90 protein-coding genes and 5 pseudogenes (1 of these 95 running past the window's edge) are annotated in these 115,343 nt (G+C 66.0%); 60 read left to right on the forward strand and 35 right to left on the reverse strand.

What is annotated here, in order from left to right:
• The 3 genes and pseudogenes from HWX25_RS23085 to HWX25_RS23095 all read left to right on the forward strand — a co-directional run.
• Positions 1-158 (forward strand): annotated as a pseudogene (locus HWX25_RS23085) (3-hydroxybutyrate dehydrogenase); the annotation flags it as partial.
• 129 nt (positions 159-287) lie between these two features.
• On the forward strand, positions 288-1,505 hold the full coding sequence (locus HWX25_RS23090) for a patatin-like phospholipase family protein (RefSeq protein ID WP_175910705.1): 1,218 nt from the start codon (positions 288-290) through the stop codon (positions 1,503-1,505).
• Positions 1,506-1,565: 60 nt separating this feature from the next.
• Positions 1,566-2,030 (forward strand): hypothetical protein, encoded by a 465-nt coding sequence (locus HWX25_RS23095; RefSeq protein ID WP_059818524.1) that lies wholly within the window; start codon positions 1,566-1,568, stop codon positions 2,028-2,030.
• A gap of 61 nt (positions 2,031-2,091) precedes the next feature.
• Here HWX25_RS23095 and HWX25_RS23100 read toward each other — a convergent pair whose 3' ends face one another.
• Positions 2,092-2,976 (reverse strand): LysR family transcriptional regulator, encoded by an 885-nt coding sequence (locus HWX25_RS23100; protein WP_175910707.1) that lies wholly within the window; start codon positions 2,974-2,976, stop codon positions 2,092-2,094.
• Positions 2,977-3,094: 118 nt separating this feature from the next.
• Between HWX25_RS23100 and argC the strand changes: the two genes are divergently transcribed.
• Positions 3,095-4,051, forward strand: a complete 957-nt coding sequence (gene argC, locus HWX25_RS23105) for an N-acetyl-gamma-glutamyl-phosphate reductase (RefSeq protein ID WP_175910709.1) — start codon at positions 3,095-3,097, stop codon at positions 4,049-4,051.
• 151 nt (positions 4,052-4,202) lie between these two features.
• Here the strand turns inward: argC and HWX25_RS23110 are convergent, their stop codons facing one another.
• Positions 4,203-5,126, reverse strand: a complete 924-nt coding sequence (locus tag HWX25_RS23110) for a LysR substrate-binding domain-containing protein (RefSeq protein ID WP_059689202.1) — start codon at positions 5,124-5,126, stop codon at positions 4,203-4,205.
• A 117-nt stretch (positions 5,127-5,243) separates the two neighbouring features.
• On the opposite strand from HWX25_RS23110, the gene HWX25_RS23115 reads away from it, so the two are divergent.
• A complete protein-coding gene (locus HWX25_RS23115) occupies positions 5,244-6,329 on the forward strand; it encodes a tartrate dehydrogenase (protein ID WP_175910711.1) in 1,086 nt (361 codons plus the stop codon).
• A gap of 514 nt (positions 6,330-6,843) precedes the next feature.
• Here HWX25_RS23115 and HWX25_RS23120 read toward each other — a convergent pair.
• Positions 6,844-7,323, reverse strand: a complete 480-nt coding sequence (locus HWX25_RS23120) for a nuclear transport factor 2 family protein (protein WP_012365039.1) — start codon at positions 7,321-7,323, stop codon at positions 6,844-6,846.
• Between the two features lie 55 nt (positions 7,324-7,378).
• Complete coding sequence (locus HWX25_RS23125; protein WP_175910713.1) at positions 7,379-7,993, reverse strand: TetR/AcrR family transcriptional regulator; 615 nt, start codon at positions 7,991-7,993, stop codon at positions 7,379-7,381.
• Positions 7,994-8,184: 191 nt separating this feature from the next.
• On the opposite strand from HWX25_RS23125, the gene HWX25_RS23130 reads away from it, so the two are divergent.
• Entirely contained in the window at positions 8,185-8,823 is a 639-nt protein-coding gene (locus HWX25_RS23130) for a GNAT family N-acetyltransferase (RefSeq protein ID WP_059698211.1), read from the forward strand.
• Entirely contained in the window at positions 8,820-9,221 is a 402-nt protein-coding gene (locus tag HWX25_RS23135; protein WP_059818519.1) for a hypothetical protein, read from the forward strand. Before HWX25_RS23130 ends, HWX25_RS23135 begins: the two co-directional genes overlap by 4 nt.
• A 529-nt stretch (positions 9,222-9,750) precedes the next feature.
• Here HWX25_RS23135 and tdh read toward each other — a convergent pair.
• On the reverse strand, positions 9,751-10,779 hold the full coding sequence (gene tdh / locus HWX25_RS23140; protein ID WP_059529060.1) for an L-threonine 3-dehydrogenase: 1,029 nt from the start codon (positions 10,777-10,779) through the stop codon (positions 9,751-9,753).
• Between the two features lie 13 nt (positions 10,780-10,792).
• Positions 10,793-11,992 carry a glycine C-acetyltransferase gene (locus HWX25_RS23145; protein ID WP_175910715.1) on the reverse strand — a complete coding sequence of 400 codons (1,200 nt, stop codon included), beginning with the start codon at positions 11,990-11,992 and terminating at the stop codon, positions 10,793-10,795.
• A 161-nt stretch (positions 11,993-12,153) separates the two neighbouring features.
• On the opposite strand from HWX25_RS23145, the gene HWX25_RS23150 reads away from it, so the two are divergent.
• From HWX25_RS23150 to HWX25_RS23160, 3 genes are all read left to right on the forward strand, one after another.
• The gene (locus tag HWX25_RS23150) at positions 12,154-12,765 is read left to right on the forward strand and encodes an XRE family transcriptional regulator (protein ID WP_059529054.1); all 612 of its coding nucleotides are present in this window, start codon (positions 12,154-12,156) and stop codon (positions 12,763-12,765) included.
• A 129-nt stretch (positions 12,766-12,894) separates the two neighbouring features.
• On the forward strand, positions 12,895-13,272 hold the full coding sequence (locus HWX25_RS23155) for a DUF2471 family protein (protein WP_175910717.1): 378 nt from the start codon (positions 12,895-12,897) through the stop codon (positions 13,270-13,272).
• A gap of 102 nt (positions 13,273-13,374) precedes the next feature.
• Positions 13,375-14,388, forward strand: coding sequence for a tyrosine-type recombinase/integrase (locus tag HWX25_RS23160; protein ID WP_175910719.1), 1,014 nt, complete (start codon positions 13,375-13,377; stop codon positions 14,386-14,388).
• 139 nt (positions 14,389-14,527) lie between these two features.
• Here HWX25_RS23160 and HWX25_RS23165 read toward each other — a convergent pair whose 3' ends face one another.
• The gene (locus HWX25_RS23165) at positions 14,528-15,709 is read right to left on the reverse strand and encodes a DNA-binding protein (protein WP_175910721.1); all 1,182 of its coding nucleotides are present in this window, start codon (positions 15,707-15,709) and stop codon (positions 14,528-14,530) included.
• 1,822 nt (positions 15,710-17,531) lie between these two features.
• On the opposite strand from HWX25_RS23165, the gene HWX25_RS23170 reads away from it, so the two are divergent.
• Positions 17,532-18,896, forward strand: a complete 1,365-nt coding sequence (locus HWX25_RS23170; protein WP_059467393.1) for a replication initiation protein — start codon at positions 17,532-17,534, stop codon at positions 18,894-18,896.
• Positions 18,897-18,986: 90 nt separating this feature from the next.
• Here HWX25_RS23170 and HWX25_RS23175 read toward each other — a convergent pair whose 3' ends face one another.
• Both HWX25_RS23175 and parA read right to left on the reverse strand, forming a co-directional pair.
• Positions 18,987-20,048 carry a ParB/RepB/Spo0J family partition protein gene (locus HWX25_RS23175; RefSeq protein ID WP_175910723.1) on the reverse strand — a complete coding sequence of 354 codons (1,062 nt, stop codon included), beginning with the start codon at positions 20,046-20,048 and terminating at the stop codon, positions 18,987-18,989.
• Between the two features lie 23 nt (positions 20,049-20,071).
• The gene (parA, locus tag HWX25_RS23180; protein WP_175910725.1) at positions 20,072-20,734 is read right to left on the reverse strand and encodes a ParA family partition ATPase; all 663 of its coding nucleotides are present in this window, start codon (positions 20,732-20,734) and stop codon (positions 20,072-20,074) included.
• A gap of 903 nt (positions 20,735-21,637) precedes the next feature.
• Between parA and arsC the strand changes: the two genes are divergently transcribed.
• Positions 21,638-21,994, forward strand: coding sequence for an arsenate reductase (glutaredoxin) (gene arsC, locus HWX25_RS23185; protein ID WP_175910727.1), 357 nt, complete (start codon positions 21,638-21,640; stop codon positions 21,992-21,994).
• A gap of 300 nt (positions 21,995-22,294) precedes the next feature.
• On the opposite strand, the gene HWX25_RS23190 is transcribed toward arsC, so the two are convergent.
• Both HWX25_RS23190 and HWX25_RS23195 read right to left on the reverse strand, forming a co-directional pair.
• Positions 22,295-22,534 (reverse strand): zf-HC2 domain-containing protein, encoded by a 240-nt coding sequence (locus HWX25_RS23190; protein ID WP_059818512.1) that lies wholly within the window; start codon positions 22,532-22,534, stop codon positions 22,295-22,297.
• Entirely contained in the window at positions 22,515-23,111 is a 597-nt protein-coding gene (locus HWX25_RS23195; protein WP_059818511.1) for an RNA polymerase factor sigma-70, read from the reverse strand. The genes HWX25_RS23190 and HWX25_RS23195 overlap by 20 nt, the downstream gene beginning before the upstream one ends.
• A gap of 373 nt (positions 23,112-23,484) precedes the next feature.
• On the opposite strand from HWX25_RS23195, the gene HWX25_RS23200 reads away from it, so the two are divergent.
• Positions 23,485-24,039: an NAD(P)H-dependent oxidoreductase gene (locus HWX25_RS23200; protein ID WP_175910729.1), complete on the forward strand. Its 555-nt coding sequence runs from the start codon at positions 23,485-23,487 to the stop codon at positions 24,037-24,039.
• 45 nt (positions 24,040-24,084) lie between these two features.
• Here the strand turns inward: HWX25_RS23200 and HWX25_RS23205 are convergent, their stop codons facing one another.
• Positions 24,085-26,328: a hybrid sensor histidine kinase/response regulator gene (locus tag HWX25_RS23205; protein WP_175910731.1), complete on the reverse strand. Its 2,244-nt coding sequence runs from the start codon at positions 26,326-26,328 to the stop codon at positions 24,085-24,087.
• A gap of 442 nt (positions 26,329-26,770) precedes the next feature.
• On the opposite strand from HWX25_RS23205, the gene HWX25_RS23210 reads away from it, so the two are divergent.
• The 3 genes from HWX25_RS23210 to HWX25_RS23220 are packed head-to-tail and all read left to right on the forward strand — an operon-like array spanning position 26,771 to position 28,705.
• Positions 26,771-27,139: a response regulator gene (locus tag HWX25_RS23210; protein WP_040138947.1), complete on the forward strand. Its 369-nt coding sequence runs from the start codon at positions 26,771-26,773 to the stop codon at positions 27,137-27,139.
• Complete coding sequence (locus tag HWX25_RS23215; protein WP_059689214.1) at positions 27,132-27,758, forward strand: chemotaxis protein CheC; 627 nt, start codon at positions 27,132-27,134, stop codon at positions 27,756-27,758. The genes HWX25_RS23210 and HWX25_RS23215 overlap by 8 nt, the downstream gene beginning before the upstream one ends.
• A complete protein-coding gene (locus tag HWX25_RS23220) occupies positions 27,755-28,705 on the forward strand; it encodes a diguanylate cyclase (protein ID WP_059689215.1) in 951 nt (316 codons plus the stop codon). Before HWX25_RS23215 ends, HWX25_RS23220 begins: the two co-directional genes overlap by 4 nt.
• Positions 28,706-28,743: 38 nt before the next feature.
• Here HWX25_RS23220 and HWX25_RS23225 read toward each other — a convergent pair whose 3' ends face one another.
• Positions 28,744-29,628, reverse strand: a complete 885-nt coding sequence (locus tag HWX25_RS23225) for an alpha/beta fold hydrolase (protein ID WP_175910733.1) — start codon at positions 29,626-29,628, stop codon at positions 28,744-28,746.
• A 207-nt stretch (positions 29,629-29,835) separates the two neighbouring features.
• Here HWX25_RS23225 and HWX25_RS23230 point away from each other — a divergent pair, with 207 nt between their 5' ends.
• The 13 genes and pseudogenes from HWX25_RS23230 (at position 29,836) to HWX25_RS23290 (ending at position 50,877) form a co-directional block, all read left to right on the forward strand.
• Positions 29,836-30,168, forward strand: a complete 333-nt coding sequence (locus HWX25_RS23230; protein WP_059529016.1) for a hypothetical protein — start codon at positions 29,836-29,838, stop codon at positions 30,166-30,168.
• A 257-nt stretch (positions 30,169-30,425) separates the two neighbouring features.
• The gene (gene hpnD, locus HWX25_RS23235; protein ID WP_175910735.1) at positions 30,426-31,274 is read left to right on the forward strand and encodes a presqualene diphosphate synthase HpnD; all 849 of its coding nucleotides are present in this window, start codon (positions 30,426-30,428) and stop codon (positions 31,272-31,274) included.
• 4 nt (positions 31,275-31,278) lie between these two features.
• Positions 31,279-32,532 (forward strand): hydroxysqualene dehydroxylase HpnE, encoded by a 1,254-nt coding sequence (gene hpnE, locus HWX25_RS23240; protein WP_175910737.1) that lies wholly within the window; start codon positions 31,279-31,281, stop codon positions 32,530-32,532.
• Between the two features lie 11 nt (positions 32,533-32,543).
• Positions 32,544-34,517: a squalene--hopene cyclase gene (gene shc / locus HWX25_RS23245; protein WP_175910739.1), complete on the forward strand. Its 1,974-nt coding sequence runs from the start codon at positions 32,544-32,546 to the stop codon at positions 34,515-34,517.
• A 3-nt stretch (positions 34,518-34,520) separates the two neighbouring features.
• Positions 34,521-35,228, forward strand: a complete 708-nt coding sequence (locus HWX25_RS23250) for a phosphorylase (protein WP_175910741.1) — start codon at positions 34,521-34,523, stop codon at positions 35,226-35,228.
• A 377-nt stretch (positions 35,229-35,605) separates the two neighbouring features.
• The gene (gene tssF / locus HWX25_RS23255) at positions 35,606-37,483 is read left to right on the forward strand and encodes a type VI secretion system baseplate subunit TssF (RefSeq protein ID WP_175910743.1); all 1,878 of its coding nucleotides are present in this window, start codon (positions 35,606-35,608) and stop codon (positions 37,481-37,483) included.
• 70 nt (positions 37,484-37,553) lie between these two features.
• Positions 37,554-42,705, forward strand: a pseudogene (gene tssI, locus HWX25_RS33915) (type VI secretion system tip protein TssI/VgrG); the annotation flags it as partial.
• Positions 42,706-43,541: 836 nt separating this feature from the next.
• Complete coding sequence (locus HWX25_RS23265; protein ID WP_059689219.1) at positions 43,542-44,354, forward strand: hypothetical protein; 813 nt, start codon at positions 43,542-43,544, stop codon at positions 44,352-44,354.
• 501 nt (positions 44,355-44,855) lie between these two features.
• On the forward strand, positions 44,856-45,056 hold the full coding sequence (locus HWX25_RS23270; protein WP_175910745.1) for a hypothetical protein: 201 nt from the start codon (positions 44,856-44,858) through the stop codon (positions 45,054-45,056).
• Between the two features lie 222 nt (positions 45,057-45,278).
• Entirely contained in the window at positions 45,279-45,533 is a 255-nt protein-coding gene (locus HWX25_RS23275) for a PAAR domain-containing protein (protein ID WP_082725247.1), read from the forward strand.
• 48 nt (positions 45,534-45,581) lie between these two features.
• Complete coding sequence (gene icmH / locus HWX25_RS23280) at positions 45,582-46,505, forward strand: type IVB secretion system protein IcmH/DotU (RefSeq protein ID WP_175910747.1); 924 nt, start codon at positions 45,582-45,584, stop codon at positions 46,503-46,505.
• A 28-nt stretch (positions 46,506-46,533) separates the two neighbouring features.
• On the forward strand, positions 46,534-50,529 hold the full coding sequence (gene tssM, locus HWX25_RS23285) for a type VI secretion system membrane subunit TssM (RefSeq protein WP_175910749.1): 3,996 nt from the start codon (positions 46,534-46,536) through the stop codon (positions 50,527-50,529).
• A gap of 3 nt (positions 50,530-50,532) precedes the next feature.
• Positions 50,533-50,877: a hypothetical protein gene (locus tag HWX25_RS23290; protein ID WP_175910751.1), complete on the forward strand. Its 345-nt coding sequence runs from the start codon at positions 50,533-50,535 to the stop codon at positions 50,875-50,877.
• Positions 50,878-51,209: 332 nt separating this feature from the next.
• On the opposite strand, the gene HWX25_RS23295 is transcribed toward HWX25_RS23290, so the two are convergent.
• Entirely contained in the window at positions 51,210-52,136 is a 927-nt protein-coding gene (locus tag HWX25_RS23295; RefSeq protein WP_175910753.1) for a VacJ family lipoprotein, read from the reverse strand.
• A pseudogene (locus HWX25_RS23300) lies at positions 52,132-54,763 on the reverse strand (MMPL family transporter); the annotation flags it as partial. The gene HWX25_RS23295 and the pseudogene HWX25_RS23300, both read right to left, overlap by 5 nt.
• Positions 54,764-55,090: 327 nt before the next feature.
• Between HWX25_RS23300 and HWX25_RS23305 the strand changes: the two are divergent.
• Entirely contained in the window at positions 55,091-55,687 is a 597-nt protein-coding gene (locus HWX25_RS23305; protein WP_175910757.1) for an ABC transporter substrate-binding protein, read from the forward strand.
• Positions 55,688-55,795: 108 nt separating this feature from the next.
• On the opposite strand, the gene HWX25_RS23310 is transcribed toward HWX25_RS23305, so the two are convergent.
• The 8 genes from HWX25_RS23310 to glcD all read right to left on the reverse strand — a co-directional run bounded on the left by HWX25_RS23310 (position 55,796) and on the right by glcD (position 66,564).
• On the reverse strand, positions 55,796-56,440 hold the full coding sequence (locus HWX25_RS23310) for a response regulator transcription factor (protein ID WP_059528999.1): 645 nt from the start codon (positions 56,438-56,440) through the stop codon (positions 55,796-55,798).
• 31 nt (positions 56,441-56,471) lie between these two features.
• Complete coding sequence (locus HWX25_RS23315; protein ID WP_059698177.1) at positions 56,472-57,851, reverse strand: cache domain-containing protein; 1,380 nt, start codon at positions 57,849-57,851, stop codon at positions 56,472-56,474.
• Positions 57,852-57,981: 130 nt separating this feature from the next.
• Entirely contained in the window at positions 57,982-59,544 is a 1,563-nt protein-coding gene (locus tag HWX25_RS23320) for a sensor domain-containing diguanylate cyclase (protein WP_175910759.1), read from the reverse strand.
• 548 nt (positions 59,545-60,092) lie between these two features.
• Positions 60,093-62,267, reverse strand: a complete 2,175-nt coding sequence (locus tag HWX25_RS23325; protein ID WP_175910761.1) for a malate synthase G — start codon at positions 62,265-62,267, stop codon at positions 60,093-60,095.
• A gap of 42 nt (positions 62,268-62,309) precedes the next feature.
• Positions 62,310-62,714, reverse strand: a complete 405-nt coding sequence (locus HWX25_RS23330) for a heme-binding protein (RefSeq protein ID WP_175910763.1) — start codon at positions 62,712-62,714, stop codon at positions 62,310-62,312.
• Between the two features lie 22 nt (positions 62,715-62,736).
• Complete coding sequence (glcF, locus tag HWX25_RS23335) at positions 62,737-63,957, reverse strand: glycolate oxidase subunit GlcF (protein ID WP_175910765.1); 1,221 nt, start codon at positions 63,955-63,957, stop codon at positions 62,737-62,739.
• A gap of 25 nt (positions 63,958-63,982) precedes the next feature.
• On the reverse strand, positions 63,983-65,065 hold the full coding sequence (glcE, locus tag HWX25_RS23340; RefSeq protein WP_175910767.1) for a glycolate oxidase subunit GlcE: 1,083 nt from the start codon (positions 65,063-65,065) through the stop codon (positions 63,983-63,985).
• A complete protein-coding gene (glcD, locus tag HWX25_RS23345; RefSeq protein WP_175910769.1) occupies positions 65,065-66,564 on the reverse strand; it encodes a glycolate oxidase subunit GlcD in 1,500 nt (499 codons plus the stop codon). Before glcD ends, glcE begins: the two co-directional genes overlap by 1 nt.
• Before the next feature lie 233 nt (positions 66,565-66,797).
• Here glcD and glcC point away from each other — a divergent pair, with 233 nt between their 5' ends.
• Together glcC and HWX25_RS23355 are read left to right on the forward strand one after the other, a co-directional pair.
• Entirely contained in the window at positions 66,798-67,568 is a 771-nt protein-coding gene (gene glcC / locus HWX25_RS23350) for a transcriptional regulator GlcC (RefSeq protein WP_059604673.1), read from the forward strand.
• A 196-nt stretch (positions 67,569-67,764) separates the two neighbouring features.
• Complete coding sequence (locus HWX25_RS23355) at positions 67,765-69,246, forward strand: nitronate monooxygenase (RefSeq protein WP_175910771.1); 1,482 nt, start codon at positions 67,765-67,767, stop codon at positions 69,244-69,246.
• A 166-nt stretch (positions 69,247-69,412) separates the two neighbouring features.
• On the opposite strand, the gene HWX25_RS23360 is transcribed toward HWX25_RS23355, so the two are convergent.
• The 5 genes from HWX25_RS23360 to ugpC form a co-directional block, all read right to left on the reverse strand.
• Entirely contained in the window at positions 69,413-70,264 is an 852-nt protein-coding gene (locus HWX25_RS23360; RefSeq protein WP_039318652.1) for a carbohydrate ABC transporter permease, read from the reverse strand.
• Between the two features lie 26 nt (positions 70,265-70,290).
• A complete protein-coding gene (locus tag HWX25_RS23365) occupies positions 70,291-71,250 on the reverse strand; it encodes a sugar ABC transporter permease (protein WP_059689227.1) in 960 nt (319 codons plus the stop codon).
• 54 nt (positions 71,251-71,304) lie between these two features.
• Positions 71,305-72,564: an extracellular solute-binding protein gene (locus tag HWX25_RS23370; protein WP_175910773.1), complete on the reverse strand. Its 1,260-nt coding sequence runs from the start codon at positions 72,562-72,564 to the stop codon at positions 71,305-71,307.
• 63 nt (positions 72,565-72,627) lie between these two features.
• Complete coding sequence (locus HWX25_RS23375; protein ID WP_175910775.1) at positions 72,628-74,619, reverse strand: beta-galactosidase; 1,992 nt, start codon at positions 74,617-74,619, stop codon at positions 72,628-72,630.
• 8 nt (positions 74,620-74,627) lie between these two features.
• Entirely contained in the window at positions 74,628-75,776 is a 1,149-nt protein-coding gene (gene ugpC / locus HWX25_RS23380; RefSeq protein ID WP_175910778.1) for a sn-glycerol-3-phosphate ABC transporter ATP-binding protein UgpC, read from the reverse strand.
• Positions 75,777-75,966: 190 nt separating this feature from the next.
• On the opposite strand from ugpC, the gene HWX25_RS23385 reads away from it, so the two are divergent.
• Positions 75,967-77,001 carry a LacI family DNA-binding transcriptional regulator gene (locus HWX25_RS23385; RefSeq protein ID WP_059818491.1) on the forward strand — a complete coding sequence of 345 codons (1,035 nt, stop codon included), beginning with the start codon at positions 75,967-75,969 and terminating at the stop codon, positions 76,999-77,001.
• Between the two features lie 115 nt (positions 77,002-77,116).
• Here the strand turns inward: HWX25_RS23385 and HWX25_RS23390 are convergent, their stop codons facing one another.
• Positions 77,117-77,758 carry a GntR family transcriptional regulator gene (locus HWX25_RS23390; protein ID WP_175910780.1) on the reverse strand — a complete coding sequence of 214 codons (642 nt, stop codon included), beginning with the start codon at positions 77,756-77,758 and terminating at the stop codon, positions 77,117-77,119.
• A 94-nt stretch (positions 77,759-77,852) separates the two neighbouring features.
• Between HWX25_RS23390 and HWX25_RS23395 the strand changes: the two genes are divergently transcribed.
• The 4 genes and pseudogenes from HWX25_RS23395 to HWX25_RS23410 all read left to right on the forward strand — a co-directional run bounded on the left by HWX25_RS23395 (position 77,853) and on the right by HWX25_RS23410 (position 80,470).
• Positions 77,853-78,329: an OsmC family protein gene (locus tag HWX25_RS23395; RefSeq protein WP_175910782.1), complete on the forward strand. Its 477-nt coding sequence runs from the start codon at positions 77,853-77,855 to the stop codon at positions 78,327-78,329.
• Positions 78,326-78,646 (forward strand): annotated as a pseudogene (locus HWX25_RS23400) (glutathione S-transferase N-terminal domain-containing protein); the annotation flags it as partial. The gene HWX25_RS23395 and the pseudogene HWX25_RS23400, both read left to right, overlap by 4 nt.
• A pseudogene (locus HWX25_RS33505) lies at positions 78,645-78,938 on the forward strand (recombinase family protein); the annotation flags it as partial. The pseudogenes HWX25_RS23400 and HWX25_RS33505, both read left to right, overlap by 2 nt.
• A gap of 341 nt (positions 78,939-79,279) precedes the next feature.
• Entirely contained in the window at positions 79,280-80,470 is a 1,191-nt protein-coding gene (locus HWX25_RS23410; RefSeq protein WP_175910784.1) for a DUF6402 family protein, read from the forward strand.
• A gap of 1,168 nt (positions 80,471-81,638) precedes the next feature.
• Here HWX25_RS23410 and HWX25_RS23415 read toward each other — a convergent pair.
• Positions 81,639-82,589 (reverse strand): LysR family transcriptional regulator, encoded by a 951-nt coding sequence (locus HWX25_RS23415; RefSeq protein ID WP_175910787.1) that lies wholly within the window; start codon positions 82,587-82,589, stop codon positions 81,639-81,641.
• Positions 82,590-82,703: 114 nt separating this feature from the next.
• Between HWX25_RS23415 and HWX25_RS23420 the strand changes: the two genes are divergently transcribed.
• The 15 genes from HWX25_RS23420 to HWX25_RS23490 all read left to right on the forward strand — a co-directional run bounded on the left by HWX25_RS23420 (position 82,704) and on the right by HWX25_RS23490 (position 101,390).
• The gene (locus HWX25_RS23420; protein ID WP_059528963.1) at positions 82,704-84,455 is read left to right on the forward strand and encodes an IlvD/Edd family dehydratase; all 1,752 of its coding nucleotides are present in this window, start codon (positions 82,704-82,706) and stop codon (positions 84,453-84,455) included.
• A gap of 101 nt (positions 84,456-84,556) precedes the next feature.
• Positions 84,557-85,486 carry a dihydrodipicolinate synthase family protein gene (locus HWX25_RS23425; protein WP_059528961.1) on the forward strand — a complete coding sequence of 310 codons (930 nt, stop codon included), beginning with the start codon at positions 84,557-84,559 and terminating at the stop codon, positions 85,484-85,486.
• Between the two features lie 24 nt (positions 85,487-85,510).
• Positions 85,511-86,440 carry a Gfo/Idh/MocA family oxidoreductase gene (locus HWX25_RS23430; RefSeq protein ID WP_059689236.1) on the forward strand — a complete coding sequence of 310 codons (930 nt, stop codon included), beginning with the start codon at positions 85,511-85,513 and terminating at the stop codon, positions 86,438-86,440.
• An 81-nt stretch (positions 86,441-86,521) separates the two neighbouring features.
• Entirely contained in the window at positions 86,522-87,526 is a 1,005-nt protein-coding gene (locus HWX25_RS23435) for an arabinose ABC transporter substrate-binding protein (protein ID WP_059689237.1), read from the forward strand.
• Between the two features lie 20 nt (positions 87,527-87,546).
• The gene (gene araG, locus HWX25_RS23440; protein WP_175910834.1) at positions 87,547-89,088 is read left to right on the forward strand and encodes an L-arabinose ABC transporter ATP-binding protein AraG; all 1,542 of its coding nucleotides are present in this window, start codon (positions 87,547-87,549) and stop codon (positions 89,086-89,088) included.
• A 25-nt stretch (positions 89,089-89,113) separates the two neighbouring features.
• A complete protein-coding gene (araH, locus tag HWX25_RS23445; protein WP_044847378.1) occupies positions 89,114-90,133 on the forward strand; it encodes an L-arabinose ABC transporter permease AraH in 1,020 nt (339 codons plus the stop codon).
• A gap of 51 nt (positions 90,134-90,184) precedes the next feature.
• Positions 90,185-91,084 carry an SMP-30/gluconolactonase/LRE family protein gene (locus HWX25_RS23450; RefSeq protein ID WP_175910789.1) on the forward strand — a complete coding sequence of 300 codons (900 nt, stop codon included), beginning with the start codon at positions 90,185-90,187 and terminating at the stop codon, positions 91,082-91,084.
• A gap of 171 nt (positions 91,085-91,255) precedes the next feature.
• A complete protein-coding gene (locus HWX25_RS23455; protein WP_175910791.1) occupies positions 91,256-91,759 on the forward strand; it encodes a MarR family winged helix-turn-helix transcriptional regulator in 504 nt (167 codons plus the stop codon).
• A 230-nt stretch (positions 91,760-91,989) separates the two neighbouring features.
• On the forward strand, positions 91,990-92,820 hold the full coding sequence (locus HWX25_RS23460) for a p-hydroxycinnamoyl CoA hydratase/lyase (protein ID WP_059448873.1): 831 nt from the start codon (positions 91,990-91,992) through the stop codon (positions 92,818-92,820).
• 47 nt (positions 92,821-92,867) lie between these two features.
• Positions 92,868-94,316, forward strand: a complete 1,449-nt coding sequence (locus tag HWX25_RS23465; protein WP_175910793.1) for an aldehyde dehydrogenase — start codon at positions 92,868-92,870, stop codon at positions 94,314-94,316.
• Positions 94,313-96,220 carry a feruloyl-CoA synthase gene (locus HWX25_RS23470; RefSeq protein WP_175910795.1) on the forward strand — a complete coding sequence of 636 codons (1,908 nt, stop codon included), beginning with the start codon at positions 94,313-94,315 and terminating at the stop codon, positions 96,218-96,220. Before HWX25_RS23465 ends, HWX25_RS23470 begins: the two co-directional genes overlap by 4 nt.
• 152 nt (positions 96,221-96,372) lie before the next feature.
• The gene (gene mhpT / locus HWX25_RS23475; protein ID WP_059528943.1) at positions 96,373-97,578 is read left to right on the forward strand and encodes a 3-(3-hydroxy-phenyl)propionate transporter MhpT; all 1,206 of its coding nucleotides are present in this window, start codon (positions 96,373-96,375) and stop codon (positions 97,576-97,578) included.
• Between the two features lie 65 nt (positions 97,579-97,643).
• Entirely contained in the window at positions 97,644-98,792 is a 1,149-nt protein-coding gene (locus HWX25_RS23480) for a porin (RefSeq protein ID WP_175910797.1), read from the forward strand.
• A 28-nt stretch (positions 98,793-98,820) separates the two neighbouring features.
• On the forward strand, positions 98,821-100,545 hold the full coding sequence (locus tag HWX25_RS23485; RefSeq protein ID WP_175910799.1) for a tannase/feruloyl esterase family alpha/beta hydrolase: 1,725 nt from the start codon (positions 98,821-98,823) through the stop codon (positions 100,543-100,545).
• 227 nt (positions 100,546-100,772) lie between these two features.
• The gene (locus HWX25_RS23490; protein WP_175910801.1) at positions 100,773-101,390 is read left to right on the forward strand and encodes a 3'-5' exonuclease; all 618 of its coding nucleotides are present in this window, start codon (positions 100,773-100,775) and stop codon (positions 101,388-101,390) included.
• Between the two features lie 92 nt (positions 101,391-101,482).
• Here HWX25_RS23490 and HWX25_RS23495 read toward each other — a convergent pair whose 3' ends face one another.
• Positions 101,483-102,196: a GntR family transcriptional regulator gene (locus tag HWX25_RS23495; protein WP_175910803.1), complete on the reverse strand. Its 714-nt coding sequence runs from the start codon at positions 102,194-102,196 to the stop codon at positions 101,483-101,485.
• Positions 102,197-102,368: 172 nt separating this feature from the next.
• Here HWX25_RS23495 and HWX25_RS23500 point away from each other — a divergent pair, with 172 nt between their 5' ends.
• From HWX25_RS23500 to HWX25_RS23520, 5 genes are all read left to right on the forward strand, one after another.
• On the forward strand, positions 102,369-103,667 hold the full coding sequence (locus HWX25_RS23500; RefSeq protein ID WP_059818478.1) for an MFS transporter: 1,299 nt from the start codon (positions 102,369-102,371) through the stop codon (positions 103,665-103,667).
• Positions 103,668-103,718: 51 nt separating this feature from the next.
• On the forward strand, positions 103,719-104,447 hold the full coding sequence (locus HWX25_RS23505) for an aspartate/glutamate racemase family protein (protein ID WP_059689248.1): 729 nt from the start codon (positions 103,719-103,721) through the stop codon (positions 104,445-104,447).
• A 10-nt stretch (positions 104,448-104,457) separates the two neighbouring features.
• Entirely contained in the window at positions 104,458-105,873 is a 1,416-nt protein-coding gene (gene hydA / locus HWX25_RS23510; protein WP_175910805.1) for a dihydropyrimidinase, read from the forward strand.
• Positions 105,874-105,935: 62 nt separating this feature from the next.
• Positions 105,936-107,132: a serine hydrolase gene (locus tag HWX25_RS23515; protein ID WP_175910807.1), complete on the forward strand. Its 1,197-nt coding sequence runs from the start codon at positions 105,936-105,938 to the stop codon at positions 107,130-107,132.
• A 71-nt stretch (positions 107,133-107,203) separates the two neighbouring features.
• Positions 107,204-108,421, forward strand: a complete 1,218-nt coding sequence (locus HWX25_RS23520) for a serine hydrolase (protein ID WP_244138790.1) — start codon at positions 107,204-107,206, stop codon at positions 108,419-108,421.
• Positions 108,422-108,478: 57 nt separating this feature from the next.
• Here the strand turns inward: HWX25_RS23520 and HWX25_RS23525 are convergent, their stop codons facing one another.
• From HWX25_RS23525 to HWX25_RS23535, 3 genes are all read right to left on the reverse strand, one after another.
• Positions 108,479-109,837 carry an aspartate aminotransferase family protein gene (locus HWX25_RS23525; RefSeq protein ID WP_175910811.1) on the reverse strand — a complete coding sequence of 453 codons (1,359 nt, stop codon included), beginning with the start codon at positions 109,835-109,837 and terminating at the stop codon, positions 108,479-108,481.
• A 347-nt stretch (positions 109,838-110,184) separates the two neighbouring features.
• Positions 110,185-110,691, reverse strand: a complete 507-nt coding sequence (locus tag HWX25_RS23530) for a GNAT family N-acetyltransferase (RefSeq protein ID WP_175910813.1) — start codon at positions 110,689-110,691, stop codon at positions 110,185-110,187.
• A gap of 478 nt (positions 110,692-111,169) precedes the next feature.
• Positions 111,170-111,775, reverse strand: a complete 606-nt coding sequence (locus HWX25_RS23535; protein ID WP_175910815.1) for a glycine zipper 2TM domain-containing protein — start codon at positions 111,773-111,775, stop codon at positions 111,170-111,172.
• A 430-nt stretch (positions 111,776-112,205) separates the two neighbouring features.
• Here HWX25_RS23535 and HWX25_RS23540 point away from each other — a divergent pair, with 430 nt between their 5' ends.
• The 3 genes from HWX25_RS23540 to HWX25_RS23550 all read left to right on the forward strand — a co-directional run bounded on the left by HWX25_RS23540 (position 112,206) and on the right by HWX25_RS23550 (position 115,210).
• A complete protein-coding gene (locus HWX25_RS23540; RefSeq protein ID WP_059818472.1) occupies positions 112,206-113,405 on the forward strand; it encodes an amidohydrolase family protein in 1,200 nt (399 codons plus the stop codon).
• Positions 113,406-113,481: 76 nt separating this feature from the next.
• Positions 113,482-114,666 carry an amidohydrolase family protein gene (locus tag HWX25_RS23545; RefSeq protein ID WP_175910817.1) on the forward strand — a complete coding sequence of 395 codons (1,185 nt, stop codon included), beginning with the start codon at positions 113,482-113,484 and terminating at the stop codon, positions 114,664-114,666.
• A gap of 106 nt (positions 114,667-114,772) precedes the next feature.
• A complete protein-coding gene (locus tag HWX25_RS23550) occupies positions 114,773-115,210 on the forward strand; it encodes a nuclear transport factor 2 family protein (protein ID WP_244138791.1) in 438 nt (145 codons plus the stop codon).
• Between the two features lie 58 nt (positions 115,211-115,268).
• Here the strand turns inward: HWX25_RS23550 and HWX25_RS23555 are convergent, their stop codons facing one another.
• On the reverse strand, positions 115,269-115,343 hold the 3' end of the coding sequence (locus HWX25_RS23555) for a LysR family transcriptional regulator (protein WP_059818469.1). 792 nt of this gene lie beyond the right edge of the window; 75 of the gene's 867 nt are visible here — the last part of the coding sequence; its start codon lies off the right edge, out of view — the gene reads right to left on this strand; the stop codon is at positions 115,269-115,271.

Genomic DNA, 115,343 nt, shown 5'->3' on the forward strand with positions numbered 1-115,343 from the left:
AGGAAGTGGTGAAGAAGGTGATGCTCGGCAACACGGTCGACGGCGTGTTCACGACGGTGCAGGACGTCGCGCAGACGGTGCTGTTCCTGTCGGCGTTCCCGAGCGCCGCGCTCACGGGCCAGTCGTTCATCGTCAGCCACGGCTGGTTCATGCAGTAACGTCCTCGCCTCCCTGACGGGAGGCGATTCCCGCATCACGTCCATTCTCACGACTCGCGATGGCGTACCGTCGAGCGACGGCACGCCATCCGTCTCCGCCGTCCACGGCGGGATTTCTCGGAGCAACTGATGAAACCGCACGCGCGTACAGAAAAGCAGGCCGTCGATGCGGCGGACCTGCATCACGAAGCCGGCGCGCCGGCCGCTGCGCGGTCGCTGCCTTACGAAACGATCGCGCTCGTCCTGCAGGGCGGCGGCGCGCTCGGCGCGTATCAGGCCGGCGTGTTCGAGGGCCTGCACGAAGCGGGCATTCCGCTCGACTGGATTGCCGGCATCTCGATCGGCGCGCTCAACACCGCGCTGATCGCCGGCAATGCGCCCGAACATCGCGTCGAGCGGCTGCGCGAATTCTGGGAAACGATCTGCCAGCCGGCGTTCTTTCCCGCGATTCCGGCCGCGTTCGAGTTCGCGCTGTTCAACAGCATCGATCAGATCCGCACGTTCTTCACCGCGTCGCAGGCCGCGAGCGCGATGATGCAGGGCCAGCAGGGCTTCTTCGTGCCGCGCTTCCCGCCGCCGCTGCCGGGCGTGTCCGATCATCCGGAAAAGATCAGTTGGTACGACACGTCGCAGCTGCGCGCGACGCTGCTCAAGCTGTGCGATTTCGACCGGATCAACTCGGGCGAGACGCGCGTGTCGGTCGGTGCGGTCAACGTCGGCACCGGCAACTTCGTGTACTTCGACAACTCGCGCATCCGCCTCGAGCCCGAGCACTTCATGGCGTCCGGCGCGCTGCCGCCCGCGTTCCCGCCGGTCGAGATCGACGGCGAGTATTACTGGGACGGCGGCGTCGTGTCGAATACGCCGCTGATGGAAGTGCTGCGCGCGCGTCCGCGGCGCGACACGCTCGCGTTCCAGGTCGACCTGTGGAGCGCACGCGGGCCGCTGCCGCGCACGATGGCCGACGTCGCGGAACGCACGAAGGACGTGCAGTATTCGAGCCGCACGCGTTTCGTCACCGACACGCTGCAGCGCGAACAGCGCTACCGCAACGTGCTGCGCCACGTGCTCGAGCAGGTGCCGGAAGAGCAGCGCAAGAACGACCCGTGGTGCGTCGAGGCCGAAGCGATGTCGAGCGGGAAGAAGTACAACATCCAGCACCTGATCTATCAGCAGAAGGCGTACGAGCACCACTACAAGGACTATCAGTTCGGTCTGTCGACGATGCGCGACCACTGGGGCGCGGGGCTCGACGACATCCGCAAGACGCTCGCGGTCAAGGACGGCCTCGCGCTGCCCACCAACGACGCGGGCTTCGTCACGCACGACATTCACCGCCGCCGGTAATGCCGCGTGCGACGGACCGGCGCGCTGCCTGCGCCGGTCCGTCCTCCTTTCCGATTCGACATGCCGATTTTCATTGCGCTGTTCGCGCTCATCGCCCTGGGATGGGGCGCGGTTCACCTGTTTCACGTCATCGCCGCGCAGTTCGGCCAGCCGGTCGCGATCGCGGCCGCCATGCTCGCCGCCGCGATCCTGATCGCGCTGGTCGCGTGGTGGATCAAACGCCGTCGTGACATTGCACCGAACACGAAGGAACAAGGCTGGACCCATATCGTGCATCGCGCGTGGGGCGAGGTGCGCGTGTCCGCGACGCAGGGGCTGCTGTGGCTGTCGCATGACGGCGCGGACGGCCGCTATACGTTGTCGCAGCTCGACGGCTGCGAAGCCGCGCCGATCGACGGCCGCTGGCATCTGGTCGTGCGTGTGCGCGACGCCGTACGCGGCGAATGGAAGCTGCCGATGATGGACAAGCGCGATGCGCAGCGCTGGGCGCGCGTGCTGATGCTCGCGCGGGACAACCGGCTGTGACGGGCCACGGCCACGTGCCGACGCCTGACGCCCGACGAACCGGAATGCCGCTGGCCGCTTTCTAGCGCGCGCCGAGCGCCCATAACGCGTCGAGCACGTGCTGGGTCGACCGCTCGACCGGGCCGGCCCGATGGGCGATGCCCAGTTCGCGCCACAACGCCGGACGCAGCGGCCGCATGACGATGCGTGCGTCCGGCAACGGGGCGCCCGCCTCGTGCGGCAGCAGCGTCGCGCCGTAGCCGGCGGCGACCAGACTCTTGATCGCATCGTTGTAGTTGAGTTCGATGCGCGGCTCGGGGCGGTGGCCACCGAGCGCGAACCATTCCGTCGTGAGCCGCGACAGGCGGGTGGTCGCATTGTTGAGAATCAGCGGACGCGCGGCCAGATAGGCCGGCGTCACACGCGCCGGCAGCCGCCAATCCGCGGGCAGAAAGGCGAGCACCGGATCGCGCCGCCACGCGCGGATCGACAGCCCCGCGACCGCCGGCTGCGGCAGCGCCACCAGGCCGACGTCGAGCGTGCCATGCGCGATGCGCGCCAGCGTGTCGTGCGACGTGAGCACCGCGATCTGGACATCGATGTCCGGATGCCGCTCGCGCAGCCGGGCCACCGCCTGCGGCAACAGATGAGCGATCGCGCCGGTCGATGCGCCGAGACGCACCCGCCCGGTCAGCCCCTGCACTTGTCGCTCCACGTCGTCGAGGGTCGACTCGACCTCGGCCAGCAGACGGCGCGCCCGCTCCACCAGCACGGCACCGATGGTCGACGGCTGCACGTTGCCGCGCGTGCGCGACAGCAACGGCGCACCGATGCGGCTTTCGAGTTCGGCAACATGAAGGCTGACCGTCGGCGGCGCGAGATGAAGCAGTTGCGCGGCGGCCACGAAGGATCCCTGGTCGGCGATCGCGACCAACGTACGCAGTCGATCCAGACTGATCTCGCGCATTTCCACCTCTCGTTCAGGAAATCTGAATCTCGCAATCAGGAAATTCAACTTTTCCTATTCTAGGCGTTCGATGGACGATATGGCTTTCCCGACGTCCGAAGCGAGGAACGCGACCATCATGAGCCTCTCCACTGTCTACATCGACGGCGACCAAGGTACGACCGGACTGCAGATCCACGAGCGCCTGCGGAATCGCACCGACCTGCGGCTCGTCACGCTGCCGGATGCCGAGCGCAAGGACCCCGCGCGGCGCGCCGAAGCGATCAACGCATCCGACATCGCGATTCTGTGCCTGCCGGACGCCGCCGCGCGCGAAGCGGTCGGCTTCATCCGGAATCCGGCGGTACGCGTGATCGACGCAAGCTCGGCCCATCGCACCGATCCGGAATGGGTCTACGGTTTTCCCGAGATGATCGACGGACATGCGCAGACGATCGCGCACGCGCGGCGCGTCACCAATCCGGGCTGCTATCCGACGGGCGCGATCGGCCTGCTCGGGCCGCTGCAACGAGCCGGCCTGCTTCCGCGCGACTATCCGGTGAGCATCCATGCCGTGTCCGGTTACTCAGGCAGCGGCCGGGCCGCCGTCGACGAATTCGAATCGAACGGTGCCGCGCGCACGAAACCGCTGCAGGTCTACGGCCTCGCGCTCGCGCACAAGCACGTGCCCGAAATCCAGCTGCACGCCGGGCTCGCGCATCGTCCGCTGTTCGTGCCGGCTTACGGCGCCTATCGGCAAGGCATCGTGCTGACCGTGCCGATCGAGCTGCGCCTGCTCCCGGCTGGCGTGACCGGTGAGTCGCTGCATGCGTGTCTCGCGCACCATTACGCCGGCGCGCGCCACGTCGAGGTCACTCCGCTCGCGGATACGCGCACGATCGCGCATCTCGATCCGCAAGCGTTGAACGGTACGAACGACCTGCGGCTCGGCGTGTTCGTGAATGTCGAGCACGGTCAGGTGCTGCTGTCCGCCGTGTTCGACAATCTCGGCAAAGGGGCATCCGGCGCGGCCGTGCAGAATCTCGACCTGATGCTCGGTGCGGCGAGCGCGGCGAGCACACCGAAGGCGGCGTAAATCACGGGCGGGCGTCATCATTGGCAGGTCCGGCGCATCGCGGCCGCCGGTGTGCGCGGCACGCTACCGGATCGCGACGCGATTGCGAGCCAACGACGGGCGTCCGCCAACGCTTTCACATGCCCCCGTAAAAGCTCACCTTTGGCCGATTTCAGGCCGCATCGTCACCCGCTGCAGCGTTCAACCCGGCAAGCGCCTCCGCGAGAAAATCGACGCATACGCGCACTTTCGCCGAAGCCGCGACGCGTTCCGGATACACCGCCCAGATGTTCGCCGGCTGGATTACGTCCGGCAGCACGCGACGAAGTGCGCCGCGTTCGATCAGCGGCCCCGCTTCCCAGATCGAGCGCAGCACGATCCCGCGCCCGGCCAGCGCCCATTGCACGGCCACCTCGCCGTGGTTCGTCGACAGCGCGCCGCCGACCTTCACCGTTGCCGTTTCGCCGCGCAGGTTCAGCCGCCAGACGCCGAACGGATGGTCGCGCTCCTTGATCGCGAGGCAGTCGTGCGATGCGAGATCCGCGAGCGTGCGGGGCGTGCCGCGCCGTGCGAGATAGTCGGGCGATGCGCACAGCACGCGATAGTTCGCGGCAAGGCGGCGCGCGATCAGGTGATCGGCGATCTCGTCGCCGATGCGCACGTCGAGGTCGTAGCCTTCGCCCGCAACGTCGACGAGCCGGTCGAACAAATCGAGCCGCACGTTCAGCTGCGGATAACGCGCGGAGAAGTCGAGCAACGCCGGCGCGACGACATGACGGCCGAAACCGAAGCTGCTCGAGATGCGCAGCGTGCCGCGCGGCACCGTGCGCGTGGTCGACACGTCCTCGACGAGATGATCGACGTCGTCGAGAATCTTCTCGGCACGCGCGAACACGCGTTCGCCGGCCTCCGTGACCGTCACGCGGCGCGTCGAGCGATGCAGCAGCCGCGTGCCGAGCTGCGCCTCGAGCAGCGCGATGCGCTTGCTCACATAGGCGGGCGAGACCGCGAGCTGCTCGGCCGCCGCACTGAAGCTCGTCAGGCGGACGACCAGGCTGAAGACGCGCAGGTCGTCGAGATTCGGCGATTTATTCACGATTCGTGGAAAGTCGATTAACCTTTCGCACGATTTTAATCTGAATGGAAATAAATAAAATGGCGTCGTGTTCCGCTGCGCACGCTGCCGGCGGCCCGACCAGCCAAGGAGGCTTGCATGAGCGACAAGACGTACAAGATTGCCGTCATCCCCGGTGACGGCATCGGCCGTGAAGTGATGCCCGAAGGCCTGCGCGCGCTCGACGCCGTGACGGCGCGCTTCGGCATCCGTTTCCAGTTCGAGCAGATCGACTGGGCGAGCTGCGACTACTACGCGCAGCACGGCAAGATGATGCCGGACGACTGGAAGGCCCGGCTGTCGGGCATGGACGCGATCCTGTTCGGCGCAGTCGGCTGGCCCGCGACGGTGCCCGATCACATTTCGCTGTGGGGTTCGCTGCTGAAATTCCGCCGCGAATTCGACCAGTACATCAACCTGCGGCCCGCGCGCCTGTTCGACGGCGTGCCGTCGCCGCTCGCCGGCCGCAAGGCGGGCGACATCGACTTCATGATCGTGCGCGAGAACACCGAAGGCGAATATTCGTCGGTCGGCGGCACGATGTTCGAAGGCACCGAGCGCGAAGTGGTGATGCAGCAGTCGATCTTCACGCGTCACGGCACGGAGCGCGTGCTGAAGTTCGCATTCGAGCTCGCGCAACGCCGCGCGAAGCGCCTGACCGTCGCGACGAAGAGCAACGGCATCGCGATCAGCATGCCGTGGTGGGACGCGCGCGCGGCCGAGATGGGCGAACGCTATCCCGAGATCGCCGTCGACAAGCAGCACATCGACATCCTGTGCGCGCGCTTCGTGCTGCAGCCCGACCGCTTCGACGTCGTCGTCGCGTCGAACCTGTTCGGCGACATCCTGTCCGACCTCGGGCCGGCCTGCACGGGCACGATCGGCATCGCGCCGTCGGCGAACCTGAACCCGGACCGCACGTTTCCATCGCTGTTCGAACCGGTGCACGGCTCCGCACCGGACATCGCGGGCCAGTACATCGCGAATCCGATCGCGATGATCTGGTCGGCGGCGATGATGCTCGACTTCCTCGGCAATGGCGCGGGTCGCGAACGCGAGGCGCACGATGCGATCGTCGCGGCGATCGAGGACGTGCTGCGCACCGGGCCGCGCACGCGCGATCTCGGCGGCCAGGCGGGGACGCAGGAAGTGGGAGAGGCGATCGCGGTGCGGATCGCCGGCTGACGGGACAATCCGAAGGCGCGCGGCTCGGAAGGGTTCGATCGATGTCGTGCTCAATGGTGAGCAACACGACTGACTGCCGCGCACCTTCGTCGATTCCGACGCGCGCGCCTGGAGGCCTGCGTGTCGATGTCGAACGGTGAGCAACGCGATTCGGCGGCACGCACGGTTACGTGTCGATTCATCGCGGTGGCCAGCGTCACGTCGAAGTCGAGCGGTGAGTTGCATCGCGCATCGATATACACCGATTGAAACTTGAAACTCACCGTCATGCATGTATGCAGCAAGTGCGACGCCGATGTCGCATGCTGCGCTTCGATCAGTGCAACCGCATCGTTTCCTGCGAAGATCGATCGGTGAGATGCAGAGCGTGAAAAATCACACCGTCCCGCACGAAATTCCTCCACTCCCGAAAACGCTCACCTCAACCTGCGGCTCCCGTATTCCCTCACCGTTTCGCACAGGCGTCGCGCTCGATGCATGAACGAGCGCGTTCGCGCGACGCTATCGTGATGCGTCACAGCCCGAGATCGGACAGGCCGGGATGATCGTCCGGACGGCGACCGAGCGGCCAGTGGTACAGGCGATCCGCTTCGCGAATCGGCAGGTCGTTGATGCTCGCGTGGCGATGCGCCATCAAGCCGTTTTCATCGAACTCCCAGTTTTCGTTCCCGTATGAGCGGAACCAGTTACCGGCGTCGTCATGCCATTCGTACGCGAATCGCACCGCGATGCGATTGCCGCCGAACGCCCACAGCTCCTTGATCAGCCGGTAGTCGAGCTCGCGCGTCCATTTCCGCTGCAGCAGTCCGACGATCTCGTCGCGGCCCGTCACGAACTCCGCGCGATTGCGCCACCGGCTCTGCGGCGTATAGGCAAGCGAGACGCGCTGCGGGTCGCGCGTGTTCCACGCATCCTCCGCGGCACGCACTTTCTGGCGCGCCGTATCGAGCGTGAAGGGCGGAACGGGCGGACGAACTTCCGGAGAAGCGGACATGGGATGCTCCTGTTCAAGGTTGGGGCTGCGCATGAACGCAGCCGGTTGGGACGCGTTACTTCGACGCTCGAGACACCGTATCGAGCAAGAGTTCGGCGGTTGCGCGCGCATCGCGCGCCGCGGTCGCATCGCCGCTGACGAGCGCGACGCCGATCGCGCCGTCGATCAACACCAGCCATTGGCGCGCGAGGCGGGCCAGGCCGCGGCGCTCGATGCCGGCGTCGTCGGCATACGCGTCGAGCCGCTCGCGCACGAACGCAAGCAAGCGCGCCTTGTGCATACGCGCGACGACGCGTACCGGATCGTCGCTGTCGGCAATCTCGCCGGACGCGTTCAGGAACGCGCAGCCGTGAAAATCGGGTTGCGAGAACCAGTCGCGCAGCACGTCGAACATGCCGAGCAAGTGCGCACGCGGCGACTTGCCGCGCGCCAGCGTGGCGTCGGCGAACCAGTGCATCCAGCGCTCGTCGCGGCGCTCGAGCGCGGCGACAACCAGCGCCTCCTTCGATTCGAAATGCGAATAAAAGCTCTTTCGCGCGGCACCGGATCGCTTCACGATCGCATCGACGCCCGTGGCGTGGATGCCGCCCGAGTAGATCAGCGCTTCGGCCGCGTCGAGCAGCCGGTCGCGAACGGCCGGTTCGCCGGAGAAGTCATCGTGTGTGTTCATGGGTTTACGGTAGAACGATCGTTCTCCATCGTCAACTGCCACGTGAAAAGGCCCTGTCGTCGGAAGGGCCGAGCGCCGCCTGGTTTCGATGGCGGGCAGCGCATTGCAGGCGGCGTTTACGACATTTTTTCTTGAAGCTGACGCAGGGTGCTCACTACACTTCGGTCAACCTGTCTGGCCGAAAGGACATCATGCAGCGACCGGAATCCGCACGCTCCGAGCGTGCCTATGCGGCTTATGCGAAGCGGCTTGATGGCCGTGTCGTCGTACGGCGTTTCGATCCGCGCAGCGATTCGTACGAGTCTTTGACCGCGTTGCTGCATCGCGCGTACGCGCCTCTCGGCGCCGCGGGCTTCAACTGTCCGGGTGTCGACCAGCCGGCGTCGGCGACGCGCGAACGCATGCTCACCGGCGAGTGTTTCGTCGCGCTCGGGAACGCGCATCTGGTCGCGACGATCACGATGCAGCCGCACGATCCCGATTCGCGGTGCGATCCGTACCGCAGCCGACGCGTCGCGACGCTCGGCCAGCTGGCCGTCGATCCCGTCTGGCAGGATCGTGGCATCGGCCGTGCGCTGCTCGCGTTCGCGCAACGGCGGGCGGCCGCGCGCGGCGCGACGCACCTCGCGCTTGATGCGCCGCATGCGGCTATCCGACTCGTCGACTTCTATCGACGCGAAGGATTTCAGTTGATCGACGTGATGCGGTTTGCAGGGCACAGCTACGACAGCGCGATCCTGTGCAAGGCCGTTGGCTCGTTCGACGGGCGGATACCTGCATCCGACATGACGTCGATCCACGTCGCGCGGCGCGCCGGAGCGGCGTCATGAAACACGAAGCCGACGACGACCGTGCACGGCTCGCACTGACGCATGCCCGCACGCGGGCAGCGCTGCGCATGCGCGGGCTGGTGAAGCTGACTGTCATCACCATCGCGGTCACGCAAATTCTGACGTTCGTGTTCGACGCCCTGCTCGCCGCAGTCGGCTACGCGCCGGAAGCCGCGACGTTGCTGCTGTTCCGTTTCGTCACGTGCGCGCTCGTCAGCTTCTGGCTTCAGGCGGACGCATCCCGCGCGTATCGGCATGCGGCGCAGCACGGGTTCGTGACGGTGTCCGGTGCGCATGGCGAACTGATCGAGATTGCACCGCAATGCCCGAAACGCTGGCTCGTCGTGTTGAGTCTGCAACTCGAACCGCGATGGTTGAACGGTGAGCGGATCAAATAGCGGGCAGCGCACCGATCGATGCAGCCGGGCATGCTGACAGGTGAGTTCGCATGTGGTTGATCGGCTCACGCCTCGAGGCGGTACCGTGACGACGTTGCGTGATGACGTGCTGGCGCGGAAGCACGGCAAGAACGTGGCAAGCGGGCGATACGACAGAGGCTCGCTATTGAGGCACGGCAAATGAAACGGAAGGGCAGGAAGAAAGACACGCGCCGAGCGACGCGATGACGCGGACGGGAGATCGACGCTGACAGGTGAGGTGCACGCGCGATTGCATGTCACCGATGCGGGCTTGCTGCGGAATCGAAGCGCGATCGCGCTCATATCGCCAACTAGAAACGACGTGCAGCCCATTGACTTACTTGCCTGCGCGCCTCGAGAAAGCACGATCGAGCCGCCATTCGGCACGCAAACACAGCTCCCGAATAATCTCACCTCACGCGTTCGTCGAAGCCGCCCTGCCTCGACAAACGCTCATGCCGACACGAACGGGGCAGTCGGCAAACGCGCCGAGCCGCCCCGCCGGCACTCAGACCGTCCAGTCGAGGATCACCTTGCCGCTTTCACCGGACAGCATCGCGGCGAAGCCTTGTTCGTAATCGTCGGCCGCAAAACGATGCGTGATGATCGGCGACAGATCGAGGCCGCTTTGCAACATCGCGACCATCTTGTACCAGGTCTCGAACATCTCGCGCCCGTAGATGCCCTTGATCTCGAGCCCCTTGAAGATCACCTGGTTCCAGTCGATCGCCGTCTGCGCGGGCGGAATGCCGAGCAGCGCGACCTTGCCGCCGTGATTCATCGCCTCGAGCATGCTGGTGAACGCGCTCGGCACGCCCGACATCTCGAGGCCGACATCGAAGCCTTCCGTCATGTGCAGGTCGGCCATCACGTCGCGCAACGACTCGCGTGCGACGTTGACCGCGCGCGTCGCACCCATCTTGCGCGCGAGTTCGAGCCGGTAGTCGTTGATGTCGGTGATCACGACGTTGCGCGCGCCGACGTGCTTGGCGATCGCGACGGCCATGATGCCGATCGGGCCCGCGCCCGTGATCAGCACGTCCTCACCGACGAGATTGAACGACAGCGCCGTGTGCGTCGCGTTGCCGAACGGATCGAAGATCGATGCGAGATCGTCTGAAATCTCGGGCGGAATCTTGAACGCGTTGAACGCGGGAATCGCCAGATACTCGGCGAACGCGCCCTCGCGATTCACGCCGACGCCGACGGTGTTGCGGCACAGATGCCGGCGGCCGGCACGACAGTTGCGACAGAAGCCGCACGTGATGTGGCCTTCGCCGGACACGCGGTCGCCGATCGCGAAGCCGCGCACTTCCTGCCCCATCTCGACGATCTCGCCAACGTATTCGTGGCCGACGTGCATCGGTACGGGAATCGTCTTCTGCGCCCAGTCGTCCCACTTCCAGATATGGATGTCGGTGCCGCAGATCGCCGTGCGGCGAATCTTGATCAGCACGTCGTTGTGTCCGACTTCGGGGCGCTTCACGCGCGTGAGCGTGAGACCCGGACCGCGCTCGAGCTTTGCCAGTGCTTTCATGGTCGCGCCTCCGTCAGACGATGCCGAGCGACTTGCCGACGCGCACGAACGCGGCGACCGTCTGATCGATCTGTTCAGGCGTATGCGCGGCGCTCATCTGCGTGCGGATGCGTGCGCGACCGCGCGGCACGACCGGGAACGAGAAGCCGATCACGTAGACGCCTTCTTCGAGCAACTTGTCGGCCATGTTGGTCGCGAGCTGCGCGTCGTCGAGCATCACCGGGATGATTGGATGCGCACCCGGCACGAGCGTGAAACCCGCGGCGGTCATCTGTTCGCGGAAACGCGCGCCATTCTCGCGCACGCGTGCGCGCAGCTTCGCCCCTTCGTCGCTGCCGAGCAGTTCCAGCACCTTCAGCGACGCCGCGGCAATGCTCGGCGTCAGCGTGTTCGAGAACAGATACGGGCGCGAACGCTGGCGCAGCAATTCGACGACCTCGCGGCGAGCCGCGACATAGCCGCCCGATGCACCGCCCAGCGCCTTGCCGAGCGTGCCGGTGATGATGTCGACGCGACCGTCGACGCCGCAGTACTCGGGCGTGCCGCGGCCGTGCGCGCCGATGAAGCCGACCGCGTGCGAATCGTCGACCATCACGAGCGCGCCGTAACGATCGGCGAGGTCACAGATGCCTTTCAGATCGGCGATGATGCCGTCCATCGAGAACACGCCGTCGGTCGCGATCAGCTTGTGGCGCGCGCCTGCTGCGTCGGCTTCCTTCAGTTTCGCCTCGAGATCGGACAGATCGTTGTTCTTGTAGCGGAAACGCTTCGCCTTGCAGAGGCGGATGCCGTCGATGATGCTCGCGTGGTTTAGCTCGTCGCTGATCACCGCGTCGTTCTCGTCGAGCAGCGTCTCGAACAGACCGCCGTTCGCATCGAAACAGCTCGAATAGAGGATGCTGTCTTCCGTGCCGAGAAACGACGCCAGCGCGCTTTCGAGCTGCTTGTGCACGGTTTGCGTGCCGCAGATGAAGCGCACCGACGCCATGCCGAAGCCATCCTGGTCGAGACCGGCCTGCGCCGCGGCGATCAGGCGCGGATCGTTCGCCAGACCGAGATAGTTGTTCGCGCAGAAATTCAGCACGCCGGCACCGCTGGCGAGCCGCACGGCCGCCGCTTGGGGACTCGCGATCTCGCGCTCGGTCTTGTAAAAACCATCCGCGCGGATCTGGTCGAGCGTCCCGCGCACCTGGGCGAGAAAGGCATCACGCATCGCAAAGCTCCTGACATGGGTTCGCAATCCGCCGCGCGCCGCTCGTGGCGGCAGCGCAACGGCCTGCTACTGTTATAGTCGGTCGTTCGGTTGACCGCATTTATCCGATATTCCGAACTAGAATTCGAAATACCGAACAACTCTAAGCGAACGGAAACCAAATGGCAAGTTCCTCCGCGTCGCGGCGCACGCGTGCCGGCGCCGCACCGCAGCCACCGGGCGTGACGCCGCCGCGCGTCGGCGAGCAAATCCAGCGCCTGCGCAACGAACGCAAGCTGACCCTCGACGACCTGTCGCGCGCAGCTGGCGTATCGAAGTCGATGCTCTCCGAGATCGAGCGTGACAAAGCCAATCCGACGATCGCGGTCGCATGGCGGCTCACGAATGCGCTCGGCATCACGCTCGACGAGCTGTTCTCGCAGCCGAAAGCGCCGGAGACGATCCGCGTGGACGGCCCGCACGACATCCCGACGCTCGCCGGCCACGACGGCCGCTATCAATTGCGCGTATGGGGCCCGATCGACCTGGCCGGCAAGTTCGAGTGGTATGAGCTGACGCTGCCGGGCGGCGGCGCGCTCGTGTCGAACGCGCACGAACCCGGCACGCGCGAGCACCTCACCGTGCTGCAGGGCGCGATGGAAATCGAAGCCGCGGCGGCAAGCCGGCGCCTGAAAGCGGGCGACACCGCGCGCTACCCGGCCGACACACCTCACGCCATCCGCAACCCCGGCAAGGCCGAAGCGCGCGCACTACTGATCGTGATTCATCGCTGACGATGCGAATAGCTGGCCGAAAGGCCTGTTGCGGAAAATACTGTATGTTTGTACAGTATACGGACATTCCGCCATGCATTGGCCGGGCCGGCGCACCGAGGCGCCTGCTCCGGTCGACAGGAGCCTGCGATGACAGAAGAACAAGATTTGGCCGCGCTCAGCTTCAAGGCTGCCGCGCATGACCTCGAGTTGATTGTGCGTCATATAGCCGGGCGCTACATCCATCAGCGCGTCCCGCTGTCGTGGCGTCTGCTGCACGCCATCGAAGCCGAAGCGCTCGCCGATCTCGGCTTTGCCAGCCGGCACGAAGCCGGCATGCGCCAGTTGTTCGAACGGCCGTCGGACATGACCTTTCCCGAAACGGATGATCCGATCGACTTCGGACGATCGAATGCACTACCCGCTGTCTTCTCGTTCGCGGTCCTCGCGTATGAAGCCGCAGCCAGATCGCAGGAAGCGGCACCCCGCGAGCGCATTCATCACTCGTCCAAGGCGTGGGGCGACTGACGCCCGGCCCCGGCCATTCGACACGGCGGCCGGCTCCCGCATCCTGCTGCCCGCGAAGTTGCGGATAGGGCTACCATATACGCAACTAACGGAATAAACGACATGTCCCTTCCCACATCCTCCGACACGCCCGCACGCCCGGAAGAAAAGGATCTGTTCGACCGCGGTGCATCCGACTGGATCATCTCGCCCGAAGCCGCGTTCGATGCATGGCTTGCCATGCAAGACTACCGCCGTTCGTCGGCCGACGTCTACCGCGCACAATGGGGCGCTTTTCTCGCATGGCTACGTGCACATCAAAAAAACCTGGCCACGGTCGATACCGCAACGATCGCGAATTTCGTCAGCGAGCTTCCTATCCGGAAAACTCAGCGAATGCGCTATTTGAGGCTGATCGAACGCGTGCTCGACCACATCCGGCGCACCGAGCTCGCGTCCACCAACCCGGCCCGCTTCATTGCTCAGGATGGCGAAGCGAACTGGCGCCAGGCACGCGACAACGAGCCGACCGGTTTCCTAACACCGGCCGAACGCGCGAAGTTGCTGGCCTACCTGTTTTCGCCGATTGGTGTATCCGGCTCCGCATACTGGAAGGAGCGGCGCGACCGCGCACTCGTCGCCGCATTTCTCGGGGCCGGCGTGAAAACCGGCGAAGCACGCGTGCTCACGATTAGTTGCATCAATACGAGCGGAACGTCGCTGCAGATCCCGTCGACGCATCCCGATTTCGCGCGCGAAACCCATCTGGCCTCGTTCGCGATCGCGTTGCTCGAAGCGTGGCTCGTGGAGCGCAAGCGCCAGGAGATTCCGGGGGAGCTCGTGTTTCCGGCATCGCACGCCGGGCGGCCGATGCACAAGGCAACGATGCTGCGCGCGATCGATGCGATCGTCGAATCTGCGGGGCTCACGTCGTCACGCACCGCACGCGCGAGCCCGCAAACGCTGCGCAACACTTACGCAGCGGAACTGTTCGAACATGACGTGCCGCCCGAGCGGGTCGGCAAATGGCTCGGCTTCATGCGGCCGATTTCGTCGAACCGTCTTCACCGCGCATGGAAAAACTGGCGCGATGATCTCGCGAATGGTGACGCGTCCGAGCAAGACGAAAGGCTCTGATGCCGAGCCGGCTGCTCACGCGACATGACCCGTGAGCAGCCTTGTGCGGCGTAGCCTCACCGTTTCACAGCTCCCGGAAAACCTCACCTCACGCGTCCCGAATCGCCTCACCTGTGCGATCCCTGTGCCGGGCGTCACGTCAGTCGCGCGCAAAGCGTGCGATCGCTTCGAATCGGGAAGGCCAGGGTCCCGACGCATGTTCGCACTCGGGGCACGACACTTCGAATCCGTCATCGCCATGCGACAACTCCGGTTCCCCGTCGCAATGCGGGCACTGGGTCGGCACCGGAATTTCGCGGTCCAGTGACGTGCCGATTGCGGAAAACGCGTCCGCATCGAGCTGACCTGCATCGGCCAGGCGCCGAATCAGTGCGGAAATCTCCGGATTCATCCCGCGGCTCGCGCGCAGCGTATTCGCGTCGCGTGTCGCGCGGTCCAGTTCGTCGCTCTGGGTGCGCAACTGTTCCTCGAGCCGGTCTGCGCGGGCCTTGGCCGAACTCAGTTGCTGAAGAAAATCGAATTCCTTGCGCTGCACGTCACGCAGACCGCTCTGGTAGGTCGACGCCATGCTGCGCAGTGAGTCCAGCTCGACCAGCATCGGTTTGACACGGCGCTCGGCTTCGGCCACCGCATCCTTGATCTGCTGCGCGTAGTGTTCGGTGCGCTGCTGCAATTCGGCTTGCAGCGTGTCGATGCGGTCGCGCAGCGTCGCATTCTGCGTCTGCTCGGTGTCGACGCGGCCGGCCATGACGGCCAGTTCCTTTTCAAGTCGAGCGACTGTGGTGAGCAGTGTCGCCTCGTTTGCCGAACCGTGCGTCGACTGCGAAGCCAGTTGCACCTCGAGTTCGGTCACACGCGCCTGCAGCTGCTCGTTGCGGGTTTCACTGCGCGTCAGTGCGCCCTCGAGGGTTTCCTGGCGAACCGTGGCATCGCGCAGCCGTTGTTCCGCATCGGTCAGTCCGGCGCGAACCTGTTCGCGATCGACATCGAGGCTTTCCCTGGCCGCTTTCAAGGCCTCTTCATATAGCGCGCCGAGCAACGCGCCTGCCTTTTCCTCGACCGCTTTCGGGATCGCCGCACCGTCGAGCCGGATTTTCGATGCAGAACGGATTCGTTCCCAGAAATGATCGATGTCCTTTGGAATGTCGCTGGCGCTGCCGGTCTGGGTCAGGTCGCGAACGTTGGCGGCCGACGGTCGGATACCGAGATCGAAGAACAACCGCTTGCACGCATGCAGCGACAACTCCTGGCGGCGCGCGCCGCTCGCGCGAAGCGATTCCAGTTCTTCTCGGATGACTTCACGCATTTCATCCAGCGTCATGGGAGGATTCACAGGCATTGATATGTTGCGATCATAACGAAATACGTATCTTTTGATACTTGTTTTCGCGGAGTGTCGTGAATTTACGTCGCTGTGCACAGAATCCAGGGCTGTGGGCAAATCCGGACGAGCCAGCTCTTCGATTCCGTGAAACAAAGCGAAGAAAACAAGGCAAGTCCTTGTCCCGAAAGCATTTTTGAGTATGCCCCTAAAAAGCGCATTTGTTTCACATGACTGGCGTCATCGCAGCCGATCGGTGTTCAGGCGTTGGGTCTCTGTGGAAAACTCGACGACCGATGTCTTGAGAGTATTAGAAGTAAACACCCTTGAACCCTTAGTTAAAAACGTTAACGCCACGGCACAGCCTTATGTAGCAAGGCTTTCCGGCCGACAAGGTGAAGTTTTACGGGAACCAAGGTGATCTTCTGCGGGAGCTCAAGTGATGGGGTTCGGGGATCTGCGTGAGCCGATGCAGGAAAGGTCGTGAGCGGATTCGGGATCACAGTGAAACATGAGATTCCCCCAAAGGTGAGGTTTTTCGGGGCCACACAGCCACAGAACCCATGCTGTGCCTACGCGCACAGTTTTCTGCCTGTGCAGACACAGGTGAGAATTTGCGGGACCTTCTTCGCGCCCCTATTCTGCCCATCTTTTGGGCAGTTTTCGGGAAAGGTGAGGTTTCACGGGACTCCACAGGGATTTGCTGTGAGGATTTCCGGGAAACGACCGTCATTTTGCACAGCAAAAGTGCCCTGTGAAGCCAATGAGGCCCGAAAGGTGAGGCTTTTCGGGAGCAAAATTCGGGTTTTCCTGCACGGATCCCGATAAGGTGAGCTTTTTCGGGGCATCGATCACAGGCTGTCGGGCGCCTCACAGGTGAGGCTTTTCAGGAGCGCCATTTGCTCGAAAATTGGCCAAAGGTGAGGATTTCCGGGATCCGGGGTGCAGCGAATTCGCTGAAAAGCCCACCGGGACTGGTGGAAATCTGATTTTCGCTGTGCCACTTTTTGGCACAGGTGAGATTTTTCAGGACGTGGCACACAGGTGCCGCATCCGCCCGAACGCCGTAAAGGTGAGGCTTTTCGGGGGGCGATCGCCGGACACAGCGGAACGCTTGGCGCGCATAAGTATCGGATGTCATTGACATTTTTGATACCGCGGCGGTTACGGTGAGATTTTTCGGGAGCAGCTTCCGCGTTCGTTGGAACGTCGTTTTTATCATTAAGGTGAGGTTTTTCGGGAGCCTTGGACTGCTGATCCCGCGTGGGTCGGGGATTCGTCGATATCGTGGTCACAGAATTTCGAGCCGATAAGGTGAGAATTTTCGGGACCGAACGGATTCTGTGCGCTGTACAATGCGCGCCCGGGCCAGTGAAACGGTTTCGATCGACGTTGCGGAGACGCTTTTCGGTGCCGATTTCCGGATGCGGGGCGCGGTCGCGATTGCCCCATCAGCCGCGCCTGTACATGCATACAGGGCGTTGCGAGCTTGTCTGCTCGATGCCGAGACGGCCAGTGGCGACGCTGTGACGAGGACCCGGAAGCGCAGTCGTAAAATTACGACAAATCGAAGGGTGAGCCGATACGGGAGCAAATTTCGCACGTATCGAGCACAGGCAAAAATCTGTGAATCCGCGCATCCCGCGACACGTCTGGACGAGTCCGAAACGCTTTAAATCCGGACCGGTGAGGGTTTTCGGGAGAGGGTTGGGGTGAGTGCCGTTTTGCACGCGCACTTCACCGGCTATGGTGAGCATGTCGTTCTGGACGCACATCACCACAGGCGCTATCCTTCCGTGAAACTTCTCCTCCGACCAGACGCATGGCCACGAAGCGCGCCAAGAAAACCGATGTGGATGTGGTGAGTGCCAGTTCAGCCGAATTGCGTAAGGCCGTCGAGGCGATCGCAATTCAGCCGAAGAGCGGCAAGATCACGCTCCTGACCCGCAAGCTGTTCAACGTCCTGCTCGCCGTCGCGCAGCAGGCCGACGACTCGGGCGATACCTATCGCGCGCTGCTGTCGGACATCGTCGCCAACTCCGCCTTCGATTCGAACGACACCGCTCTGGTGAAGGAACACCTGCGCCGTATGGTGTCGGTCCAGGTCGAATGGAGCACGGGGACGTCGAGCCAGAAGCCGGGCCGCAAGTGGGGGATCTCGACGCTGATCGCCGATGCCGAAATTCTTGAGGATCCGGCCACCCGCCGCGTGTGGGTCGAATTTTCATTTGCACCGAAGATCAAGAAGAAGCTGCTCGACCCGGTCCAGTACGCGCGTCTGAGCCTGCAGTTCCAGAGCCAGCTGCGTAGCAGCGCTGGTCTTGCGCTCTACGAAATCTGCGTGCGCTACCTGACGAACCCGAGCCACCTGACGATGCGCGAGCCGTGGGAATGGTGGCGGCCGATCCTGTCGGGCACGCCCGATACGGAAGCCGGCGACGAGGCGAAGCGCGAGTACAAGTACTTCAAGCGGGACTACCTGCGTCCGGCGATCGCCGAGGTCAACGCGGTCACCAACATCTTCGTCGAGCTGATCGAGCATCGTGAAGGGCGGCGGGTCGCGGAGATCCAGTTCCGCGTGACCGAGCGCAAGCAGCCGATGCTCGCGCTCGACGAGCATCCGAACGTGTTCGACAGCACGCTGGTCGACCGGATGGTGAAGCTCGGGATTCCGCTCAAGGAAGCGCAGACGCTCTACGCGGACAGCGAAGAAAACCGGATTCGCGCCGCGCTGCAGATGACCGAGCAGCGGATGCGCAGCACGACGCTGCCGCCGGTGCGCAGTGCGCCCGCGTTGTTCAAGGACGCGCTGAAGAAGGGTTATGCGCCGCCGGTCGAGTCCGTTGACGCGCTGCCTTCCGGCACGCCTGCCGCGAAGGCCGTCTCGGCGCAGCCGGACGATCTGAAGGCACGTCTGTTGAGCGAATTCGCGGCGTTCCGCCGCAAGGAAGCGAAGGTGCTGTACGAGGAGCAGGGCGACGCGGAGCGCGAAGTGGCGCGCGAGTCGTTCGAGTCGGAGGTGTTGCCGACGATGGGCTCGCATCTGCGCGACGACTGGCGCAAGCGCGGTCTCGATTCGAAGCTGGCCGAGACGGCCTTTTTCGACTGGCTCGCCCAGAAGACCTGGGGCGAGCCGACCGACGGCGACCTGCTGTCGTTCACCCTGAATCAATCTCGGGCCGCCTGAGGCCCGTTCAGGCCCCTCTGGCGGGGCCGTCGCCGGCGGCCCGCCATCCGGCGTGCCCGGCGCCTCGCCAGGCCCTGCCGGCCGTTTCCATCACTCCGACAACAGCATCCGCTCGAGCTGCTCGAGGATCGCGTCGCGTTTGTCCTTCGGGAGGCCGCGCAGGCGCAGTTCGATACGGTCTTCGCCATACGACTTCAGGTCGCCGACCGACTTGCCGCCGAGCTTGATCTCGAGACGCTGCGCATAGCGCTGGCGACCCGCCGGCTTCGGCGTTTCCTGCGCCGCGACGCGGCCCTTGACGATGTCCGACACCTGGCGCGTGCTGAGATCGTCGGACACGATCTTGTTGATCAGCCGCAGCGTCGCCTCGGTGCCGCGCGCATTGTGATAACGGCCGACCTGATACGCCATGTTCGACCCGAAGCGATCGGGGCGCGCGACCATCTCCTGCATCACACTTTCCGGCAGCTTGCCGATCGACAGCGCAACCGCGACCGTCGACTCGTCGAGGCCGAGATGCTCGGACAGTTCCTTCTGACTCTGGAAATGTTTGTCGTCGAGGAAACGGCGCCATACGACAGCGTTGTCGAACACCGTCTGCGAATCGCGTTGCACGTTCAGATCGTAGCCGAGCTTGTAGCTCTGGATTCCGATCGGCACGTCGATCACGATTGCCTTCACCGACTCCTTGTTCGCTTCCTTCAACGCACGCACACGACGGCCGCCGTCGCTGACGAAATACGAACCCGGATTGTCGTAGTCCGGAATCACGTGGATCGCCTGCTGTTGCCCCTGCTTCGCGAGGTTGACCGCGAGTTCGGCAATCGACGACTTCAGATAGAAGTGCCGCGGGTTGAACGGGCTATGCTTGATCGCCTTCAGCGACAGCTCGATCACCTGGCCGGGCGCATAGCGGTTCTCGAGGCGCCACGCGCGATATTGCGGCGACTCGTCGGTCGACGGATCGAGCAGGACGTCCGGAGCCGGCGGCGGCGCGATGTCCTTCTTGGCGGACTTCGTCAGGGCGGGTGTGGCTGTCTCGGACTTGACGATGCCGTCGATGGCATTCAGCCGATCAAGCGCCGTGCGCTTCTCGCTCGTCGTGATATCCGGGCGCGCCTGGAATCCTTTTGCAAATTGGGAGGGTTTCATGCGACTCCTTTATGCGCATAAAGTCAGGGCAGCATGGCGACGATTTCGTCGGCGCATGCGCGGATTTCCGCGGCGGCCAGCTTCGCGCCACGATCGTTCATCTGCAGCACGGTCTGACCGAGCGCCATCGCCTGCTTGTACGCTTCCCGGGTCGGGATTTGCGTCTTCAGCAACGGGAAGCCGAGTTCCTCGAGCGCGCGCTTCAGCTCGCGGGTCAGCATGCGCTTCTCTTCGGTCTTGTTCAGCAGGAAGACGGCGCGGAGATCTTCGTTCATCACCTGCGCCTGCTGGATCAGCTTGACCAGCCCGACGCTCGACCAATAATCGGCCGGCGACGACGAAGTCGGGATCACGGCGATTGATGCGGCTAGCAGCACGACGCCGGAGACCTTCTCGGTGATCGACGGCGGGCAATCGACGACGATGATGTCGTAGTCGTTGATGAACTTCTTGATTTCGCGATGGATCTGGCCGCCGGCTTCGGCGAGGTTGACGACCGGGAACGGGATCCCGGCGTCGCCGTCACCGGATGCGCTCGACCAGTGAACCAGTGTGTTTTGACCGTCTGCGTCGATGACGAGGACGCGCTTCCCTTTCTCATGGAATGCCGCGCCGAGGTGCATGGCAATCGTGCTTTTGCCGACGCCACCTTTTTGTTGAGTGACTGCAATGATTTCCGCGGCCAATTTTCACTCCTGTTTTTGATCGTTGGAATTCTACAGGACGATATTTATATTTCAATGAAATTGTCGTTCGCCAACTACGCGTTAGCCATTCGGGCGATTGGTTTATGCGCATAAACGGGCTCGGGATGTCGGATGGCTGGCGCCGGTGAAGGAAGCGAGGTCGCTGTGGTGGATGATGAATGGTGATGCTCGTGACGACGGGCGGCTTTGGTTCCACGTTCGGCATACTGATCGGCGCTGCCCTATCCATCGTTGAAGGGGCGCTGCCGCGGTGTCGGTGGAGTTTGTGCGCATAAACTTCGGCAGTGCCGGAGCGCATCGACGACCCTGAGTCCTCGCTCGAGCGTGCTCCCCGATGACAAACGCCGCGCGGCTCAGACCGATGCGACGCGACACATGCATGCCATGTTCAGTGACGAAGCGCGCTGGCCGTCCCCACTGTGTTTATGCGCATAAACCATCGGGAGGCTCGGCCGTTATCGAAGGTCGTACGCCCCAGACTCCATCGTGTATTGCGATGATGATCGTTCGGTGCATCGAAGTGGCCGGGCCGACGGCGATACCCGCGGTCCTTTCCACCAGGGGACGCGCTAGCTTTATGCGCATAAAGCTAGCGACGGATACATGAGGTGGTGGCTCTGCGTCGACGCCGTCAACACGACATGACGATGAGTCTAGTCCCCTGAGCTATTCGCCACCGAAAACGGCGGCGCAAATTGCCCATGCAACGCACTTTATGCGCATAAACGCACCAAGCGGATTACGCACTCGTCGGCGCAAATCACTCTCCTCTGCACGCCACACCGAGACTCCAATCCCCTTCCACCCGTGTACCGACACCCCGCCGAAACACCCGCAACCAGACTGGCTACAATACGGGCCTTTCTCATCCAGGCCCGAACGATGATCACGATCTACCACAACCCCCGCTGCTCGAAGTCCCGCGAGACGCTCGCATTGGTCGAGACGCTGAACACCACCGGCACGCCGGTGAACGTCGTCGAATACCTGAAGACGCCGCTGACGGTCGAGGAACTGGAAGCGCTGCATCGTCAGCTTGGGCGCCCGGCGCGCGACATGCTTCGCGACGGCGAGGAGCCGTACAAGACGCTGGATCTGGCCCGTGCGAACCTGATGGACGCGGAAGCCTACGAAGCGATTGCGGCGCATCCGATTTTGCTGCAGCGTCCGATCGTCGTGTATCGAGGCAAGGCCGCCATCGGCCGCCCGCCCGAGTCGGTGCGGGCGCTGTTCGAATAATTTTAGTTCGGCGGCTTTTTCTTATCGGATCGATCCCGGCGCGAGCGCGCCGGGATCGACCGACAGGATTCGCAGCCGCCAGCGATCCCCGACGCCACGCAGCGGACAGCCCGTACTCGGCGCGCTCGCCCCACAAGCCGCCTCCAGCGTTGCCCCTACGACATCGCCAACGACATCGCCAACGACATCGCCAACGACATCGCCAACGACATCGCCAACGACATCGCCAACGACATCGCCAACGACATCGCCAACGACATCGCCAACTGCGATGCGCAACCACAGACCGACATCGGCAACTTAGCCCTTCGGCGCGTCGCCCGACGACTCGTCCTGATCACCCCTCGCCTCATCCACCATCCCCCGCCCCGCCGCTGCATGTGCCGCCGTCCGCAGCATCGCGATCTGCCCGCGATATGCGCGGCATCCGCTGCAAGCCGGCAGATGCACGTGCACCTGCATGCGCTCATGGAGCGTCAACGATCGGTCGAGCGCATCCGATAGCAGTCGCGTCACGTCTCTACATTTCCCCGGCAGCATCTTCGGTCGTCAGTCCTTTTTCGCTCAGGCAGGTGCGCAGGCGCGTGCGCGCCCGATACAGCAGCACGCTGCAATGATTCGTCGTCAATGTCAGTTCGCTGCAGATATCGGCAATCTCGACGTCGAGAAATTCTCGCATCATGAATACGCGTCCGATGTGTTCCGGCAGGTGGTCGAGGCAGGCCTGGAACAGCGTCCAGAACTGCCGTTGCTGCAGCAGCGTTTCGGGGCGTGCCCACGGTCGCGGCTTCGTGTGCGCGGCCCAGTGCCCGTTTTCCTTGAACAACTCGCGATCGAGCACGGATTCGCCGTCGAGCTCCGCGTCGAGTGCGGACAGACTCACCGTCCGCTGCCGTGCACGCAGAATGTCGATCAGCTTGTTGCGCAGAATGCCGAACACCCAGGTCTTGTGGGCCGACCGTCCCGCGAACTCCCCCGCATGCGTCCACGCAGCGGTCAGCGCTTCCTGCACGGCATCCTCGGCCGCATCGGCATCGCGCAGTTGGAGTCGCGCGAAGCGCAACAGGTCGCGGCGCAGTTGCGCGAGATAGGTGGGGTCGTCGTACGCGGACGGCATGGCGGGTCGGGAGCCTTACGGAGCGGAGGCGATCATGTGCGCGCCGTCGGGCGGGCGCATCGCGGTGCGAGCAGCTTACTGGTCGAGACGCCGCGCTGCAACGGATGTTCCGTCACGAATTCACGAAGCCGGCCGGCGCGCTGCGCTATGCTTGCCGGAGCCCCGCATCGCGCGTCGTGAAATCGCGACGCGGGCAGTCTGTAACATCAGATCATAGCGGCCAAGTTATCCACAATTTCTGTGGAAAACCTTGTGGAAAGTCGGCCGGTCGGCCCCGTGGGACGGCTCGCGGGCTGGCTTGCCTATAAACAGACCTTTGTCGCCTGTTCGGAATCAATCGATCCGATTCCTCACCCACCGGAAGGAGAAAGCCATGTCCTATCGTGTTGCAGTCGTCGTCGGCAGCCTGCGCCGCGGTTCCTGGAACCGCGCGCTCGCGCATGCCGCGATCTCGCTCGCCCCCGCCGATTTCTCGTTCGAATTCGTCGAGATCGGCGAACTGCCGCTGTACAGCCAGGACTACGACGCGGATTTTCCGGAAGTCGCGAAGCGCTTCAAGCAGTCGATCGAAGCCGCCGACGCACTGCTGTTCGTCACGCCTGAATACAACCGCTCGATCCCGGGCGTGCTGAAGAACGCGCTCGACTGGGGCTCGCGCCCGTGGGGTCACAACTCGTGGTCCGGCAAGCCGGGCGCCGTGCTCGGCACGTCGCCGGGCGCGGTCGGCACCGCGCTCGCGCAGCAGCACCTGCGCAACGTGCTCGCGTATCTCGACGTGAAGATGCTCGGGCAGCCGGAAATGTTCATCAAGCATGACCCGGCGCGCATCGACGACGAGGGGCAGATCGTCAGCGAGGACACCCGCAAGTTCCTGCAGGGTTTCGTCGACCGCTACGTCGACTGGGTGCGCGTGCTGAAGGCGGCCTGAGCGCCGTCCCCTTCCCGCCGCCGGCACCGGCCCGCATGCCGCGGGTCAGGCGCCGGCATGCCGCGCATCGCGCGCTTCGCGGATGCCGAGCAGGATCTCGTCGAGCAGCGCGATGTCGAACGGCTTCGACAGCACGCGCACGTTGACGGTACGCGTGCGGTCGAGTTCCTCCGCGTATCCCGTGACCAGGATCACGGGCAGCTTCCCCGGCCGCTTGTCGATCGCTTCGGCGAGATCGATGCCGTTCAGGCGGCCCGGCATGTGGATATCCGAGATCACCAGATCGAAGGCGTCGTTCGCGGCCGCGCCCTCGATCAGGCGCAACGCGTCGTCGGCGGTGGGGGCGTAGGTGACGCGGTGCCCGAGCAGCGTCAGCAGCGCTTCGGTGCCGGCCGCGACTTCGCTGTTGTCTTCGACCAGCAGCACGTGCAGGCCCGCGAGCGCGCCGGTGTCGTGCGCGACGGGCTGCGAGCGCGCGACGATGTCCTCGACGCGTGCGCGCGGCAGGTAGAGGCGCACCGACGTCCCGGCGCCGACCGCGCTGTCGATCGTCGCGAGGCCGCCCGAGCGCTCGCAGAACGCGAACACCTGCGGCAGCCCGAGCCCCGTTCCCATGCCCTGCGCCTTCGTCGTGAACAGCGGCTCGAACGCACGCGCGAGCACGTCGGGCGCCATGCCCGAGCCCGTATCGTCGAGCGAGATCTGAACGAAGTCGCCGATCAGCGGAAAGCCGTCCTCGCGGCGCAGCGTCACGTTGCGCGCACCGACCGTGAAGCGGCCGCCCGCCGTCATCGCATCGCGCGCGTTGACGGCGAGATTGATCACCGCGAGCTCAAGCTCCGCGACATCGACCCGGATCGGCCAAATGCCGGGCTCGATCGCGACGACCAGCGACGACTTTGAACCGAGCGACGTCTTCAGCAGTTCGCGACACGTGCCGAGCCACTGGCCGACGTCGATCGTCTCGTTGTGCAGCGGCTGCTTGCGCGCGACGCCGAGCAACTGGCGCGTGAGCGACTGGCCGTTCTTCAGCGCGCGTTCGATCGCACCGAGTTCCTTGTCGAGATGCTGGACGCCGCGTCGCCGCGCGATCTGCACGTTGCTCGAGATGATCATCAGCAGGTTGTTGAAGTCATGCGCGACGCTGCCGACCAGGTTGCCGAGCGCCTGCATCTTGCGCGACTGCCGGTATGCCGATTCGATCGAGCGCCGCATCGACGCTTCGGCCTGCCAGCGGTCCCACGCTTCCTCTTCCGCCTTCAGCCGCTTCAGCGACAGCCAGATCACCGACCACAGCGCGATCGACGGCGCGAACATCGAGATGAACAGCACGCTCAGGTGTTCGTACCATTCATGCCAGATCGCGGATGTGCGGTACGCGCAGGTCACGTACACGGGGTAGCTGCCGACCTGGCGGTACGCGACGATCTCGCTGCTGGCGCCGTCGTGGCGCACGCGCACGACGCCCGCGCGCGGATCGTTGCGGGCGTTGCCGAACGTGGCCGTGAGATCGGTGTGCGCGAGCGACGGCGGCGGCGGATACGACGCGATCACCGCGCCGTCGGAGCGCGCGAGCGCCATCGTCATCGGCGTGGTCGCGCCGCCGAGCAGGTCGCGGTAGAACGCATTGAAATACGAAGACTTCAGCGCGATCGACACCATTCCGGCGAACGAACCGTCGCTGTGGCGTCGCGCGACGCCCGTGTTGAACACGGGGATGTTCTCGAGCTTGAGCGGACCCATCATCAGCTTCGAGATGTGTTCGATCACCTTGCCGTCGCGGATGCCGGCGAAGTCGTCGCGATACGCGATCGACGCATAGGGCGCCGGATAGTAGAGGCTGTTCGCGAGCAGCATCCCGCTCGCACCGAAGATCGACACCGCGGCCACCTGCGGATAGCCGCCGCCGATCGTGTTCAGCGCTTCGTGGATGTCGGATTCGTGGCGGCGCACGGTGGCGTCGTCCATGTCCTGCACGAGGTCGACGATGCGCGCGTCGAGCGTCTCGCTCAGGTCGAACACCTTGAGCGCATGCTCCTCGGCGACGCGCACGGTGCGCATCGTCACGTCGCTCGCCGCGGCCTCGCGTGCTTTCAGGTCGTTGTACGCCATGACCGACACGTAGATGCACGGCAGCACGATCGCCGCGACCAGCAGCACGATCAGCGTCACGCGCCGGACCGCGAAATCGTGCTCGGGTGCGCCGGACGCATAGCTGCCGTCGTCCTGCCAGTCGTCGGCGGGCGGAGAGACGGGTGTGCGGGAGTCGGCGGGACGTTCGGACGTCATCGAGGAAGGCGGGCCAAGCTGAGATGTTCAATCATAAACGAGTTGCGCTTGCTCGCCGTACCCGCGCGCGGATGTGCAACCTGATGATTCCGACAGGGCGAAATGAAAGTTTGAAAACGCTATGAATCCGGCAGCGCAAACGTACACAAAGAAAAATTTTGCGTGCTTATCTTGAAAATGGTCGCGCCTGTTTTCGGAATGCAGGCCGATCGAACCGATTTTGTTCGAAATGGTGAAAATGGCGAGTTGCACTGCCTTCGGTTTACTCAGAGAATCGCGCCTTGCTTTCCCTATGACAGATATATGCGCCCGCCGGCGTTCGCGGCGCGGTGTGTCGCGTGCCTCGCGCCGCGACGCCCGCGCTTGATTGCACGGCGCCTCAAGAAGCGCGCCGCGCGGTCGTTAACGCGAGAGAGACCATTCCGTATACCGCTTCGCTGCCATGCCTTTGCCGATCGTGATCGCCGACGACTCCTTGCTCGCTCGCAAACTTCTGACAAAGGCACTGCCGGGAGACTGGGACGTCGACGTCGCGTATGCGGCGAATGGTCGCGAGGCTCTGGCGCTCTATCGTGACGGCAAAGCTTCCGTGATGTTTCTGGACCTGACGATGCCCGACATGAACGGCTATCAGGTGCTCGAGACACTGCGCCACGAAGATCTGAACACGTTCGTGATCGTGGTATCCGCCGATATTCAGCCGCAGGCGCAAGCACGCGTGCGCGAGCTGGGCGCGATCGCATTCGTTGCCAAGCCCGTGACGTCGGAGGCGTTGCTGCCCATTCTCAAGGAGTATGGGTTGTATGCCTGAATCGGTGTTCACGGCGGAGCAACGCGACGCGTTGCAGGAGATCGCCAACCTTGCGATGGGCCGCGCCGCCTCACGGCTCGCGTTGCTGCTCGGGCATTTCATCGAGCTGTCGGTACCGCGCGTGCGCGTCGTGAAGGCCGCCGACGCGGGCGACGCGCTGCGCGAGATGACGGGCATCCACGACAACGTGACGGCCGTGCGCCAGGGATTCCGTTCCGACATCAAGGGCGAGGCGATCGTGCTGTGCCGCAGCGCGGGCGTCGCGCGGCTCATGTCGCTGATGGACCGCACGTTCGGCGACGGTGTGTACGCCGGCATGGCCACGCAGGACGAACTCGTGTTCGATGTCGCGAACGTGCTGATGAGCGCGTGCGTCGCGTCGATTCTCGACGAGCTCGGCCGCAAGCCCGTGTTCTTCCCGCCGGGGCTGCTCGGCGCGAACGTGTCGTTCGACGACGTGTTCCAGCCGAACGCGCTCGCATGGAGCGTCGCGCTGCTGCTCGAAGTGAACTTCGGCCTCGAGGATCACGCATTCCGCGCACATTTCGTGATGCTGATGGCCGAGGATTCGATCCGGCTGATGGGCGACGCGCTCGACGCATTGCTGTCCGCGCTATGACCGCTACCCCGACCACCACCGCCGCGTCGCTGAGCGACCTCGTGATCGAACGCGTCGGCTTCGGCCTGTTCGTGCTCGACCGCACGATGAACGTGCTGATGTGGAATCGCTTCATGCAGGACCACAGCGGTATCCCGGCTGCCGACGTGATCGGCCGCAACCTGTTCGACCGCTTTCCGGAACTGCCGCGCGCATGGCTCGAACGCAAGCTCGAGAGCGTGTTCCAGCTCGGCAGTTTCGCATTCAGTTCGTGGGAGCAGCGGCCTTACCTGTTCCGCTTCGAGCACGACCGGCCGATTACCGGCGGCGTCGACTACATGCAGCAGGACTGCACGTTCATGCCGCTCACGCGCGGCCGCGAAGTCGAGGCCGTCTGCGTGACGATCTCGGACGTCACGCACGTGAGCGTGATGCAGCGCGAGCGCGAGGAGGCGGTCGCGAAGCTGCGCGAGCATGCGAATCGCGACGGCCTGACCGGCATCGCGAACCGGCGCTTCTTCGAGGCTCGGCTCGGCGACGAATTCGCGCGCTGGCAGCGCTACGGCGGCGACCTGTCGGTGCTGCTGTTCGACCTCGACCACTTCAAGACGATCAACGACCGGTTCGGGCACGCGGCCGGCGATGCGGTATTGCGCGAGACGGCGCGCCGCGTCGCGTCCATCGTGCGCGCGCAGGATACGTTCGGCCGCTTCGGCGGCGAGGAATTCGCGCTGCTGCTGCCGTGCACGAATCTCGACGAGGCGATGCGGGTGGCCGACAAGGTACGCGACGCGATCGGCAGCACGCCGGTCGACGCGGAAGGCGTCAGCGTGCCGGTGACGGCGAGCGTCGGCGGCGCGTGCGCGACGGCGGGCGCGTCGGGGTTCGACGCGCTCGTCAACGAGGCCGACACCGCGCTCTATCGCGCGAAGCGGCTCGGGCGCGATCGGTCGATCGCCTACGCGTAACCGCCGCGCCGCCGCTTCACGCGCGCGATGCGCGCCGTTCAGCTTTTCGCGATATCCGCGAGCACGCCGGCCAGCACGGCCGGCTGCGACACGAACGGCGAATGGCTGCTGTCGAGCTGGTGCACGTGCGTCGGGTTGCCGGGCACGAACGCGTCGGCTTCGTCGATGAAGCGCTGCTGCAGCGCGGGCAGGATCACGCGATCCGCCAGGCACTTGATGTAGTGACGATCGATCGCGCCCCAGCGCGCGGTGGTCGTCGGGATCGCGGTCGCGAACGGCGCAGCCGGCACGTCGCAGGTCATCAGGTTCGCCACCGCCTCGAAGTCGGCCTGCGGCACGTCGTCGTACAGCGCGCGCTTCGCGAGCTCGCGATACGCGGCATCGCCGCTGCGCGGATCGATCCGCAGCGCGCCCGCGACGCGCGGGCTCGCGAGCATCAGCGGGCCCAGCATTTCACCCTTGTTTTCGGGTGCACGCACATAGTCGAGGCCCGGCACGCCCGACGCGGGCATGAACGCCGAGAGATAGACGATCTTCGCGATCTTCTCCGGCGCGCGCTCCGCCGCAGCCGTGATCGCGAGGCCGCCCATGCTGTGGCCGACGAGCACGACCTTGCCGCGGCCGAGCGCGTATGCGTCGTCGACTGCCTGCATTACCTGCGTCGCGTAATCGTCGAGCGTGGTATTCGCGACCGGCGACGGCTCGGCGCCGAATGCGTCCTCGTCGAGCGGCCGTTCGAGATACGACGCGGGAAAGCGGGCATTGATGCCGTGCGCGGGCAGGTCGCGCGCGATCGACAGGTAGCCGCGCGCGGCCAGCGCGGCCGCGACGTGCGCGTAGCACCACGCACCATGCCACGCGCCGTGCACCAGCACGAAAACGGGGTGGTCGGATTGCGCGGCGGCGGTTACGTTCGTCTCCATGGTGTCCGTGTCTTTTTTCGAGAAAGATGTTCATCTTAGACGAAGCCGCGCGCGTCCAAGCATGAACACGCGGCCCGACCGTGCACGCGCCCGGATCGGCCGTCGCGATCAGGCCCTTTTGTCTCGTTCAGGCCACATTTCGTCCTGATCTGATTTGAATTTGCGCCGAAGCGCGCTAATTTGACGCTTTGTTACCGATTGCGCTCCATGAACGTCGACTACCTCTTCTACCGGCGGCCGGAAAAGCCTGGCCCCTATTCGCTCGACGATCTGGGCGAGATCGCGCCGCCCATCGGTCCGAGCGACGTGGTGCGCGCGGGGATCGCGCGCGTGTTCGAGCAGATCGACTGGCACGAGTCGCCCGACGTGCCGGGCGCGTGGTTCGGCACCGGCGGCCCGTCGTTCCAGTTCACGGCGGAGCCAGACGGGCGTGTAACGAGCTTCATGGGCTCGCGCCTCGAGCGCCGCTCGATGCTGCAGCTGACCCGCGAAATGGGGCTCATCGCGCTCGATCTGCAGCGCGACATCGTCTACGGCTGACGGGCGGCGCGACGCCGTTCCCCGTCGCGGCCGGCCACGCCGGCACAGGGCCCCGAAGCGGCCCGCCGGGCGCGGCGTGTGTCCGCCATCGAACTTCAAAGATTGCTATACTTTCGCCCAATTCCGGCTTCCGGCCGGTAATTTGTGCCTGTCTGCGTCGATCGTTCGCATATCTCGCACGCATTTGACGCCCTGACCAACCCAGCCGGGCATGGCCTCTTCAATCGCCCCGCGTGGGTGTCTCCGTGGAGCTCGTCTTGGCCGTTTCCAATCTCGTCGTGGACGAACAAGAAACCGACGCCGCTGCCGTCACATCGGGCAGTTCTTTCTATCTGGCGATGCGCATCCTGCCGGCAGTGCAGCGCGACGCGATGTTCCAGGTCTACGCGTTCTGCCGCGCGGTCGACGACATCGCCGACAGCGACCTGCCGCGCGCCGAGCGCAACGCGGGCCTCGATCGCTGGCGCGCGGACATCGATGCCTGCTTCGCCGGCCCGCCGCCGCGCCATCTGGTCGCGCTCGAGCGCGAGATCCGCGCATTCGACCTGAAGCGCGAGGACTTCCACGCGATGATCGACGGGATGGCGATGGACGCCGCCGAGGACATCTGCGCGCCGGACGAACCGACGCTCGACCTGTTCTGCGATCGCGTGGCGAGCGCGGCCGGCCGTCTGTCGGTGAGGATTTTCGGGATCCCGGAGGCGGAAGGCATCGAGCTGTCGCACCACCTCGGCCGCGCGCTGCAGCTGACGAACATCCTGCGCGACATCGACGACGACGCGGCGATCAACCGCTGCTATCTGCCGCGCGAGCTGCTCGCGCGCGAAGGCATCGCGATCACCGATCCGGCGACGATCGTGCGCGACCCGGCGCTGCCGCGCGTGTGCGCGACGCTCGTCGAGCGCGCGCTCGAACACTTCCGCGCGGCGGACGCCGTGATGGATCGCTGCACGCGCGCGCAGGTCAAGGCGCCGCGCATCATGTCGGGCGCGTACCGCTGCATTCTGGAAGCCGCGATCGCGCGTGGCTTCGCCGCCCCGCGCGTGCCGCTGCGCAAGCCGAAGGCGCGCATGCTGATGATCGCCGCGCGCTACGCGCTGTTCTGAGCCGATGCCCAGAACCGTCCACGTGATCGGTGCAGGACTCGCGGGCCTGTCGGCCGCCGTCGAGCTGCAACGCCGCGGGCGGCGCATCGTGCTGCACGACGCGCATGCGCATGCGGGCGGGCGCTGCCGCTCGTGGTTCGACGGGACGCTGAACACGACGCTCGACAGCGGGCTGCACCAGGTCTTCGCGGGGCAGTCCGCGACGCAGCGCTACCTGCGCGCGATCGGCGCGGCCGATCAGCTGACGGGCCCCGCGCTGCCTGAATATCCGGTGGTCGACGTCGCGTCGCAGCAGCGCTGGACGCTGCGCTTCGGCAACGGGCGCTGGCCGTCGTGGCTGTTCGACGCGGCATCGCGTGCGCCGGGCACCACGCCGCTCGACTACCTCGCGCTGGCGTCACTCGCGTTCGCGCGCACCGGCCGTTCACTCGCACAGACGATGCGATGCGACGGCGTGCTGTGGGATCGTTGGCTGCGGCCATATTGGCTCGGGGTGCTGAACGTCGAACCGCGCCACGCGAGCGCCGAGCTCGCGCGTGCGGCACTGTGCGGCATGTTTGCCGCGGGCGGCCCCGGTTGGCGCCCGCTCGTCGTGCGCCGCGGGCTCGGCAGCGCATTCGTCGAACCGGCGCTGCGGATGCTGCAGCACGGCGGCGCGCAGATCCAGCTGAACTCGCGGCTCGATGCGTTCGAATTCGGCGCGCACGGCAACGCGGTCGATGCGGTCGCGATCGGCGGCGAGCGCGTCGATCTCGCGCCGGGCGACGCGGTCGTGCTGGCGGTGCCGCCCGAGGTCGCGCAGCCGCTCGTCCCGGATCTCACCGCGCCCGACACGTTCAGTGCGGTCGTGACCGCGTATTTCGCGGTCGATACACCGGCCGGCAGCCCGCTGCAGACGGCCGTCGTCAACGGCATCGTCGACGCGGTGCGCACCGGCGATGGTCCGATCGCGGCGACGATCCGCGACGCGGGTCGCTGGCTCGACATGCCGCGCGATGCGCTCGCGCGGCGCATCTGGGAAGACGTCGCGCGCGTGACCGGCGCGAACCCGGAAACCCTCCCCGCGTGGCAGCTCGTCGTCGAGCCGCGCGCGGGGTTCGCGGCGGTGCCGTCGCAGGAAATGAAACGTCCGGCCGTGCGTACGCGCTGGACCAATCTCGTGCTGGCGGGCGACTGGATTGCCACCGGCTTGCCCGCCACGATCGAGGGCGCGATCCGTTCCGGCCAATTGGCCGCGGACGTGCTCCAGACACAATAAGAGAGGGACCGATGAACGATCTCACCGATATGGCTACCCTGTCCGCCGGCACCGTGCCGGCCGGGCTCGACGCGGCCGTCGCCAGCGCGACCGACGCGCTGCTGGCCGCGCAGAACGCGGACGGACACTGGGTCTACGAACTCGAAGCCGATTCGACGATTCCCGCCGAATACGTGCTGCTCGTCCACTATCTCGGCGAGACGCCGAACCTCGAGCTCGAACAGAAGATCGGCCGCTATCTGCGTCGCATCCAGCAGGCCGACGGCGGCTGGCCGCTGTTCACCGACGGCGCGCCGAACATCAGCGCGAGCGTGAAGGCGTATTTCGCGCTGAAGGTGATCGGCGACGACGAGAACGCCGAGCACATGCAGCGTGCGCGTCGCGCGATTCACGCGATGGGCGGCGCCGAGATGTCGAACGTGTTCACGCGGATCCAGCTCGCGCTGTACGGTGCGATTCCGTGGCGCGCGGTGCCGATGATGCCGGTCGAGATCATGCTGCTGCCGCAGTGGTTCCCGTTCCACCTGTCGAAGGTGTCGTATTGGGCGCGCACCGTGATCGTGCCGCTGCTGGTGCTGAACGCGAAGCGTCCGATCGCGAAGAACCCGCGCGGCGTGCGCATCGACGAGCTGTTCATCGACCCGCCCGTCAACGCCGGTCTCCTGCCGCGTCAGGGCCACCAGAGCCCCGGCTGGTTCGCGTTCTTCCGCGTGGTCGACCACGCGCTGCGCGCAGTCGACGGCCTGTTCCCGAGCTACACGCGCGAACGCGCGATCCGCCAGGCCGTGTCGTTCGTCGACGAGCGCCTGAACGGCGAGGACGGCCTTGGCGCGATCTATCCGGCGATGGCCAACGCGGTGATGATGTACGACGTGCTCGGCTATGCGGAAGATCATCCGAACCGCGCGATCGCGCGCAAGGCGGTCGAGAAGCTGCTCGTCGTGCACGAGGACGAAGCGTATTGCCAGCCGTGCCTGTCGCCGGTGTGGGACACGTCGCTTGTCGCACATGCGCTGCTCGAAACCGGTGACGCGCGTGCCGAGGAAGCGGTGCTGCGCGGCCTCGACTGGCTGCGCCCGCTGCAGATCCTCGACGTGCGCGGCGACTGGATCTCGCGCCGCCCGAACGTGCGGCCGGGCGGCTGGGCGTTCCAGTACGCAAACGCGCACTACCCGGACGTCGACGATACTGCCGTGGTCGTGATGGCGATGGACCGTGCGCAGAAGCTCAAGCAGACGGATACGTATCGCGAATCGATGGCGCGCGCGCGCGAATGGGTCGTCGGCATGCAGAGCAGCGACGGCGGCTGGGGCGCGTTCGAACCGGAAAACACGCAGTACTACCTGAACAACATTCCGTTCTCGGATCACGGCGCGCTGCTCGATCCGCCGACCTCGGACGTATCGGGCCGCTGCCTGTCGATGCTGTCGCAGCTTGGCGAGAGTGCGCTGAACAGCGAGCCGGCCCGTCGCGCGCTCGACTACATGCTGAAGGAGCAGGAGCCGGACGGCAGCTGGTACGGCCGCTGGGGGATGAACTACGTGTACGGCACGTGGACGGCACTGTGCTCGCTGAACGCAGCCGGCCTGACGCCGGACGATCCGCGCATGAAGCGCGGCGCGCAGTGGCTCCTGTCGATTCAGAACAAGGACGGCGGCTGGGGCGAGGACGGCGACAGCTACAAGCTGAATTACCGCGGCTTCGAGCAGGCGCCGAGCACTGCGTCGCAGACGGCGTGGGCGCTGCTCGGCCTGATGGCGGCCGGCGAGGTGAACCACCCGGCCGTTGCACGCGGCGTCGATTACCTGATTGCGCAACAGAACGAAGAAGGCCTGTGGGACGAGACGCGTTTCACCGCGACCGGCTTCCCGCGCGTGTTCTACCTGCGCTATCACGGTTATCGCAAGTTCTTCCCGCTGTGGGCGCTCGCGCGCTATCGCAACCTGAAGCGCGCCAATGCGACGCGCGTGACGGTCGGGATGTAACGCGTGGCACCGGCGCAGCACAACGGCACGTTGCCCGTCATCGCCGTCACAGGGATGGCGTTCGAGGCACGCATCGCGCGCGGCCACGGCGTCGAAGCCGTGTTCGCCGCGCGGGCCGACCGGCTCGAGCGCGCGCTGGCCGAGGCGACCGCGCGCGGTTGCGCGGGCATCGTGAGTTTCGGCACGGCGGGCGGGCTCGCTCCCGATCTCGCGCCCGGCGCACTCGTGATCGCGGACGCGATCGACGGGCCGTTCGGCCGCGTGCAGACCGATCCGGGCTGGAGCGCGCGGCTCGTCGCCGCGCTGCACGACACGCCGGTGTGGGCGCGCGTCACGCGCGGCACGATGGCGGCGGTCGGCGCGCCGGTGGTCAGCGAGCAGGAAAAGACGTCGCTGCATCGCACGAAGGGCGCGCTCGCCGTCGACATGGAGTCGCATATCGCCGCGGCCTTCGCGGCGTCGCGCGGCGTGCCGTTCGCGGTGTGCCGCGCGATCGTCGACCCTGCGTGGCGCACGCTGCCGCGCGCGGCGACGGCCGGCCTGCGCGACGACGGCAGCACGGCCATCTTGCCGATCCTGCGCGAACTGCTGAAGCAGCCGTCGCAGCTCGGCCCGCTGCTGCAGGTTGCGGGCGACGCGCGCGCGGCACGCACGACGCTGATCCAGGCGCGGCACGCATTCGAGCGTGTCGGCGCGATGCGGATCGTCTGAGCGGCGCTCGCCGCTTTCCGCTTCTCCTCCCCCTTACCTTTTCGTTTCGCGTACGCGCAAAAAAAGAGCGCTGCATGATGCAGCGCTCTTGACCATTCCAGACCGACGCAATCGGCACGACGGTATCGAGAATGAGATTCGTGCGCGCTTCCCGGCAATTAGAGCTGTGATGGCACCGCAGCCAGTGGTGGATCGTTTTGTCAATGATAAGGATAGCGACACATATCTCAAAAACAAGCTTGCGGATACGGTATGTAGATCTGGCCTCTCAATTCTGTCTGGTATTTTTTGAGATGGTCTTTGACGCTAGCATTTAGCGCGTTGCTGACAGTGAAGCTGTCGAATGTCTTGTACGGGATCCGGAATTTTCTCTCAACATGAACCCTCATCTTCTTGATGCCTACAATCGGGAATTGCTCTATTTCAAGGAGCTGATGGAGGAGTTCGCCCAGGCGCATCCAAAAATTGCGCGGCGGCTGGGCATGCATGCCGGCGAGATCGCCGACCCCTTTGTCGAGCGGCTGGTGCAGGCAGCGAGTTTCACAACCGCTCGACTGCAATTGAAACTAGATGCTGAATTTCCCCTGCTTACCGGTCGGCTGCTGGAAACTGTCTACCCGAATTACGTCGCCCCGACACCTTCGATTGCGGTAGCTCGCCTCCATCCCGATGAGCGGGAAGGCAATTTGCTTGAGGGGTTTTGTGTGCCTCGAGGCACCGAGTTCGCGAGCCGTGTGCCGGACGGTGAACGCACGTCCTCCACGTTTCGTAGCGGTCTGGACGTGATGTTGTATCCATTGGAGATTGTTTCCGCGAGGTTGACGGGGGTGCCACCGGACATACCATCGATAGAGCGATACGGCGTCGGACATCGGCCGATTCGCGGTGCGCTGCATCTCAGGCTCCGTACAACGGGCGAGGCGCGCTTCGATGAGTTGCGCGGCCTGGATCGATTGCCCGTCTATCTGGCAGGCGACGAACGCGTGGCGTCACGTCTGTTCGAGTTGATCCACGCCGGCGCCGTGTCATCCGTGACGGGGATGCCGAACCGCTTTGCCGATCCCAATCAGGCAATTGGGATCGTCTCGGACCGGGCGATCGAATACACCGGACTGGCTACCGACGAAGCCTTGCTGCCACTGGCCGGATCGAAGTTTCACGGCCATAACCTGTTGCACGAATATGCGGCGTGTCCAGCGCGCTTCTGGTTTTTCACGCTGACCGGTCTGCATGCGGGATTGCGACACGTGACCGATCGTGAAGCCGAAATCGTGGTGTTGCTGGATCGCTTCGACAGTACCCTGGTCGAGCACGTCGACGCATCACGCTTTGCACTCTTCTGTACGCCAGTCATCAACCTGTTTCGTCGCAAGACCGATCCCGCCGAGATTCCACGCATGGGCGGTGAAATTTTGTTGCAGCCCGACAAGCAAAACGGCTCGGACTACGAGGTGTTCGCGGTGGAGGCGTTGCACGGTTTCGTGAGCAAAGGCGTCGCATCGCTCGAGTTTCGGCCGTTGTATCGAGCACTGACGAACGACGAAGCCAATCACGGGCGCTATTTCACGACTCGCCGCGCACATCGCATGGCGGTGGCGTCATATCGCCGCTATGGCGCTCGTGCTCCGTACATCGGTACCGATGTTTTCGTTTCGTTGGTTGGTCAGGATGAGGAGCCTTATGCACCGGCCATGAAATATCTGTCGGTGGACGCTTGGTTGACGAATGGCGACCTGCCGAGCTTGTTGGCACTTGATGGCGCGACGGACCTGACTGTCGGTATCAGTGCGCCGGTAAGCAGCGCCGGATTGATTCGCACGCCGAGCGTCGCTCGTGCGCCGCTTGCACAGCGGGACGCTGCCTGGCGACTGATCGGCCAGTTGAATCTCGGTCACGGCATCCTGGAGGCTCAGAATGGAAGCGCACTGCGCGACATTCTGGCTTTGTTCGCGGCCGCCGACGATGTGCGTTACCGCCGCCAGATCGACAGCCTGATCCAGGTTGATGCGCATCCTGTGACGAGGAAACGGCCCACCCAGAGCCAGTTGCAGTTCGGTCGTGGTATCGAGTGCGTGCTCACTGTGGATGAGGCCGGCTTTGATGGCATGAGCCCGTATCTGTTCGGGGTGGTTCTGGAGCATTACGTAGCTCGTCACGTTTCGACACATTCTTTTATGCAGACCGTGCTGCGCTCGCCGCAGCGCGGCGAGTTGATGCGCTGGCCGGTTCGAACCGGGACGCGTAGCGCAGTCTGACGCACGGAGGAAAGCGGTTCATGCAGTCGGTGACACATAACAACAATCAAGCGTACGAGGGCCAACACGCATGTTGAATTTCAAGACAAACCGGACGTTCTCGGTCAGCGGCCCGGCGTTGCCGGAGCTGGAAGGCATTGCATCGGTGCTGCACCTGAGCGCGATCCGGGGCACCGAACAGCTCTCCACGCTGTACGCGTACGAACTTTGGCTGACGACTCCAGTCGATCCGCTGCTGCCGGGCGACTTGCTGGCCAACCTCGATCTCAAGGCGATGCTCGGCAAGGAACTGACCGTCACGATCCAGCTCGACGGCATGGGCAGTTTCGTTGCCGGGATGGCAGGGCAGACGGGGGCGGCCAATCTGGGGGCCGGCACGCGAGAAATCAGCGGCGTCGTGACGGCAGCAAGCTACGTGGATCAACTGAATCGACAGTCACGTTACCGGGTCGTGCTGGAGCCCTGGTTCGCACTGGCGCGCGAGCGAACCGACTATCGCATCTTCCAGCGCAAGAGCGTGCTGGACATTCTGCGCGAGGTGTTCAGTCCGTACTTGTACTCGTTCGAGACGCGCGTTGGCCGCACCTACAAGCCGCTGCGCTATCAGGTCCAGTACGGCGAGTCGGATTTCGCGTTTGCCCAGCGATTGATGGAGGAACACGGCATCGCGTGGTTCTTCGAACATTCGCAAGGCGTGCATCGCTTGGTGCTGGTCGACGGTCCAGGCGCCTATCGGACCGTGGAAAGCATCGCGTACCAGACGCTCGCCTACTACCCGCCTGGCCAGAAGATCGACCGGGAGCACGTGGATCGCTTCGAAGCGACGGAGCGCCTGCGGTCGGGTGTCTGGACCACCGACGATTTCGATTTCGAGAAGCCGGGTGCGACGCTGACCACGCAGAACAGCTTGCCGCGTGACACGGCACACAACCAGTTCGAACGATACGAGTGGCCGGGCGACTATACGGAAACGGAGGACGGCCACGCATTCGCACGGGTGCGCATGGAGGAGATTCACGCGCAGGGCGAGCGCGCGACGGGCGAGGGCAAGCTGCGCAACGTGGTGTGCGGCACGACGTTTGTACTGGCCGGCCATCCGATGGCGAGCGCCAACCGTGAATATCTGGTGATCGCGTCGGAACTGGACGTGAAGGAGACCGGGGAGACGACGGGATTCTCCGCCTACGCGATTCGCAGCACGTTCACCGTGCAGCCATCGAACACCGTGTTCCGCCCGCCGCGCACCATCGCGAAACCCCGCACGCGCGGCCCGCAGACGGCGATCGTGACCGGTCCGGCTGGCGCGGAGATCTGGACCAACAAGAACGGCGAGGTGACGCTCAAGTTCCATTGGGACCGGTCCGACGTGAGGGACCAGAATTCATCCTGCTGGGTGCGTGTGTCGTATCCGTGGGCCGGCAGCAACTTCGGCGGCATCCATATTCCGCGCGTGGGCACCGAGGTCATCGTCGATTTCGAAAACGGCGATCCGGATCGACCGATCGTGACAGGGCGCGTCTATAACGCGATGACGATGCCCCCGTGGTCGTTGCCGGCGCACGCGACGCAAAGCGGGATCCTGACGCGCTCGACCAAGGGCGGCGGATACGGCAACGCCAATGCGATCCGTTTCGAGGACAAGAAAGGCGCAGAGCAGGTCTGGATCCAGGCCGAGCGCAATCTGGATGCGGTGATCGAGGCCGACGAGACGCACACCGTGGGACATGACCGCACGAAGCGGGTCGGCCATGACGAAACCGACCAGATCGGACGTCACTGGAAGCTGTCGACCGGCGGCTACAAGTTCGAGACGGTGACGCTCGCGTCGGTGAAGAGCGTGGGCATGGGGGCCATGCTCAACGTCGGGATGGCATACAACGTCAACGTGGGCGGGCTGTACCTGCGTAACGTCGGGCTGCACATGGCAAGCACGGTGGGCCGGAGCCGGACCGACCGCGTCGTGCAGGACTGGACGGCCGATGTCGGACACACCTACACGGTGACCGTGCGCGGCAAGGCAGTGGGCGACGCGGTGAGCGCCGATCAGGCGAACCCGATCGAGCCGTCGCCCGACTTCGCGCCGCAACTGCCGGCGCCGGTATCGAGCTCGAACGCCAACCAGCTGCGCATCGCGGACACGGGCGAAAGCAGCCTGTCGGGCGCGAAACAGGCACAACTGACGGGCCCTGGCGGGAGGGTGACGATCGACGAGTCCGGCATTCACCTGAAAGGCACGGCGATTTACCTGCAAGCGCCGACGATCAGCATGACGAACGGCGATGCCGGCGGCCTCGCGCCGGTGACCGAAGCCGATTGCGCGGAATGTGCGAAGAAGACCGTCAGCGCGAACCCGGTCGACCTGGCGACGGGACAGAAGGTGCTGTCGCATACGGACTTTACGTTGCCGGGCCGCGTATCGATTCACTGGAGCCGAAGCTACCGAAGTGCGGACCAGCGCCAGGGCAGTCTGGGCGTGGCGTGGAAGTTGCCGTATGCGACCGAGGTGCGCACGAGTTCGGCGGGATTGGTCTACTTCGATGCGGACGGGCGGCAGTTGCAGTTTCCGGCGCTGAACCCCGGTGAAGAGCACTTCCATCCGATCGAGAAGATCACACTGGCGCGCGGTGAGGACGATGCCTCGGGCCGTACCTATGTGCTGTGCTTCGGCAACGGCGTCGAAGAGCATTATGGCCGTCACCCGGTCGACGAGACGCGCTGGCAGTTGCAGCGCATCACGACACGCGACGGGCAGAGTCTGACGCTCGGCTATACGGCACAGGGCTGGCTGGAAACCGTTCGCAACAATCGGCATGCCGTACGCTGCGAACTGGACGAAGCCGGCCGGATCACGATTGGGGCACACGACCGAATACCACTACAACGGTCTGTGGGCGGTCGAGAAGATCGTGCATCCGGACGGCAGCATCGAGCAGACGCATTTCGACGAGACGGGGAGCATCGCGGGCCATACGGACGCGCTCGGCCGCACGACGCGGATGGTGAACGATGCGCGGGGCAACCCGACGTCGATCATCGACCCGGCCGGTCAGGTCACGCGCATCAGCTACAACGACCCGAACCTGCCGGAACAGATCACCGATCCGGCAGGCCAAATCTGGCAGCGCGGCTACGACGCGCAAGGCCACCTGACGAGCGAAACCGATCCGCTCGGCAACGTGACGCGTTACGCACACGAAAACGGCTTGCCGGTCGCTCGCACGGACGCACTGGGCAACGTGACGAAGATGCAATGGGACGACGCTGGCCAGCTTGTGGCGCGTATCGATTGCTCGGGGCACACGACGACCTACCAGTACGATCAATTCGGCCAGTTGATCGAGACCACGGATGCGTTGGGTCAGGTCAGCCGCCACAGCGGCAGCCTGTCCGCGCGCGTGACGGCGGTGCAGCCGTCCGGCATGGGCTGGTGGAGGGTCGAATACGATGAAGCGGGCCGGGCGGTCGCACATACGGATCCGCTCAAACGCGTGACGCGCGTGGACTGGGATGGATACGGGCAGCGAACGCAAGTCATCGATCCGGCGGACGGCACGCAACGGTTCCGGTATGACGCGATTGACCGTCTGACGAAGCTGACCGATGCGAACCAGGAAGCGACGACGTTCCGTTACGACAGCCGAAACCGGTTGATCGAGCAGACCGGTTTCGACGGCCGTCGGCAGAGCTATCGGTACAACGCGGCGGGGGAACTGGTCGAGCGCATCGATCACGGCCAGGATGGGCAGATCACCACGCAGGTTACTTACGATGTGCTCGGCCGCCCGGTGGAGCGCAGATCGAGCGACGGCAGTCAGGCGAGTTATCGGTACGACGCGCGAGGACTGTTGACGCAGGCGCAGGCGGTTTCGCCGGGGCATGCGCCGGTGCAGGTCACTTACGAATATGACGCGGCCGGGCGCCGCACGGCGGAGGTGCAGGCGCATCACGGCCGGGTGTGGCGGTTGGCGCACGGGCTGGACGAGATTGGCAACCGGTCATGGACCCATGTGCCGGAGGTCGGCTCGCTGGTGTGGCAACGCTACGGCTCGGGGCATGTGCACGGCATTCTGCTGGACGAGCATCCGCTGGCGAGCTTCGAGCGCGATGCGCTGCATCGCGAGATTCAGCGAACGCAGGGGCCGGCGTCGCATCACTTTGGTTACGGCGCGAATGGTCTGCTGGCGGCGCATCGCTGGCAGAACCTCGATGAACGAGGGCGCTCGCTGGAGCGTCCGCGGCCGTGGCGGGCGTGGGCGTATGACGCGGCCGGTCAACTGACGGCACTGGACGATGCGTGGCGGGACAAGAAGGCGTATCGGTACGACGCACTATCCCGGCTGACGCACGTCACGGCGGCAAGCGGAACGGAAGCGTTTCATTACGATCCGGCCGGGAACCTGCTGGGCGCTGCCCCGAGTTTGGACGGGATGCAGGCGTGGAAGGCGAGCGGCGATCGCTTGCTGCGGTTTGCGCCGCAGACGCGTCCGGATCGACCGGTGGACTTTACGTACGACGGGCACGGTAACCGCATCGCACGGACGGTGCCGTTGCCGCCGAAGCCGGAACTGACGGCAGCGGAGCAGCGCAGCCAGCGCGGGACGGAGCACCTGTTGCGCGTGATGGAAGTGCTGACGGGGACGCCGAAGTACGAGGAGCCGACAGAAGCGCCGGACGTGACGCAGTATCGGTACGACGGCAGCCATCAGCTGATCGCGATCGAACACGCGGATGGTGCGAGGAGCGAGTACGAATACGACGCGCTCGGGCGGCGGGTGGCGAAGCATCATACGCAGGCGACTGGCGCACGACAGACGACGCTGTTCATGTGGGACGGCGACTGGATGATGCAGGAGGTGCGGAGCGGGCGCTCGTCGCATGAGGACCAGGCGGTGACGTATGTGCCGCATCCGGATCATGAGGGGCCGCTGACGCGGCTGGCGGACGGTGAGGCATGGCATTACGTGACGGATCACCTGGGGACGCCGCAGGAACTGTACGACGAACAGCGCGAGGTGGTGTGGGCGGCGGATCTAAGCGCGTATGGACGCACGGCCCGGAGACTGGCGCATGCCATTGACAATCCGATACGGTTTCCGGGGCAGTACTTTGATGTGGAGTCGGGGCTGCACTACAACCGCTACCGCTATTTCGACCCGGATGTCGGGCGTTACGTCTCGAAAGACCCGATCGGTCTACTCGGTGGCTACAACCTGTATGCCTATGTGCGGAACTCGCCGACCATGGGAGTGGACCCGTTAGGTCTGCAACAGTGCTTCGCAGGCTTCAATATGCCCGGAGTGGCTGAACGGGCAAGTTTGGGCATGTGGGCGATACAAGAGGGCTACAGCCCGGAACAAGTGTCCGAGATGGTAGCCCCAACGCCCCGGCCGATCATGACGGGAGAGTGCAGAGCATCAGGCACGCTCGCGGCAGGCACTGGCGGTTCCATTGGTGTTGCAGTCAACGAAAAGACAGGGTTGAGTGGACAGCTTAGTGTCCCCATGGCTGCGGCAGGGGCACGCGTATCCGCCTCTTGCGGATTGAAGTTCAGGGATCCAGATGCCAAAGATCTAAAGGCAGCAGCAGGGATTGGTATCTCTGTTGGTGTTTTTTCAATTGAAATTGGGCAAACGTCAACCTGGCCCGAGCTTTACATTGGCCCCGCCATTGGCGCAGGGCCAGAAATCAAGACGCCGGTATCGCCGGCTGTTTCCGTGCCGATATTTTGAGGTGTCTATGTGTGAGCTGATTCAGTTCATCAGAGTACTCATCTTCGTGGTTTGCGCGGTGATGATAGTTGGTGGCGTTATTTTGGCGTTTCACTTTTGTAAGAGACGGGGAGTCGACATGAATACATTCTCTGGCATGTTTGAGATGTATCGCCGCGTCTTCATGTTTGAGAGCAAGGCGTTCTCCATAGCTATTTTGGTTTGTATGTATGGTTCGGCCATTTTGATTCTAACGGTATTTGCGCTTACTGCATGGGGTGTGGGAAACGGGTGCGAATTTCCTCTTTCTAGAAATCAGGCGCGGTAAGTCAATCGATTTAGGTGAAGCAATGTTCGGCATCATTTCCTCGTTTCAATCCACGAAGGCGAGCCTTCGAGCTAAATTCTGCGCGGTGCTGATTGCGGCGCTTGCTCCGTCGCTCTGCGCTGCCGAAGGTTATGTTCCAAGTGAAGGTGAAACTGCTCTTCTAACGCTTATCCGACGGGACGATGTACGTGCTTTCGCAGAGGGGCAAAAGAACTACGCCGCGCAGGCCTTCAATATCGACGTTGCGACAGCACCGGAAATTGCTCGCTTCTACGAAAGTGGAGACGACGCCAAAACCAATCAACGGTTTCTGAGCAGGCGTGTGCTTGTGTCGGGCACGATCGAGGCGGTGTGGGCCGACGGTCCGGATCGCACGGTGCTCGCCTATGCCGACACCGGGGCAACGCAAGTGCGCGCGATTGCCCACGGTGAACAAACATCGCGCATGACCGCATGGCAGGTGGGGGGCAAGGTTGCGCTGGTTTGTACTGGCGCCGGTGGGACCTCCCGTGCCGTCACCTTTGACGATTGCGAGAACGCGGACAACGTTGCCCGGCGCGAATGGGATCGCCTGGATACTTGGTTTGCCGATTTCTATCAAGGCAAATATGTCCCGAACATCATGGTGGTCACGATGGCCGTCAATATCGCGGCGCGCGCCAGCAGATTACCTGCTGATCATAGTTGTGCCACCGATTCCGAGAAATGTCGCGAGGCTGTGATGGCGATCGGTTCCCTGACTAACGATAAAGGTCTTTTGAAGGATATCGTCCAGCAACTCGTGGCGAAGGGGCTTGATTTTGGCTTGCTGGCCCCCGTGCAACTGAAGCCGTAGCCAGCCGAAGAACGGGGCCATCAAGTCGAAAGAGAAACGACTTTAAATCATCAAGGATGTCGGAACGATTTTATAATGAGCCTCTTTTCATTCCTCAGCATATGTATGGCCATTAATTTTACTGTCGCGTGGTCGTTTGTTTTTTTGGAAATGGCTGGCATCAAAATAAACTCACGTGGAGGGATTTCAAGGCATGGATAAAGAACGTCATTGATTCGCTCTTCGGGATGGGATAGCCGCTTGCAAGGAAGGCAGTCAGGGTCCGGGCCTGCTCGCCGTCACTGAATAAAGCGATTCCGCCTCGAGTGGCCAGTCGGGTAGGGCGTGTCCCCACATTTTTGAACTGCGTCTCGTCAGCACACGGCGCCCGTTAACGATTGCTCACCGATTAGATTTCCATGAATAGTTCCACCGCAGCATCGCCTCGCGACCGTCAGGTCGCTGTCGTACGCGGAAGGTGATCGTGCAAGCATCATGGATCCTTGGGGTAACTAGAAAAGCGTGACTGGATCCATCAAGGCTATTAAAGCTCTATCTGCTAAATCAGCTAATACGGTAAATCGTGCGGAAAAATTGAAGGCGTGTGTGGACCTTAAAAAGGCATCGATCAAACGAGAATTGACTGTGCAGGCGGCGTGGCAGGGAATCAAGCAGGGTGGGAAGTGTATGTTGGGTGAGGAGAAAAAATGCGAAAAAGAATAGATGGGATGTGGTTATATGTATTATTTTTTCGCCGCTTGCATTTTTTTATGAGCCGGTGAAGAGATGTTTTGGGGGGTGTTGTTTGTAATTTGCTCCGTTATTTATATGTGTATCTGTTCTGTTTTGGCGGTTTTTTTGAGGAAACCCAGAGGGCGTGAGTAGCGTTATGTTTTTGAAGTGTGAAATTTTGTCCGCGGACAATTTATTTTGAGGTGTTTACGAATGTCAACTTTCGTTGCAACCCTCGGCACGTTGACTACCCATGGCGGCGAAGTCACGTCAGCTAGCGCTGGTGTCGCGATCAATGGTCGTCCCGCGGCATGCGTGGGCGATTCCGTGTCGTGCCCGCTGCATGGCCCGGGCGTCATTACCAACGGTGGCTTTGGCACGATCAACGGCCGTCAAATTGCTCATCATGGCAGCGACACGAATTGCGGCGCGACTCTGGTGGTGTCCGACGACGGCCCTACGGTTTGATCTTCCTTATGTTGAGTGCAATGAATCGATTTTTGAATTCACCCGAGCATGACCCAGGCCATTAACATGCCCAGGATCGTGTCGGCTCGACGCGCACTCGCACCACCGCGACGACCGAACGGCACCTTTCTCTCCGACAAGAATTTGGACCGGCGCACCAACTCGCGCCGCGGTCGCCTATTGGGACCGCTTTCGCCGCCCGAAGACGAGCAGACGAGGCTGGCAGCGGTAATTGGTCACCGTAATGCCTTGCTGGAGGCAAGCAGAGTGTTGCTTCGAGCGTTTGTCGATATGCCAGCGCTAATTAGCATCGGCCAGGACGAACGCTTGCGCGACCTGCTGATGGACGAGATTCGCGTGTTCGAGCGCCTGTGTGTGCGGGCCAGCATTCGCGATGAACACACGATCGGCGCACGATATTGCCTATGTACGGCGCTGGACGAAGCCGCAATGCGCGCACTTGCGGCGCGAGACGACACGTCGGGGAGTGTCGCATGGGCGTCAGGCGCGTTGACTCAACGGATTGGGGAAGACAACCAGGGCGGGTCGAAGATCTACGTGCTGTCGCTACGCTTGCTGAAAGACGACGCTGACCATTGGCCGTTGCTCGAAGTGATCTACCGGATTTTCAGCCTGGGATTTGAAGGTCGGTATCCGCATGGCAGGACGTTCGGCGCGCACGACCGCGTACGAGAGCGAATTTACAATGCGATTGCCGTTCATCTGCCACCTGTTCCCGATGCGCTTTCACCCCACGCGCAATCTATCTCAACGGATCGGCGAACTTCCTGTTTCGAAATTCCCGTGTGGATGTCGGTGGCATTTCTGTCAGTGACGCTCTGCGCACTGTATGCCTTTTGCCGCATTGAGTTGGGCGCGCAAGTGGACGACGTGCAGCGACAGCTCGCCAACATTGCACGCGTAGCGACAAGCAGCGCGATCGACCCACCGAAGGCCAGTCCAGCACGGTAGTGCGAGTTGGGCGCCATGCACCGCACACATGAAGAAGATTCTCTCGTTTCTACGTTCGCGTCATCCATGGGCAATCGCGACGGTGATCGTTGCTGCTGTCGTGATCTGGTTTGCGGGCCCGCTGCTGAGTTTCGGTGGGCTGAAGCCGCTCGAGTCGACCGGCATTCGGTTGACTTTGATCGTATTGGTTTTCTCCGCATGGATCCTGTGGTTGATCGACTGGTCGACGAGCATCGTGATCGTCGCGCTGCTCTGCCTTGCGATCTGGCATGTCTTTCCATTGCTGACGCTGGCTGGTAAGCCGGTGTTCGCATCCGTGACGATCCGCATTCTGGCCGTGGCCGGTGTTGTGCTCGTTTATGCGGCCTCTATGTTGATTCGGTGGTGGAGGCGCATGCATCGGCACCCGAGCCAGCTCAGACGGTTGCTTCGACTCGGCAAGCGGGGCGATCGGCCGTTGGCCGAATCGCGCCTGGCGGAGATCGAAGACATGTGTCGCGCGGCGATCACGCAGTTGAAGGCCCGACGCGGAGGCGCCGGGAGGCTGGCGCGGCTGTTTCGAGGAGCCGCGTATCTCTACGACGTGCCGTGGTATGTCGTGCTGGGCTCGAAGGGGGCAGGCAAGACCACGGCGCTGCTCAATGCGGGTCTGGCTTTTCCGCTCGATGCGCAACTTCAGCATTCGCTCGCACCGGATGACGCTCGGACCTTGCCGGGTTGGCGGTTGACCAACGAAGCGATGCTGATTGATACGCCGGGCCACTACGTACAGCACGGTACGTCGTGCTACTCGCTGACGGCTGAGTCGTCGCATATGTCGATTGACGGGAAACGGCACAAGCGATCGGCCGACGTGAGCACCGTTCGCGAGCAGGCTGATACCGCGGAGTGGAAAGGATTTCTTCGGCTGCTTCGCGGTATCCGGCCCCGGCTTCCGCTGAATGGTGCGCTGTTGACGGTCAATGTCGCTGCCCTGACGCATGCGGATCTCACCGTACGTGCGACCGAGGGCCGTGCATTGCGGGCACGTCTCGATGAGATGCAAGCCGAGTTCGGGACCGGGTTTCCCGTCTGGTTGATTGTCACGAAATCGGACCGGCTTCCGGGCTTCACTGACTATTTCGCTTCGCTCGGGGAGCCGGAGCGTGCGCAGATATGGGGCGTGACGTTGCGGTCCGACGCGGAAGTGTGGGCGGACGATGCGATCAGGACGGAACTGAACCTGCTGGCCACGCGTCTTGCCGATGGAGTGAGTGGCCTGCTTCGCAACGAAACCGATGTGACGCGTCGCCGCCAACTGGCAATGCTGCCAGAGGCGTTTGCGGCCCTCACGAACCCGTTGGCTGACTTGATCGAACAAGTGTTCGCCGGAGCCGCCAACGGTTCCACCGGCGCACCGCATCCGATGTTCCGCGGCGTCTACCTGACGAGCGCGGGACAGACCGGCCGGCAGGTTGCTGCGGAACGTCAAACGCTGTTGCAACGCATGATTGGCGCATTCGGCGTGCAACGGAGTACCCCCAGACGAGACCTTGGCGAAACCAGCTACTTCCTGCGCGATTTGTTTTTCGGGGTCGTATTTCGTGAAGGGCATCTCGCATACCCGAACCGGAATCGGGAGCATCGCGCGCGACTGCAGCGGTGGCTGGGACACTCGCTCGCATGGCTGATCGCGGCGGGGTTGTGTGCGCATCTTTGGAATGGCTTCGTTGCGCAACGGACATCTCTTGCCACGCTAGGGCAAAAGGTACGCACACTGGCCGCTTTGCTGGCACGAAGCGATCTTTCCACTTATCCGGAGCGTGTGCCGACGGCGCTGGAAAGTGCGCATGAACTGTTGCGCGACACGACGCGCCTCGCCACCGATTCTGACGTCGTCCTTCGTGTCGGAGCAGACCGTCTCGAAATGATCGAGTCCGACAGCCGCCATGCGTACGAGGCCCTGTCGGAGCAGGTTGTGTTGCCGCAAATTGCCCACCGGATGGAGCATGTGATTGCAGATGCTGCTGCGAGCGGTGATGCCAAGGCCGCTTACGACGCGTTGCGCGTGTACTTGATGCTTTTCGACAGGGCAAGGTTCCACGCGAATGACGTCAAGATGTGGGTGCTGGAAGATTGGGCGCGGCACGACAGCGCGGCGATGTTCGGAGGGCGTGCCGCAATGATCGACCACGTACAGCGATTGTTTTCCGAGGGACATGTCGTTCAGTCGCCGCTGTCCCGTAACGAGCGATTGATCCAGCAGGCGCGGGCATTTCTCGATGGCAGTAATTCGATTGATCGTCTTTACCAGCGCGCTAAAGCGGCGATGTCCAACGATGCGCCGGACGAGTTTTCGCTACTGCGTGCGGTGGGGCCACGAGCGGGCGTGGTGTTTACTCGAGCCAGCGGAGCGCCGTTATCCAGTGGCGTGCCGGGAATCTTTACGCTGGAGGGTTATCGGGCGGTGTTCAGCAAGCGCTTGCCAGAATTCCTTCAGACGGCAAGCGAAGACGATGCCTGGGTGATGGGGCGCCGGACGCTGGATGATTCCGCCAAAAATGCAGCAGGCGCATTGAACGTGTCGATCCGAAACGGCGACGCGCTGTCGACAGCGATCACGCGTCAGTACCTGACCGAATACGCTCAGCAATGGGACGCATTTCTTGACGACATTCGCGTCGTGAGCGGAACGAGCCTTGCATTTAACTTGACGGTACTGAGAACCCTCGCTGCACCCGATTCGCCGTTGATCCGTCTCGTGCGGGCGGCGGCAAACGAAACGACGCTGACGCAGCCGATGACGAGACCGGACGGGTCCTTGCTGGAAAAAGCGACTGGGGTTGTCAACCAAAAGGCCGAGAAGATGTTGGGGGCGCGTGGTTTGGAGCACGTTGAGCGCGAGTTGGTCGATAGCCATTTCGCGGCATTGCGTGAAGTGGTGATGGGCCATGCTGATGCCCGATCGAACGCGCCGCTGGCCGGGACGTCGGCGGGCAAATCGGGCCTGGAGGGCGTCACTGGTTTGTTGAATGACTACTACAAAACGCTCACGATTTCCGACAATGCGCTACTGAACAACAATATGCCACCGGTAAGCGAGAACGCTGCGAAGCTCAAGATGACGGCTGACACGATGCCCGCGCCTTTCCGGGCAGTCTTGCGGCAACTCGCTGATGATGGCTCGCGCGGGGTGAATCAAGGTATCGGCCAGTTACTGTCACGCCAGATGCAGACGGCAGTCGTGGACACGTGTCGAATGACGATCGAAGGAAACTACCCGTTCTCACCCGACAGCAAGCGCGATGTCGGCATTGACGATTTCACGCGCATGTTCGCGCCAGGCGGTGTGATCGATGACTTCTTCACGAAGACGCTTGCACCGTTCGTCGACACTGCCGCCAAGCCATGGCGCTACCGGACGCTGCCGGGCGCGACCGAACCCGTTCAGGGGCCGGACCTCGAGCCATTCGAGCATGCGAAGGCGATTCGCGACATCTTCTTCACCGATCCCGATCGCAGGCGGCCGAGCTGGAAAACGGATATCCGAGTTCCTGAACTCGACCCGACGATTTTGCGCTTGTCGCTCGATATCGACGGACAGACAACGCTCTATCGACATGGCCCGGTCGCGCCCTTCGCAGTCACATGGCCGGGACCGCGTGGTGGCATCCATGCTCAGATCAGCGCGAGCCCGCGCATCCGGCCGGACACGTCGACGATTGCTGCCGACGGGCCATGGGCGTTGATGCGGTTGCTCCGGAAAGGTCGCGTGGTCGAGGCTGCCACGCCGGGCCGCACGCGAGTCGCGTTCAGATTTGATGGTCGTGAGGCAGCACTCGACATCGCGAGCCCAGGAAGCGTCGCGAACCCGCTGACAAGCGATGTTCTGACGACGTTCCGGTGTCCCGGCTCGATGCCGATGTTTAATCTACAGGACAGTGGCCCCCCGGTGGGGCTGCCGCGCGATGCTACTCCAGTAGTTCAGAAGGAGAAGCGCATCTCGATGTCTTCAACAACAGCGTCGTTGCAAAACCGAGGGTAATTGATGATCCGGTGGAAAATCACTCATGTCAAAACGATTGTTTCCATTGTCGGCGCCTCCTCCGTTGCATTTGTTGTGTTTGGAGGAATATCGGTGGGGTACTCAATGGTCACAATCACTGTTCTTGGTGTAATGGGTGCCTTTTTCGGCGCCATAGCAGTACCGGAGCTGGAGCCAAAGGCTTTTCGGCATCCGACTCTCTGGCAAGTTTCCTGTTCGGTCGCGGGGAGCCTGCTGATGGCTTTGATGTTGAAGTCTGGAGCAGATGGCTATTTACTCGCAGCATTGGGCGGGATATGTATTGGTTATTGGGCGCCGTCCTGGATAAAGCATATCGTCTTGCCATAACGACCAGGAAGCGCTGCGCACAACTTGCGGCCACGCTTCCGTTTTTCCACCGCCGCCCAGTTCCCCCTGCAATCGGATATCCCGCGACGATGCGTCGACATACCCGGCCCCGCCCGACATGACCTTTTAGCGGTCGAGAAGCCGCACTCCACATCGCGAGTACAGGAGGTGTCGCGAGCACGCAGACGTGCGATGTGCTGAAGACATTCCAGTGTCCGAGCGCGATGGCGATTCAATCTGCCGGATAGCGGCCCGCGCGGGCGCTGCCGCTGAGCAGGCTGCCGGTAATTCGTGAGCGCGGGTTGGGGCGAGCGGTTTTGAGGCCGCTGGCGTTACTGCACGGCCGGACCGCTCGCGGGTACCGTCGGCATCGCTGGCGCGATCGTCGCGCCGTCGGCACCCGGATCCTCATACTGCGGCAACCCCGGCGCGGCCGGCGCATTGCCCGGTGTCGTGCCCGATGTGCCGCCCGACTCGCCCGGATCCTCGTAATTCGGCAAGCCCGGCACGGTCGGCGCGGCCGCCGGCACCGCGCCCGATTCGCCCGGCTCGGTGTAGTTCGGCGGCGCGGCCGATGCCGACTGGCCGCGATACGTCAGCGACTTGCGTTGCTGCAGATACGCATCGCGGACGAACGAGTACGGATCGAGCGCCGCCTGTTTCAGCAGATCGGTCGCGCCGAGCAGGTCCGAACGCGCGCTGATGAACTGCGCGATGTACATCGGATTGCGCGCGGCCGGCTCGATGTAGTTGAGCAGGTTGAAGCGGACGTCCACCGCGCGGCCGACGCCATCGCGGATCGTGCTCGGCCCGAACACGGGCAGCACGAGGTACGGGCCGGACGGTACGCCCCAGCGCGCCATCGTCAGCCCGAAATCCTGGTGATGCTTGGGCAGGCCGGCCGGCGTCGCGATGTCGATCAGGCCGCCGACACCGAACACCGAGTTCATCGCCACGCGCATCAGATCCTGCGTGGCATCGGTGATGCGCAACTGCAACAGGTTGTTGGCCATGTTGCCGAGATCGCCGAGGTTCGAGAAGAAGTTGCTGATCGCGGTGCGCACGGGCGTCGGCGTGACCTTCTGGTAACCCTTCGCGATCGGCACGGCGATGTTCGTGTCGACCGTGTCGTTGAACTTGTACATCGCCCGGTTCATCGGCTCGAGCGGGTCGTTGGGGTTGCGGTTCGGGCCCGTCGCGCAGCCGCTCAGCACCGCGCTGGCAGCGACGGTCGCCGCAATGATTCGCACCTTGTTCATTATTTCCTTGCGATTCGTTCTTTGGCGCGTTTGACGCGCGGTTTGCCCATCAGGACGGGCTGAAACACCACGGCGCCGATCAGGGTGCAGGTCAACGCCAGCGCGAGCAGCTTGCCCATGCTCGACGTGCCCGGATGATGCGACAGCCACAGGCTGCCAAAGGCGGTTGCGGTCGTCGCGGCGCTGAACAGCACCGCGTGCGTGAGGCTCGACTGCAGCAGGCCCGTCTGGCCCGCGCGCCACGCCATCACGAAGTACACCTTGAACGCCACGCCGACGCCGAGCATCAGCGGCAGCGCGATGATGTTCGCGAAGTTCAGCGACATGCCGAGCACGACGCACATCTCGAGCGTGACGAGCCCCGACACGAGCAACGGCACCAGCGTGCGCAGCACGTCGCCGAAGCGGCGCAGCGTGATCCACAGCAGGATCGTGATCGACAGGATCGACCACAGCGCCGCGTGCAGGAACGCGTTGATGATCGTGTCGGCCGAATGCAGGATCGAGATCGGGCCGCCGATCGCGCCCGGCTCAGCGGCCTTCACCGCCTTCGCGAAGCGGCGCAGCATCGTGTCGTCGTTCGGGTCGACGCCCTTCGGCACCTTCGGCGAAATCTGCACGAGCGCGTGACCGTCCGGCGCGATCCAGTCGCGCACGAGCTGCGGCGGCAGCGCGTCGCGCGTGATGTCCTGCGGCTGCAGCAGCGTCGCGAGCTGATTGAGCGCGATGCGCAGCGTGTCGGAGAACGCGCGTTCGGCGTGGTCGCGCGTCGCGCTGTCGGCGGCGGCGAGCTTCGCGAGCGATGCCGACAGATGCTGGGCGGCGGCCGCGCCTGGGCCCGGGTGATCTTCCGCTGCGTAGCTCAGGAGGTCCGACACGCGCTTGAGGGCGGCGACGCGCTGCGCGTCGGTCGCGGCCGGCGCGGCCGGTTGCGTCAGCGCGGGCAGCAGGTCGCTCGCGGCCGCGGCGATCGCCGCACGCTTGGCCGGCTGGTCGGCCGGCACGAAGGTCGACAGCGTCGTCGTGCGACCGACTTCCGGCAGTGCATCGAGGCGCTTCGCGGCTGCGTCGGCCTCGGCGAGCGACGGCGCGAGCAGCGTGACGTCGTTGACGGCCGCTTCGGGCGAATCCTTCAGCGCGAGCAGCGTCGCCATCGATTCGCTGTTCGGATCCTTCAGGTGCAGCGGATTGAAGTCGAAGTGCAGGAACGCGAGCAGCGGCAGCGCGCCGATCACGACCGCGAGCGTGCCGATCAGGATCGGCTTGCGATGGCGATCGAGGAAGTCGTCGACCGGCGCGAGCCACGGAAAGCCCGGCGTCTTCGATTCGCCCGGCGGCGCGAACAGGCGCAGCAACGCGGGCAGCAGCGTGAGCGTGGTCAGCAGCGCGACGAACATCCCGACGCCCGCGATCAGGCCAAGCTCGGACACGCCGCGATAGGCCGTGGGAATGAACGAGAAGAAGCTCGCCGCGACCGCCGTGGTGGCCAGCGCGAGCGGCATGCCCATCGAGTGCGCGGCGCCGATCAGCGCGTGGTCGATGCGCGGATCGCGGAAGCGTTCCTCGCGGTATTTCACGCCGTACTGGATCGAGAAGTCGACGCCGAGGCCGACGAACAGCACCATGAACGCGACCGAGATCATGTTCAGCGAACCGACCATCGCGAGGCCGAGCGCCGCGGTCACGACGAGGCCGACGAACAGCGTGACCAGCACCGAGCCGATCATCCGCTTCGAGCGCAGCGCGAGCCACAGGATCACGAGCACGGCGAGGAGCGTGAGCGCGCCGTTGAGCGCGGCGCCGTCTTCCACCGATGCGAATTCGTCGTCGGCGAGCGGTTGTTCGCCGGTCAGGCGCACGATCGCGCCGTAGCGTTGCTCGAGGCCGAGCGCTTTCGCGGTGTCGCGGATCACCTGGGTCGTTTCGGCGCCGGCCTTCAGCGCACCGTAGTTGACGACCGGCTGCACCGTGACGAACGCGCGGGCCGGCTGGCGTGCGGCATCGCTGTCGACCAGCCCGCGCCACGAGAACGCGGCGGGCTTGCCGGCCAGCACGTCGTCGACCGTCGCGGCGCTGTGCGCAAGCAGCTTCGCCATCGCGGGCAGCTTCACCTGGCCGGTCAGGAGCGGCTGGCCAAGCGTGGTGGACAGCGTGGTCGCGAGCCCGGTCAGGCTCGGGTTCTTCGCGAGTTCGTTGACGAGCGGCCGTGCGCTTGCGAGCTGCGTCGTCGTGTCCGTCACTTCCTGCGGCGACAGGAACAGCAGCCCGTTGTGCTCGAAGAACGGGCCGCCGCCGGGTTCGGCGACCTGGCCGACGCGGCCGGCGTCGGCCTGCTTCTGCAGGGCTTCGGTGAGCGTATGCGCGGCGGCGGTCGCGAATTCGGGTGCCGGGGCCTCGACCACCGCGAGGATCGTGCCGTTGCGTTGCGGGAAGGCCTTGTCGACGGCCTGGCCGAGCGCGGCCCACTGGGGTTCCGCGTCGACGAGCTTGCTGATGTCCGTGTTGATCTTGAAGTGCTGCGCGACGTAGACGCCGCTGAAGACGGCGACGACGAGCGACAGCACGACGACCCAGACGGGGCGGCGTACCGACCATGCGACGAGTCGGACGATGAGAGATGTCACCATGTGGCGGTGGGGAGGGGCTGGCAAGGACAAAACAACGAGTATACCGGCGCAACGTGGCGTCGGTCGCGACGATGGAGCGTAAAGGGGCGGGAAGGATATTTGCTCCGCGGCGCAGGAATCGGCGCGCAGCGCCCGGCGATTCGTATGGGGATACTTACATAATTGACCGGCATCGTGCCGTGGCGGGGCCTGTGACAAAAGGGGTTGAAAGGTAACAGTCGGTCACCGCGCGGCAGGCCGGCCGCCGGGCCGCTATACTTCGACCCACCGGCCAATGCCACCGATGCAATCCGCCGGCCGTTTTTTCTCATCGAGTGCGATATCCGTATGAAACGTCATCTGTTTGCTTTCGTCGCGGCGGCCGCCGTGTCGGTTTCCGCTTTCGCGCAGAGCGCGCCCGTCGACATCGTCCGCAATGCGGTCGAAGGCACCGTCAACGCGATGAAGGCCGATCCGGGTGCGCGCGGCGGCGACATGGCGAAAGTCACGCAAGTCGTCGAGCAGCGCTTCCTGCCCGCGACGAACTTCGAACGCACGACCCGCATCGCGGTCGGCGATGCCTGGAAGCAGGCGACGCCGCAACAGCAGCAGGAGCTGTACAAGCAGTTCAAGCTGCTGATGACGCGCACCTATGCCGCGTCGCTCGCGCAGCTCGGCGGCCAGGACGCGAAGTTCTCGTTCAAGGCCGGCGGCGCGTCGGGCGCCGATGCGCTGGTGCAGTCGACGGTCACGACGCCTGGCGACAGCCAGTCGGTCGGCTATCGCCTCGGCAAGGTCGGCAACGACTGGAAAATCTACGACATCGACATGTCGGGCGCGTGGCTGATCCAGGTCTACCAGGGCCAGTTCAAGGGCCAGCTCGCGTCGGGCGGCATCGACGGCCTGATCGCGTATCTGCAGAAGCACAACTCGCGGACGAACTGATCGCCGCCGGTCGGCCGGCATGTTCAGCATGCCGGCATGCATCAAGGGCGCCCTCGGGCGCCCTTTTTCGTTGCGGGTTCGGAATGACGCGGCACCCGTGTCGGGGCGCTACCGCCGCCGATGCTCGACCGCGAACTTGATCAGCTCCGCCTGCCCTTCGATCTCGAGCTTGCGCTTCAGATTGAGCCGGTGCGTTTCCACCGTGCGCACCGACAGCCCCGTCTGCTGCGCGATCTGCTTGCTCGACAGCCCCTCGGCCAGCGCATCGAGGATGTCGCGTTCGCGCGGCGTCAGGCGGTCGAGCGGCGACGCGGCCGCGCTCGCCTGGATCATCCGCGCGGCGAGCCCTTCGCTGAAGAACGTCTGCCCCGTGAGCACCGCGCCGATCGCACGCACGATCTCGCTCGCGGGCGAATCCTTCAGCAGATAGCCGCTCGCGCCGGCGCGCACGGCCTGCGTCACGTATTCGATGTTGTCGTGCATCGACAGCATCAGCACGCGAATCCCCGGAAAGCGCTCGTGGAAGACGCCGGCGAGCGTGATGCCGTTCATCCCGTTCATGCCGACGTCCATCAGCGCGAGATCGGGCTCGAGCGACGCGGCGAGCGCGAGCGCCTCGTCCGCGTTGCCGGCTTCGCCGACCACGGACAGGTCGGCCGCCTCGAGCCGCATCCGCAGGCCGTCGCGCACCAGCGGGTGATCGTCGACGAGCAGCAGTCGGGCGGCGGGCTGGACGGTATCGGGGGCGCTCATGGGCAAAGGTCTCCGGTTATGGGGCGCGTGCTCAGGCGGCGCGCAGCGGCACGCGCGCGGCCACGACGGTGTGGCCCACCTGCGACGTGATCGTCAATGTGCCGCCGAGCGCGTCGAGGCGCTCGCGCATGTTGCGCAGCCCGATGCCGCGGCGCGCATCGGTCTGCGACCGCTCGGCGTCGAAGCCGCAGCCGTTGTCGGCGATGGTCAGCGTGGCGGAATGCGCGCCGACGTCGAGCGTGACGGCCGCGCGCGACGCCTGCGCATGATGCACGATGTTGCTGAGCGCTTCCTGCGCGATCCGGAACAGCGCCGTATTGACCGGCGCAGGCAACGGCCGCGCGCCGCTGTGCGCGACCTGCGTATAGCCGATGTCGATGCCGCTTTCCGCGCCGAGCTCGCGCACGAGCTGCTCGAGCGCGGCCGCGAGGCCGAGATCGTCGAGCATCGCCGGGCGCAGCGCATGCGAGATGCGCCGCACTTCGCGCAGCGTGTCGCCGAGCCGCCCGACGCCGGACGCGAGCGCCTGCTCGGCTTCGGGCATGCGCGTCGCGCCGCGCTCGAAGCGCGCGAGCGCGGATTCGAGCATCAGCTTCGCGGACACCATCATCTGGCTGATCCCGTCATGCAGTTCGCGCGACAGCCGCTCGCGCTCCTGCTCCTGCGATTCGACGACACGCTGCGCGAGCTGCTTGAGCTTCGCGTCGGCGCTGCGCGATTCGCTGACGTTCAGCACCAGCGCGCAGACGGCGATCGCCGCCGCGCCGGTCAGCGCGATTGCGGTGAGCCAGCTCATCGTCCGCTCGATGTTCGCGGACGCGCGCGCGTCGATGCGTTGCAGCGCGGTGTCGACGTCATCGAGATAGATGCCGGTGCCGACCATCCAGCCCCAGCGTTCGAGCGCGACGACGTAGCCGAGCTTCGGCGCGGGCTTGCCCGTCGACGGTCGCTGCCACGTGTAGCGCACGTAGCCGCCGCCGTGCGACGCGGCGCCGATCAACTGCTGGATCGTCAGCGCGCCCTGCGGGTCGCGCATCGACCAGTAGTTGTGGCCGACGCGCTCGGGCTCGCGCGGGTGCATCAGCGCATTGCCGTGCAGGTCGTAGACGAAGAAATAACCGTCGGGGCCGAAATCCATCTTCTGCAGCATCGCGAGCGCCTGCGTGCGCAGCAACGCGTCGTCGCGCGCATTGCGGCCGCTCGCGTCGTACAGCGGCATGATCGCGCTCGTCGCGAGTTCGACGTAATGCTTCAGCTCGATTTCCTTGCTCGACAGGTAGGCGGCCTGGATCGTCGCGTGCTGCGTGCGCGCGAGCGACGTCGCCTGCTGGCGCACGCCGAAGCCGATGCCGGCGATCGCGAGCAGGAATGGCACGATCGCCAGGAGGAAAATCTTTGCCTTGAGTCTCATGGTGGTGTGAAGCGGGCGCGGGCCGGCCGGCGCATGTGTCTGTCGCGCGGCGGCGGCGAGCCGACATTGTCGGCGATTTCGCCCGCGGGCGATCGGAAGGCCCGGCGACGGCCTGCCGGCCTGCCGTGGCTCAGGCGCGCCGCGGCGTGCGATCGACGCTCACGGCCGTCTGCACGACGACCCGGTTGCGCCCGTGTTCCTTCGCGCGGTACAGCGCGTCGTCGGCGAGCTTCAGCGCGGCCTGGATGCTGTCGTCGCGCTCCGGATAGCAGGTCGTCACGCCAATGCTCGCGGTCAGGCAGTCGGACGAGCCCGTGGCGTGCCGGATGCCGAGATCGAGGATGCCGGTGCGGATCGCTTCGGCGATCGTCACGGCGCCGGGCGTATCGACGTCGGGCAGCACGACGACGAACTCCTCGCCGCCGTAGCGGGCCGCATAGTCGGCCGGGCGCCGCAGGCAGCCGGCGATGCAGCGGCCGACCGCGGCGAGCGCGTCGTCGCCGGCCTGGTGGCCTTGCGTGTCGTTGTAGCGCTTGAAGTGATCGACGTCGACGAACAGCAGCGACAACGCATGCTGCGAGCGTGCCGCGCGGCGCCATTCGCGCTCGAGCGTGACGTCGAGCATGCGACGGTTGTCGAGGCCGGTGAGGCCGTCGGTGCGCGCGAGCGCCTGCAGTTCGGTTTCCGCGCGGTGACGCTTGCGCAGTTGCACGTCGAGCAGCAGCGACAAGCCGACGAAGCCGAGCGCGAGCATGGCCATCGCCGAGCCGATCGGGATCGCGCGGTCGTACCACGCGGCGTAGGTGTCGGCTTCCGAGCGCGCGACCATGATGATCAGCGGCAGATTTTCGAGATGCCGGAACACGTACAGGCGGCGCACGCCGTCGATCGACGCGGTATCGGCGAAGCTGCCCTCATTCGCGGTCATGAAGTGACGGAACGTGCTGGCCTTGCTGATGTCGCGGCCGACGATCGCCGGATCGTACGGCTTGCGCGCGACCATCCGGCCGTCGGTGTTGATCAGCGCGACGGAGCCGCGATCGCCGAGCGCCAGGCGCGAGAACAGGTTCTGGAAATATTCGAGCCGGATCGACATCACGGCGACGCCGCCGAACGACCCGTCGGGCCGCGTGATCCGCCGGCTGAGCGCGATGCTCAGCGAGCCGCCGCGCAGCCGCGAATGGTACGGATCGCTGACGTACAGGCCGACGTTCGGGTGGTCGCGGTGCACCGTGAAATACGGTTCGTTGCTGAAGTTGGCCTTGCGCGGCACATCGCTCATGCCGTCGACCGCGATGTCGCCGTTCGCGTCGAGCACGTAGATGCCGCCGAGGTATTTGGCCGTCGTCGCGCGGTCGAACAGCACCTGGCGGCGCAGCGACATCGGCAGCGCGGCGACCGCGGGATCGTTCGAGCCGTCGACGACCGCCTGCAGCGACAGCGAATAGATCTCGATGTTGCGCTCGATGTCCCACGACGCCATCAGCGCGATGTTCTGCTGGGTGGTGCGCGCGCGATCGCGTGCGTCGATGCGGCCTTCGTACAGCACGATGGCGCACAGCAGCAACAGGAGCAGCGCGATCAGCAGCCCTGAATAGAAGATCAGGTGCGGCAGCAGGAACCGGCGAAATTGCGCGGCGATGCGGCCCGTCAAGCCGGATTCGCTGGGCATTGCGTAGTCGGTTTCTGCCATGGTCCGTGGATCGATGGGCATCGCCGCCAGGCGGCGGGCCGATGCGATTGTTCGTATGATTTGCCGGCGGCGATCCGGTGCGCGGTCTCCGATGCGCACGCCGCCCGATCGACCGGAGAACCGGAGCCGATCATCGATGATTGCGGTCGGATAAACCGCAAAAATCGCTCCATTCACCAGGAGGACTGGCCGCGATTCAACGATCCGACTAATCGAGCGGCGCGGATTGTTCCGAGTATAACGCGCGTATTTGTATACGCGGAGAATGTTGCGGACCGTTGATCCGGATCAAATTATCGCCGTGGCCAATACTTGCCAATCGCGCGTGGAGCGTTGCGGTGCAAGGCTTTGCGCCAGGGGCGGCGCGGCGCGCATTCCACGGTCGCCGGTTTAACAATTTTAACGGCCGGTGAAGCAGGAACTTGAAGCGGTGCGAGACGGACCGATTATCGATTTCGATGTCTGCGTGAATTCGCAGATGAAAACGGGCGGCCACGATGGCCGCCCGTTTTGCGAAACCGCATGCGGGAAAGCCCGCATGCAAGGGTTTACGCGCCGTGCTGCTGCGCCTTGTACGCGAGCCGGAACCGATGCAGCAGCGGCTCGGTATAACCGCTCGGCTGCGACGTGCCCTGCAGCGCCAGCGCGCACGCGGCCTGGAATGCCGTCGACTGGTCATAGCCGGGCGCCATCGGGCGATAGTTCGGATCGCCGGCGTTCTGCTGATCGACGACGCGCGCCATCCGCTTGAACACGTCGAGCACGAACGCCTCGGTGATCACGCCGTGGCGCAGCCAGTTCGCGATGTGCTGGCTCGAGATGCGCAGCGTCGCGCGGTCTTCCATCAGGCCGACGTCGTGGATGTCCGGCACCTTCGAGCAGCCGACACCCTGTTCGACCCAGCGCACGACGTAGCCGAGGATGCCCTGCGCGTTGTTCTCGACTTCGCTCAGGATCTCGGCCTCGCTCCACTCGGCGCGTTCGACGACCGGCACGGTCAGCAGGCCTTCGAGCAGCGCGTCGCGTTCGCTCACATACGGCGTCTTCTCGAGTTCCTGCTGGACGGCCTGCACGTCGACAAGGTGGTAGTGCAGCGCGTGCAGCGTCGCGGCGGTCGGCGACGGCACCCACGCGGTGTTCGCGCCGGCGCGCGGATGCGCAATCTTCTGCTCGAGCATCGCGTGCATCAGGTCCGGCATCGCCCACATGCCCTTGCCGATCTGCGCGCGGCCGCGCAGGCCGGCCGACAGGCCCGCGAGCACGTTGTTGCGCTCGTACGACTGGATCCACGCCGACGACTTCATGTCGCCCTTGCGGATCATCGGGCCCGCCTCCATCGCGGTGTGCATCTCGTCGCCGGTGCGATCGAGGAAGCCGGTGTTGATGAACGCGACGCGCGCGGCGGCGGCCGCGATACAGGCGGCGAGGTTCACGCTGGTGCGGCGCTCCTCGTCCATGATGCCCATCTTCAGCGTGTTGCGCGGCAGGCCGTACAGGTCCTCGATGCGCGCGAACAGCGTGTCGGCGAACGCGACTTCGACCGGGCCGTGCATCTTCGGCTTCACGATGTAGATCGAGCCCGTGCGCGAGTTGCGCTTCGCCTTCAGGTCGTGCAGCGAGCACAGCACCGTGACGACGCCGTCGAGGATGCCTTCCGGAATCTCGTTGCCGTCGCGGTCGAGCACCGCGCCGTTGGTCATCAGGTGGCCGACGTTGCGCACGAACAGCAGCGAGCGGCCGTGCAGCGTCAGCGTGCCGCCGGCCGGCGTCGTGTATTCGCGATCGGCGTTCAGGCGGCGCGTGAAGGTCTTGCCGCCCTTCGCGACTTCCTCGACCAGCGTGCCCTGCATCAGGCCGAGCCAGTTGCGATAGAGCTGGACCTTGTCGTCGGCGTCGACCGCCGCGACCGAATCCTCACAGTCGATGATCGTGCTGACCGCGGCTTCGAGCACGACGTCCTTCACGTTCGCGAGATCGGCGCGGCCGATGGGGGTCGACGCGTCGATCTGGATCTCGAGGTGCAGGCCGTTGTGCTTCAGCAGGATCGCGGACGGTGCGCCCGCCGCGCCCTGGTAGCCGACGAACTGCGCCGGCTGCGCGAGGTGCACGACGCCCTTGCCGGTTTCGACGGCGAGCTGGCCGTCCTCCACGCGATAGCGCAGTGCATCGCGGTGCGAGCCGCTCGCGAGCGGCGCCGCGTTGTCGAGCACGTTACGCGCGTAGTCGATCACGCGCTGGCCGCGCGTCGGGTTGTAGGCCGTGGTGCGTTCGGCGCCGCCGTCCTCGGGCAGCGCGTCGGTGCCGTACAGTGCGTCGTAGAGGCTGCCCCAGCGCGCGTTCGCGGCGTTCAGCGCATAGCGCGCGTTCGACAGCGGCACGACGAGCTGCGGGCCGGCCTGCGTCGCGATCTCGCTGTCGACGTTCGCGGTGGCTGCCGCAACGTTCGACGGGACCGGCACGAGGTAGCCGATCTGTTCGAGGAACGCGCGATACGCGGCATGGTCGCGCACCGGGCCGGGGTGCGCGCGATGCCACGCGTCGAGTTCCAACTGCAGGCGGTCGCGTTCCGCGAGCAGTTCGCGGTTGCGCGGTGCGAGATCGTGCACCAGGGCCGAGAAACCGCTCCAGAAGGCGGCCTTGTCGATACCGGTGCCCGGCAGTGCTTCGTTTTCAATGAACTGGCTCAGCGCTGGCGCGACTTGCAGTCCTGCTTGGTCGATCATCGTGATTCCTCCCGGGGAAAAAATCGCGCGCGGCTTGGCTGGTTATGCCGCGACGCTTTGTGTGCCGGCGCGGGCGATCTGCGCGTCCTGTTCGGACTTTACGCCAGACACGCCGATCGCGCCCGCAATGCGGCCGTTCACCGTCACCGGCACGCCGCCTTCGAGCAACCCCGTCAGCGGCACGCTCAGAAACGCCGTGCGGCCACCGTTGATCATATCCTCATACGCCTTGGTCTCGCGACGGCCGAGCGCCGCCGCGCGCGCCTTGTCCTGCGCGATGCAGGCGCTGGCCGCCGATGCACCGTCGAGGCGCGCGAACGCGAGCAGGTGCCCGCCGTCGTCGACGACGGCGATCGACACGGCCCAGCCATGACGCTCGGCCTCCGCGCGGGCGGCGGCGAGCATGCGGTCGACGTCGGCGAGTTCGAGTTCGGGCTTCGTTTTCATGGCGTTCCTCCGGAATCAGCGGTCAGTTGACGAGTCGGTTGTCGACGAGCTCGATCCAGTGGCGCACGCGCGTGCGGCCCGCGCCGTTCAGGTGAGTCTGGCAGCCGATGTTGGCCGTGACAATCAGGTCCGGCCGCGCGGCTTCGAGTGCGTCGAGCTTGTTGTCGCGCAGTCTGGTGGCGAGTTCGGGCTGCGTCAGCGCGTAGGTGCCGGCGGAGCCGCAGCACAGATGGCTGTCGGCGACATTCGTCAGATCGAAGCCGAGCCGCGTCAGGATGCTTTCCACCGCGCCGCCGAGCCGCTGCGCGTGCTGCAGCGTGCACGGGCAATGAACCGCGACGCGGCGCTGCGTCGCATCGGCCAGCGCGTCGAGCGGCTCGGCCGCGACGACTTCCGCGAGATCGCGCGCGAGTGCGCTGACGCGCCGCGCCTTGTCGGCATAGACGGGGTCGGAGCGCAACAGGTCGCCGTATTCCTTCACGAACGCGCCGCAGCCGCTCGCCGTCAGCACGATCGCTTCCGCGCCGGCCTCGATCGCGGGCCACCACGCGTCGATGTTGCGGCGTGCGCGTGCGAGCCCGGCCTCCTGCGCGTTCAGGTGATATTCGGTCGCGCCGCAGCAGCCGGCCTCGCGCGCGGGCGTCACGCCGATGCCGAGCCGGTCGAGCACGCGCGCGGCGGCCGCGTTCGTGTTCGGCGACAGCGAAGGCTGCACGCAGCCTTCCAGCATCAGCACGCGCCGGGCATGGCGCACAGGCGGGCGCGGCGTGGCGGCGGGCACGGCGGCCGGGATCTTGTCCTGCAGCGTGCCGGGCAGCAGCGGGCGCAGCGCGCGGCCGGCCTTCAGCAGCGCGGCGAAGGTCGCCGGCCGCGGCACGACGTGGCGCAGGCCGGCGCGCAGCAGGCGCTCGCGCGCCGGACGCCGCGCGCGCTTCTCGGCTTCCGCGCGGCCGATGTCGAGCAGCGTGTGATAGCGCACGCCGGACGGACAGGTCGTCTCGCAGTTGCGGCAGGTCAGGCAGCGGTCGAGATGCTGCTGCGTGCGCTCGCCGCACGGTTCGCCCTCGAGCATTTGCTTGATCAGGTAGATGCGTCCGCGCGGCCCGTCGAGCTCGTTGCCGAGCACCTGGTAGGTCGGGCAGGTCGCATTGCAGAAGCCGCAGTGCACGCACGCGCGCAGGATCGCTTCCGCTTCGTCGGCCCGGTCGAGGGCCTTGCTGGCTTCGCTGAGATTGGTTTGCATCGGCGGTTCGAAGTCGGGTTGGCGTTCAGACGTCCGCGTACAGGCGGCCGGGATTGAAAATCGCATGCGGATCCAGCTGCGCCTTCAGCTGGCGATGCACGCGCAGCAGCGCGGGCGGCAGCGGCTGGAACGGCTCGGACGTCGTGCCGGGCGTGAAGCAGGTCGCGTGGCCGCCCCACTGCGCGGCGAACCGCTGCACGTCGGCCGGTGCGGCGTCGGTTTTCAGCCAGCGCTGCGCGCCACCCCAGTCGACGAGCAGCGCGCCGGCGAGCGAATCGAGCGGCGCGGCGGCTGGCACCGACACGCGCCACAGCGGGCGCGGATCGTCGAAGAATGGCAGCGACAGGTCGCGCAGCCGTGCCCAGAACCCGTCGTCGCGATCGTCCATGCGCGCGCCGCCGATCGTGTCGCGCGCGGCCTTCACCGAGCCCTCGCCGCCTTCGAGGCGCACCCGCAGCACGCCGTCCGCGTGGCAGGCGCCCGCCAGCGGCAGCCCCGCGCGACGCCATTCGGCGACGCGCTGCACGGCTTCGGCGGCGGCGAGCGGCAACGCGAGATCGCCGGTCGCGCGCGGCTTCGGCAGCACCTTCAGCGACACCTCCGTCACGACGCCGAGACAGCCGAAGCTGCCCGCAAGCAGCCGCGACACGTCATAGCCCGCGACGTTCTTCATCACCTCGCCGCCGAAGCGCAGATGTTTCGCGTGGCCGGTGATCACGCGGCAGCCGAGCACGAAGTCGCGCACCGCGCCCGCCCACGGGCGGCGCGGCCCCGACAGCGCGGCCGCGAACATCCCGCCGACGGTGGCCGAGCCGCCGAACGTCGGCGGCTCGCACGGCAGCATCTGGCCGGCCGCGTCGAGCATCGCGTCGAGTTCGGCGAGCGGCGTGCCCGCGCGCGCAGTGATGACGAGTTCGGTCGGGTCGTACGCGACGATGCCGCGATGCGTGCGCACGTCGAGCGTGCGGCCTTCGACGGCGCGGCCGACGAACGCCTTCGTGCCCGCGCCGCGAATGTGCACTGGCTGGCGATCGTGGATCGCGGCGTCGACCTGCGCGACGAGCGCTGCGCTGTCGTCGATCGATTCGGGTTCGCGTTCGCGTCGCATCAAAAGCGCTCCAGTTCGGGAAACGGCAGCTTGCCGTGATGGACGTGCATCGCGCCGAATTCGGCGCAGCGATGCAGCGTCGGAATGTTCTTGCCGGGATTGAGCAGGCGCCGCGGATCGAACGCGGCCTTCACCGCGTGGAAGAACGTGATTTCGTCGGCGTTGAACTGCACGCACATCTGGTTGATCTTCTCGCGCCCGACGCCGTGTTCGCCGGTGATGCTGCCGCCCACCGCGACGCACAGCTCGAGGATCCTGCCGCCGAGCGCCTCCGCGCGGTCGAGCTCGCCGGGACGGTTCGCGTCGAACAGGATCAGCGGATGCATGTTGCCGTCGCCCGCATGGAACACGTTCGCGACCGGCAGCGCATATTCGGCGGATAGCGAGGCGATCCCTTCGAGCACGCGCGGCAGTTCGCGGCGCGGGATCGTGCCGTCCATGCAGTAATAGTCGGGCGACATGCGGCCGACCGCCGGGAACGCGTTCTTGCGGCCGGCCCAGAAACGCTGACGCTCCGCTTCGTCGCGCGCGACGCGGATTTCCGACGCGCCGGCGTCGCGCAGCAGCGCGGCGACGCGTTCGGTGTCTTCGTCGACGTCGGTTGCCGCGCCGTCGAGTTCGCACAGCAGGATCGCCTGCGCGTCGACCGGATAGCCCGCGTGGATGAAGTCTTCGGCCGCACGGATCGCGAGGTTGTCCATCATCTCGAGCCCGCCGGGAATCACGCCCGCGCCGATGATCCGCGCGACCGCCGCGCCGGCTTCGGCGACGTCGTCGAAGCTCGCCATCAGCACCTTCACGCTCGGCGGCAACGGCAGCAGCTTCACCGTCACCTCGGTGACGATGCCGAGCATCCCCTCCGAGCCGGTGAACAGCGCGAGCAGGTCGAAGCCGGGGGCGTCGAGCGCGTCGGCGCCGAGCGTCAGCGTGTCGCCGTCGATCGTCAGGATCTCGACTTTCAGGATGTTGTGCACCGTCAGCCCGTATTTGAGGCAGTGCACGCCGCCCGCGTTTTCGGCGACGTTGCCGCCGATCGAGCATGCGATCTGCGACGACGGATCGGGCGCGTAGTAGAGGCCGTGCGGGGCCGCGGCCTGCGAGATCGCGAGGTTGCGCACGCCGGGCTGCACGCGCGCGATGCCGGCATCGGCGTCGATCCCGAGAATCCGGTTGAACTTCGACATGACGAGCAGGATGCCCTTTTCGAGCGGCATCGCGCCGCCCGACAGGCCCGTGCCCGCGCCGCGCGCGACGACCGGCACGCCGTGCGCGGCCGCGACGCGCAGCACCGCGCGCACCTGCTCGACCGTGTCGGGCAGCACGACCGCGAGCGGCACCGTGCGGTACGCGGCGAGGCCGTCGCATTCGAACGGCTTCAGCGCCTCGCGTTCGTGCAGCACGTCGAGGCCGGGCGCCGCCGCGTCGAGCGCGGCGACGAGCGTGTCGCGGTCGACGGTCGCCAGCGGGCCGTCGATGCGTTCGTCGTAGGTGAAACTCATCGTGTGTCTCCCGTCTCCACCCTCTTCACCATGCAGGCGGCCGCGGGATGCGCGGCGCGCCGGATGGACCGCATTCTTGGCGGGAGGCCGGCACGTGTCCAGACGTTGCTGGCGTGGTCATACCAGTTTTTCGAGGCGTGCCTTTCGTGAGGACTCGATCAAGACATAAAACCCAATCCACACAAGGGTTTGTGAGAAAATCGACAACATTCGCCAGAAGTGGTCATACCAGTATGGAAAAGCAGGATCGACAAGCACCGGCGCGCAATGTCGCCGACGTCGTCGCGGAGCGGATCGAGCAGTTGATCGTCGATGGCGTGCTGAAGGCCGGGCAAGCGCTGCCGTCCGAGCGGCGGCTCACCGAGAAGCTCGGCGTGTCGCGCACGGCCGTGCGCGAAGGGATGAAGCTGCTGCGCGCGCGCGGGATCATCGACACGACGCACGGCAAGGGGTCGTTCGTCGCGAGCCTGACCCCGCAGCGCGAAGTCTCGCCGATGATGCATCTGCTCGGCTCGCAGCCGCGCACGCTGTACGACCTGTTCGAAGTGCGCGGGATGCTCGAGACCGAAGCCGCGCGGCTCGCCGCGCTGCGCGGCACGCCCGCCGACTTCATCCTGATCAAGCGCCGATACGAGGAAATGACCGCGGCCGACGCGCAGGATCTCGATCCGGCCGCGCGCGCGAAGCTCGACCATGCGTTCCATCTCGCGATCTGCGAGGCGTCGCACAATCCGGTGCTCGTCAACACGCTGCAATCGCTGACCGATCTGCTGCTCAGTTCCGTGTTCGCGTCGGTGAACAATCTCTATCACCGCGAGCCGCTGAAGAAGCAGATCGACCGCCAGCACGCGCGGCTCTACAACGCGGTGACCGGGCGGCTGCCCGACCAGGCGCGCAAGGCCGCGAGCGAGCATATCCGGCAGTGCGTCGATTATCTGCGCGAGATCGAAGCGGAGGAGCAGCGGCTCGTGCGCTCGACGCTGCGCCTCGAAGGGTGGACCTGAGCCGCTTGACCCGGCGTGGCCGTGGGCGCCGTGACGTGTATCAGGAATATCGCGCTGACCCTGCGGCCTGACGGTCGAATATGTCACAACCTGATGCATTCGATGCGTGGCCCGACACGACCCGTTTCGCCCTGGCGCGACACGCGCCTTCGCGGTTGACCGTGACGCGCCGCCAATCCTTGAAGGAGGACGCTGCATGTCGATTCCGATGCATGGCGACGGGGCCGAGGCTCGCGCCGTCCAGATCCTGCATCGCCCCGTCTGCGACCTGCTCGGCTGTGCATGGCCGATCGTGCTTGCGGGCATGGGCGGCGTCGCGCGGGCGGAGCTCGCGAGTGCGGTGAGCGCCGCCGGCGGGTTTGGTTTTCTCGGGATGGTGCGCGAGCCGGTCGCGTTGATCCGGCGCGAGGTCGAACAGGTGCGCGCGGCCACCGAGCGGCCATTCGGCGTCAACCTGATTCCCGCCTCGACACCGCCCGAGTTGCTCGATGCGCAGATCGATGCGTGTATCGAACTGCGTGTGCCGGCCGTTGCGTTGTTCTGGGACGTGATGCCGGCCGTCGTGCGGCGTCTGCGCGATGCGGGCGTGCGGGTGGTTCATCAGGTGGGCTCGCTCGACGATGCGCGCGCGGCCGAGGCGGCCGGGGCGCAGGCGCTGATCGCACAGGGGCGCGAGGCTGGCGGCCACGTGCGTGGTGATCGGCCGTTGGCCGAATTGCTGCCTGAAGTGATTCGCGCGACGCGGTTGCCGGTGCTCGCGGCGGGCGGGATCGTCGACGGCGCCGACGTGGCCGCCGCGATGGCGCTCGGCGCGCAGGGGGCGGTGATGGGTACGGCGTTTATCGCGACGCACGAATCATTCGCGCATGCGTATCACCAGCAGCGGATCGTCGATGCGCGTGAAGGCGACACGTTGTTGACCGACATCTTTCACATCAACTGGCCGCGCGGTGCGCGGGTTCGTGTGCTGCCGTCGAGCGTGACGCGTGGCGAGCGCGGTGATCCGTTCAACGACGAGCGCGTCGTGATCGGTGACGAGGAGGGGCGGCCGATTTATCTGTTCAGTACAGACTCGCCGTTGCGTACGATGACCGGCGATGTCGAGGCGATGGCGTTGTATGCGGGCACGGGGGCCGGGCGAATTCGAGCGATCGAATCGGCCGGCGACGTGCTGCGCCGGATCGTGCGCGACGCGGCGGCGATCGTCGAGAAAGGTGCGGCGGTCTCACCGACGGGCGAGGTGAATGAGGACCGCACGGCATTGCTCGCGGCGCTCGACGAATTGCTGGAGGCGGAGCGCGCGGGTGCACGCGTTGCGTCGGAGACGGCGGCCGAGGTCAATGACGATCCCGAACTCCATCGGCTGATCGCGCATATCCGACAGGACGAGGCGCATTGGTGCAGCGTGCTGGTCGATGCGATACGCACGCTCGGCGCGACACCGACGCGCGCGACCGGCGCGTTCCATGAAAAGGCGATGGCGATCGATGATCTGGCCGAGCGGATGGCGTTTTTGAATCGCGGACAGCGGTGGGTCGTGCGCAAGCTGCAAGCGCTGCTGCCGACGCTCGCCGATCCGGATATTCATCACGCGCTGTCGTTGATGCTGGTCGCGCACGAGAAGAATATCGGCGCGGTGGATGCGCGGTTGAGGGAGAAAGGGGCGGGGAGCGTTTAGGTAGGGCGTATCCGCGCAGGTTCTTTGGGGATTGCCGAGGTGGGTATGGTCTATTTGGCCCTGACGTGAACACAGGCCCCATCAGAACAAAAAAGCCCGCCGAAGCGGGCAATCCTCTCGATGAAGAGGGGGAGATCCGAATTCGCGATCGGCGGTCAGGGCGAATTCAACCTTTGGTTGCCCCGAACGTCAGCCCCGCGACGAAATGTTTCTGCATCGCGAAGAACATCGCGACCGACGGCAACGCGGCGAGAATCGACCCGGCCGAGACGAGGTTCCACGATGTCGTCCATTGTCCCTTCAGCGCTGCCACCCCCGCGGTGATCGGCGCGGCCTCGTCGCCTTGCGTGAGACACAGCGCCCAGAAGTAGTCGTTCCAGACGAACGTGAACACGAGAATCGCAAGCGCCGCCAACGCCGGACGGATCAACGGCAACACGATCCGCCAGAACACCGTCCATTCGCCGGCGCCTTCGATCCGCGCCGCCTCGATCAGCTCGAACGGCAACTGCTTGATGAAATTCCGCAGAAACAGCGTACAGAACCCCGTCTGGAACGCGACGTGAAAGAGAATCAACGCCTCGACCGTATTGAATACCCCGAGCCTGAGCGACAAATCCCGCACGGGAATCATCAACACCTGCACCGGCACGAAATTCCCCGCGACGAACGTCCCGAACAACGCGGCATTCCCGCGAAACCGGTAAGTCGCCAGCGCGAACCCGGCCATCGCGGCAAGCGCGATCGACCCGAGCACCGACGGCACCGTGATCTGCACGCTGTTCCAGAAGTAATGCAGCATCGGCGACGTGGTCAGCGCGTCGCGATAGTTCTCGATCATCGAGAAGTGTCGCGGCCAGCCCCAGTAGTGGCCTTCGACCAGTTCCTCGGTCGAGCGCACCGACGTGACGAACACCGCGATCATCGGCAGCAGCCAGATCACCAGCGCGACGGGCAGCGACAGCTTGTACAGCCGGCGCGATACCGGCTTCCAGTGGGCAACGGGTGTCGGAAACATGATGAAGGCATCCCCGGAAGGTCAGGTCACTGCTCGTTGCGCAGCATGCGGCGCAACTGGAACACGATGTAGACGAGCATGATCGCGAACAGCACGACCGCGATCGCCGCGGAATAGCCGAGCCGGTAGTACTTGATCGCCTGGTCGTACATGTAATACGCGAGCACGGTCGAGCTTTCGAACGGGCCGCCGCCCGTCATGACCGAAATCAGGTCGAAGCTGCGCAGTGCGCCGATCACCGTGACGACGATCGCCATGAACGTGGTCGGCCGCAACTGCGGCAGAACGACGTGCCACAGCAGCGCGAAGCCGCGCGCGCCTTCCATCCGCGCCGCTTCGATCTGTTCCGGGTTCACCGACGTGAGGCCGGTGAGGTACAGGATCATGCAGTACGCGGTCTGCGGCCACAGCGCGGCGAACACGATGCCGAACGTCGCGTAGCGCGCATCGCCGAGCACCGGGATGCCGTGTCCGGCGATCAGCGCGAGCAGCCCGAAGGTCGGATCGTAGAACCACGAGAAGATCAGGCCGACGACCACGCCCGACAACACGAACGGCGCGAAGAACAGCGACTTCACGAGCCGGATGCCGGCGACCGCCTGGTTCAGGTACAGCGCGAGCGCGAGGCCGAGCGGCGGCGCGAGCATGAACAGCGCGAGCCAGATCACGTTGTTGCGCAGCGCGGTGTAGAACGTCGGTGCGTGCAGCAGCTCGGCGTAGTTCGCGAGACCGACGAACGTGCGCTCGGTCATCCCGTCCCAGTTGCAGAGGCTCAGCCACAGCGTCGACAGGATCGGCCAGATCACATAGACGGCAACCATTGCGCACGCGGGCGCGAGAAAGAGCCACGCGGCGCGCTGTTGCCGCCGCACGGCCGGCGACGGGCGACGCGCGCGCAGTGCGGCGGGCGACCTGCCGGCCGGCGGCGCGGCGGCGGCCGGTGCGGCAGGCGTTTCGACGGGTCTGGACGTGATCGGACTGGACACGGCAAGCCTCCTGGACGGACGCGGCGGCACGGGGCCGCCGCAGGGGTCACGCGGTTACTTCTTGTAGATCCGCTTGCGGGTCTGCTCGAGTTGCGCGAGCACGGTATCGAGCTGCGCGGGATTCGCGAGGAACTGCTGCATCCCCTTCATCCCTTCGTCGGCCATTTCCTTCGTCATGTCGCGGTCGTAGAACTGCGCGACGCCGCCCCGGGTATCGGCGAGGATCCGGAAGCCGATCCGCGAGATCGGATCGGCCGGTTCCGGCGACTTGCTGTTGGCCGACAGCGAGCCGAGCCCTTCCGCGAGCTTCGCGCCCATCTCGGGCGTTTCGACGAACGCGAGGAACGTATGCGCGTCGGCCTTGTTCTTCGCCTTGGTCGGGATGTGCAGCGATTCGACCGGGCCGTCCTCGGCGGTCGGCACCTTCGGGTCGATGATCGGGAAGCGGTAATAGCCCATTTCCTGCTTCACGTTCGGCGGAAAGCCCGCGGCGATGAAGGTACCCATCAGCATCATCGCGGCCTTGCCCTGGAACAGGAACGGCTGCGCGCCGTCGAGATCGTAGGACAGCGCGTTGTCGATGAAGTAGCCCGAATCGATTAGCGATTTCCACGTCGTGTAGACCTTCTTCACGCGCGGGTCGGTGTACGGCACGTCGCCGGCCATCAGTTGCTGGTGGAACGCATTGCCGTTCAGGCGCAGGTCGAGATAGTCGAACCAGCCGGCGAGCGTCCACGCGTCGCGGCCGCCGACCGCGACCGGCGTGATGCCGGCTGCCTTCAGCTTCTTGCATGCGTCGAGGAATTGGTCCCAGGTCTTCGGCTCGTCCGCGATGCCGACCTTGCGGAACAGGTCCTTGCGATAGAACAGCCCCCACGAGTAATAGACGGTCGGCGCCGCGTACTGCTTGCCGTTGTACGACGATGCGTCGCGCGTCGACGCGTACATCGCGCCCCAGCCGTTCTTCGCCCAGTCGCCGCTCAGGTCCTCGAACAGCCCGCGCTTCGCGTAGTACGCCATCCGCTCGCCCGCGTGCCAGTTCACGACGTCGGGTGCGACGGTCGTGAGCCATGCGGGGAGCTGCACCTTATACGCTTCCTCGTCGACGAAGGTGGGCTTCACGTCGATGTCGGGATGGGCCTTGTGGAACGCCTCGAGCGTCGACTGCCAGACCGCGCGCTGGCTGGCGCCCTTGAACGCGATGTTGATCGTCAGCGTGCCCGCGTCGGCCGGCGCCGTGGCGCCGAACGAAGCGAACGCGATGGCGGCGGCGGTCGCAAGCCGGGCGGCGACGCGAAGGGGGCGATGTGTCATGTATGTCTCCATTCCTGTGTGTCGTTGTGCTTGACCGGCGCGTCGCGGCGCCGGGGGCGGTTGCTACGAACGGCTTCGGTACACGGCGACGCCTTGCGGCTCGACCTGCGCGGCGCCGACCACGAACGCGGACGGCGGCACCGCATCGATCGTGTGCGGCGTGCTGCCGTAGTTGAATACGTAGGTCAGGCCGCCGCGCCGGCTTACGCGCACGCCGTCGCCGAGCGGCGACGGTGTCAGGCCGGCTTCGGCCGCGACGTCGGCGAACAGGCGCGCGGTGGTCGCATCGTCGAACAGCGCGGCCCAGTAATGCAGCGTGCCGTGCGACACGCAGGCCGGATGACCGTCGGCGAAGCGTGCACGCACGACGCTGCGTGCGTCGTCGTGCAGCTCGACGAGGTCGCGCCAGTGGCGTGCGTCGCCGTTGAGCGGCGAGCCGTCGCGCAGCGTGCCGTCGATCCGCTCGGTCACGTTCGGCCGCAGCGATTCGACGCGCCACACGCGCATCGGCAGGATCGAGGCGAGCGGGCCGGGCGGCAGCGTCCGCGGAATCTGCAGGTCGATGGTCTTCGAACCGGTGCGCGGCCCGAACACCGCATGCGCGCCCGATGCGGCGAGCCGCGCCGCGAAGTCGTCCGGCACGATCGGCAGCGGCGGCACGACGACGAGCCGGTAGCCGTCGAGCGGCGCACGCGCGGAAATGATGTCGACGTCGAGGCCGAGCGAACGCAGCGCCGAGTAGTACTCGAACGCGAAGCGCGGGTAGTGGAAATCGGCGCCTTGCGGCTGCACGTCGAACAGCCACTTCGCTTCGTAGTCGAACACGAGCGCGACGGGCGCACGCACGGCGCCGTTCGCGTCGGCATCGGCGCCGGCGTCGATCACGGCGGCAATCTCGTGCGCGACGCGCTGTGCTTCGCGGCCGCCCTCGTCGAGTCGATCGTCCGGCGTATGCAGGCCCGCATGCATCTGCTCCTGCGCGAACGGCGCCTGCCGCCAGCGGAAGTACGACACGCAGCCGGCGCCGTGCGCGAACGCTTCCCAGCTCCACAGGCGCACCATGCCCGGCAGCGGCGCGGGGTTCCAATGTGCCCAGTTCACGGGCCCCGGCTGCTGCTCCATCACCCAGAACGGCAGCTTCGACATGCCGCGATAGAGGTCGTGATTGAACGACGCGAAATCCGGATGGCCGGTGCGCAGCCAGCGCGCCTTCACGTCGGGCGCGAACCATTGCTCCTCGAGCGCGCCGAGCGGATAGCTGTCCCACGTCGCGACGTCGAGGTCGCGCGCGACCTCGTAGTGATCGAACTCGGTGAAGAGCTGCATGAAATTGTGCGCGACGGGGCGGCCCGGCGAATGGGCGCGGATCACGTCGACCTGCATCCGGTGATAGCGTGCGACTTCGTCCGACGCGAAGCGCCGATAGTCGAGGCGGTGCGACGGATGCGCTTCGGTCACGGTGCCGACCGGCGCGTCGACTTCGTCGAAATGCCGATACTCCATGCTCCAGAACACGGTGCCCCACGCGCGGTTCAGCGCATCGATCGTGCCGTAGCGCGCCTGCAGCCATGCGCGAAAACGCACGAGCGCGGCGGGCGAGTAGCTGACGACCGTCTGATGGCAACCGAGCTCGTTGTCGGTCTGCCAGTAGCGCACGGCGGGGTGGTGGCCGTAGCGTTCGGCGACCGCCGTGCAGATGCGGCGCGACGCGTCGAGATAGGTCGGCGACGAGAAGTCGTAGTGGCGGCGCGAACCGAACGTGCGCGGCCGTCCGTCCGCGCCGATCGCGAGGATGTCGGGGTGACGGTCGACGAGCCACTTCGGCGGCGTCGCGGTGGGCGTGCACATCACGATCTCGAGACCGGCCGCACCGAGCACGTCGACCGCGCGGTCGAGCCAGCCCCAGTCGTATTCGCCCGGCGACGGCTCGATGCGGCTCCACGCGAATTCGGCGATCCGCACCTGCGCGATGCCGAGCGCCTTCATCCGGCGGGCGTCGTCGGCCCACATCGATTCCGGCCAGTGTTCCGGGTAGTAACAGACTCCGAGGCGCATGCCGATCCTTATGCGTAATGGTGGACGGGAAGGTCGGCGCACGCGGGCAGCGCGCGGCCGTCTTCGGTGAAGAGGTGGCAGGCCGCGGCCGGCGCATGCGCGTGCACGCGCTCGCCGCGACGCAACGGCGCATCGCCGGGCACTTTCGCGATCAGCGGCGTGCCGCCTGGCTGGTCGAGATGCACGTAGGTCTGCTCGCCGAGGCGCTCGACGAGCACGACGTCGCGCGCGAGCGTGGTTGCGTCGTGCGCGGCGCCGAGCGTCAGGTGTTCGGGGCGGATGCCGAGCGTGACGGCCGCGCCGACCGCGAGCACGGAACCGTCGCGCGGCAGCGTGAAGGTTTCGCCGGACGGCACGACGGTGACGATCGTGCGCTGCGCGTCGCAGGCGACGACGATGGCCGGCAGGAAGTTCATTCGCGGCGAGCCGATGAAGCCGGCGACGAAGCGGCTGGCCGGATGGTGATAGAGGTCGAGCGGCGCACCGACCTGCGCGATGCTGCCGTGCCGCGCGGTGTCCGCGCCGGCGTGCAGCAGCACGATCTTGTCGGCGAGCGTCATCGCCTCGGTCTGGTCGTGCGTCACGTAGACGACGCTCGCGCGTTCGAACTGCCGGTGCAGCTTCGCGATCTCAATGCGCGTCTGGCCGCGCAAGGCCGCGTCGAGGTTCGACAGCGGTTCGTCGAACAGAAACACGCCGGGCTCGCGCACGATCGCGCGACCGATCGCGACGCGCTGCCGCTGGCCGCCCGACAGCGCCTTCGGCTTGCGCTCGAGCAGCGTGTCGAGCTGCAGGATCCGCGCGGCGTCGCGCACCTTCCGGTCGATCTCGGCCTTCGGCACGCGCGCGAGCTTCAGCCCGAACGCCATGTTCTCGTAGACCGTCATTTGCGGAAACAGCGCGTAGCTCTGGAACACCATCGCGACGCCGCGTTCGGCGGCCGGCACGTCGTCGACGCGGCGGCCGTCGATCGAGAGCTCGCCGTCGCTCAGGTCCTCGAGGCCCGCGATCATCCGCAGCAGGGTCGACTTGCCGCAGCCGGACGGACCGAGGAATACGCAGAACTCGTGCGCGCCGATCTCCAGATCGACGTCGCGAATGACCGGCGCGTGCTCGCCGTAGGCTTTCTGCACGCGCCGCATCGAGATGCTCGCCATTGTCTCCGCTCCATGTTCTAATGCGCTCTCATCGATGCTTAAGCGCTTAACCATCGTGATCAAAAAAAGCGCCGATAGCGATCGTGGCCGAGCCGTGCCCGTTGATCGGGCGGCAGGGTGTGCGGCGATAGTGCGCCGCTTCGGTGAGCGAAGCAAATACTGGATCGGCATCTCATATAGTGGACACATCATGGCGACACTCGATGAAGTGGCCCGCCGCGCCGGCGTGACGGCCGCGACGGTCTCGAACGTGCTGCGCAACCGCGGCCGGGTCGGCGAAGCCACGCGGGCGCGGGTGCTCGACGCCGTGCAGGCGCTCGGCTACCGGCCGCATCTGGCCGCGCGGGCGCTGGCGGAAGGGCGCGCGCCGACGGTCGCGCTGATGGTGTCGAGCATCGCCAACCCGTTTTATCCGGAATTCGCGCTCGCGGTCGAACGCGCGGTGCGCCGCAACGGGCAATTCCTGATCGTCTGCAATACCAACGAAGATCCGTTGCAGGGGCGCGCGTATCTCGACCAGATCGCCGGCACGATTTCCGAAGGCATTCTCGTGACCAACGCGAACCTGCATTTGCCGGATCTCGTCGACGTCGCGCGGCGCGGCGTGCCGGTCGTGCTGTGCCTGTGGGAGCGGCCCGATGCGCCGCCCGAAGGGTTGCCGTGCGTGGCCGTGGATTTCCGCGAGGCGGGGCGGATCGCGACGCGGCATCTGCTCGAGCTCGGGCATCGGACGATCGGCGTGATCGTCGGCGGCTCGGCGAGCGGCGTGCAGGCGGCGCGCTACGACGGCTTCGTCGACGTGATGCGCGAAGCCGGGCTCGACGCGTCGATCGTCGCGGCCGAACCCGATTCGATCGAAGGCGGCGTGCGCGCGGCGGGATGGCTGCTCGACGCGCATCCGGAGCTGACCGCGCTGGTCGCGACCAACGACCTGCCCGCGATCGGCGCGCTGCACGCCGCGGCCGATCGCGGCCGGCGCGTGCCCGACGATCTGTCGATCGTCGGTATCACCGATATTCATCTGGCCAGCGATACGCGTCCCACGCTGACGACCGTTGCGATCCCGACCGCCGAGGCCGCGGGGCTCGCGGTCGAACTGCTCAACGCATTGCGCGAGGCGGGCGGGCACATCGACGATGCATCGCGCGTGCGGACGGCGCCGGTGCCGCGATTGGTGGTGAGGGGTACGACGGGCGCGGCGCCGGGACGGCGCACGAAGGCGTAGACGTCGACGGGGGCGCGAGTTTTTCCGGTACCGGGCGCGGCTTGGAAGCTGCACATGGGGCGAGCCGTGAACCGGTGGACGCAATGACGAGGCCGGGCCGGATCGCCCGCCGGCGTCACCCGCCTTCGACGAGCCGCATCACGATGCGCCGGGCCGAATCGAGATGCGCGACTGTCATCGCGCGCGCGCCACGTGCATTGCGTTCTCGGCATGCTTGCAGGATGTCTTCGTGCTCGACCTGGAACGACGGCGTATCCGCGAGCAACGTGGCTTGCAGCCGCTCGTAGCGCTCGACCTGGCTGCGCAGTTCCGCGATCGCCTTCAACTGCCGCGCGTTGCCGCAGCACGAATACAGCAACGCATGGAATTCGCGATTCAGTTCGCCTTGCCGGCGCGGCGCGTTCGATTCGCCGAGCAGCCGGTGCACGAGTTCGGCACGCGCGAGCGTTTCGTCGTCGAGCCGCTTCACGCTGCGGTAGATCGCATCGCCTTCGAGCAGCGCGCGCATGTCGTAGATTTCCTGCACGTCGGACGCGCTCAGCATCCGCACGACCGCGCCGCGATTGCGGAAGATGTCCAGCAAGCCTTCGCGCTCCAGACGCTGGATCGCTTCGCGCATCGGAATCCGGCTGATTCCGAAGCGCTCGGCGAGGTCGCGCTCGACGAGCCGCTCACCTGCCTGCAACTCGCCGTTGATGATCATCTCCCGCAACGATGCGGCCACGGCGTCCGCCGTGGAATCGGGTCTGGCTTCCATGCTTCCGGGTTCCTCATTTTGGAATAATGGTATACCAAACGACATTCCGGTGCCACAATGGCGGCTTCACGTTCCGACAGCAGAGGAGAGCGAGATGGCGCATGGCGAACACAAGTACCGCGTGGCAGTGGAGTGGACCGGCAACCGGGGAACCGGTACGTCGGGGTATCGCGAATACGGCCGCGATCATGTGATCCGCGCGGGTTCGAAGCCGGACATTCCGGGCTCGTCGGATCCGGCGTTCCGCGGCGACGCGGCGCGCTGGAATCCGGAAGACCTGCTGCTGGCGTCGGTATCGGCGTGCCACAAGCTCTGGTATCTGCATTTGTGTTCCGATGCGGGCATCCGCGTGCTCGCGTATGTCGACGACGCCGAAGCGACGATGCTCGACAGCCCCGAGCCGGGCAGCTTCACCGAAATCGTGCTGCACCCGCGTGTGACGATCCTCGCGGGCGACGATCGCGAGTTGGCCGAGCGGCTGCATCATGACGCGCATGCGAAGTGCTATGTGGCGAATTCGGTGAATTTCCCGATCCGGTGCGAACCGGTGATCGAGTTCGCTGCCGCCTGACGCACGCCGGGGAGAAGTCGTTGAGGCTTTTCTACTATCCATGCAACACGAGCATGGCGCCTCATTTCGTGCTGGAAGAAATCGGCAAGCCGTTCGAGCTGGCGCTCGTCGCCCGCACGCGCGACCAGCACAAGTCGCCCGAGTACCTCGCGCTGAATCCGAACGAGCTAATTCCGGTGCTGGTCGACGGCGACCTCGTGCTGTACGAGACCGACGCGATTTGCCTGCATCTGGCCGATACGCATCCGGCGCGACGGCTTGCGCCGGCGCTCGGTGCGCCCGAGCGCGCGCGCTTCTATACGTGGCTCATGTGGCTCGGGAAGCGTGGTGGCAATGGAACGCAAGGGCTTCGCTCGATTGGTGGATCGTATGGAATCGGGCGACGTGTTGATCGTAACGAAGCTGGATCGTTTGGGCCGTAATGCTATGGATGTGCGAGCAGCGGTCGAAAAGCTGGACGGTATGGGTGTGCGTGTCCATTGACTTGCTTTGGGCGGCGTAGATTTGACCAGCGCTGCGGGCAAGGTGACGATGGGCGTGTTGGGTGCCGTGGCGGAATTCGGGCGCGACCTGTTGATCGAGCGCGCGCAAGCGGGGTTGAAGCGTGCAGTTGGTGCCCGCGCCATGCTTGTGCAGATGGTTAAGAACGTGGTGGAACAGTGCGCGATTCGGAGGGGCCAGTGCACGTTACCCACTGGTGTGACTTCTGGCTGTCGAGAGCGGACTTTTTTTGTTGGAAAAGCCGGGGCTGACAATTAAATAAAGACCGATTATTTCAAAAGTCGGTTGTGTGTGGAAATAAAAACAATAGTCAGGTGGCATTGAGAGTGAGAGGTATTCTGTACGCAAATGTGCTGAAGTGAGGTGAAGGTATTCGGCTTGCAAGAACAGCAGCCCGCGAGTGAAACTCAAACCTAACCTAGCCCCTTCGCTGGATTTTTGGAGAGCACATGTCAGAGTTACTGTCCTACTACGAAATCAACAAAATGCTTTGGCGATGGCGAAAACGGGACGGCGCGCGCATCGTGCATAAGGCCAAGCTCTCGATGGACATGGCCCCGCGGTTACCCCCAGAGCCGCCCAAACCACCGGCACCCAAACCGGATCCGGCACCCAAGCGGGATTCGTTGGACAAGATGGTCGACGACTTCGAAAGGATTGGTAACGCTTTTTCGCGATTCAAGAAATGGCTGGATACCCCCGATCCGCCAAAGCAGCCCAAGCCTTTGCCCCCGGTCCAGGTCAAACCGACCGTTCCACCCTTCGACATTCAGGAGATTCCTGCGGCCATGCGCGGGGAAATGATGCCGATCGGGGCAAAACTCATGGAGCGATGGTTTGCGGGTAGGCTCAATTATTCAACCGATTCGAATAATCAAAGATTTGCGATCGACCAGAACGGGAAACCCTATGCTGATGACATGTATGACTACTCAATCGTTAAGCTGGACTGGGTTTTGAAGCATCGGAGAGCGAAAGAAAAGTACGATCAGTTGATTGAAATCGGAATTTATTCAGAAAGAGCGCGCGGGAAATTAAGGGGTGAATTGTCTGCGTACTACGGCCGCTATACTTTCTTTGCAACATCTGAAGTATTTAAAGATGATATTCGATTGTTGCACAAACTGTTCCAATTTCAATTCGCATCTGTCGACGGAGCCCTGGGAGATAAGCTAAAATCGTTTATTCGCTTCAGCGAAGAAAACAAAGGCGTTCCGGACGATTTGTTTGCTGCGTTAGGGAGTTTCAACCTATATGCGGCAGTTGCGCAAGCAAACTTCTACATTGACGAGTATAGTCGGAGTCGATGTGTCGAAGTAAATGCCATTTGGGTCTATGTAAGAGATGGTTATACCTTTGAGGATAAGGATGGGGACCCATCGCAGTACTTGGGCCACTGGGGTGAAAACGGAATCATTGTAGTCCCGTACGCTTTCGTTGGCTCGTTATCTTCTCGCGTCCCATATCTCGATTATCCCGTCGCCCTCGGAGACACAAGGAAAAAAGGCAGTCTTTACTATCCGGTCCACAACAGCGACTTCAGGGCATGGCAGAAAAAGCATGGGCGAGGTGGGGACTTCATTCTGTTTTCAGAAAAGAAATTTATTCGCCTGGATAAACCAATTCGTGTCTTCCTATGAAACCGAGCAAAGCAATATTATTTGTCGCCGTAGGCGTATGGGCATGTTGCATGTGGGGGTTTGATAGAAGTCCGATTGGGAAATACTGCAAAAAATCAATTTCCCCGGATAATAAATACTATGCCACATTGTGCGACTCAACCTATGAGCGGTTTAGCAAGCAACCGTTTAACATTGTCGACTATGCATTTGTCGCCAGACTTTACGACAACAAAACCGGCAAAATTTTGGCAATAACAACTTTTGACTCACCGGTTCCGGATTTATTCTGGGGGAGGGATTGCGTGCAGTTTCAAAGGGGAGGTGAGGACGGAGATGGGTCGTATTTCAATTTACCGCCATCCCTGATGGATAGAATTTTAGCGAACCGCCCTCGGCTTGTCCCACTTAATCAAACCCAGTTCAAAAGCCATTGATATACCCGCCTCCATGTGACTTTTTCCCACGGGCCGGCGAGCTTCGCTTGCCCAATGCGACGTACATCACTCCAGCTACCTTAGCAGGCTGCTGACGGCCTCAGAATCCCCGCGACGAACTCACAAGCCAAAGCCTCAGAGGCCCGATTCCTGAAGATTCAGAAGGGGGCGCGTTGTCATTCAGTCGGTGGGCGTTTGACTTCATGCGCGACGAGTGGAAAGCGCTTGGTCTGCGCCACTATGAGGATGAGTTGGAGAGGGTAGACGAGTTGGGTGAAGCAGGATTCGACCGCCTGTATCAGACGGCCATAGCGCGGCTGGGTGTGTGTCGTGAGCCTTCCGAGCACGATGGACCTTGGGCGGTGTTCAGTATGCAGGAGGGGTGTGGGTAGCAGGGTTTGGAGCGCCGCCCGTGCGCAATCGCGGGCGGCATTGGTTCAGGCGTGGGGGCCGCCGGTTCAGAACGTCGTCAGGACGGCTCTGTCAGCGTAGATCGTAGTGCAGGCTAAAAAGGCGGAGCCGGAATTTCTACACTGAGCGCGACGCTTCAGGCATGCGGCAGCTAGCTAAGGGGTTGTTGCGTCAACGATGAGACCAGGGGGCCGCGCGGCCCCTTTTCTTTTTCTGGAATCAGTACGCGCAGACACGCAATGCATAGACCGTTAACGATAAAGGAAAAATGCATGCCTTCACCGTACTCGCAAGGAGCCCTTCAACGGGCACGCGGCCCACGCGAACCAGAGGCCTCCGCGTTACACCCCGACCCCGTAAACCTCCCTCGCCGCCGCCCGAATCGCGTCCGCCATCACCTCGACAGCCGGCGAATGCAGCCGGTCGGTGCGCGTGATGATCCCGAAATCGTCCATCCGGCAATCCATCTCCAGCGGCAGCACCGAGACGATCCCGTGCCGCGCGTAGTACAGCGCGACATCTTCCGCGAGCACCGCGATCATGTCGCTCTGCTCGATCAGCTGCGTGATGAACAGCAGCGCGGCCGTCTCGACTACGTTCGCGGGCGGTGCCAGGCTCGCGCGCTGGAACACGAGCTCGAAGCGGTGGCGCAGCACGCTGCCGGCCGGCGGCATCACCCATGCGGCGCGCTGCACGTCGGCGAGCGACAGCGGCGCCTGCGCGAGCAGCGGATGGCCGGGCCGCACGACCGCGGCGACCGGCTCGCCGGTCAGCGGCTCGTAGCGCAGGTGCAGCTTGTCGTGTTCGGCGGACAGCCGGCCCAGCACGATGTCGAGCCTGTCCTGCGCGAGGTGTTCGAGCAGCGCGTTGCTCGTGTCGATCGCGACGGACACGCGCACGTTCGCATGTGTGCCCTTCACCGCGGCGACGGCCGGCGGCACGAGCCGCAGCCCCGGCGATGTGATCGCGCCCACCGCCACGTGCCCGAGATGGCCGGCCTTCAGCGCGGCCAGTTCCTCGCGCGCCTGGTCGAGGCTGCCGAGCGCCGCGCGCGCGTGCCGGATCAGCACGTCGCCATACAGCGTCGGCCGCATCCCGCGCGGCAGCCGCTCGAACAGCACCGCGCCGATCGATTCCTCGAGCTCGCGCAGCAGCTTCGACGCGGCCGGCTGCGTCATGTTCAGCGCGGCCGCCGCGCGGTGAATGCTGCCTTCGTCGGCGAGCGCGACGAGCAGCAGGAGCTGGCGGGTCTTCAGGCGGTTGCGGTTTCCCCACGGGCTGGCTTCTTGCATCGTACGGGTTTATATCGATATCGGATTCGATATCGTAATCGCCTAAAACGTCATTAGCCAGTTATCAAAATTCTGCCTAGACTGCGCCGGTATCCCGTCACCACAGGACTGACGATGTCGGCAACAAAACCCAGGCTGCGCTCCACCCAATGGTTCGGCACGAACGACAAGAACGGCTTCATGTACCGGAGCTGGATGAAGAACCAGGGCATCCCCGATCACGAGTTCGATGGTCGGCCGATCATCGGCATCTGCAACACGTGGTCCGAACTGACGCCGTGCAACGCGCACTTCCGCAAGCTCGCCGAGCACGTGAAGCGCGGGATCTCGGAAGCCGGCGGCTTCCCGGTCGAGTTCCCGGTGTTCTCGAACGGCGAATCAAACCTGCGGCCGTCGGCGATGCTCACGCGCAACCTCGCGTCGATGGACGTCGAGGAAGCGATCCGCGGCAACCCGATCGACGCGGTCGTGCTGCTCGCCGGCTGCGACAAGACGACCCCGGCGCTGCTGATGGGCGCGGCGAGCTGCGACGTGCCGGCGATCGTCGTGTCGGGCGGGCCGATGCTGAACGGCAAGCTCGAAGGCAAGAACATCGGCTCGGGCACGGCCGTGTGGCAGTTGCATGAATCGCTGAAGGCGGGCGAGATCGACCTGCACCACTTCCTGTCGGCCGAGGCCGGCATGTCGCGCTCGGCCGGCACCTGCAACACGATGGGCACTGCGTCGACGATGGCGTGCATGGCCGAGGCGCTCGGCGTCGCGCTGCCGCACAACGCCGCGATTCCGGCCGTCGATTCGCGCCGCTACGTGCTCGCGCACATGTCCGGCATCCGCATCGTCGAGATGGCGCTCGAAGGGCTCGTGCTGTCGAAGGTCCTGACGCGCGCCGCGTTCGAGAACGCGATCCGCGCGAATGCGGCGATCGGCGGCTCGACCAACGCGGTCATCCACCTGAAGGCGATCGCGGGCCGCATCGGCGTGCCGCTCGAACTGGAGGACTGGATGCGCATCGGCCGCGACACGCCGACGATCGTCGACCTGATGCCGTCCGGGCGCTTCCTGATGGAGGAGTTCTATTACGCAGGCGGGCTGCCGGCCGTGCTGCGCCGGCTCGGCGAAGGCGGGCTGCTGCCGCACCCGGACGCGCTGACGGTCAACGGCAAGTCGCTGTGGGACAACGTGCGCGAAGCGCCGAACTACGACGACGAGGTGATCCGCCCGCTCGACCGGCCGCTGATCGCGGACGGCGGCATCTGCATCCTGCGCGGCAATCTCGCGCCGCGCGGCGCGGTGCTGAAGCCGTCGGCGGCGAGCCCCGAGCTGCTGAAGCATCGCGGCCGCGCGGTGGTGTTCGAGAATCTCGATCACTACAAGGCGACGATCAACGACGAAGCGCTCGACGTCGATGCCAGCTCGGTGCTGGTGCTGAAGAACTGCGGGCCGCGCGGGTATCCGGGGATGGCCGAGGTCGGCAACATGGGGCTGCCGCCGAAGCTGCTGCGCCAGGGCGTCAAGGACATGGTGCGGATCTCGGATGCACGGATGAGCGGCACGGCATACGGCACGGTGGTGCTGCACGTCGCGCCGGAAGCCGCCGCGGGCGGGCCGCTGGCCGCCGTGCGCAACGGCGACTGGATCGAACTCGACTGCGACGCCGGCACGCTGCATTTGGACATTACGGATGACGAACTGCAGCGCCGCCTGTCGGACGTCGATCCGACCGCGGCGCCCGGCGTGGCCGGCCAGCTCGGCAAGGGCGGCTACGCGCGGCTGTACATCGATCACGTGCTGCAGGCCGACGAGGGGTGCGACCTCGACTTCCTGGTCGGCATGCGCGGTGCCGACGTGCCGAGTCATTCGCATTGAGCGGCAGGCGGGCGCGGGCGATGGCCCGCGCGACGCGAAGTGGCGATATGAAACCGTGAACGCTTGATGGCCTCGCCTCGAGGCCGACGCAGGACCGAACCATGACATCGAGCAGCACGCCGCGTTATCGCGGCATCTTCCCCGTCGTCCCGACGACGTTTTCCGACACCGGCGAGCTCGACCTCGCGAGCCAGAAGCGCGCGGTCGACTTCATGATCGACGCGGGCTCCGACGGCCTGTGCATCCTCGCGAACTTCTCCGAGCAATTCGCGATCACCGACGACGAACGCGACGTGCTCACGCGCACGATCCTCGAACACGTCGCCGGCCGCGTGCCGGTGATCGTCACGACGTCGCACTACGGCACGCAGGTGTGCGCCGCGCGCAGCCTGCGCGCGCAGCAGCTCGGCGCGTCGATGGTGATGGCGATGCCGCCGTATCACGGCGCGACGTTCCGCGTGCCCGAAGCGCAGATCTTCGACTTCTTCGCGCGTGTGTCGGATGCGATCGACATCCCGATCATGATCCAGGACGCGCCGGCGAGCGGCACCGCGTTGTCCGCGCCGTTCCTTGCGCGGATGGCGCGCGAGATCGAGCAGGTCGCGTACTTCAAGATCGAGACGCCCGGCGCGGCGAACAAGCTGCGCGAGCTGATCCGGCTCGGCGGCGACGCGATCGAAGGGCCGTGGGACGGCGAGGAAGCGATCACGCTGCTCGCCGACCTGCATGCCGGCGCGACCGGCGCGATGACGGGCGGCGGGTTTCCGGACGGCATCCGGCCGATCCTCGAAGCCTTCCGCGAAGGGCGGCACGACGATGCGTTCGCGCGCTATCAGGCGTGGCTGCCGCTGATCAATCACGAGAACCGCCAGTCCGGGATCCTCACCGCGAAGGCGCTGATGCGTGAAGGCGGCGTGATCGCGTGCGAGCGGCCGCGGCATCCGATGCCGGAACTGCATCCGGACACGCGCGCGGAGCTGATCGCGATCGCGCGCCGGCTCGATCCGCTCGTGCTGCGCTGGGCGCACTGAGCAAGTGGCGAAGGAGGAATGCAGATGAGCAACGTGATTTCGCTGGGCGTGATCGGGATCGGCAAGATCGCGCGCGACCAGCACCTGCCGGCGATCGCCGCCGAACCGGGTTTCGTGCTGACCGCGTGCGCGAGCCGTCACGCGGAAGTCAGCGGCGTGCGCAATTATCAGGACCTGCGCGCGCTGCTGGCCGCCGAGCCCGAACTCGACGCGGTCTCGCTGTGCGCGCCGCCGCAGGTGCGCTACGCGCAGGCGCGCGCCGCGCTCGAAGCCGGCAAGCACGTGATGCTCGAGAAGCCGCCGGGCGCGACGCTCGGCGAAGTGGCCGCGCTCGACGCGCTCGCGCGCGAACGCGGCCTCACGCTGTTCGCGACCTGGCATTCGCGCTGCGCGAGCGCGGTGGAACCGGCGCGCGCGTGGCTCGCGACGCGCACGATCCGCGCGGTGCAGGTGCGCTGGAAGGAAGACGTGCGGCGCTGGCATCCGGGCCAGCAGTGGATCTGGGAACCCGGCGGCCTCGGCGTGTTCGATCCCGGCATCAACGCGTTGTCGATCGTCACGCGGATCCTGCCGCGCGAACTCGTGTTGCGCGAGGCGACGCTCTACGTGCCGAGCGACGCGCAGATGCCGATCGCGGCCGAACTCGATTGCGCCGATACGGAAGGCGTGCCCGTGCGCGCGGAATTCGACTGGCGGCACGGCCCCGTCGAGCAATGGGAGATCGCGGTCGACACGTCGGACGGCGTACTCGCGATCAGCCGCGGCGGTGCACAATTGTCGATCGGCGGCGAGCCGGTCGAGATCGGGCCGCAGCGCGAGTATCCGGCGCTGTATGCGCAGTTCCGCGCGCTGATCGCGCGCGGCGAAAGCGACGTCGACGTGCGGCCGTTGCGGCTCGTCGCCGATGCGTTTCTGTTCGGGCGGCGCGTCGGGACCGACGCGTTCGGCCGCTGACACCGTGCCGGCGCGCGCCATCGCGAGCGCGACCGCGCACGACGGTAGTTGAAGACCCAAGCCAATACAAGGAGACACCGCATGAACCGCACGATTCGCCGACATACCCTCCGCGCGCTGCTGGCCGCGCTTTGCATTGCGCCGCTCGGGATGCACGGCGCGGCGCACGCCGACGCGCCGCTGAAGATCGGCTTCCTGGTGAAGATGCCCGAGCAGGCATGGTTCATCAACGAGCAGAACGCGGCGTCCGCGCTGGGCCAGAAGGAAAACTTCTCGGTCGTGAAGATCGGCACGCCGGACGGCGAGAAGGTGCTGGCCGCGATCGACAACCTCAACTCGCAAGGCGCGCAGGGCTTCGTGATCTGCGCGCCCGACGTGCGCCTCGGGCCGGCGATCGCCGCGCGCGCGAAGCGCTACAACATGAAGTTCGTGACGGTCGACGACCAGCTCGTCGACTCGACCGGCAAGCCGCTCACGAACGTGCCGCACCTCGGGATGTCGGCGACCAAGATCGGCAACCAGGTCGGCCAGGCGATCGCCGACGAGATGAAGCGGCGCGGCTGGAAGCCCGAGGAAGTCGGCGCGCTGCGCATCACCAACTACGAGCTGCCGACGGCGAAGCTGCGCACCGACGGCGCGACGCAGGCGCTGCTCGCGAACGGCTTCCGCAAAGAGAACATCTTCGACGCGCCGCAGAAGACGACCGACGACAGCGGCGGTCTCGAGGCGGCCTTCCCGGTGCTCTCGCGCCATCCGAACGTGAAGAAATGGGTGGTCTTCGCGCTGAACGAGGAAACCGTGCTCGGCGCGGTGCGCGCGACCGAACAGCTGCACATCCCGGCGGCCGACGTGATCGGCGTCGGCATCAACGGCGCGGGCGAGGCGTTCGCCGAATTCCAGAAGAAGGAACCGACCGGCTTCTACGGAACGATCGCGGTCAGCTCGACGAACCACGGCAAGGACAGCACGCAGAACCTCGTCGACTGGATCCGTAACGGCAAGACGCCGCCCGCCGACACGCAGACGAGCGGCAAGCTGATGACGCGCACGAACTGGCAGGCCGTGCGCACCGAGCTCGGCATCTGAGCGTGCGGGGCGACGACGCGATGACGATGCAGACGATGACGGCCGTGTCCGACAACGACGACGCGGCCACGTCCGGCGATGCGCTGCTCGCGCTCGACGGCATCACCGTGACGTTCCCGGGCGTGCGCGCACTCGACGGCGTGTCGCTGTCGGTGCGCGCGGGCGAAGTGCACGGACTGATGGGCGAGAACGGCGCGGGCAAGTCGACGTTGCTGAAGGTGCTGTCCGGCGTGAACCAGCCGCAGGCCGGCACGCTGACGCTGAACGGCACCGTGCAGCGCTTCGCGTCGACGCGCGCCGCGCTCGAGGCCGGCATCGCGATCATCTACCAGGAGCTGCATCTGGTGCCCGAGCTGACGGTCGCGGAGAACCTGATGCTCGGCCAGTTGCCGAGCCGGCTCGGCGTGGTCGACGAACGTGCGCTTGCGGTGCGCGCGCTCGATGCGCTGGAGCGGCTCGGCGAGCATATCGATCCGGACATTCCGGTGAAGTATCTGTCGATCGGTCAGCGCCAGATGATCGAGATCGGCAAGGCGCTGATGCGCGACGCACGCGTGATCGCATTCGACGAACCGACCAGCTCGCTGTCCGCACGCGAGACCACGCAGCTGTTCCGCATCATCCGATCGCTGCGGGCGGAAGGCCGCGCGATCATCTACGTCACGCACCGGATGGAGGAAGTCGACGCGCTGTGCGACCGCGTGACGGTATTCCGCGACGGCCGCCGGATCGAGACGTTCGAATCCGTCGCCGATCTCGACCGGGACCGGCTGATCGGCTGCATGGTCGGCCGCTCGATCGAGGACGTGTACGGCTACCGGCCGCGCACGGCCGGCGACGTGCTGATCGAGGCGAAGGGGCTGACCGGGCCCGGCTTGTCCGAGCCGGTGTCGTTCGCGGCGCGGCGCGGCGAGATCGTCGGCTTCTTCGGGCTCGTCGGCGCGGGGCGTTCGGAGCTGATGAAGCTGCTGTACGGCGCGGCGCGCCCGAGCGGCGGGCACGTCGAGCTGGGCGGCAAGCGCGTCGCGTTCGCGAGCCCGCGCGACGCGGTGCGTGCCGGCATCGCGCTGTGCCCGGAGGACCGCAAGCAGGAAGGCATCGTCGCGATCGCGTCGGTCGCCGACAACCTGAACATCAGCGCGCGCCGCCATTTCAGCCCGGCGCGCGTGCTGCTCGACGCGCGGCGCGAACGCGAACTCGCGCAACGCTACATCGAGCGGCTCGCGATCAAGACCCGCGACGGCGAGACGCCGATCGGCGCGCTGTCGGGCGGCAACCAGCAGAAGGTCGTGCTCGCGCGCTGGCTGGCCGAGCGCATCGACGTGTTCCTGATGGACGAGCCGACGCGCGGCATCGACGTCGGCGCGCGCGCGGAAATCTACAACCTGTTCTACGAGCTCGCGGAAGCGGGCCGCACGGTGATCATCGTGTCGAGCGACCTGGCCGAGGTGATCGGCGTGTCGGACCGCATCGTCGTGATGAAGGAAGGGCGGATCGCGGGCGAGGTCGCGAAGGCGCAGGCGACGCCCGATGCGCTGATCAAGCTCGCGCTGCCGCGCTAGCGCAGTCAACCGGAAAGCAACTGATATGAGCCAGGCAATGCAACCCCAACGTACTTCCCCGTCCCCGGATGCCGCGGCCGCGCCCGCGCGAGCGCGCGGCGGCGTGTGGCAACTGATCAACCGCTCCGGCATCGTGATGGTGTTTCTCGTGCTGTTCGCGACGCTGTCGCTGACCGTGCCGGACTTCCTCACGCCGCGCAACATCCAGGGCCTGCTGCTGTCGGTCACGCTGATCGGATCGATTGCGGTGACCATGATGTTCGTGCTCGCGCTCGGCGAAGTCGACCTGTCGGTCGCGTCGATCGTCGCGTTCTCGGGCGTCGTCGCGTCGACGCTGATCACCGCGACGCACAGCGTCGTGCTCGGCATCGCGGCCGGCGTGCTCGCGGGCGGCGCGGTCGGGCTCGTCAACGGCGTGCTGATCGCGCGCTGGCGGATCAATTCGCTGATCGTCACGCTCGCGATGATGGAAGTCGTGCGCGGGCTCGCGTTCATCACGTCGAACGGCGACGCGGTGATGATCTCCGAGGAGCGCTTCTTCGATCTCGGCGGCGGGTCGTTCCTCGGCATTTCGTATCCGATCTGGAGCAACATCGTCGGCTTCGTCGTGTTCGGTTTCCTCTTGCGCAAGACCGTGTTCGGCAAGAACGTGCTGGCCGTCGGCGGCAACGGCGAGGCCGCGCTGCTCGCGGGGCTGCCGGTGATGCGCATCAAGATCGCGGTGTTCGTGCTGCAGGGGCTCGTGACCGGCTTCGCCGGCGTGATGCTCGCGTCGCGGATGAGCCTCGGCGATCCGAAAACGTCCGTCGGCCTCGAACTCGGCGTGATCTCCGCGTGTGTGCTCGGCGGCGTGTCGCTGACGGGCGGCGTCGCGACGATTTCCGGCGTGCTGGTCGGCGTGCTGATCATGGGTTCCGTGCAGGACGCGATGAGCCTGCTGAACGTGCCGACCTTTTACCAATATCTGATACGCGGCGGAATTCTGTTGCTCGCGGTGCTGTTCGACCAGTATCGTCGCAACCAGCGGCGCGCGATGAAGATCTGACCCTGGCGAACGCGCGTCCGCCCGCGAAGGCGACAGATATCGGGAGACGGCATGCAACAGATTCATCCGGGCGCGGCGGCGCTGCTCGTAGACAGCCGCAACACGCTCGGCGAAGGCGCGACGTGGTGCGACGCGACACACGCGCTGTACTGGACGGACATCGAAGGCGCGCGGCTGTGGCGCTGCCGCGCGGACGGCTCGGACCTCGCGCAGTGGCCGATGCCGGAGCGGCTCGCATGCTTCGCGCTGACGAACGAACCGAATGTGCTGCTGGTCGGGCTCGCGACGCATCTCGCGTTCCTCGATCTGCGCAGCGGCGAATTCACGCGGATCGTCGACGTCGAACCCGATCTGCCGACGCGGCTGAACGACGGCCGCTGCGATCCGTTCGGCGCGTTCGTGTTCGGGATGAAGGACGAAGGCGGCGACCCGCCGCGTGCGGTCGGCGGCTTCTACCGACTCAATCCGGACCTCACGCTCGAACGGCTTGCGTTGCCGGCGGCGGCGATCGCGAACAGCATCGCGTTCTCGCCGGACGGCACGAAGATGACGTTCTGCGATTCGATGGTGCGCGAGATTCTCGTCTGCGATTACCGCGCGGGCGGCGACGTGGCCAACGCGCGGCCGTTCGCGCGACTGACCGATGCGGATGGCGACCCGGACGGCTCGACGATGGATCGCGACGGCGGGCTGTGGAACGCGCAGTGGGGCGGCCGGCGCGTGGTGCGCTACGGGCCGGACGGCATCGAGACGGATCGCGTGACCGTGCCGACCGCGCAGCCGAGCTGCGTGACGCTCGACGGCGAAGGCCGGCTGTACGTGACGAGCGCGCGCGTCGGGTTGAGCGACGACGCGCTGGCGAGCGATGCGCACGCCGGCGGCGTATTCGTCGCCCGGACGCGCTACACTGGGCTGCCGACCGCAAGATTCGCGGGGGCGCCGCGCGGCTGACCGCGCGTCGGATCCCGTTCATGGGATGCGTCCGACGCAGCGAGCCAGGCGATCCGGCGCGCGATCTGCCCCGCATGCACACGCGCACGGAGGCGGTCCGGCTTGCCGGAACACGCCGTTCGCTCCCCGACGTGCTGGTAAGATGGCCCGCAATTCCATCCCGCCCGCACCATGAGTTCTGCACCGACCAAGCCCGCGAATCCGAAAAACGCCGCGAAGAACGCCGCCCGCGCGACGGGCGACAAGTCGAAGGCGCGCGTGCCGCAGCGCCTGACCTACGTGGTCGGCAGTCTCGAACGGCTGCTGCGCCGCCACATGACCGACGCGCTCGCACCGCTCGGCATCACGCTCGCGCAATACACGGCGCTGTCGGTGCTTGAGGCGCGCGGTGCGTCGTCGAACGCGCAACTGGCGGAACGCTCGTTCATCACGCCGCAATCGGCGAACGAGGTGATGAGCGTGATGGCCGCCCGCGGTTTCGTCACGCGCGAAGCCGACCCGTCGCACGGCCGCATCATCCTGCTGACGCTGACCGACGAAGGCGCGGCGATGCTGCGCGAATGCGAAGCCGTGCTGCGTCCGCTCGAGACGCGGATGCTCGGCGACGTCTCCATCGACGACGCCACGCACGTGCAGCGCACGCTCGAACTGTTCGCGCGCAACCTGCGCGGCTGACCCTTTCCCGAGCCTCCATCACGCGGGCCCGAGCGGCCCGCGTTCGCTTTCCCTCCCGCTTGCCGGTCGCCTGACCGTTCCCCGATTCCATCGCTGCCGCCGCTTCCCGCTCCGGGTTTACACCGGCGCTCGTGCCGCTTGCAATATCAGGTAGCCTGATATTAAATGAAGCCGTCCGCAGCAGGAATGCTGCGCACCGAATCGCACAGGAACGAACGACAGGAACAGACATGAGCAAGTACGACAACCGCTGGCAGACCGTTGAAGTGAAGGTGGAGGCCGGCATCGCGTGGGTCACGCTGAACCGCCCCGAGAAGCGCAACGCAATGAGCCCGACGCTGAACCGGGAGATGCTGGAGGTCCTCGACGCGGTCGAATTCGACGACGAGGCGAAGGTGCTGGTGCTGACCGGCGCGGGCGCGGCGTGGACGGCCGGCATGGATCTGAAGGAATATTTCCGCGAGATCGACGGCGGCTCCGACGCGCTGCAGGAAAAGGTGCGGCGCGACGCGTCGGAATGGCAGTGGCGCCGCCTGCGGATGTACAACAAGCCGACGATCGCGATGGTGAACGGCTGGTGCTTCGGCGGTGGTTTCTCGCCGCTCGTCGCGTGCGACCTCGCGATCGCGGCGGACGAAGCGGTATTCGGGCTGTCCGAAATCAACTGGGGCATCCCGCCGGGCAACCTCGTCAGCAAGGCGATGGCGGACACGGTCGGGCATCGCCGCGCGCTGCACTACATCATGACCGGCGACACGTTCACCGGTGTCGAGGCAGCCGAAATGGGCCTCGTGAACAGCAGCGTGCCGCTGGCCGGCCTGCGCGACGCGACGATCGCGCTCGCCGCGCGGCTGATGGACAAGAACCCGGTCGTGCTGCGCGCGGCGAAGCACGGCTTCAAGCGTTCGCGTGAACTCACGTGGGAGCAGTGCGAGGATTACCTGTATGCGAAGCTCGACCAGGCGCAGCTGCGCGATCCGGAGCGCGGCCGCGAGCAGGGGCTGAAGCAGTTCCTCGACGACAAGACGATCAAGCCGGGCCTGCAGGCATACAAGCGCTGATACAAGCGCCGACGCAACCGACAGAGACAGGCAAGGCAGGAGACGACATGACCGACAGACGGATGCTGATCGCCGGCGAGTGGTGCACCGCCCGCGACGGCCGAACCTTCGACCGATTCAACCCCGCGACGGGCGCGCTCGCGTCGCGCGCGCCGGCGGCCGGCCCGGCCGACGCCGACGCGGCGATCGAAGCCGCGCATCGCGCGTTCCCCGCATGGGCGGCGCTCGCGCCGACCGAACGGCGCCGCCGCCTGCTGAAGGCCGCGGACCTGATGGATGCGCGCATCGACGCGTTCATCGCGACCGGCGTCGCCGAAACCGGCGCGACGCCCGGCTGGCTCGGCTTCAACGTGACGCTCGCGGCGAACATGCTGCGCGAGGCCGCGTCGATGACGACGCAGATCGACGGCGACGTGATCCCGTCCGACGTGCCCGGCAATCTCGCGCTGGCGATGCGCGTGCCGTGCGGCGTCGTGCTCGGCATCGCGCCGTGGAACGCGCCGGTGATCCTCGGCACGCGCGCGCTGGCGATGCCGCTCGCATGCGGCAACACGGTCGTGCTGAAGGCGTCCGAGGCGTGCCCGGGCGTGCACGCGCTGATCGGCGCGGTGCTGGAGGATGCCGGGCTCGGCGCGGGCGTCGTGAACGTGATCACGCACGCGGCGGCCGATGCGCCCGAACTCGTCGAGCGGCTGATCGCGCATCCGCACGTGAAGCGGATCAACTTCACCGGGTCCACGCACGTCGGGCGCATCATCGCGCGCCATGCGGCCGCGCACCTGAAACCCGTGCTGCTCGAACTCGGCGGCAAGGCGCCGGTGCTCGTGCTCGACGATGCCGATCTCGATGCGGCCGTCGACGCGATCGCGTTCGGCGCGTTCTTCAACCAGGGGCAGATCTGCATGTCGACCGAGCGCGTGATCGCCGCGCGGCCGATCGCCGATGCGCTCGTCGAGCGGCTCGCCGCGAAGGCGCGCACGCTGGTCGCGGGCGATCCGCTGGCGGGCCATGCGCTCGGCACGATGGTCGATGCGTCGGCCGCCGCGCGCGCGGCGTCTTTGGTCGAGGATGCGCGTGCGCTTGGCGCGCAACTGCCACTCGGCTGCCGTGTGGAAGGCGCGACGATGCAGCCGGCGATCGTCGACGGCGTCACGCGCGATATGCGGCTGTATCGCGAGGAATCGTTCGCGCCGGTCGTCGCGATCCTGCGCGCGGACAGCGACGACGAAGCGGTCGCGCTCGCGAACGACAGCGAGTTCGGGCTGTCGGCGAGCGTGTTCAGCCGCGATATCGCACGCGCGATGACGGTCGCGCGCCGGATCGAATCGGGGATCTGCCACATCAACGGGCCGACCGTGCACGACGAGGCGCAGATGCCGTTCGGCGGCACGAAAGCGAGCGGCTACGGCCGCTTCGGCAGCCGCGCGTCGATCGCCGAATTCACCGAGCTGCGCTGGATCACCGTGCAGACCACACCGCGTCACTACCCGATATGAGCGAGCCGACGATGAATGTTGCGACGCCCGTAAGCGGGCCGGCGAACGACACCGGTGGCGTGCGCTATCGCGCGGCGGCCGTCGCGGTCGGCGCGGCCGAGATTCGTCGCGCGGAAAACGGCACGTGGTACCTGCGCTCGCGCGAACCGCTCGGCGACTACCCGATGCGCCTGACCGACTGCCTCGTGCGCGGCGCGCACGCGCATCCCGACCGCGTGCTCGCCGCGCGGCGCGGCGCCGACGGCCGCTGGATCGAGATCACTTATGCACAGATGCTCGAACGCGCCCGCGCGCTCGGCCAGGGCCTCGTCGATCTCGGGCTGTCGGTCGAGCGACCGCTCGCGGTGCTGTCCGGCAACGATCTCGAGCATCTGCAGCTGATGTTCGCGGCGATGCTGGCCGGCGTGCCGTATGCGCCGATCTCGCCCGCGTATTCGCTGGTGTCGACCGATTACGGCAAGCTGCGTCACACCCTCGGCGTGCTGCGGCCGGGCGCGGTGTTCGTCGCCGAACGCGCGCCGTTCGCGCGTGCGCTCGACGCGACGCTGCCGGCCGATGCGGCGCTGATCGTCGCGAACGACGTGGATGCCGATGGCGCCGCGGCGGGCCGCGTCGTGCCGCTGTCGCGCCTGCTCGCGACCGTTCCGCGCACGATCGACGCGATCCATGAAGCGATCGGCCCCGATCATCTCGCGAAGATCCTGTTTACGTCAGGGTCGACGAAGCAGCCGAAGGCCGTGCCGACCACGCACCGGATGCTGTGCAGCAACCAGCAGATGCTGCGCCAGACGATGCCCGAGCTGACGCGCGAACCGCCGGTGCTGGTCGACTGGCTGCCGTGGAATCACACGTTCGGCGGCAGTCACAACCTCGGCATCGCGCTGTACAACGGCGGCACGCTGTACATCGACGACGGGCGCCCGGTGCCGGGCCGCTTCGACGAAACCGTGCGCAACCTGCGCGAGATCGCGCCGACGATCTACTTCAACGTGCCGAAGGGCTGGGAAGAGCTGACCGCCGCGCTCGAACGCGATGCCGTGCTGCGCGACACGTTCTTCTCGCGCGTGAAGCTGTATTTCTTCGGCGGCGCGGGGCTGTCGCAGGCCGCGTGGGACCGGCTCGACCGCGTGACCGACGCGCATTGCGGCGAGCGCATCCGGATCATGGCCGGCCTCGGGATGACGGAGGCGTCGCCGTCGTGCCTGTTCACGACCGGGCCGCTGATGCGCGCCGGCTACATCGGCCTGCCCGCACCCGGCTGCGACGCGAAGCTCGTGCCGTGCGGCGGCAAGCTCGAACTGCGCTTCAAGGGGCCGAACGTGATGCGCGGCTACTGGCATGCCGACGTCGATCCGCGCGACGTATTCGACGACGAGGGTTATTACCGCAGCGGCGACGCGGGGGTCTTCGCCGATCCTGAGCGGCCGGAACTTGGGCTGCTGTTCGACGGCCGGCTGACCGAGGATTTCAAGCTGAGCAGCGGCACCTTCGTCAGCGTTGGGCCGTTGCGGGCGAACGCGGTGTCGAGCGGCGCGCCGTACGTGCAGGACGTGGTCGTCACCGGGATCAATCGCGACGACATCGGGCTGCTGGTGTTTCCGCGCATCGACGCATGCCGCGCGCTGGCCGGGCTCGCAGCCGATGCACCGGTTTCCGACGTGCTGCGCGCGCCGGCCGTGCGCGCGGCGTTCGCGTCGTGGCTTGCCGTGCTGAACCGGCATGCAAGCGGCGGTTCGACGTTCGTCGCGCGCATCCGGCTGATCGACACGCCGCCGTCGCTCGATCTCGGCGAAGTGACCGACAAGGGTTCGCTGAACCAGGCGGCCGTGCAGAAGCATCGCGCGGCGACGATCGACGCGCTGTACGACCCGGTGCGGCGCGATCCCGACGTGATTTACGCGTAGGCGGAAGCCAACCGAAGCAAACCGAAGCAAGCAGCGACAACGACCTGCCGGCCACGATACCGGCAGGCATTCTTGCGGCCAGTGAATCAGGCTGCCTGATAAGGTCGGCCGATGCAGGCCGACCGACTACAAGACATGGGACTGGAGACACGATGAACACTTACGTTGCCGAAAAACCCACGGTCGCGACCACGCTCGCGCTGTGTTTCGCGATCGCACTCCTCGAAGGGCTCGACCTGCAGTCGGTCGGCGTCGCCGCACCGCGCATGGCGCGCGAATTCGGGCTCTCGGTGTCGCAGATGGGCATCGCGTTCAGCGCGGGCACCTTCGGGCTGCTGCCGGGGGCGATGCTCGGCGGGCGCCTCGCCGACCGGATCGGACGCAAGCGCGTGCTGATCGCGTCGGCCATGCTGTTCGGATTGCTGTCGATCGCCACCGCGCAGGTGTCGACCTTCGCGATGCTCGTCGTCGTGCGCGTGCTGACCGGCATCGGCCTCGGCGGCGCGATGCCGAACCTGATCGCGCTGTCGTCCGAAGCGGTCGAACCGCGCTCGCGCAGCAGCGCGGTGGCGACGATGTATTGCGGCATCCCGTTCGGCGGCGTGATCGCGTCGCTGATCGGCGTGCTGCTCGCCGGCGACACCGAATGGCGCCACATCTTCTACGTCGGCGGCGTGGGGCCGCTGCTGCTCGTGCCGCTGCTGGCGTTGTTCCTGCCGGAATCGCGCGCGTATCTCGACGTCGCCGGCACGCCGGCCGCGCGCACCAGCGTCGCGCGCACGCTGTTCGGCGACGGCCGCACGACGTCGACGGTCGCGCTGTGGGTCAGCTATTTCTGCACGCTGATCGTCCTCTACTTCCTGCTGAACTGGCTGCCGTCGCTGATGGCCTCGCGCGGGCTCGATCGCGCGCACGTCGGCCTCGTGCAGATCGCGTTCAACGTCGGCGCGGGGCTCGGCGCGCTCGGCATCGGCGCGGCGCTCGACCGGATGCGCGCGTCGCGCGTGGTCGGCGGCATGTATGTCGGGATCGTGCTGTCGCTCGCCGCGCTCGCGGCCGCGCCTGGCTTCGCGTCGCTCTCGGCGGCCGCGTTCGCGGCGGGGATGTTCGTGGTCGGCGGGCAGTCGGTGCTGTATGCGCTCGCGGCGATCTACTACCCGACCGCGATGCGGGGCACCGGCGTCGGCGCGGCGGTGGCGGTCGGCCGGCTCGGCTCCGTCGTCGGACCGCTCGCGGCCGCGACGCTGCTGGCCGCCGGCCGCAGCGCGCCCGTCGTGATCGGCGCGAGCATCCCCGTCACGCTCGTCGCGGCCTTCGCTGCATTCGTGCTGATTCGCCGCCCGCAAGCCGGCGACTGAGGTTTCGTTTTTTCAATGCGCGCCGTCAGAGCGCGCAATTCAACACGGTCTGGAGACGCAACGAAATGAAGACGAAGACAAGGAACGGCCTGCTGGCCGCCGGCGCGTGCTGCGCACTGGCCGCGACCGGCGCGCACGCGCAGTCGAGCGTGACGCTGTACGGGATCATCGATACGGGCGTCGAGTTCGTGTCGCACGCGAACGCGGCCGGCGATCACGTCGTGCGCATGCCGGGCGTGACGGGCGAGCTGCCGTCGCGCTGGGGCCTGCGCGGCACCGAGGATCTCGGCGGCGGCTATCAGGCGGTGTTCACGCTCGAAAGCGGCTTCAACGTGCGCGGCGGCGATCTCGGGCAGGGCGGCCGGCTGTTCGGGCGGCAGGCGTTCGTCGGGCTGAAGAGCGGCTTCGGCACGCTCGCGTTCGGCCGCCAGTACACGATGACCTATCTCGCGCTGCAGGGCGCGGACATCATCGGCCCCGACATCTACGGGCTCGGCTCGTTCGACGCATACGTGCCGAACGGCCGCGCCGACAACGCGGTGACCTACGTCGGCACGTATCGCGGCGTGACGCTCGGTGCCGCGTATTCGTTCGGCCGCGACGGCGCGGGCACCGGCAATTCGCCGGGGCAGGGCACGTGCGCGGGGCAGGTGCCGGGCGATGCCGTCCAGTGCCGCAACTGGTCGGTGATGCTCAAGTACGACAGCGCGTATTTCGGTGCGGCGGCGTCGTACGAGGAGCAGCGCGGCGGCACCGGCGCGGCCGCGAACTTCTTCGACGGCGTCGCGCCGGTCGCCTTCACCAGCAGCGGCGGCAAGGACGCGCGCACGCACGTGAGCGCGTATGCGCAGGCGGCCGGCGCGCGAATCGGCGCGGGCTGGATCGGGCGGCGCGTGTCGACCGGTTCGCCGGCCGCACCCGGCGCGCATTCGGACCTGTTCTTCCTCGGTGCGTCGTATGCGATCAAGCCTGACTTCGTCGTCGACGGCGAGGGTTACCGGATCGTCAACAGCGCGCACGACACGCGCGCGACGATGGCCACGCTGCGCGCGACCTATCTGCTGACCAAGCGCACGGCCGTCTACGCGCAATCGTCGTATCTGTGGAACAGCGCGCATGCACGCTACGCGGTCAGCGGCGGCGGCCCCGGCACGACGCCCGGCGCGGGGATGGGGCAGCTCGGCGCGATGGTCGGCGTGCGGCACATGTTCTGATCCGGCAGCCTGACGAAGGGGAGATATCTTGAACGGAAAATCTGCATTCCTTTGCATTGCGCCGCTGTCGGCGGCGGTCATGCTCGCCGGGTGCGGCGGCGACGATTCGGTCAGCGCCACGCCGACGCACCTGAGCGCCGCGACGCCGGCCGCGATGACGCAGGCCTGCGACGCGCTCGCCGCGAAGCTGTCGTATGCGAACACGTCGTTCACGTCGGTGACGACCGCGGCCGCCGGCGCGCTGAAGGTGGCCGGCAAGCCGATCGCCGAACACTGCGTGATCGACGGGAAGATGAACGAGCGCGTGAGCGCGGTAGACGGCCAGACCTATGCGATCGGCTTCGAGATGCGTTTGCCGAAAGCGTGGAACGGCCGCTTCTTCTACCAGGCGAACGGCGGGCTCGACGGCAACGTCATGACCGCGACCGGCGAGATCGGCGGCGGCGGGCCGCTGACCGACGCGCTGAACATGGGCTTCGCGGTGATCAGCTCGGATTCCGGGCACAGCGCCGCGCAGAACCCGCTGTTCGGCCTCGACCCGCAGGCGCGGCTCGACTACGGCTACGGCGCCGTCGACGCGCTCACGCCGATGGCGAAGCAGGTGATCCGGCTCGCATACGGGAAGATGCCCGACCGCAGCTATTTCGGCGGCTGCTCGAACGGCGGCCGTCACGCGATGGTCACGGCCGTGCGCAACGCGGGCGACTACGACGGGATCATCGCGGGCGACCCGGGCTTCCACCTGCCGAAGGCGGCGATCGGGGAGATGTACGGCGCGCAGCAGTTCGCGAAGATCGCGTCGGCGACCGGCGCGAACGGGCTGCCGGACATCCGTAGCGGTTTCACCGACACGGAGCGCCGGTTGGTCGGCGCGACGATTCTCGACAAGTGCGATGCGCTCGACGGCGTGGCCGACGGGATGGTGCAGGACGTCGCCGCGTGCCAGGCGCATTTCAGCGTCGAGACGGACATCCCGACCTGCGCGAACGGCACGCGCACCGGCGCCTGCCTGACGACCGCGCAGAAGAGCGCGCTCGAGAACGTGTTCGCGGGTGCGCGCAACAGCGCGGGCACGGCACTCTACGCGAGCTTTCCGTACGATCCGGGCATCGCGGCCGGCGGCTGGGCCGCGTGGAAGCAGTCGAACTCGGTCACGCTCGATCCGGCCGCGATGGCGTTCACGTTCACGACGCCGCCGAAAACCGCCGCGACGCTCGCGAACCTCGCCGGTTTCGCGCTCGGCTTCGACATGGACAACGACGCGCCGGCGATCTTCGCGACGAACGGCGTCTACACGCAATCCGCTTGGTCGTTCATGACGCCGCCCGACGAGACCAACCTGTCCGCGCTGAAGTCGCGCGGCGCGAAGCTGCTGGTCTATCACGGCACCGGCGACCCGGTGTTCTCGTACAACGACACGAGCGACTGGTACGGCCGGCTCGCGCAGGCGAACGGCGGCGACGCGTCGGATTTCGCGCGCCTCTATCCGGTGCCGGGCATGAACCATTGCTCGGGCGGGCCGGCAGCCGACCAGTTCGACATGCTGACGCCGCTCGTCGCATGGGTCGAGCAGGGGCAGGCGCCCAGGGCGATCGTCGCCACGGCGCGCGACACGACGAACGCGGTGCCGAATGCGGACGTGCCGACGTCGTGGGGCGCGGGACGCACGCGTCCGCTGTGTCCGTATCCGCAGGTCGCGCGCTACAACGGGTCGGGCGACATGAATTCGGCGGCGAGCTTCAGTTGTCGCTGACGCAGCGGGCGTGCGAATGTACCGATGCGCGGGGGCATCGGTGCATTCGCCGTTGTTTTGCAGCGGAAGCGGCGAGCGTGTCGGCCTGAACGGGAACGGCGATGAGCTGCGCACGACGACGGCGTTTGCCGCCCGACACCGCATCCGGGGATACTATGGCGCTTTTCCGTCGGCGCGACGCGTCCCGATCGACGTGGCGCGCCGGGTATCCTTCCTCCGATTCGACCATGCAAACCGTAGCGGTACTCGACTTCGAAACAACCGGGCTTTCCCCGAACATGGGCGACAGGGCGACCGAGATCGCCGTGATTCTGCTGCGCGACGGCGAGATCGTCGACCGCTACCAGAGCCTGATGAACGCGGGGCGCCGCATTCCGTCCGACGTCGTCGCGCTCACCGGCATCACGAACGAGATGATTGCGTCGGCGCCGCCGGTGTCGAAGGTCATGAAGGAAGCCGCCGCATTCGTCGGAAGCCACCCCGTCGTCGCGCACAACGCCGGCTTCGACAAGCGGTTCTGGCAGGCCGAGCTCGGCATGCTCGGCGTGGCGGCCGAGCATGCGTTCGCGTGCACGATGCTCGTCGCGCGGCGCATCTACCCGCACGCGCAAAGTCACAGGCTGTCGAGCCTCGCCGACATGCTGCGGCTGCCGAAGTCAGGCCGCGCCCACCGCGCGATGGTCGACGCGGAGATCGCGAGCCATCTGTGGTGCCGGATGCAGCGCGACATCGGCGAAACTTACGGGCTGCGACAAGTCGATCACGGGCTCATGTCGCGCTTGCAGACGACGAGCAAGGCCAAGGTCGCGACGTTTTTCGGTTCATTGGCCGCCGACCGGCGCTGACGCCGGTCGTCAGTCGCCGATCTCCACCGGCACCTCGAGCCCGACCTTCACGCGGCTGCCGCCGGAGCAGGGCGGCCTGCGCGCAGCCGGCTTTACGCTTCGGCCGCCCGCTTGCCCGGCGCGTCCGCCGTGCTCGTGCGATCGAGGATCGCCAGCACTTCGCGCGCGGTGTTTTCCGAATGGCTGCGCAGCACCTGCGGCAGCTGAGTGTGGTCGGGATCGGCGAGCGCGGCCATGATGGCTTCGTGCTCGTGCAGCGATTCGGCCCAGCGCAGCGTGCCCGCGTTCGCGGCGCCGCGTGCGCGGTGCACCTTCGACATCAGCGACGCGTAGATGCCCGACAGCACCGGGTTGCCCGCCGCGTCGACGATCATCTGATGAATCTGCTGGTTCAGCCGGAAATATTCGACGCGCTTGCCGGCTTCATGGCACTCGACCATCCGCCGGTGCTTCGCCTGCAACGCGGCGAGCGTCGCCGCGGCGATGCGCTTGCGCAGCAACTCTCCCGCCATCGCCTCGAGCCCGTGCAGCAGCTCGAACGTCGACACGAGATCGTCGACGTCGATCGGTGCGACGCGATAGCCGATGTACTGGCGATGCGTGACCGCACCTTCCGCGACGAGCACCTTCAGCGCTTCGCGCAGCGGCGTCTTCGACACGTCGAACGCGAGGCTCAGTTCCTTTTCGTCGATCCGCGCGCCGGGCGGCAATTCGCCTTCGTCGATCATCACGCGCAGGCGCGCGGCGATCTCCGCGGCCATGCCGCGGGTACGCAGAAGCAGGGGATTGCGGGGTGTCTGGCTCATGATGGGGCAAGCTTATCACGATATCGGGGCTTACCCTACACCATCGTAGTGAACAAACAAATTCAATGAAACCAAGTGTTTACGCTAACGGTAATTATAAATTTCTAATCCTATACTCGGTTCCACGTTGCGCGACGTCCTGACCATCCTCGTTCACTCCTGGAGTCCGTCCATGTCTTCAACCTCCGGTGTCGCCGGCCTGACGGTCGGCAAATCCGCCGTCCGCTGGAAGATATTCGTCGTCATGCTGAGCCTCATCGCGATCAACTACGTCGATCGCGCGTCGCTGTCCGTCGCCATGCCTTACATCTCGCAGGAGTTCAACATCGGGCCGGCGATGGAGGGTCTGATCCTCAGCTCGTTCTTCTGGACCTATGCGGTGATGCAGATCCCGGGCGGGATGCTCGCCGACCGGTTCAAGCCGCGCATCGTGATCGCGACGGCGACCGTGTTCTGGGGCTTCTTCCAGGCCATCGCCGCGCTGTGCACGAGCGCGCCGGCGCTGCTGCTCACGCGCCTCGGCCTCGGCGCGTCCGAAGCGCCGATCTATCCGGCCGGCGGCAAGCTCAACGCGATCTGGATGACGCAGACCGAGCGCGGCCGCGGCGCCACGCTGCTCGACGGCGGCGCGCCGCTCGGCGCGGCCCTGGGCGCGGTGCTGATCGCCGGGCTGATCGCGCTGCTCGGCTCGTGGCGTCTCGCGTTCGCGGTGGCCGGGGTCGGCACCGTGCTGGCCGGTTTCCTCGCGTGGTACTACATCCGCAACACGCCGCGCGAGCATCCGGGCGTCAACGATCTCGAAGCCGACTACATCGAGGCGTCGCACGCGAGCGATCTCGCGGCCGAGCCGGCCGACGCGTCGGGCCGCTCGCGCGACTTCTTCAAGTACCGCTCGGTGTGGTGCATGTTCTTCGGCTGGATGTGCTTCAACAGCGTGTTTTACGGGCTGCTCACGTGGATGCCGAACTATCTGCACAAGGTGCACGGCTTCGACATCAAGCAGATGGGCGGCTCGACCTTCATCATCTTTTTCTGCGGCTTCGTCGGCGAACTGCTCGGCGGCTGGATCGCCGACAAGTGGAAGGCCGCGGGCGGCCGGCCGAACGTCGTGATGCGCACGCTGTTCGGCATCGCGGCCGTGATCGCGACCGTGTCGATCTTCTCGGTCGCCTATGTGAAGAACCCGCTCGTCGTCGTCGCGCTGCTGTCGTCGACGCTGTTCTTCCTGCGCTGGTGCGGGCTGTACTGGTGCATCCCGTCGTCGCTCGGCACGCGCAACAAGATCGGCTTCCTCGGCGGCCTCATGAACCTCGGCGGCAACATCGGCGGCATCACCGTGCCGATCCTCGTCGGCGCGATCGTGCAGTTCACCGGCTCCTACTTCCTCGCGCTGATGGTGTTCGCGGCGGCCGGCGTCGGCCTGCTCGCGTGCTCCAGCGCGATCGACTACGAAAACAAGCTCCCCGTCTGACCGACCCCTTTCACTGCATCGACTGCATTCACTGGTAGAGAGAAACCCATCATGAAGAAACGTACCCTGCTCGGCATGCTCACCCCGTCGTCCAACACGTCGCTCGAACCGCTGACGAGCGCGATGGTCGCCGGCCTGCCGGGCGTGTCCGCGCACTTCGCGCGCTTTCCGGTCACCGAAATCTCGCTGACGGGCCAGGCGCTCGGCCAGTTCGACGACGACAAGATCATCCAGGCCGCGATGCTGCTCGCCGACGCGAAGGTCGACGTGATCGCGTGGAACGGCACGTCGTCCGGCTGGCTCGGCTTCGAGGCGGACGAGCGGCTGTGCCAGCGCATCACCGCAGCGACCGGCATTCCGGCCACGACCTCCGTGCTCGCGCTCAACGAGATCCTGAAAAAGACCGGCGCGCACGAGTTCGGCCTCGTCACGCCGTATCTGGACGACGTGCAGACGAAGATCGTCGACAACTACCGCCGCTCGGGGTTGAACTGCATCGCCGAGCGCCACCTGAACCTGAAGGTCAATTTCTCGTTCTCCGAAGTGACGGGCGACCAGATCGGCGGGATGGTGCGCGAAGTCGCGAAGGCCGGCCCGCGCGCGATCTCGATCTTCTGCACGAACCTGAACGCCGCGCACCTGGTGCCGGCGCTCGAGGAAGAGACGGGCATTCCGATCTACGACACGATCTCGACCGTGGTGTGGAAGTCGCTGCAGCTCGCCGACTACGACACGCGGCAGGTGAAGGGCTGGGGGCGTCTCTTCAGCGACGTGATCTGAGGCGCGCGCCATGTCGAACGATCTCGATTTCGTGATCCGTCACGCGGACGTCGTGACGGCGGCGGACCGGTTCTCGTGCGACATCGGCATCCGCGCGGGGCGCGTGGCCATGCTCGGCCACGGGCTCCCGCGCGCGCCGCGCGAGCTCGATGCGACCGGGATGCTGGTGATGCCGGGCGGCGTCGATGCGCACTGCCATCTCGACCAGCCGATGCCCGACGGGCTGAAGATGGCCGACGACTTCCTGTCCGGCACGCGCTCCGCGCTGTGCGGCGGCACGACCACCGTGGTGCCGTTCGCCGCGCAGGCGAAGGGGCAGTCGCTGCAGGCGGCCGTCGACGACTATCACCGGCGCGCGGAAGGGCGCGCGCTGATCGACTACGGATTTCACCTGATCGTCGCCGATCCGACGCCGCATGTGTTGGCCGAGGAGCTGCCGCGGCTGATCGCGAACGGCTACACGTCGTTCAAGGTGTACATGACCTACGACGACCTGAAGCTGAACGACCGGCAGATGCTCGACGTGCTGTCGGTCGCGCGCGAGCACGGCGCGCTCGTGATGGTGCATGCGGAAAACTCGGACTGCATCGGCTGGCTGACCGAGCGGCTGCTCGGCGACGGCCACGTCGCGCCGCATTTCCATGCGCATGCGCGGCCGGCGGTGGTCGAGCGCGAGGCGACGCATCGCGCGATCGCGTTCGCGGAACTCGTCGACGTGCCGATCCTGATCGTGCACGTGTCGGGCGCCGAGGCGATCGAGCAGATCCGCTGGGGACAGTCGCGCGGGTTGCCGATCCTGGCCGAAACCTGCCCGCAGTATTTGTATCTGACGGCAGCCGATCTCGGTCATCACGGCCACGACGGCTATGAAGGCGCGAAATGCGTATGCAGCCCGCCGCCGCGCGACCCGGCCAACCAGCAGGCCGTGTGGAAGGCGCTGAAGCAGGGCGTATTCTCGGTATTCTCGTCCGATCACGCGCCGTTCAACTACGACGATCCGTGCGGCAAGCATCCGGGCGGGCAGGCCGTGTCGTTCGACCATATCCCGAACGGAATCCCGGGCCTGGAGACGCGCCTGCCGCTGCTGTTCGACGGCGTGCGCAAGGGGCAGTTGTCGCTGCATCAGTTCGTCGAGCTGACGTCGCTGCGGCCAGCGAAGCTGTACGGGCTGTATCCGCGCAAGGGGACGATCGCGGTCGGCGCCGATGCGGATATCGTCGTGTGGGATCCGGACAAGCGCGTGCGGATCGCGAATGCGTCGCTGCATCATGCGGTCGACTACACGCCTTATGAGGGGATCGAGGTGACGGGCTGGCCGCGTCATTGCCTGTCGCGCGGCGAGCTGCTCGTCGAGGACGGCCGGCTGCTCGCGGCGGAGCCGGGGCGCGGGCAATTCCTGCCGGCCGGCAAGCCGTGTCTCGACTGATTTCCCGGGATTCGACGCGACAGCCCGCCCGACGTGGTGGGCGCGTTTCAACAGGAGCAAGGATGAGCGTTTCCCTCGCAATGCGCGGCATCGCGGCCGCTGCGATCGTCGCCGGGTCGTGCGGCGGCCCGGCGCTGGCCGCGGGCGGCGCGCCTCAGGACCTGCCGAGCGTCGTGCCCGAAGCGGCCGGCGTCGATTCGGCGCCGCTCGTGCGGCTGTCCGAATGGCTGCGCCGCGACCGGATGGACGTGCGCAGCCTCGTCGTCGTGAAGGACGGCAAGATCGTGTTCGAGCGCTACGGCGACGGCCTCACGCGCGACAACAACTACGAGCTGTATTCGGTGACGAAGACGATCACCGCGCTGCTCGCCGGCATACTCGACGGCGAGGGCAAGCTCGGCCCGTCGACGAAGGTCGCGCCGCTGATCGCGGCCGCGCGGCCCGATCTCGCGAGCGAACTCGCGGACAAGCAGGACATCGAGCTGCGGCATCTGATGTCGATGTCGAGCGGCTTGCGCTACACGACGCGCGAAGGCACCGATCCGCTGTACTACGACGCGCCCGACCGGCTGCGCGTCGCGGTGACGAGCCGGGCCGCGCAGGCGCCCGGCACGCATTTCGACTACATCGACGTGAACCCGGTGCTGGTCGGCACGGCCGTGTCGATCGCCGCGCGGGAACGCGAGGACGACTTCGCGCGCGAGCGGCTGTTCGAGCCGCTCGGCTTCGCGCATTACCGCTGGAGCGGCGCCGACGGCACCGGCGCGGTGGCGGGTGGCTGGGGCCTGCGGCTGCGCGCCGTCGACATGGCGAAGATCGGCATGCTGCTGCTCGACAACGGCCGCTGGAACGGCAAGCAGATCGTGCCGGCCGGCTGGGTCCGGCAGATGACGACGCCGTCGCCGGCCGCGGCCGACTACGGCTATTACTGCTGGATCAGCCACGTCGTCGAACACGGCACGCCGGAATTCGGCGCGATGGGCTTCAAGGGGCAGTTCATCACGGTGCTGCCCGCGCAGCGCGCGGTCGTCGTGATGACGAGCCTGCTGCCGACCGATGGCGGCTTGCGCGACGCGACCTATCTGAACCTGTATCGACGGATGGTCGGCGATTACATCCTGCCGGCGCTCACGCCCGCGCAGCCGCCGGTCGAGCGCGCGGAAACCACGCAGGCGCTGCGCGACGAACTCGCGCGCAGCCGTCGGACGAAGGGTGTGCCGGGCACCGCCGCCGCGTTCAACGATGCGCCGGAGATTTGATGAGGATTGCACATGTAATTGACCATTCGCCCACGTGGCGTCGCGATGGGCGGCGTCCCGCGGCGCCTTTCATGCGACGGCTGCTCGCGCGGGTGGCGGCGCTGCTGATCGGCGGCGGCGCGCTGGCGTCGGCGCCGGTGCTGTCCGTGGCGCATGCGGACGATGCGCTGCCGCCGCTGCATGAAACCGGCATCGCGGCGGCCGTACCCGAAGACGTCGGCGTGGATTCGCGCAAGCTCGTCGAGCTGTCGCGCTGGATTCGCGAGCAGAAGCTCGACGTGTACAGCCTGCTCGTCGTGAAAGACGGCAAGTTGATCTTCGAGCGCTACGGGGCGAACGCGTCGCGCGATTCGACCTACGAACTGTATTCGGTGACGAAGGCCGTGACGTCGCTCGTCGCGGGCATCCTGGTCGATCGCGGTGCCGTGCATCTCGACGAACCGGTGGCCGCGCGGCTCACCGCATGGCGTCCCGATCTCGGCGACGCGCTCGCGGACAAGCGCGGCATCGAGCTGAAGCACGTGCTGTCGATGTCGAGCGGCCTGCATTACGACTTCAGCCCGAAGGACGATCCGATCTACTACACCGCGCCGGACCGGCTGAAGCTCGCCGCGTCGGCGGCGCCGAAGGTCGCGCCCGGCACCGCGTTCGAGTACACCGACGTGAATCCGATCCTCGCGTCGGCGATGCTGAGCGCGGCGGCCGGCGAACCCGTCGAGCGCTATGCGCAGGCGCATCTGTTCGGCCCGCTCGACATGAAGCGCGCCGCATGGGCGCGCGCGGACCGCACGGGGCTCGTATCGGCCGGCTGGGGGCTGCGGCTGCGCGCAGTCGACATGGCGAAGATCGGCATGCTCGTGCTCGACGGCGGGCGCTGGCAGGGGCGTCAGGTCGTGCCGCAGGCGTGGATCGCGCAGATGACGTCGCCGCGCGTGTCGCCGCATTTCGGCTACTACTGGTGGATCAACAACATCGTCGCGAGCGAGCCCGAATTCGACGCGATGGGCTTCAAGGGGCAATTCATCACGGTGCTCCCGAAGCGCAACACGGTGATCGTGATGACCGGCGTGCTGCCGGTGGATGGCGGCCTGCGCGACGCGGAGAACGTGAAGCTGTTCCGCCGGATGGTGAATGGCTACATCCTGCCGGCACTCGATGGCAGCGGTGCGTCGGGGCAGGATTCCGGCGGCGGCGATACGCGTGCGGCGCTGCGCGACGAGCTTGAAGCGAGTGCGCGCACCGCAGGTGTGCCCGGCACGCAGGTCGATCCGACGGATCTGCCGAAGTAGCGCCGGGCGTGCGTTCGGCTCGCCGTCGCGGGCGAGCCGAACGCACGCTGCATCACGTCACGCCAGTTCGCCCAGGCACGCGTCGAACTGCGCGACGAGCGTATCGACGTCGTCGGCCGTCGTCTGCGGGCACACGAGCATCATGTTGTGGAACGGCGTGATCAGCACGCCGCGGTTCAGCAGGTACAGATGCACGATGTGCTCGAGCTCGCTGTCGAGCTGTTCGCCCGCGATCGTGCCGTTGCGCGGCGGCACGGGCGTGAACTGGAACTCGGTGCGCGCGCCGATGCGCGTCACGCACCACGGCAGCCCGTGTTTCGCGATCGCCCGTTCGAGCCCGGTCGCGAGCCGCGCGGCCAGTTCGAACATGTGCGCATACGCGGCATCGGTCGCGACTTCGGCGAGCGTCGCGCGCATTGCATGCATGGCCAGCATGTTCGCGGTGAGCGTCGTGCCGATCCCGGAATGGCCGGGCGGCGCGTTCAGCTTCGCCTCTTTCGCGCGCGCCGCGAATTCGGCGCTGAACCCGTAGACCGCGCACGGGACGCCGCCCGCGATCGGCTTGCCGGCCACCAGCGCGTCCGGTTCGAGACCGTGCGCGGCCGCGTAGCCGCCGGGGCCGCTGCTGATCGTGTGCGTTTCGTCGATCACGAGCAGCGTGCCGTAGCGGCGCGTCAGTTCGCGTGCGGCCTCCCAGAAGCCCGGATCGGGCAGGACCATCCCGATGTTCGTCATCGCCGGTTCGGCGAGCACGCACGCGACGTCGCCGTCCTTCAGCGCCGCTTCGAGCGCGTCGAGATCGTTGAACTCGACCACGCGCGTGTTCGCGAGCAGGTCGTAGGACTGCCCGAGCAGGCTGTCGCGCTGCACCGGGCGGCCGTCGACGAGATCGACGAACACGTCGTCGACCGTGCCGTGATAGCAGCCGTTGAACACGACGATCGTATTGCGGCCGGTGGCCGCGCGCGCCCAGCGCAGCACGAAGCGGTTCGCGTCGCTCGCGCTCAGCGCGAATTGCCAGACCGGCAGCTTGAAGCGGCGCGCGAGTTCGCGCGAGACCCACGCCGCGTCCTCGCTCGGCAGCATCGTCGTGTAGCCGCGCGTCGCCTGCTCGGCAAGTGCGCGCGCGACCGGTTCGGGCGCATGGCCGAACATCGCGCCGGTGTCGCCGAGACAGAAGTCCGCGTAGCGATGACCGTCGACGTCGGTGAAGGTTGCGCCGCGCGCTTCCTTCACGACCAGCGAGAACGGCGTCGACCAGTCCTGCATCCAGTGCAACGGCACGCCGAACAGCAAATGCTCGGACGCTTCCGCGGACAACGCGCGGGAGATCGGCATGGCTTCGGTGAATGCACGGCGCTCGCGATCGAACAGTGCGCGGGCGCGGATGAGGTCGACTCCGTGGCGGGTCTGCAATTGAGGCTCCTGTGACGGGGTTGCATGGACGGGGGATGCTTCCGCGAGCTTGTCATATTCCATGCGCACGGTCGATTCGGGCCTGACCGCGTATCCATCAGGTATGGAGTTTTTGCGCATAAAGATACGACAACGTATGTCTTTTTCTCTATGACTGAGAGGTGAGTGGGCGCACACAGGCGATCGGCGCGCAGGGGCCGATCCATGCGTTCAACGTGAGCGCGATGACGCTGACGAACGTGACGATCGCCGGGCAGGCGCCAACACGACGATCACCGACAAGCGGTGACGTAACGGCGAGGAGGGGCGTTCGCGTGCGGCCTGCCGGTGCGCGCGAACGCGACGCGTCATGCCAGCGTCTTGACCATGTGGTGTTCGTCGTAGAAGCGGCCGTCGACGAACAGCGACCGCGGTTCCGTGCCGAACCGGACGAACCCCTGCGACGCGTACAGCCGTTCCGCGGTGCCGTTGATCTCGTTCACGCACAGGACCAGTTGCGTGCACTGCCACGCTTGCGCTGCGTGCGCGGTCGCGCTGTCGAGCAGCGATTGCGCGATGCCGCGCCCGCGATACGCGGAGTCGACGAACACGCCCCAGATCGTCGCCTTGTGCGCGACTTTCGCGCGCGCATCGCGGCGCACGCCCGTGATGCCGACGAGCGTTGCGTCGTCGAACGCGCCGAACACGGCGCGCTCGAGGGTTGGGGTGATGCGCGTCGCGAATTCATCGATCGGGACGCCTGCTTCTTCGTCGCGGGTCGGCAGGAAGGAGGTCGGCGACGTGTCGACCGCGCGCAGGCGGACGGACTGGAATTGCGCCGCGTCGGCGGCGTCGAGCAGGCGGATCGTGATCATCGGTCGGGATTGTCGTTGGTGTGCCGGGATATCGGAATCTGCGACGCGACGCGCGGCAGGGCATCGGCAATGCTAAGCGGAAACGCATCCGCTTGCTCGTGCGTTCGACGTGCCGCATCGGCATGCGTGAAGCAATACGGCACCGATGGGCGAAGGGCGATGGAGGTGACGCGTGGAGAATCGATGAGCGTTCGCGATGCCTGCGGGCAATCGCGCACTCGGCGTCGAACGGATGCAAGTGGAAACGAACCGGATGCGGACATACCGGCCGCTGCGTTCGATGCGAGCCCGACCGCGGGTGGCGATGCCATGCCGTACGCGACAAGCATGCCGCGCGGAGGGAAGGAGCTGGATGAAGCGAGGCGCGCCCACGCGTTGCGCCGAAGCGGCGCACGATGTCGGGCGCGCGAAATTCCGACGCGACGCGACGTGAGGTGTCCGCGATGCGCCCGATCAGCTCAGGCGCATGCGACCCACGTCAATACCGCGACAGCTGATTGCCGTTGATCTGGACGCGATCGCCCGGGCGCAGGTTGCCCGGCGACTGCACGTCGAACGAGCGCGTCGAGCCGTCGCTGACCTGCACGTCGATCCGATAGCCGCTCGGCGGTTGGGCCGCGCCCATCTGCTGGCCGATCTGGTTGCCGGCGACGGCGCCGCCGAGCGCGCCGATCACGGTGGCTGCATCGCGGCCGTGGCCGCGGCCGAACTGGTTGCCCACCAGGCCGCCGACCAGCGCACCGACGACGGTGCCGGCGACGCCCGACGCGCCGATCGAGCCGCTGACCGGCTGGATGTTCGCGACGGTGCCGTATTGCGTGCCGTAGCCGTTGCCGTACTGGCCGCCGTACTGCGGGTTGCCGTATTGGTCGTACTGCGGCGCCTGGCTCGGATACGCCGGCTGCTGCACGTAGCCGGGTTGCGAATACGCGGGCTGCGCGTAACCGGGCGTCGCGTATTGCTGCTGCGGATAGCCCGGCTGCGCGCCATAGTAGCCCGGCGCGACACAGGCGGTCAGCGGAAGCGCCGCCACGGCGACGAGCGAGGCGAACAGAACGGTCTTCGTGGAAGGCATGCGCATCATGATGTTTCCTGCATCGGCAACGTGTTCGCCGACGAATTCCGGGACGGGTGGCGAACTCGGCGTGAGTATAAGGAAAGGGCGATTGCGCGTCCGGTGCGGCCGGGTAACAACGTGTAAAGTCTGTTGCCGCGCAAATCGCGGCCGGGCGCGGCGGCGCGACATGCTCGACCGCGACCGCGCCGATGCACGTTTATCGGCAATGCGGGCGCCGCCCCGATGATCGCACCCCATCGCCGCGCCAGGCCCGACGGGACGGCCCGTCCGCACATCGCGAAATCGAATGCACGGCATCGCGACATTTAATTGGCCACTGGCCGCCCCGTCCGATATCGTGACCGCATTCCCTGCCAACGGCCGTGCCGTGCCGGCCGCGGATCTTTCCCCCGTCCGCGCCGGCGTCGCGCAGCGACCGCCCCACACATTCCGAGTCATGACCGATCGCTTCTTCACCAACGCCGTCGATGCCGGCGGCCAGCCCGTCAACCTCGCCGTCCATGACGGCCGCTTCGTCGCGATCGGGGCCGATTGCACGGCCGCGCCCGGCGCGGAAACGATCGACCTCGGCGGGCGCGTCGTGCTGCCCGGCTTCGTCGACGGCCACATCCATCTCGACAAGAGCTTCGTCGGCGACCGCTGGGTGCCGCACGAACCGGTCGGCTCGCTGCGCGAGCGGCTCGCGGTCGAGAAGCGCCAGCTCGCGGCCGCGCCGCCGATCGTCGAACGCGCGAATGCGCTGATCGCGCAGGCCGCCGCGTTCGGCACGATCGCGATGCGCAGCCACGTCGACGTCGACGCGACGACGGGCCTGTCGAACCTGCAGGCCGTGATGGCCGCGCGCGAACAATGGCGCGGGATCGTCGACATCGAACTGGTCGCGTTCCCGCAGGCCGGCGTGGTGACGTGTCCGGGCACCGCCGCGATTCTCGATGCGGCCGTGCGCGAAGGCGCGGACGTGGTCGGCGGGATCGACCCGACGACGCTCGACGGCGACGCGGACGGCCAGCTCGACATCGTGTTCGGCATCGCCGAGAAGCGCGGCGCGAAGATCGACATCCACCTGCACGAACCGGGCGAGACCGGCATCGCGCAATTGTTGCGGATCGCGGCGCGCACGCGCGCGGCGGGCCTCGGCGGCCGCGTGAACGTGAGCCACGCGTATGCGCTCGGCCAGGTCGATCACGGCGACGTCGAGCGTGCGGCCGCGGCACTCGCCAGCGCCGGCGTGTCGATCCTGACCAACGCGCCTGGCGATTGCGCATTCCCGCCGGTGCGGCAACTGCGCGATGCGGGCGTGCACGTGTTCGCCGGCAACGACAACATTCGCGATGCGTGGTGGCCGTACGGGAACGGCGACATGCTGCAGCGCGCGATGATGGTCGGCTACCGCTCGGGCTTCTACACCGACGAAGCGCTCGGCATCGCACTCGACATGGCGACGCATGCCGGCGCGCGCGCGATCGGCAAGGCCGACTACGGCATCGCGGTCGGCTGCGACGCGAGCTTCGTCGCGGTGCGCGCGCCGAATGCGGCGGCCGCCGTCGCCGGCGTGCCGGCCGAACGCTGGGTGTTCCGACGCGGCGAAAGCGATACCGGTGCGCCGTTCGCGCCGGCACAGCGTTTCACGCGATAACGCGATAGCGACCTGACCGCCGTCGCGGTGCGTGCATCGTGACGGCCTTGCACTGACCGACCACACCGGAACCGACATGACGAACCTGCTGATCCGCAACGTCCGCACGCACGCCGACGAAGCGCTCGACATCCTGATCGAAGGCGAGCGCATCGCGCGCGTCGGCCCGTCGCTCGACGCGCCCGCCGGCTGCGCGATCGAGGACGGCGCGAGCGCGCTCGCGCTGCCCGGCCTCGTCGAAGGCCACACGCACCTCGACAAGACCCACTGGGGGATGCCGTGGTATCGCAACGCGGTGGGGCCGCGCCTCGTCGACCGCATCGAGAACGAACGCAACTACCGCGCGACGAGCGGCCATGATGCCGGCGCCGCATCGCTTGCGCTGTCGCGCGCGTTCCTCGCGGCCGGCACGACGCGCATCCGCACGCACGTGGACATCGACACCGAGGCCGGGTTGCGGCATCTGCACGGCGTGCTCGCGACGCGCGAGACGCTGCGCGACCAGGTGGAGATCCAGATCGTCGCGTTTCCGCAGTCGGGCGTGCTGAAGCGGCCCGGCACCGCCGCGCTGCTGTCCGACGCGCTCGGCGCCGGCGCCGACCTGCTCGGCGGGCTCGACCCGTGCGCGATCGAAGGCGATCCGGTCGAGGCGGTGGACGTGCTGTTCGGGATTGCCGAGCGTCACGGCCGCGGGCTCGACCTGCACCTGCACGAGCGCGGGTCGATGGGCGCGTACTCGCTCGACCTGATCCTGCAGCGCACCGCCGCGCTCGGCATGCAGGGCAAAGTCACGATCAGCCACGGCTTCTGCCTCGGCGACATCGCCGAGCGCGAGCGCGACGCGCTGCTCGCGCGGATGGCCGAACTCGGCGTCGCGATCGTCACGACCGCGCCGGCCGCGGTGCCGGTGCCGCCGGTCGCCGCGTGCCGCGCGGCCGGCGTGACCGTGATCGGCGGCAACGACGGCGTGCGCGATACGTGGACGCCGTACGGTTCGCCCGACATGCTCGAACGCGCGATGCTGATCGGCATGCGCAACGATTTCCGCCGCGACGACGCGCTCGAAGTCGCGCTCGATTGCGTGACGCACGGCGCGGCACGCGGCTGCGGCTTCGCCGACTACGGTCTGGAGGCGGGCAAGCGTGCGGACGTCGTGCTCGTCGATGCGCTGACGTTCGCCGAGGCCGTCGTCGCGCGGCCGACGCGGCGGCTTGTCGTATCGTCGGGGAAGATCGTCGCGCGTAACGGCGTGCTGGTCTGAGCCGAACGCCGCATCGTGCCGGTATGATCGGGCCTTCTTCAGCCTGATCTCCGGGGAGACGACGATGCGATGCACGCGCACGAGGGCGGCACGCGCCGCCAGATGGATGGCGGCGGCAACGTTCGCGGCGGCGGCCGCGCATGCGACGGCGGCCGGCCCCGACGACGCGCGGCAGGAAGCGAATCGCCGCACGGTGCTCGCGTTTTACGAGAAAGGCCTGAACGAGAAGGATGCGGATGCCGCGCTCGCCTATGTCGGCAACCGATACGTGCAGCACAACCCGAACGCGGCCGACGGCCGCGACGGCTTCCGCAAGTTCGTCGCGTTTCTGCGCGACAAGTATCCGCAGTCGCACAGCGAGATCAAGCGGTCGTTCGTCGACGGCGACTACGTGATCCTGCACGTGCACGCGGTGCGCGAACCCGGCACGCGCGGTAGCGCGATCATGGATATCTTCCGGCTCGAGCACGGCAAGATCGTCGAGCATTGGGACGTGAACCAGCCGGTGCCGGAGCAGGCGGCAAACGGGAACACGATGTTCTGATGCGCGCGCATTCCCGGTTACGCGGTTGCTCGGCTAATGCCGACCCGCATCGCCGCGCTCAATCCTCTTCGTGCTCCAGCATCGCCGCGAGCGCCTTCGTCAGTTCGCTGACCATCGGATCGGCCGTCGGCCG

This window comes from Burkholderia sp. BCC1640, from assembly GCF_902833125.1.
GTDB classification, from domain to species: domain Bacteria; phylum Pseudomonadota; class Gammaproteobacteria; order Burkholderiales; family Burkholderiaceae; genus Burkholderia; species Burkholderia diffusa.

Excerpts from the sequence above, each read along its gene's own strand:
- HWX25_RS23325 (WP_175910761.1), bottom strand. The coding sequence starts at position 62,267 with ATGATCGACCAAGCAGGACTGCAAGTCGCGCCAGCGCTGAGCCAGTTC.
- HWX25_RS23420 (WP_059528963.1), top strand. The coding sequence starts at position 82,704 with ATGTCGGCAACAAAACCCAGGCTGCGCTCCACCCAATGGTTCGGCACG.
- HWX25_RS23220 (WP_059689215.1), top strand. The coding sequence starts at position 27,755 with ATGACCGCTACCCCGACCACCACCGCCGCGTCGCTGAGCGACCTCGTG.
- HWX25_RS23540 (WP_059818472.1), top strand. The coding sequence starts at position 112,206 with ATGACCGATCGCTTCTTCACCAACGCCGTCGATGCCGGCGGCCAGCCC.
- HWX25_RS23090 (WP_175910705.1), top strand. The coding sequence starts at position 288 with ATGAAACCGCACGCGCGTACAGAAAAGCAGGCCGTCGATGCGGCGGAC.
- HWX25_RS23460 (WP_059448873.1), top strand. The coding sequence starts at position 91,990 with ATGAGCAAGTACGACAACCGCTGGCAGACCGTTGAAGTGAAGGTGGAG.
- mhpT (WP_059528943.1), top strand. The coding sequence starts at position 96,373 with ATGAACACTTACGTTGCCGAAAAACCCACGGTCGCGACCACGCTCGCG.
- HWX25_RS23480 (WP_175910797.1), top strand. The coding sequence starts at position 97,644 with ATGAAGACGAAGACAAGGAACGGCCTGCTGGCCGCCGGCGCGTGCTGC.
- glcE (WP_175910767.1), bottom strand. The coding sequence starts at position 65,065 with ATGCGACGCGAACGCGAACCCGAATCGATCGACGACAGCGCAGCGCTC.
- HWX25_RS23385 (WP_059818491.1), top strand. The coding sequence starts at position 75,967 with ATGGCGACACTCGATGAAGTGGCCCGCCGCGCCGGCGTGACGGCCGCG.
- HWX25_RS23550 (WP_244138791.1), top strand. The coding sequence starts at position 114,773 with ATGGCGGCGGCAACGTTCGCGGCGGCGGCCGCGCATGCGACGGCGGCC.
- HWX25_RS23360 (WP_039318652.1), bottom strand. The coding sequence starts at position 70,264 with ATGTTTCCGACACCCGTTGCCCACTGGAAGCCGGTATCGCGCCGGCTG.
- shc (WP_175910739.1), top strand. The coding sequence starts at position 32,544 with ATGAACGATCTCACCGATATGGCTACCCTGTCCGCCGGCACCGTGCCG.
- HWX25_RS23505 (WP_059689248.1), top strand. The coding sequence starts at position 103,719 with ATGAAGAAACGTACCCTGCTCGGCATGCTCACCCCGTCGTCCAACACG.
- HWX25_RS23190 (WP_059818512.1), bottom strand. The coding sequence starts at position 22,534 with ATGCTGCCGGGGAAATGTAGAGACGTGACGCGACTGCTATCGGATGCG.
- HWX25_RS23155 (WP_175910717.1), top strand. The coding sequence starts at position 12,895 with ATGACAGAAGAACAAGATTTGGCCGCGCTCAGCTTCAAGGCTGCCGCG.
- HWX25_RS23230 (WP_059529016.1), top strand. The coding sequence starts at position 29,836 with ATGAACGTCGACTACCTCTTCTACCGGCGGCCGGAAAAGCCTGGCCCC.
- HWX25_RS23160 (WP_175910719.1), top strand. The coding sequence starts at position 13,375 with ATGTCCCTTCCCACATCCTCCGACACGCCCGCACGCCCGGAAGAAAAG.
- glcC (WP_059604673.1), top strand. The coding sequence starts at position 66,798 with ATGGAAAAGCAGGATCGACAAGCACCGGCGCGCAATGTCGCCGACGTC.
- araG (WP_175910834.1), top strand. The coding sequence starts at position 87,547 with ATGACGATGCAGACGATGACGGCCGTGTCCGACAACGACGACGCGGCC.
- HWX25_RS23210 (WP_040138947.1), top strand. The coding sequence starts at position 26,771 with ATGCCTTTGCCGATCGTGATCGCCGACGACTCCTTGCTCGCTCGCAAA.
- HWX25_RS23410 (WP_175910784.1), top strand. The coding sequence starts at position 79,280 with ATGTCAGAGTTACTGTCCTACTACGAAATCAACAAAATGCTTTGGCGA.
- HWX25_RS23320 (WP_175910759.1), bottom strand. The coding sequence starts at position 59,544 with ATGGCAGAAACCGACTACGCAATGCCCAGCGAATCCGGCTTGACGGGC.
- HWX25_RS23500 (WP_059818478.1), top strand. The coding sequence starts at position 102,369 with ATGTCTTCAACCTCCGGTGTCGCCGGCCTGACGGTCGGCAAATCCGCC.
- HWX25_RS23130 (WP_059698211.1), top strand. The coding sequence starts at position 8,185 with ATGCAGCGACCGGAATCCGCACGCTCCGAGCGTGCCTATGCGGCTTAT.
- HWX25_RS23435 (WP_059689237.1), top strand. The coding sequence starts at position 86,522 with ATGAACCGCACGATTCGCCGACATACCCTCCGCGCGCTGCTGGCCGCG.
- HWX25_RS23545 (WP_175910817.1), top strand. The coding sequence starts at position 113,482 with ATGACGAACCTGCTGATCCGCAACGTCCGCACGCACGCCGACGAAGCG.
- HWX25_RS23115 (WP_175910711.1), top strand. The coding sequence starts at position 5,244 with ATGAGCGACAAGACGTACAAGATTGCCGTCATCCCCGGTGACGGCATC.
- HWX25_RS23375 (WP_175910775.1), bottom strand. The coding sequence starts at position 74,619 with ATGCGCCTCGGAGTCTGTTACTACCCGGAACACTGGCCGGAATCGATG.
- HWX25_RS23145 (WP_175910715.1), bottom strand. The coding sequence starts at position 11,992 with ATGCGTGATGCCTTTCTCGCCCAGGTGCGCGGGACGCTCGACCAGATC.
- HWX25_RS23490 (WP_175910801.1), top strand. The coding sequence starts at position 100,773 with ATGCAAACCGTAGCGGTACTCGACTTCGAAACAACCGGGCTTTCCCCG.
- HWX25_RS23135 (WP_059818519.1), top strand. The coding sequence starts at position 8,820 with ATGAAACACGAAGCCGACGACGACCGTGCACGGCTCGCACTGACGCAT.
- HWX25_RS23370 (WP_175910773.1), bottom strand. The coding sequence starts at position 72,564 with ATGACACATCGCCCCCTTCGCGTCGCCGCCCGGCTTGCGACCGCCGCC.
- HWX25_RS23310 (WP_059528999.1), bottom strand. The coding sequence starts at position 56,440 with ATGAGCGCCCCCGATACCGTCCAGCCCGCCGCCCGACTGCTGCTCGTC.
- HWX25_RS23455 (WP_175910791.1), top strand. The coding sequence starts at position 91,256 with ATGAGTTCTGCACCGACCAAGCCCGCGAATCCGAAAAACGCCGCGAAG.
- HWX25_RS23415 (WP_175910787.1), bottom strand. The coding sequence starts at position 82,589 with ATGCAAGAAGCCAGCCCGTGGGGAAACCGCAACCGCCTGAAGACCCGC.
- HWX25_RS23495 (WP_175910803.1), bottom strand. The coding sequence starts at position 102,196 with ATGAGCCAGACACCCCGCAATCCCCTGCTTCTGCGTACCCGCGGCATG.
- HWX25_RS23390 (WP_175910780.1), bottom strand. The coding sequence starts at position 77,758 with ATGGAAGCCAGACCCGATTCCACGGCGGACGCCGTGGCCGCATCGTTG.
- ugpC (WP_175910778.1), bottom strand. The coding sequence starts at position 75,776 with ATGGCGAGCATCTCGATGCGGCGCGTGCAGAAAGCCTACGGCGAGCAC.
- HWX25_RS23430 (WP_059689236.1), top strand. The coding sequence starts at position 85,511 with ATGAGCAACGTGATTTCGCTGGGCGTGATCGGGATCGGCAAGATCGCG.
- HWX25_RS23465 (WP_175910793.1), top strand. The coding sequence starts at position 92,868 with ATGACCGACAGACGGATGCTGATCGCCGGCGAGTGGTGCACCGCCCGC.
- HWX25_RS23275 (WP_082725247.1), top strand. The coding sequence starts at position 45,279 with ATGTCAACTTTCGTTGCAACCCTCGGCACGTTGACTACCCATGGCGGC.
- HWX25_RS23515 (WP_175910807.1), top strand. The coding sequence starts at position 105,936 with ATGAGCGTTTCCCTCGCAATGCGCGGCATCGCGGCCGCTGCGATCGTC.
- HWX25_RS23200 (WP_175910729.1), top strand. The coding sequence starts at position 23,485 with ATGTCCTATCGTGTTGCAGTCGTCGTCGGCAGCCTGCGCCGCGGTTCC.
- tdh (WP_059529060.1), bottom strand. The coding sequence starts at position 10,779 with ATGAAAGCACTGGCAAAGCTCGAGCGCGGTCCGGGTCTCACGCTCACG.
- HWX25_RS23265 (WP_059689219.1), top strand. The coding sequence starts at position 43,542 with ATGTTCGGCATCATTTCCTCGTTTCAATCCACGAAGGCGAGCCTTCGA.
- argC (WP_175910709.1), top strand. The coding sequence starts at position 3,095 with ATGAGCCTCTCCACTGTCTACATCGACGGCGACCAAGGTACGACCGGA.
- glcF (WP_175910765.1), bottom strand. The coding sequence starts at position 63,957 with ATGCAAACCAATCTCAGCGAAGCCAGCAAGGCCCTCGACCGGGCCGAC.
- HWX25_RS23535 (WP_175910815.1), bottom strand. The coding sequence starts at position 111,775 with ATGATGCGCATGCCTTCCACGAAGACCGTTCTGTTCGCCTCGCTCGTC.
- HWX25_RS23175 (WP_175910723.1), bottom strand. The coding sequence starts at position 20,048 with ATGAAACCCTCCCAATTTGCAAAAGGATTCCAGGCGCGCCCGGATATC.
- tssM (WP_175910749.1), top strand. The coding sequence starts at position 46,534 with ATGAAGAAGATTCTCTCGTTTCTACGTTCGCGTCATCCATGGGCAATC.
- HWX25_RS23100 (WP_175910707.1), bottom strand. The coding sequence starts at position 2,976 with ATGCGCGAGATCAGTCTGGATCGACTGCGTACGTTGGTCGCGATCGCC.
- HWX25_RS23355 (WP_175910771.1), top strand. The coding sequence starts at position 67,765 with ATGTCGATTCCGATGCATGGCGACGGGGCCGAGGCTCGCGCCGTCCAG.
- HWX25_RS23395 (WP_175910782.1), top strand. The coding sequence starts at position 77,853 with ATGGCGCATGGCGAACACAAGTACCGCGTGGCAGTGGAGTGGACCGGC.
- HWX25_RS23095 (WP_059818524.1), top strand. The coding sequence starts at position 1,566 with ATGCCGATTTTCATTGCGCTGTTCGCGCTCATCGCCCTGGGATGGGGC.
- HWX25_RS23205 (WP_175910731.1), bottom strand. The coding sequence starts at position 26,328 with ATGACGTCCGAACGTCCCGCCGACTCCCGCACACCCGTCTCTCCGCCC.
- tssF (WP_175910743.1), top strand. The coding sequence starts at position 35,606 with ATGAACCCTCATCTTCTTGATGCCTACAATCGGGAATTGCTCTATTTC.
- HWX25_RS23295 (WP_175910753.1), bottom strand. The coding sequence starts at position 52,136 with ATGAACAAGGTGCGAATCATTGCGGCGACCGTCGCTGCCAGCGCGGTG.
- hydA (WP_175910805.1), top strand. The coding sequence starts at position 104,458 with ATGTCGAACGATCTCGATTTCGTGATCCGTCACGCGGACGTCGTGACG.
- HWX25_RS23305 (WP_175910757.1), top strand. The coding sequence starts at position 55,091 with ATGAAACGTCATCTGTTTGCTTTCGTCGCGGCGGCCGCCGTGTCGGTT.
- HWX25_RS23225 (WP_175910733.1), bottom strand. The coding sequence starts at position 29,628 with ATGGAGACGAACGTAACCGCCGCCGCGCAATCCGACCACCCCGTTTTC.
- araH (WP_044847378.1), top strand. The coding sequence starts at position 89,114 with ATGAGCCAGGCAATGCAACCCCAACGTACTTCCCCGTCCCCGGATGCC.
- HWX25_RS23150 (WP_059529054.1), top strand. The coding sequence starts at position 12,154 with ATGGCAAGTTCCTCCGCGTCGCGGCGCACGCGTGCCGGCGCCGCACCG.
- glcD (WP_175910769.1), bottom strand. The coding sequence starts at position 66,564 with ATGAGTTTCACCTACGACGAACGCATCGACGGCCCGCTGGCGACCGTC.
- HWX25_RS23450 (WP_175910789.1), top strand. The coding sequence starts at position 90,185 with ATGCAACAGATTCATCCGGGCGCGGCGGCGCTGCTCGTAGACAGCCGC.
- HWX25_RS23120 (WP_012365039.1), bottom strand. The coding sequence starts at position 7,323 with ATGTCCGCTTCTCCGGAAGTTCGTCCGCCCGTTCCGCCCTTCACGCTC.
- HWX25_RS23215 (WP_059689214.1), top strand. The coding sequence starts at position 27,132 with ATGCCTGAATCGGTGTTCACGGCGGAGCAACGCGACGCGTTGCAGGAG.
- HWX25_RS23165 (WP_175910721.1), bottom strand. The coding sequence starts at position 15,709 with ATGACGCTGGATGAAATGCGTGAAGTCATCCGAGAAGAACTGGAATCG.
- HWX25_RS23425 (WP_059528961.1), top strand. The coding sequence starts at position 84,557 with ATGACATCGAGCAGCACGCCGCGTTATCGCGGCATCTTCCCCGTCGTC.
- HWX25_RS23315 (WP_059698177.1), bottom strand. The coding sequence starts at position 57,851 with ATGAGACTCAAGGCAAAGATTTTCCTCCTGGCGATCGTGCCATTCCTG.
- hpnE (WP_175910737.1), top strand. The coding sequence starts at position 31,279 with ATGCCCAGAACCGTCCACGTGATCGGTGCAGGACTCGCGGGCCTGTCG.
- HWX25_RS23520 (WP_244138790.1), top strand. The coding sequence starts at position 107,204 with ATGCGACGGCTGCTCGCGCGGGTGGCGGCGCTGCTGATCGGCGGCGGC.
- HWX25_RS23470 (WP_175910795.1), top strand. The coding sequence starts at position 94,313 with ATGAGCGAGCCGACGATGAATGTTGCGACGCCCGTAAGCGGGCCGGCG.
- HWX25_RS23330 (WP_175910763.1), bottom strand. The coding sequence starts at position 62,714 with ATGAAAACGAAGCCCGAACTCGAACTCGCCGACGTCGACCGCATGCTC.
- HWX25_RS23125 (WP_175910713.1), bottom strand. The coding sequence starts at position 7,993 with ATGAACACACACGATGACTTCTCCGGCGAACCGGCCGTTCGCGACCGG.
- HWX25_RS23290 (WP_175910751.1), top strand. The coding sequence starts at position 50,533 with ATGATCCGGTGGAAAATCACTCATGTCAAAACGATTGTTTCCATTGTC.
- HWX25_RS23530 (WP_175910813.1), bottom strand. The coding sequence starts at position 110,691 with ATGATCACGATCCGCCTGCTCGACGCCGCCGACGCGGCGCAATTCCAG.
- HWX25_RS23170 (WP_059467393.1), top strand. The coding sequence starts at position 17,532 with ATGGCCACGAAGCGCGCCAAGAAAACCGATGTGGATGTGGTGAGTGCC.
- icmH (WP_175910747.1), top strand. The coding sequence starts at position 45,582 with ATGACCCAGGCCATTAACATGCCCAGGATCGTGTCGGCTCGACGCGCA.
- arsC (WP_175910727.1), top strand. The coding sequence starts at position 21,638 with ATGATCACGATCTACCACAACCCCCGCTGCTCGAAGTCCCGCGAGACG.
- HWX25_RS23195 (WP_059818511.1), bottom strand. The coding sequence starts at position 23,111 with ATGCCGTCCGCGTACGACGACCCCACCTATCTCGCGCAACTGCGCCGC.